General features: G+C 53.3%; 110 protein-coding genes, 2 tRNA genes, 1 pseudogene and 1 riboswitch (2 of these 114 running past the window's edge). Of the genes and pseudogenes, 38 read left to right on the plus strand and 75 right to left on the minus strand.

Going from position 1 to position 115,343, the window contains the following annotated elements:
- The 6 genes from WBJ47_RS10780 to tyrS form a co-directional block, all read right to left on the minus strand.
- A tRNA-Ser gene (locus WBJ47_RS10780) sits at position 1 on the minus strand (it extends 90 nt beyond the left edge of the window).
- Between the two features lie 28 nt (positions 2–29).
- A complete protein-coding gene (locus WBJ47_RS10785) occupies positions 30–647 on the minus strand; it encodes a riboflavin synthase (protein ID WP_422243447.1) in 618 nt (205 codons plus the stop codon).
- Positions 647–1,852, minus strand: a complete 1,206-nt coding sequence (gene ribD, locus WBJ47_RS10790) for a bifunctional diaminohydroxyphosphoribosylaminopyrimidine deaminase/5-amino-6-(5-phosphoribosylamino)uracil reductase RibD (protein WP_422243446.1) — start codon at positions 1,850–1,852, stop codon at positions 647–649. The genes WBJ47_RS10785 and ribD overlap by 1 nt, the downstream gene beginning before the upstream one ends.
- Positions 1,853–1,854: 2 nt before the next feature.
- A complete protein-coding gene (gene nrdR / locus WBJ47_RS10795; RefSeq protein ID WP_422243445.1) occupies positions 1,855–2,325 on the minus strand; it encodes a transcriptional regulator NrdR in 471 nt (156 codons plus the stop codon).
- 51 nt (positions 2,326–2,376) lie between these two features.
- Positions 2,377–3,621: a serine hydroxymethyltransferase gene (glyA, locus tag WBJ47_RS10800; RefSeq protein WP_424585361.1), complete on the minus strand. Its 1,245-nt coding sequence runs from the start codon at positions 3,619–3,621 to the stop codon at positions 2,377–2,379.
- Between the two features lie 91 nt (positions 3,622–3,712).
- Positions 3,713–4,939 carry a tyrosine--tRNA ligase gene (tyrS, locus tag WBJ47_RS10805; RefSeq protein WP_422243444.1) on the minus strand — a complete coding sequence of 409 codons (1,227 nt, stop codon included), beginning with the start codon at positions 4,937–4,939 and terminating at the stop codon, positions 3,713–3,715.
- Positions 4,940–5,158: 219 nt separating this feature from the next.
- Here tyrS and WBJ47_RS10810 point away from each other — a divergent pair, with 219 nt between their 5' ends.
- Positions 5,159–6,610: a peptidoglycan DD-metalloendopeptidase family protein gene (locus tag WBJ47_RS10810; RefSeq protein WP_422243443.1), complete on the plus strand. Its 1,452-nt coding sequence runs from the start codon at positions 5,159–5,161 to the stop codon at positions 6,608–6,610.
- A 14-nt stretch (positions 6,611–6,624) separates the two neighbouring features.
- Positions 6,625–7,758, plus strand: a complete 1,134-nt coding sequence (locus WBJ47_RS10815; protein WP_422243442.1) for an anhydro-N-acetylmuramic acid kinase — start codon at positions 6,625–6,627, stop codon at positions 7,756–7,758.
- A gap of 1 nt (position 7,759) precedes the next feature.
- On the opposite strand, the gene erpA is transcribed toward WBJ47_RS10815, so the two are convergent.
- The 6 genes from erpA to pmbA form a co-directional block, all read right to left on the minus strand.
- Positions 7,760–8,128, minus strand: a complete 369-nt coding sequence (gene erpA / locus WBJ47_RS10820; protein ID WP_290193913.1) for an iron-sulfur cluster insertion protein ErpA — start codon at positions 8,126–8,128, stop codon at positions 7,760–7,762.
- Positions 8,129–8,232: 104 nt separating this feature from the next.
- Positions 8,233–8,982 carry a DUF6776 family protein gene (locus WBJ47_RS10825; RefSeq protein ID WP_422243441.1) on the minus strand — a complete coding sequence of 250 codons (750 nt, stop codon included), beginning with the start codon at positions 8,980–8,982 and terminating at the stop codon, positions 8,233–8,235.
- Between the two features lie 10 nt (positions 8,983–8,992).
- Entirely contained in the window at positions 8,993–10,054 is a 1,062-nt protein-coding gene (gene argC, locus WBJ47_RS10830) for an N-acetyl-gamma-glutamyl-phosphate reductase (protein WP_422243440.1), read from the minus strand.
- A 155-nt stretch (positions 10,055–10,209) separates the two neighbouring features.
- Positions 10,210–10,602, minus strand: a complete 393-nt coding sequence (gene rpsI / locus WBJ47_RS10835; RefSeq protein WP_290193916.1) for a 30S ribosomal protein S9 — start codon at positions 10,600–10,602, stop codon at positions 10,210–10,212.
- Positions 10,603–10,611: 9 nt separating this feature from the next.
- Entirely contained in the window at positions 10,612–11,040 is a 429-nt protein-coding gene (gene rplM, locus WBJ47_RS10840) for a 50S ribosomal protein L13 (protein WP_290238500.1), read from the minus strand.
- A 191-nt stretch (positions 11,041–11,231) separates the two neighbouring features.
- On the minus strand, positions 11,232–12,599 hold the full coding sequence (pmbA, locus tag WBJ47_RS10845; RefSeq protein WP_422243439.1) for a metalloprotease PmbA: 1,368 nt from the start codon (positions 12,597–12,599) through the stop codon (positions 11,232–11,234).
- Positions 12,600–12,634: 35 nt separating this feature from the next.
- On the opposite strand from pmbA, the gene yjgA reads away from it, so the two are divergent.
- From yjgA to gltX, 3 genes are read left to right on the plus strand one after another with little or no spacing between them, the layout of a single operon-like run.
- A complete protein-coding gene (gene yjgA, locus WBJ47_RS10850; RefSeq protein ID WP_422243438.1) occupies positions 12,635–13,195 on the plus strand; it encodes a ribosome biogenesis factor YjgA in 561 nt (186 codons plus the stop codon).
- Positions 13,192–13,866, plus strand: coding sequence for an alpha/beta hydrolase (locus tag WBJ47_RS10855; protein WP_422243437.1), 675 nt, complete (start codon positions 13,192–13,194; stop codon positions 13,864–13,866). Before yjgA ends, WBJ47_RS10855 begins: the two co-directional genes overlap by 4 nt.
- Before the next feature lie 10 nt (positions 13,867–13,876).
- Complete coding sequence (gene gltX, locus WBJ47_RS10860) at positions 13,877–15,280, plus strand: glutamate--tRNA ligase (protein WP_422243436.1); 1,404 nt, start codon at positions 13,877–13,879, stop codon at positions 15,278–15,280.
- A 24-nt stretch (positions 15,281–15,304) separates the two neighbouring features.
- On the opposite strand, the gene WBJ47_RS10865 is transcribed toward gltX, so the two are convergent.
- Complete coding sequence (locus WBJ47_RS10865; protein WP_422243435.1) at positions 15,305–15,808, minus strand: hypothetical protein; 504 nt, start codon at positions 15,806–15,808, stop codon at positions 15,305–15,307.
- A 366-nt stretch (positions 15,809–16,174) separates the two neighbouring features.
- Between WBJ47_RS10865 and WBJ47_RS10870 the strand changes: the two genes are divergently transcribed.
- The 4 genes and pseudogenes from WBJ47_RS10870 to WBJ47_RS10885 all read left to right on the plus strand — a co-directional run bounded on the left by WBJ47_RS10870 (position 16,175) and on the right by WBJ47_RS10885 (position 21,804).
- Positions 16,175–19,093 carry a ribonucleoside-diphosphate reductase subunit alpha gene (locus tag WBJ47_RS10870; RefSeq protein ID WP_422243434.1) on the plus strand — a complete coding sequence of 973 codons (2,919 nt, stop codon included), beginning with the start codon at positions 16,175–16,177 and terminating at the stop codon, positions 19,091–19,093.
- A 21-nt stretch (positions 19,094–19,114) separates the two neighbouring features.
- A complete protein-coding gene (locus tag WBJ47_RS10875) occupies positions 19,115–20,320 on the plus strand; it encodes a ribonucleotide-diphosphate reductase subunit beta (RefSeq protein WP_422243433.1) in 1,206 nt (401 codons plus the stop codon).
- Positions 20,321–20,595: 275 nt separating this feature from the next.
- Positions 20,596–21,089 (plus strand): annotated as a pseudogene (locus WBJ47_RS10880) (histone H1-like DNA-binding protein).
- Between the two features lie 142 nt (positions 21,090–21,231).
- Positions 21,232–21,804: a YggT family protein gene (locus WBJ47_RS10885; protein ID WP_424585362.1), complete on the plus strand. Its 573-nt coding sequence runs from the start codon at positions 21,232–21,234 to the stop codon at positions 21,802–21,804.
- A 12-nt stretch (positions 21,805–21,816) separates the two neighbouring features.
- Here WBJ47_RS10885 and WBJ47_RS10890 read toward each other — a convergent pair whose 3' ends face one another.
- The 8 genes from WBJ47_RS10890 to WBJ47_RS10925 form a co-directional block, all read right to left on the minus strand.
- Positions 21,817–22,320 (minus strand): glycine zipper 2TM domain-containing protein, encoded by a 504-nt coding sequence (locus WBJ47_RS10890; RefSeq protein ID WP_422242678.1) that lies wholly within the window; start codon positions 22,318–22,320, stop codon positions 21,817–21,819.
- A 23-nt stretch (positions 22,321–22,343) separates the two neighbouring features.
- Positions 22,344–23,285, minus strand: coding sequence for a carbohydrate kinase family protein (locus tag WBJ47_RS10895; protein WP_422242677.1), 942 nt, complete (start codon positions 23,283–23,285; stop codon positions 22,344–22,346).
- Between the two features lie 10 nt (positions 23,286–23,295).
- Positions 23,296–24,327, minus strand: a complete 1,032-nt coding sequence (locus tag WBJ47_RS10900; protein ID WP_422242676.1) for a zinc-ribbon and DUF3426 domain-containing protein — start codon at positions 24,325–24,327, stop codon at positions 23,296–23,298.
- Positions 24,328–24,336: 9 nt separating this feature from the next.
- Entirely contained in the window at positions 24,337–25,239 is a 903-nt protein-coding gene (gene prmA, locus WBJ47_RS10905) for a 50S ribosomal protein L11 methyltransferase (protein ID WP_422242675.1), read from the minus strand.
- Between the two features lie 11 nt (positions 25,240–25,250).
- On the minus strand, positions 25,251–26,600 hold the full coding sequence (gene accC, locus WBJ47_RS10910) for an acetyl-CoA carboxylase biotin carboxylase subunit (protein ID WP_422242674.1): 1,350 nt from the start codon (positions 26,598–26,600) through the stop codon (positions 25,251–25,253).
- A gap of 1 nt (position 26,601) precedes the next feature.
- Entirely contained in the window at positions 26,602–27,054 is a 453-nt protein-coding gene (accB, locus tag WBJ47_RS10915) for an acetyl-CoA carboxylase biotin carboxyl carrier protein (protein WP_422242673.1), read from the minus strand.
- A gap of 17 nt (positions 27,055–27,071) precedes the next feature.
- Positions 27,072–27,515 (minus strand): type II 3-dehydroquinate dehydratase, encoded by a 444-nt coding sequence (gene aroQ / locus WBJ47_RS10920; RefSeq protein ID WP_422242672.1) that lies wholly within the window; start codon positions 27,513–27,515, stop codon positions 27,072–27,074.
- Between the two features lie 63 nt (positions 27,516–27,578).
- Complete coding sequence (locus WBJ47_RS10925; protein WP_422242671.1) at positions 27,579–28,157, minus strand: redoxin family protein; 579 nt, start codon at positions 28,155–28,157, stop codon at positions 27,579–27,581.
- Between the two features lie 110 nt (positions 28,158–28,267).
- Between WBJ47_RS10925 and mpl the strand changes: the two genes are divergently transcribed.
- From mpl to WBJ47_RS10955, 6 genes are read left to right on the plus strand one after another with little or no spacing between them, the layout of a single operon-like run.
- Complete coding sequence (mpl, locus tag WBJ47_RS10930; RefSeq protein WP_422242670.1) at positions 28,268–29,638, plus strand: UDP-N-acetylmuramate:L-alanyl-gamma-D-glutamyl-meso-diaminopimelate ligase; 1,371 nt, start codon at positions 28,268–28,270, stop codon at positions 29,636–29,638.
- A gap of 36 nt (positions 29,639–29,674) precedes the next feature.
- Positions 29,675–31,591: a ribonuclease catalytic domain-containing protein gene (locus WBJ47_RS10935; RefSeq protein ID WP_422242669.1), complete on the plus strand. Its 1,917-nt coding sequence runs from the start codon at positions 29,675–29,677 to the stop codon at positions 31,589–31,591.
- Complete coding sequence (locus tag WBJ47_RS10940; protein WP_422242668.1) at positions 31,588–32,490, plus strand: TonB family protein; 903 nt, start codon at positions 31,588–31,590, stop codon at positions 32,488–32,490. The genes WBJ47_RS10935 and WBJ47_RS10940 overlap by 4 nt, the downstream gene beginning before the upstream one ends.
- Positions 32,487–33,380 (plus strand): shikimate dehydrogenase, encoded by an 894-nt coding sequence (aroE, locus tag WBJ47_RS10945; RefSeq protein ID WP_422242667.1) that lies wholly within the window; start codon positions 32,487–32,489, stop codon positions 33,378–33,380. Before WBJ47_RS10940 ends, aroE begins: the two co-directional genes overlap by 4 nt.
- Positions 33,381–33,401: 21 nt before the next feature.
- Positions 33,402–34,580: an LPS export ABC transporter permease LptG gene (gene lptG / locus WBJ47_RS10950; protein WP_422242666.1), complete on the plus strand. Its 1,179-nt coding sequence runs from the start codon at positions 33,402–33,404 to the stop codon at positions 34,578–34,580.
- A 2-nt stretch (positions 34,581–34,582) separates the two neighbouring features.
- The gene (locus WBJ47_RS10955; protein ID WP_422242665.1) at positions 34,583–35,413 is read left to right on the plus strand and encodes a symmetrical bis(5'-nucleosyl)-tetraphosphatase; all 831 of its coding nucleotides are present in this window, start codon (positions 34,583–34,585) and stop codon (positions 35,411–35,413) included.
- Between the two features lie 13 nt (positions 35,414–35,426).
- Here WBJ47_RS10955 and WBJ47_RS10960 read toward each other — a convergent pair whose 3' ends face one another.
- Positions 35,427–36,281, minus strand: coding sequence for an alpha/beta fold hydrolase (locus WBJ47_RS10960; protein ID WP_422242664.1), 855 nt, complete (start codon positions 36,279–36,281; stop codon positions 35,427–35,429).
- A gap of 125 nt (positions 36,282–36,406) precedes the next feature.
- Between WBJ47_RS10960 and WBJ47_RS10965 the strand changes: the two genes are divergently transcribed.
- Positions 36,407–37,441, plus strand: coding sequence for an amidohydrolase family protein (locus WBJ47_RS10965; RefSeq protein ID WP_422242663.1), 1,035 nt, complete (start codon positions 36,407–36,409; stop codon positions 37,439–37,441).
- Between the two features lie 4 nt (positions 37,442–37,445).
- Here the strand turns inward: WBJ47_RS10965 and WBJ47_RS10970 are convergent, their stop codons facing one another.
- Genes WBJ47_RS10970 through WBJ47_RS10995 form a run of 6 tightly spaced genes read right to left on the minus strand, consistent with a single transcriptional unit; the run spans position 37,446 to position 41,504 of the window.
- Complete coding sequence (locus tag WBJ47_RS10970) at positions 37,446–38,192, minus strand: lysophospholipid acyltransferase family protein (RefSeq protein WP_422242662.1); 747 nt, start codon at positions 38,190–38,192, stop codon at positions 37,446–37,448.
- Positions 38,189–39,433 (minus strand): dihydroorotase, encoded by a 1,245-nt coding sequence (locus tag WBJ47_RS10975; RefSeq protein ID WP_422242661.1) that lies wholly within the window; start codon positions 39,431–39,433, stop codon positions 38,189–38,191. Before WBJ47_RS10975 ends, WBJ47_RS10970 begins: the two co-directional genes overlap by 4 nt.
- Positions 39,430–40,317, minus strand: a complete 888-nt coding sequence (gene pyrB, locus WBJ47_RS10980) for an aspartate carbamoyltransferase catalytic subunit (protein ID WP_422242660.1) — start codon at positions 40,315–40,317, stop codon at positions 39,430–39,432. Before pyrB ends, WBJ47_RS10975 begins: the two co-directional genes overlap by 4 nt.
- Before the next feature lie 22 nt (positions 40,318–40,339).
- Positions 40,340–40,732, minus strand: coding sequence for a Holliday junction resolvase RuvX (gene ruvX / locus WBJ47_RS10985; RefSeq protein WP_422242659.1), 393 nt, complete (start codon positions 40,730–40,732; stop codon positions 40,340–40,342).
- Entirely contained in the window at positions 40,725–41,330 is a 606-nt protein-coding gene (locus tag WBJ47_RS10990; protein WP_422242658.1) for a YqgE/AlgH family protein, read from the minus strand. Before WBJ47_RS10990 ends, ruvX begins: the two co-directional genes overlap by 8 nt.
- Before the next feature lie 9 nt (positions 41,331–41,339).
- Complete coding sequence (locus tag WBJ47_RS10995; protein ID WP_028816113.1) at positions 41,340–41,504, minus strand: rubredoxin; 165 nt, start codon at positions 41,502–41,504, stop codon at positions 41,340–41,342.
- Between the two features lie 129 nt (positions 41,505–41,633).
- Here WBJ47_RS10995 and thiD point away from each other — a divergent pair, with 129 nt between their 5' ends.
- The 3 genes from thiD to hemL are packed head-to-tail and all read left to right on the plus strand — an operon-like array spanning position 41,634 to position 44,461.
- Entirely contained in the window at positions 41,634–42,452 is an 819-nt protein-coding gene (gene thiD, locus WBJ47_RS11000; RefSeq protein WP_422242657.1) for a bifunctional hydroxymethylpyrimidine kinase/phosphomethylpyrimidine kinase, read from the plus strand.
- Between the two features lie 15 nt (positions 42,453–42,467).
- Positions 42,468–43,160: a thiamine phosphate synthase gene (thiE, locus tag WBJ47_RS11005; protein WP_422242656.1), complete on the plus strand. Its 693-nt coding sequence runs from the start codon at positions 42,468–42,470 to the stop codon at positions 43,158–43,160.
- 14 nt (positions 43,161–43,174) lie between these two features.
- Positions 43,175–44,461 carry a glutamate-1-semialdehyde 2,1-aminomutase gene (gene hemL, locus WBJ47_RS11010; protein ID WP_422242655.1) on the plus strand — a complete coding sequence of 429 codons (1,287 nt, stop codon included), beginning with the start codon at positions 43,175–43,177 and terminating at the stop codon, positions 44,459–44,461.
- Positions 44,462–44,542: 81 nt separating this feature from the next.
- On the opposite strand, the gene WBJ47_RS11015 is transcribed toward hemL, so the two are convergent.
- The 5 genes from WBJ47_RS11015 to WBJ47_RS11035 are packed head-to-tail and all read right to left on the minus strand — an operon-like array spanning position 44,543 to position 49,070.
- Positions 44,543–45,247, minus strand: coding sequence for an ABC transporter ATP-binding protein (locus tag WBJ47_RS11015; protein WP_422242654.1), 705 nt, complete (start codon positions 45,245–45,247; stop codon positions 44,543–44,545).
- Entirely contained in the window at positions 45,247–46,014 is a 768-nt protein-coding gene (locus WBJ47_RS11020) for an ABC transporter ATP-binding protein (RefSeq protein ID WP_422242653.1), read from the minus strand. The genes WBJ47_RS11015 and WBJ47_RS11020 overlap by 1 nt, the downstream gene beginning before the upstream one ends.
- Complete coding sequence (locus tag WBJ47_RS11025) at positions 46,011–46,955, minus strand: branched-chain amino acid ABC transporter permease (protein ID WP_422242652.1); 945 nt, start codon at positions 46,953–46,955, stop codon at positions 46,011–46,013. The genes WBJ47_RS11020 and WBJ47_RS11025 overlap by 4 nt, the downstream gene beginning before the upstream one ends.
- A complete protein-coding gene (locus WBJ47_RS11030) occupies positions 46,955–47,875 on the minus strand; it encodes a branched-chain amino acid ABC transporter permease (RefSeq protein WP_422242651.1) in 921 nt (306 codons plus the stop codon). Before WBJ47_RS11030 ends, WBJ47_RS11025 begins: the two co-directional genes overlap by 1 nt.
- Positions 47,876–47,903: 28 nt before the next feature.
- Positions 47,904–49,070, minus strand: a complete 1,167-nt coding sequence (locus tag WBJ47_RS11035; protein WP_422242650.1) for an ABC transporter substrate-binding protein — start codon at positions 49,068–49,070, stop codon at positions 47,904–47,906.
- Positions 49,071–49,248: 178 nt separating this feature from the next.
- Here WBJ47_RS11035 and argJ point away from each other — a divergent pair, with 178 nt between their 5' ends.
- From argJ to WBJ47_RS11050, 3 genes are read left to right on the plus strand one after another with little or no spacing between them, the layout of a single operon-like run.
- A complete protein-coding gene (gene argJ / locus WBJ47_RS11040; RefSeq protein WP_422242649.1) occupies positions 49,249–50,475 on the plus strand; it encodes a bifunctional glutamate N-acetyltransferase/amino-acid acetyltransferase ArgJ in 1,227 nt (408 codons plus the stop codon).
- 32 nt (positions 50,476–50,507) lie between these two features.
- The gene (locus WBJ47_RS11045; protein WP_422242680.1) at positions 50,508–51,362 is read left to right on the plus strand and encodes an ATP-binding protein; all 855 of its coding nucleotides are present in this window, start codon (positions 50,508–50,510) and stop codon (positions 51,360–51,362) included.
- The gene (locus tag WBJ47_RS11050) at positions 51,355–52,320 is read left to right on the plus strand and encodes a Nudix family hydrolase (RefSeq protein ID WP_422242648.1); all 966 of its coding nucleotides are present in this window, start codon (positions 51,355–51,357) and stop codon (positions 52,318–52,320) included. The genes WBJ47_RS11045 and WBJ47_RS11050 overlap by 8 nt, the downstream gene beginning before the upstream one ends.
- On the opposite strand, the gene WBJ47_RS11055 is transcribed toward WBJ47_RS11050, so the two are convergent.
- The 7 genes from WBJ47_RS11055 to WBJ47_RS11085 are packed head-to-tail and all read right to left on the minus strand — an operon-like array spanning position 52,273 to position 63,345.
- On the minus strand, positions 52,273–53,772 hold the full coding sequence (locus WBJ47_RS11055; RefSeq protein WP_422242647.1) for an efflux transporter outer membrane subunit: 1,500 nt from the start codon (positions 53,770–53,772) through the stop codon (positions 52,273–52,275). The two genes, WBJ47_RS11050 and WBJ47_RS11055, sit on opposite strands and share 48 nt — an antisense overlap.
- Complete coding sequence (locus WBJ47_RS11060; RefSeq protein ID WP_422242646.1) at positions 53,769–56,849, minus strand: multidrug efflux RND transporter permease subunit; 3,081 nt, start codon at positions 56,847–56,849, stop codon at positions 53,769–53,771. The genes WBJ47_RS11055 and WBJ47_RS11060 overlap by 4 nt, the downstream gene beginning before the upstream one ends.
- Complete coding sequence (locus tag WBJ47_RS11065) at positions 56,846–59,938, minus strand: multidrug efflux RND transporter permease subunit (protein ID WP_422242645.1); 3,093 nt, start codon at positions 59,936–59,938, stop codon at positions 56,846–56,848. The genes WBJ47_RS11060 and WBJ47_RS11065 overlap by 4 nt, the downstream gene beginning before the upstream one ends.
- A gap of 12 nt (positions 59,939–59,950) precedes the next feature.
- Entirely contained in the window at positions 59,951–61,177 is a 1,227-nt protein-coding gene (locus WBJ47_RS11070; protein WP_424585363.1) for an MdtA/MuxA family multidrug efflux RND transporter periplasmic adaptor subunit, read from the minus strand.
- A gap of 17 nt (positions 61,178–61,194) precedes the next feature.
- Positions 61,195–61,947 carry a cell division protein ZapD gene (gene zapD / locus WBJ47_RS11075; protein WP_422243285.1) on the minus strand — a complete coding sequence of 251 codons (753 nt, stop codon included), beginning with the start codon at positions 61,945–61,947 and terminating at the stop codon, positions 61,195–61,197.
- Between the two features lie 59 nt (positions 61,948–62,006).
- Entirely contained in the window at positions 62,007–62,606 is a 600-nt protein-coding gene (gene coaE / locus WBJ47_RS11080) for a dephospho-CoA kinase (RefSeq protein WP_422243286.1), read from the minus strand.
- 10 nt (positions 62,607–62,616) lie between these two features.
- Positions 62,617–63,345: a prepilin peptidase gene (locus WBJ47_RS11085; protein WP_422243287.1), complete on the minus strand. Its 729-nt coding sequence runs from the start codon at positions 63,343–63,345 to the stop codon at positions 62,617–62,619.
- Positions 63,346–63,415: 70 nt separating this feature from the next.
- Here WBJ47_RS11085 and WBJ47_RS11090 point away from each other — a divergent pair, with 70 nt between their 5' ends.
- Entirely contained in the window at positions 63,416–64,156 is a 741-nt protein-coding gene (locus WBJ47_RS11090; RefSeq protein WP_422243288.1) for a hypothetical protein, read from the plus strand.
- A gap of 17 nt (positions 64,157–64,173) precedes the next feature.
- On the opposite strand, the gene WBJ47_RS11095 is transcribed toward WBJ47_RS11090, so the two are convergent.
- The 4 genes from WBJ47_RS11095 to WBJ47_RS11110 form a co-directional block, all read right to left on the minus strand.
- Entirely contained in the window at positions 64,174–64,404 is a 231-nt protein-coding gene (locus tag WBJ47_RS11095) for a response regulator transcription factor (RefSeq protein WP_422243289.1), read from the minus strand.
- A gap of 130 nt (positions 64,405–64,534) precedes the next feature.
- Entirely contained in the window at positions 64,535–65,377 is an 843-nt protein-coding gene (gene panC / locus WBJ47_RS11100; RefSeq protein WP_422243290.1) for a pantoate--beta-alanine ligase, read from the minus strand.
- Between the two features lie 30 nt (positions 65,378–65,407).
- Positions 65,408–66,286 carry a segregation and condensation protein A gene (locus WBJ47_RS11105; RefSeq protein ID WP_422243291.1) on the minus strand — a complete coding sequence of 293 codons (879 nt, stop codon included), beginning with the start codon at positions 66,284–66,286 and terminating at the stop codon, positions 65,408–65,410.
- A 6-nt stretch (positions 66,287–66,292) separates the two neighbouring features.
- Entirely contained in the window at positions 66,293–66,481 is a 189-nt protein-coding gene (locus tag WBJ47_RS11110; protein WP_422243292.1) for a DUF3460 family protein, read from the minus strand.
- A 52-nt stretch (positions 66,482–66,533) separates the two neighbouring features.
- Here WBJ47_RS11110 and WBJ47_RS11115 point away from each other — a divergent pair, with 52 nt between their 5' ends.
- Positions 66,534–67,943, plus strand: coding sequence for a DHA2 family efflux MFS transporter permease subunit (locus WBJ47_RS11115; RefSeq protein WP_422243293.1), 1,410 nt, complete (start codon positions 66,534–66,536; stop codon positions 67,941–67,943).
- A gap of 5 nt (positions 67,944–67,948) precedes the next feature.
- Here the strand turns inward: WBJ47_RS11115 and WBJ47_RS11120 are convergent, their stop codons facing one another.
- The 5 genes from WBJ47_RS11120 to WBJ47_RS11140 are packed head-to-tail and all read right to left on the minus strand — an operon-like array spanning position 67,949 to position 73,110.
- The gene (locus WBJ47_RS11120; RefSeq protein ID WP_422243294.1) at positions 67,949–68,959 is read right to left on the minus strand and encodes a Bug family tripartite tricarboxylate transporter substrate binding protein; all 1,011 of its coding nucleotides are present in this window, start codon (positions 68,957–68,959) and stop codon (positions 67,949–67,951) included.
- Positions 68,960–68,969: 10 nt separating this feature from the next.
- A complete protein-coding gene (locus WBJ47_RS11125) occupies positions 68,970–69,710 on the minus strand; it encodes an amino acid ABC transporter ATP-binding protein (RefSeq protein ID WP_422243295.1) in 741 nt (246 codons plus the stop codon).
- Positions 69,711–69,757: 47 nt separating this feature from the next.
- On the minus strand, positions 69,758–70,855 hold the full coding sequence (locus WBJ47_RS11130) for an amino acid ABC transporter permease (protein WP_422243296.1): 1,098 nt from the start codon (positions 70,853–70,855) through the stop codon (positions 69,758–69,760).
- 1 nt (position 70,856) lies between these two features.
- Positions 70,857–72,047 carry an amino acid ABC transporter permease gene (locus WBJ47_RS11135; RefSeq protein ID WP_422243297.1) on the minus strand — a complete coding sequence of 397 codons (1,191 nt, stop codon included), beginning with the start codon at positions 72,045–72,047 and terminating at the stop codon, positions 70,857–70,859.
- Positions 72,048–72,093: 46 nt separating this feature from the next.
- On the minus strand, positions 72,094–73,110 hold the full coding sequence (locus WBJ47_RS11140; protein ID WP_422243298.1) for an amino acid ABC transporter substrate-binding protein: 1,017 nt from the start codon (positions 73,108–73,110) through the stop codon (positions 72,094–72,096).
- Between the two features lie 198 nt (positions 73,111–73,308).
- Between WBJ47_RS11140 and WBJ47_RS11145 the strand changes: the two genes are divergently transcribed.
- From WBJ47_RS11145 to mutY, 3 genes are read left to right on the plus strand one after another with little or no spacing between them, the layout of a single operon-like run.
- Positions 73,309–74,043 (plus strand): cell division ATP-binding protein FtsE, encoded by a 735-nt coding sequence (locus tag WBJ47_RS11145; protein ID WP_422243299.1) that lies wholly within the window; start codon positions 73,309–73,311, stop codon positions 74,041–74,043.
- Entirely contained in the window at positions 74,043–74,951 is a 909-nt protein-coding gene (locus WBJ47_RS11150; protein WP_422243300.1) for a cell division protein FtsX, read from the plus strand. Before WBJ47_RS11145 ends, WBJ47_RS11150 begins: the two co-directional genes overlap by 1 nt.
- Positions 74,952–74,971: 20 nt before the next feature.
- Complete coding sequence (mutY, locus tag WBJ47_RS11155) at positions 74,972–76,060, plus strand: A/G-specific adenine glycosylase (RefSeq protein WP_422243301.1); 1,089 nt, start codon at positions 74,972–74,974, stop codon at positions 76,058–76,060.
- A 20-nt stretch (positions 76,061–76,080) separates the two neighbouring features.
- Here mutY and rodA read toward each other — a convergent pair whose 3' ends face one another.
- From rodA to WBJ47_RS11180, 5 genes are read right to left on the minus strand one after another with little or no spacing between them, the layout of a single operon-like run.
- A complete protein-coding gene (rodA, locus tag WBJ47_RS11160; RefSeq protein WP_422243302.1) occupies positions 76,081–77,220 on the minus strand; it encodes a rod shape-determining protein RodA in 1,140 nt (379 codons plus the stop codon).
- Positions 77,217–79,085: a penicillin-binding protein 2 gene (mrdA, locus tag WBJ47_RS11165; RefSeq protein WP_422243303.1), complete on the minus strand. Its 1,869-nt coding sequence runs from the start codon at positions 79,083–79,085 to the stop codon at positions 77,217–77,219. The genes rodA and mrdA overlap by 4 nt, the downstream gene beginning before the upstream one ends.
- A gap of 12 nt (positions 79,086–79,097) precedes the next feature.
- Positions 79,098–79,655, minus strand: a complete 558-nt coding sequence (gene mreD / locus WBJ47_RS11170; protein WP_422243304.1) for a rod shape-determining protein MreD — start codon at positions 79,653–79,655, stop codon at positions 79,098–79,100.
- A complete protein-coding gene (gene mreC / locus WBJ47_RS11175) occupies positions 79,633–80,550 on the minus strand; it encodes a rod shape-determining protein MreC (RefSeq protein ID WP_422243305.1) in 918 nt (305 codons plus the stop codon). The genes mreD and mreC overlap by 23 nt, the downstream gene beginning before the upstream one ends.
- Positions 80,551–80,593: 43 nt before the next feature.
- The gene (locus WBJ47_RS11180; protein WP_028816863.1) at positions 80,594–81,637 is read right to left on the minus strand and encodes a rod shape-determining protein; all 1,044 of its coding nucleotides are present in this window, start codon (positions 81,635–81,637) and stop codon (positions 80,594–80,596) included.
- 149 nt (positions 81,638–81,786) lie between these two features.
- On the opposite strand from WBJ47_RS11180, the gene gatC reads away from it, so the two are divergent.
- Genes gatC through gatB form a run of 3 tightly spaced genes read left to right on the plus strand, consistent with a single transcriptional unit; the run spans position 81,787 to position 85,086 of the window.
- Complete coding sequence (gene gatC / locus WBJ47_RS11185) at positions 81,787–82,095, plus strand: Asp-tRNA(Asn)/Glu-tRNA(Gln) amidotransferase subunit GatC (protein ID WP_422243306.1); 309 nt, start codon at positions 81,787–81,789, stop codon at positions 82,093–82,095.
- A 1-nt stretch (position 82,096) separates the two neighbouring features.
- Positions 82,097–83,629 (plus strand): Asp-tRNA(Asn)/Glu-tRNA(Gln) amidotransferase subunit GatA, encoded by a 1,533-nt coding sequence (gatA, locus tag WBJ47_RS11190; protein ID WP_422243307.1) that lies wholly within the window; start codon positions 82,097–82,099, stop codon positions 83,627–83,629.
- Positions 83,629–85,086, plus strand: coding sequence for an Asp-tRNA(Asn)/Glu-tRNA(Gln) amidotransferase subunit GatB (gene gatB, locus WBJ47_RS11195; RefSeq protein ID WP_422243308.1), 1,458 nt, complete (start codon positions 83,629–83,631; stop codon positions 85,084–85,086). Before gatA ends, gatB begins: the two co-directional genes overlap by 1 nt.
- Here gatB and pyrE read toward each other — a convergent pair.
- Positions 85,083–85,754: an orotate phosphoribosyltransferase gene (gene pyrE, locus WBJ47_RS11200; RefSeq protein ID WP_422243309.1), complete on the minus strand. Its 672-nt coding sequence runs from the start codon at positions 85,752–85,754 to the stop codon at positions 85,083–85,085. The genes gatB and pyrE overlap by 4 nt on opposite strands.
- Before the next feature lie 66 nt (positions 85,755–85,820).
- On the opposite strand from pyrE, the gene WBJ47_RS11205 reads away from it, so the two are divergent.
- Positions 85,821–86,621 carry an exodeoxyribonuclease III gene (locus WBJ47_RS11205; RefSeq protein ID WP_422243310.1) on the plus strand — a complete coding sequence of 267 codons (801 nt, stop codon included), beginning with the start codon at positions 85,821–85,823 and terminating at the stop codon, positions 86,619–86,621.
- A gap of 26 nt (positions 86,622–86,647) precedes the next feature.
- Here the strand turns inward: WBJ47_RS11205 and WBJ47_RS11210 are convergent, their stop codons facing one another.
- The 3 genes from WBJ47_RS11210 to metX form a co-directional block, all read right to left on the minus strand.
- Positions 86,648–87,934 (minus strand): muropeptide transporter, encoded by a 1,287-nt coding sequence (locus tag WBJ47_RS11210; RefSeq protein ID WP_422243311.1) that lies wholly within the window; start codon positions 87,932–87,934, stop codon positions 86,648–86,650.
- Between the two features lie 5 nt (positions 87,935–87,939).
- The gene (gene metW, locus WBJ47_RS11215; RefSeq protein WP_422243312.1) at positions 87,940–88,563 is read right to left on the minus strand and encodes a methionine biosynthesis protein MetW; all 624 of its coding nucleotides are present in this window, start codon (positions 88,561–88,563) and stop codon (positions 87,940–87,942) included.
- Positions 88,560–89,801 carry a homoserine O-succinyltransferase MetX gene (gene metX, locus WBJ47_RS11220; RefSeq protein ID WP_422243313.1) on the minus strand — a complete coding sequence of 414 codons (1,242 nt, stop codon included), beginning with the start codon at positions 89,799–89,801 and terminating at the stop codon, positions 88,560–88,562. Before metX ends, metW begins: the two co-directional genes overlap by 4 nt.
- Positions 89,791–89,870: riboswitch (SAM riboswitch) on the minus strand. It overlaps the preceding gene by 11 nt.
- Positions 89,871–90,076: 206 nt before the next feature.
- On the opposite strand from metX, the gene WBJ47_RS11225 reads away from it, so the two are divergent.
- The gene (locus WBJ47_RS11225; RefSeq protein ID WP_422243314.1) at positions 90,077–90,367 is read left to right on the plus strand and encodes a LuxR C-terminal-related transcriptional regulator; all 291 of its coding nucleotides are present in this window, start codon (positions 90,077–90,079) and stop codon (positions 90,365–90,367) included.
- Here WBJ47_RS11225 and WBJ47_RS11230 read toward each other — a convergent pair.
- Positions 90,286–90,795: a hypothetical protein gene (locus WBJ47_RS11230; protein WP_422243315.1), complete on the minus strand. Its 510-nt coding sequence runs from the start codon at positions 90,793–90,795 to the stop codon at positions 90,286–90,288. The genes WBJ47_RS11225 and WBJ47_RS11230 overlap by 82 nt on opposite strands.
- A 141-nt stretch (positions 90,796–90,936) precedes the next feature.
- On the opposite strand from WBJ47_RS11230, the gene gshA reads away from it, so the two are divergent.
- Positions 90,937–92,502, plus strand: coding sequence for a glutamate--cysteine ligase (gene gshA, locus WBJ47_RS11235; RefSeq protein WP_422243316.1), 1,566 nt, complete (start codon positions 90,937–90,939; stop codon positions 92,500–92,502).
- A 56-nt stretch (positions 92,503–92,558) separates the two neighbouring features.
- On the opposite strand, the gene WBJ47_RS11240 is transcribed toward gshA, so the two are convergent.
- Positions 92,559–92,633: transfer RNA gene (locus WBJ47_RS11240), tRNA-Arg, on the minus strand.
- A 142-nt stretch (positions 92,634–92,775) separates the two neighbouring features.
- Between WBJ47_RS11240 and WBJ47_RS11245 the strand changes: the two genes are divergently transcribed.
- Positions 92,776–93,654: a c-type cytochrome gene (locus WBJ47_RS11245; RefSeq protein WP_422243317.1), complete on the plus strand. Its 879-nt coding sequence runs from the start codon at positions 92,776–92,778 to the stop codon at positions 93,652–93,654.
- Positions 93,655–93,711: 57 nt separating this feature from the next.
- Here WBJ47_RS11245 and WBJ47_RS11250 read toward each other — a convergent pair whose 3' ends face one another.
- Complete coding sequence (locus WBJ47_RS11250) at positions 93,712–95,226, minus strand: 3-hydroxyacyl-CoA dehydrogenase (RefSeq protein ID WP_422243318.1); 1,515 nt, start codon at positions 95,224–95,226, stop codon at positions 93,712–93,714.
- Between the two features lie 117 nt (positions 95,227–95,343).
- Between WBJ47_RS11250 and WBJ47_RS11255 the strand changes: the two genes are divergently transcribed.
- Both WBJ47_RS11255 and WBJ47_RS11260 read left to right on the plus strand, forming a co-directional pair.
- Positions 95,344–96,231 carry an NAD(P)H-hydrate dehydratase gene (locus tag WBJ47_RS11255; protein ID WP_424585366.1) on the plus strand — a complete coding sequence of 296 codons (888 nt, stop codon included), beginning with the start codon at positions 95,344–95,346 and terminating at the stop codon, positions 96,229–96,231.
- A 12-nt stretch (positions 96,232–96,243) separates the two neighbouring features.
- Entirely contained in the window at positions 96,244–97,410 is a 1,167-nt protein-coding gene (locus tag WBJ47_RS11260; RefSeq protein ID WP_422243319.1) for a M20 family metallopeptidase, read from the plus strand.
- An 8-nt stretch (positions 97,411–97,418) separates the two neighbouring features.
- On the opposite strand, the gene WBJ47_RS11265 is transcribed toward WBJ47_RS11260, so the two are convergent.
- The 14 genes from WBJ47_RS11265 to WBJ47_RS11330 all read right to left on the minus strand — a co-directional run bounded on the left by WBJ47_RS11265 (position 97,419) and on the right by WBJ47_RS11330 (position 112,524).
- Positions 97,419–99,473: a UvrD-helicase domain-containing protein gene (locus WBJ47_RS11265; protein WP_422243320.1), complete on the minus strand. Its 2,055-nt coding sequence runs from the start codon at positions 99,471–99,473 to the stop codon at positions 97,419–97,421.
- Positions 99,474–99,482: 9 nt separating this feature from the next.
- A complete protein-coding gene (locus tag WBJ47_RS11270; protein WP_422243321.1) occupies positions 99,483–101,576 on the minus strand; it encodes a primosomal protein N' in 2,094 nt (697 codons plus the stop codon).
- A gap of 317 nt (positions 101,577–101,893) precedes the next feature.
- Positions 101,894–102,982 (minus strand): uroporphyrinogen decarboxylase, encoded by a 1,089-nt coding sequence (hemE, locus tag WBJ47_RS11275; RefSeq protein ID WP_422243322.1) that lies wholly within the window; start codon positions 102,980–102,982, stop codon positions 101,894–101,896.
- Positions 102,983–103,081: 99 nt separating this feature from the next.
- Positions 103,082–104,038: a helix-turn-helix domain-containing protein gene (locus WBJ47_RS11280; protein ID WP_422243323.1), complete on the minus strand. Its 957-nt coding sequence runs from the start codon at positions 104,036–104,038 to the stop codon at positions 103,082–103,084.
- A gap of 139 nt (positions 104,039–104,177) precedes the next feature.
- On the minus strand, positions 104,178–104,603 hold the full coding sequence (locus WBJ47_RS11285) for a F0F1 ATP synthase subunit epsilon (protein ID WP_422243324.1): 426 nt from the start codon (positions 104,601–104,603) through the stop codon (positions 104,178–104,180).
- 9 nt (positions 104,604–104,612) lie between these two features.
- A complete protein-coding gene (gene atpD, locus WBJ47_RS11290; RefSeq protein ID WP_422243325.1) occupies positions 104,613–106,013 on the minus strand; it encodes a F0F1 ATP synthase subunit beta in 1,401 nt (466 codons plus the stop codon).
- Between the two features lie 53 nt (positions 106,014–106,066).
- Complete coding sequence (atpG, locus tag WBJ47_RS11295; RefSeq protein ID WP_422243326.1) at positions 106,067–106,975, minus strand: F0F1 ATP synthase subunit gamma; 909 nt, start codon at positions 106,973–106,975, stop codon at positions 106,067–106,069.
- A gap of 94 nt (positions 106,976–107,069) precedes the next feature.
- Positions 107,070–108,611, minus strand: coding sequence for a F0F1 ATP synthase subunit alpha (gene atpA / locus WBJ47_RS11300; RefSeq protein ID WP_422243327.1), 1,542 nt, complete (start codon positions 108,609–108,611; stop codon positions 107,070–107,072).
- A gap of 29 nt (positions 108,612–108,640) precedes the next feature.
- Positions 108,641–109,180 (minus strand): F0F1 ATP synthase subunit delta, encoded by a 540-nt coding sequence (locus tag WBJ47_RS11305; RefSeq protein WP_422243328.1) that lies wholly within the window; start codon positions 109,178–109,180, stop codon positions 108,641–108,643.
- A 14-nt stretch (positions 109,181–109,194) separates the two neighbouring features.
- Positions 109,195–109,665 (minus strand): F0F1 ATP synthase subunit B, encoded by a 471-nt coding sequence (locus WBJ47_RS11310; RefSeq protein WP_422243329.1) that lies wholly within the window; start codon positions 109,663–109,665, stop codon positions 109,195–109,197.
- A 134-nt stretch (positions 109,666–109,799) separates the two neighbouring features.
- Positions 109,800–110,039: a F0F1 ATP synthase subunit C gene (atpE, locus tag WBJ47_RS11315; protein ID WP_028816839.1), complete on the minus strand. Its 240-nt coding sequence runs from the start codon at positions 110,037–110,039 to the stop codon at positions 109,800–109,802.
- 116 nt (positions 110,040–110,155) lie between these two features.
- Positions 110,156–111,037, minus strand: a complete 882-nt coding sequence (gene atpB / locus WBJ47_RS11320) for a F0F1 ATP synthase subunit A (RefSeq protein ID WP_422243330.1) — start codon at positions 111,035–111,037, stop codon at positions 110,156–110,158.
- Positions 111,038–111,063: 26 nt separating this feature from the next.
- The gene (locus WBJ47_RS11325) at positions 111,064–111,591 is read right to left on the minus strand and encodes an ATP synthase subunit I (protein ID WP_422243331.1); all 528 of its coding nucleotides are present in this window, start codon (positions 111,589–111,591) and stop codon (positions 111,064–111,066) included.
- Positions 111,592–111,747: 156 nt separating this feature from the next.
- Positions 111,748–112,524, minus strand: coding sequence for an enoyl-CoA hydratase (locus tag WBJ47_RS11330; RefSeq protein ID WP_422243332.1), 777 nt, complete (start codon positions 112,522–112,524; stop codon positions 111,748–111,750).
- Positions 112,525–112,560: 36 nt separating this feature from the next.
- On the opposite strand from WBJ47_RS11330, the gene WBJ47_RS11335 reads away from it, so the two are divergent.
- On the plus strand, positions 112,561–114,351 hold the full coding sequence (locus WBJ47_RS11335) for a M61 family metallopeptidase (RefSeq protein WP_422243333.1): 1,791 nt from the start codon (positions 112,561–112,563) through the stop codon (positions 114,349–114,351).
- On the plus strand, positions 114,348–115,343 hold the 5' portion of the coding sequence (mnmH, locus tag WBJ47_RS11340) for a tRNA 2-selenouridine(34) synthase MnmH (RefSeq protein ID WP_422243334.1). It continues 105 nt past the right edge of the window; the window shows 996 of its 1,101 coding nt (coding positions 1–996); it begins with the start codon at positions 114,348–114,350; its stop codon lies off the right edge, out of view. The genes WBJ47_RS11335 and mnmH overlap by 4 nt, the downstream gene beginning before the upstream one ends.

The following is a 115,343-nucleotide window of genomic DNA, read 5'->3' on the forward strand; positions in this document are numbered from 1 at the left end:
CGTTTTCACTACAGCCCGCTATTCTAGCATTAACGGGGCAAAGACAGCATCCGCTGAACATAACGGGCAATTGTGTCGACTTCGAGGTTGACCCGTTGACCGACTGTGAGGTGCTGCAAGGTCGTGACAGCAATCGTATGTGGAATCAGATTAATACTGAATTGTGTTCCACCCGCCAAATCCTCGACGCGGTTGACTGTCAAACTGACACCATTGACCGTAATTGATCCCTTATAAGCCAAAAAAGGCGCCAAGGATGCGGGCGCCTGCACAATCAGCTCCCAAGACTCACCAACCGGCTCAAACTTAACCACTTCACCCAAACCGTCCACGTGACCCGAGACAATATGACCGCCGATTTGGTCGCCAACACGTAAGGACTTTTCAAGATTGACCGCACCCTGCGCATCCAATCCCATGGTCAGGCGCAAACTTTCACGCGACACATCCACAGCGAAACCGTCGACATGCTTAGACACCACCGTCATGCAGGCGCCTTGAATCGCGATTGAATCACCTAAACCGACATCACTTAGATCTAAACCACCTGCATGAATAGAAAGATGCACACCCGCATCGGCCTGACCGCCTGCAAGAGGTTCAATTTTTTCAATGCGACCCACGGCCGCGACGATCCCAGTAAACATTAGAGTGCCTGTCCTGTGCTGTATTCAGTCAAATGGATTTTTTGCATCAGCTCGCGCCAGTGCTCTGGCAGTCGCGCGCGCAAACGCACATCCGCACCGAGCTGCTTGAGATCAGTAAATTCAAAACGCTGCACGCCCTCGAGCTTGGTCAGAGTCGGCAATTGGGCCATCCCCATCCCCTCACCCAGCAACATCGGCGCCAGATAAATCAACAATTCATCGACACAATCCGCACTCAAAAGTGCACCATTCAAGCCAGAGCCCGCCTCAATGTGCACCTCGTTCGCATCGTGCTCGCCCAGCCATTTCATCATGGCGCGCATATCCACACGTCGACGCACGCGACCGCTTGCGGGTGCATCGTCTTCGGGCACGTACACCACCTGCACGCCTCGATCCGTCAGGCGCGCAAATTTCTCGGCGTTTTGATCACCGGTAAAAACGATCGCCCCCTCACCCTTCAAAATGGCCGCATCTTCATTGATTTCAAAACCTGGATCAATCACAGCGCGGCGCGGCTGGCGCATCGTCGCCACATGTCGCACGTTCATTTGCGGATCGTCCGCGCGGACAGTACCGATACCGGTCATCACCACACAACTTCGTGCCCGCCAATGATGGCCATCTGCACGCGCCTCAGCACCTGTGATCCATTGCGACACGCCATTGGAGAGTGCGGTACGACCATCCAGCGAAGCCGCCATTTTCATCCAGACGTATGGCACACCACGCGTCATGCGAGAAACAAAGCCTGGATTGATGGCCAGCGCGAGATCCGCACAAATCCCAACATTGACCTCAATCCCTGCACCGCGCAGCAGGTGCATACCGCGACCGGCCACATGCGGATTGGGATCAAAATGCGCAAATACAACACGCTCAGGTTTGGCAGAAATCAGCGCATCCACGCAGGGAGGCGTGCGTCCATGATGACTGCAGGGTTCGAGCGTGATGTACACCGTGGCGCCCTCGGCGGTTAAGCCGCGCGCGCGCATGTCCTGCAAGGCCATCACCTCTGCGTGATGGGAGCCAACAGCCTGCGTCGCACCGCGACCAATCACCTGCGCGTCACGCACAATGACGCAACCTACGCGTGGATTAGGCGATGGTACGTACAGCGCCTCCTCTGCGAGTGCGAGCGCCTGACGCATAAAAAACACATCTTGATCGGGATTGCGCACATCGAGAGAATGGGAAGGTTTCATATTCAAATTTTGCGCTGTGCGGGCGGACCCTGCATCTCGCGTATGGCTTCGACAAACTCACCGATGTCTTCGAAACTTTTGTAAACGGAAGCAAAGCGCACGTAGGCGACCTTGTCGAGCTTTTTCAATTCATTCATCACCAGTTCACCCAAGAACTCGGTCGAGACCTCACGTTGCCCACTGGTCAGCAGGCGCTCTTCGATTCGCGCGACCACGGCATCGACTTCTTCAGTGCTCACAGGACGCTTACGCAAGGCAAGTGACAAGCTCGCACGAAGTTTGCTGGCTTCATATTCGTTACGGCTGCCATTGCGTTTGACGATCGTCGGCATCTCGAGCTCGGCGCGCTCGTAGGTTGTAAAACGACGATCACAAGAAGGACAACGCCTGCGACGACGAATGAAGTCCCCTTCATCCGCGCCACGCGAGTCTACGACTTGTGTATCAGCATGCCCGCAAAAGGGACACTTCATGAGGCCGCCTTGATCAAAACACTCAGGGCAACGCGCTGCGCTGCCCGTTGATTAACGGTAGACCGGAAAAGAAGCAGTCAGTGCATTGACACGCTCGCGCACCGACTTGATATTGGCGGGGTCACGTGGGTTGTCAAACACATCAGCAATCAGATTACCTGTGAGTTGCGCTTCGGTTTCCTTGAAGCCGCGTGTAGTCATCGCAGGTGTACCCAAACGGATACCGCTTGTCACAAATGGCTTTTCAGGATCATTCGGGATCGCATTTTTATTGACCGTGATGTGCGCTTCGCCCAACACAGCTTCGGCTTCTTTGCCAGTAATGCCCTTGGCGCGTAAGTCCACCAGCATGACATGACTTTCTGTGCGACCAGAGACGATACGCAAACCGCGCTTGACCAAGGTCTCGGCTAATACTTGCGCGTTTTTGACCACTTGCGCGGCATAGGCTTTGAACTCGGGCGTTGCGGCTTCGCGGAAGGCCACAGCCTTGGCTGCGATCACGTGCATCAACGGACCACCTTGAATGCCTGGGAAAATCGCGGAGTTGATCGCCTTTTCGTATTCGGCTTTCATCATGATGACGCCGCCACGGGGACCGCGCAAAGACTTGTGCGTGGTGGAAGTGACGAAATCAGCATGAGGGACTGGATTGGGATACGCACCGCCCGCCACCAAACCTGAATAGTGCGCCACGTCTACTAACAACAATGCGCCATTGTCTTTAGCAATGCGTGCCAGACGCTCAAAGTCCATGCGCAACGAGTAAGCCGAGGCACCCGCCACGATCAACTTAGGCTTTTGCGTCTTGGCTAACTCTTCGACCTTGTCGTAGTCCAACACTTCATCAGCGTCCAAACCATACTGGTGGAAGTTGTATAGCTTGCCCGAGGCATTGACCGAAGCACCGTGCGTCAAGTGTCCCCCTTCAGCCAGACTCATGCCCAGCACAGAGTCACCTGGCTTTAACACAGCTAAATAAACAGCTTGGTTAGCCTGCGAGCCAGAGTTAGGCTGCACGTTCGCAGCCTCAGCGCCGAACAAGGACTTGAGGCGATCGATGGCGAGCTGCTCAACAATATCCACATACTCACACCCACCGTAATAGCGCTTACCTGGATAGCCTTCGGCGTACTTATTCGTCATCTGAGTGCCCTGCGCCTGCATCACGGCAGGGCTGGCGTAGTTTTCAGAAGCGATCAGCTCAATGTGCTGTTCTTGCCGTGTGTCTTCTTTCTGAATGGCGGACCAAACTTCAGGGTCAACACGGTCTAGAGTGAGTTTGCGATCAAACATAGGAATCCTGGCGAAATTAAAAGCAAAATTTGAATACTGCTAGTGTACTGCGCCTTGGTTATCTTAAAGACTCAAGGCGCTTAGGGATAGCTTAAGCCACCGTTACCCGGGCAAACTTACGCTTTCCAACCTGAATAACGTAGGTGCCCGCGCTGATCTGCAAGCCTTTGTCCTCGACCCGATCGCCATCCACCCGCACACCACCTTGTTCGACGTTGCGCTGGGCTTCCGCACCTGAGGCCACTAGCCCAGCCTCTCTCAGCAGCTTTAAAATGCCCACAGGCGCACCGGCAACCGTCACCTCAGGCATATTTTCCGGCACTGCACCATCACGGAAGCGTGCCTCAAACGCTGCCAGCGCAGCGTCTGCGGCAGACTGCGAATGAAAACGCGCCACAATTTCCTGGCCAAGCATGACTTTTGCGTCACGGGGGTTACGACCCGCCTCGGTCTCGGCGCGCAGAGCAGCAACCTCTTCGATGCTGCGAAACGACAGCAAATCAAAGTATTTCCACATCATTGTGTCCGAAATCGACATGATTTTGCCAAAAATGGACTCTGGCGCCTCACCAATTCCAATGTAATTGTTCTTGGACTTTGACATCTTTTCGACGCCATCCGTGCCCTCAAGCAAAGGCATCGTCAAAATGCATTGCGGTTCTTGGCCGTATTCTTTTTGTAGCTCTCGACCGACCAACAGATTGAATTTTTGGTCAGTACCGCCCAGTTCAAGGTCTGATTTCAAGGCGACTGAGTCGTAGCCCTGCATAAGTGGGTACAGAAACTCATGCACCGAAATCGGCACCCCTGACTTAAAGCGCTTGGTAAAGTCATCGCGCTCCATCATGCGCGCCACCGTATAACGCGAGGCCAACTGAATCATTCCTCGGGCGCCCAGAGGGTCACACCACTCTGAGTTGTATCGAATCTCGGTTCGGGCAGGATCCAGCACCAGGCTCGCTTGGGCGTAATAAGTCCGGGCGTTTTCCTCAATCTGCTCACGGGTCAACGGAGGACGCGTTGAGTTGCGACCAGACGGGTCGCCAATCATGGAGGTAAAGTCTCCAATCAGAAAAATGACGGTGTGCCCGAGGTTTTGCAACTGGCGCATTTTATTGAGTACGACCGTGTGCCCAAGATGGATATCAGGTGCCGTAGGATCCAAGCCCAGCTTGACTCTCAGAGGAATACCTGTCGCCTGACTGCGGGCCATTTTCTGGGCAAATTCGGTCTTGACCAGCAGCTCATCGCAGCCTCGCTCGACTATGCGTAAGTTAGCTTCAACTTCTGGGGTAATCGCGTATTTAGACGTCAACATAAAAGAAGTAAGCCAATTTGATCGGTGAAAGTGACAAAAAAGCTGTTTGATCGCTCGAAATCGGCTAACATACTTTTTTACAAGACTGACATCATACGCAAACTAATCTTGCTCTGCCACGCAAAATCCGGCATGAGTGTGGTGTTTAAGCATCGTTTTACACGAAAGCTTAATGCGAACTGATGTTGCGACGTACGTTGTACATAGGATTATTCACTAATGCGTTTTAAAAACCACTTAACCACCAAACCCGCCCTCGCCCCCACAGCCTTGCCGCTGTCTGGTCAACAAGAAGGTCGCTCGGGTATGGTGCGTGGTGTGGTGGTGAGTGCCGCATTGTTATTAGCGCTAGGCGCTGTGGCACTGGGCGTGATTCAACCCACGGCGGTTGATGCCGCCGATGGAAAGCCCAAGGCTACAAACGAACCCGCTCCAGAACAAAAATTGGTTCTTGACGTGGTGCCAGTCCCGACGCCAGTCGAGACAGCGCCTGTTGAACAAGCCTCCGAAGAAACACCTTATATTGTTGAGACGCGAATCCGTTCAGGCGATACGCTCGCAACGGTTCTCAAGCGCGTAGACGTCTCGGACTCCGATCTTCTTAACTTTTTGACGCGTGAGCCCAAAGCGCGCTCTGTCTATAAACTGATTGTTGGTCGTTCCGTACAGGCTGCCACAAACGACGATGGCGACTTATTGTGGGTGCGTTATTACCACACCCCCAACTCTGACTCCAACGGCTCGGGGATAGCCAAAACCCTCCAAATCACCGCAACAAAGTCTGGCTTTGTTGCCGAAGAACTCCTCCAGCCTCTCGAGACGCACGTTGAGGTCGCAGTCGGCACCATTCGCTCTTCGCTCTTTGCCGCTACTGACATTGCAGGCGTTCCCGATGGCATCACCTCGCAAATGGCTGAGATCCTGAGCAGCAAAGTCGACTTTTTACGTGGCCTGCGCCCAAATGATCAATTTCGCGTTGTCTATGAGACTCGTACGATCGGCGGTCGTACCGCAGGCAATGGCCGAGTGCTGGCGCTAGAGTTTATCAATGGTGGCAAGACTCACAATGCGGTTTGGTTTAGCCCTGACGGTCAAACGGGCGGCTATTACGACCTTGAAGGCGAAAGCTTGAGAGGCGCATTTTTACGCAGTGCGCTCAAGTTTTCCCGTATCAGCTCAACCTTTGGTATGCGCAAACTGCCTGGCTTGCAAGCGTGGTCTGGTCATCACGCCGGCGTCGACTATGCCGCACCGACCGGTACGCCCATTCACGCCACGGCCGATGGTACGGTCGAGTTTGTGGGCTGGCGCAACGGCTACGGCAACACCGTCATCCTTAAACACCACAGCAGAATCACCACACTCTATGCCCATCAGAGTCGTTTCGCATCGGGCCTGCAGGCTGGCAGCAAGGTTTCGCAAGGTGACCTAATTGGCTATGTAGGCTCTACAGGCTGGTCGACTGGACCGCACCTGCACTACGAGTTCCGCGTAGCCGAAAAGCCGATTGATCCCTTAACTGCGACGGCAAACATGCCAACGTCTCAGCCGCTCGCACCAGAGCATCGTGAAAAATTTGCACAAATTGTGAGCCCCTTTAAGCAACAATTGCAAGTGCTCGCCAAGTTTCAGGAAGCCGTCCCTGAAACAAATAATGTTGCTAGTCGCTAAAAGAATAGGTTCCTTTGGCTGAGCACGCCCTTTATGTAGGACTCATGTCAGGCACTAGCCTGGATGGCATTGATGCGGTTCTGGCGCGCTTTGATCACGCGGGTCACCCCACACTTCTGTCCCGCGCTGCCACACAGTTCCCTCCCTCCCTGCAGGCTGAGCTTCTCGCGCTGAACGAACCCGGTCCTAATGAACTCGAACGTGCTGCGCTCGCAGCAAACGTTCTGGCCACACTCTATGCACAGGTCGTTCAAGAAGCTTTACTCAAGGCGGATGTGACACCCAAGCAAGTCGCAGCCTTGGGTGCGCATGGACAAACCATTCGCCACAGACCTGATCATGGCTTCACGATTCAACTCAACGCTCCCGCACTCTTGGCTGAACTCACCGGTATTAGCGTGATCGCCGATTTCCGTAGCCGGGATGTCGCGGCCGGCGGTCAGGGCGCACCTCTTGTTCCGATCTTTCATGCGGGAATATTTCCCGCCCCCCACACCCGCGTGATTTTGAATCTCGGCGGCATTGCCAACATTACTATCCTGCGCCCCAATCAGCCACCCGTTGGGTTTGATACCGGACCGGCGAATGTGCTGATGGATATGTGGTGCGCACGTCATACAGGACGCGCCTTTGATCAGGATGGAGCTTGGGGAGAAGGCGGACAGGCAGATACAACGCTGCTGACAGCGATGCTTGACTCAGAGCCATGGTTCGCCTTGCCCGCACCAAAATCCACGGGACGGGACTTATTCAACCGGGACTGGCTCGAAACACGACTCAATGCCTATCAAGCAGGCGATCAGCAAAGCACGGCTGTCGACAGCGCTTTGGCCCAGAACATTCAAGCCACACTCAGGCGATTGACCGCAGAAACGGTCACGCGTTCGATACAGACTTACGCTGCCGATGCAAAAGAGGTACTTGTTTGTGGAGGGGGTGCTCGAAACACAGCCCTCATGGCTGACCTACAACGCACTCTGTTCTGCGATGTACGAACAACGGATAGCGAGGGAGTTGGCACTCAGGATGTGGAAGCCTTAGCGTTTGCTTGGCTTGCTTGGGCTCACCAGCAGGGCATACCTGCTGGCAACCCTGCCGTGACGGGCGCCAAGGGGATGCGTATCCTTGGCGCTTGCTGGCCTGCGTAACTTAGACCGAGAACGAAGAACCACAACCGCAAGTCGTGGTCGCATTTGGATTGCGGATCACGAACTGCGAACCTTCGATGTCTTCTTTGTAATCAATTTCAGCGCCAACGAGATATTGAAAACTCATGGGATCAACCAGCAAAGCGACGCCATTTTTTTCTAAAGTAGTGTCATCTTCGTTGACGTCTTCATCAAACGTAAATCCATACTGAAAACCCGAACAGCCTCCACCCTGCACAAATACGCGCAGTTTGAGATTGGCGTTACCTTCCTCGATCAGCAGATCTTTGACCTTGGCTGCTGCAGAGTCAGTAAAAAGAATAGGCGTGGGTGGTGCCTGAAGATCGACGGTTTGGCTCAGTGTGCTCATATTTAGCTCCTGCCCTGCTTAAGGGCGACTATCGCAATCAATCTAAATTACTGTCGGAGATACCCGACTAATTAGCTCAACTATAACGCAAACTGATGGTGGAATTAAAGATCAACCTTGCGCGAAGCAAGGACAATCTCACCTGACAAAATACTCACCACCACCGAGCTTGGCTCAAAATCTTTGGGCAGCGCAAGTACGCCCTGACTGCGCTGAAACTGATCAAAACTCAGCTTTAGGCTATCCTGGTCCTCGGTCGCAGCGCCCAGCGTATTTAAAGGGGACTTTGAGGCCCCGGCACTCACAGCACGCTGGGAAGGTTGCAATACAACTGTGACCTCTTGACCGTCCTTGAGACCCGTCGCCACGAATTGCAGACGTCCATTGAACCGTTCAGCAGGTTTACCGGGCTTACCGCTGCGCATGAGCAGCACCCTGAATGCAAGCGTCCGGTCCTGTCGTTCTAATTCGACAGCTCGCAAGGCAAGGGCACCCTGAGGTCCTGGTGGCAACAATTGTTCGTAAAACGCCAAGTGGTCTCTGTTGCGGCCAAGCTCCTCTTGAAGTGTTGCCAAACTTTTTTCAAGCTCTGCTCTTGCTGCCCGCTCAATCGTAAGCGCTTGTTGCACTTGCTGAGTGCGCGCGTTCGCAGCTGCAATTTGAGACTCAAACTCGGTGAGGACTTGGGCCTGGGCAGCTTGCTGCGTGCGCAGCTGCAACTCAAGCGCATCCGGACCAGAGCGCTGCGTTAAAAACACACCGGCCCCCATGCCTGCCGCAATCAGGGCAAAAGCTCCGAACACCCAAAACACAAGTGTCTTGAGTGGGAACTTGTCACCAGAAAATCCGCTCAAGAGGCACTCCTCAAGGCAAAATCGCAACCTGATTCAAACCAACGTTATCGGGCAAACCAAACATCAAATTCATATTTTGAATCGCTTGTCCTGCAGCACCTTTGACAAGATTATCTTGTACGACAAGAATAATCAGACGGTCACCGTTACCCGGGCGATGCAGCGCGATACGCAACGCGTTAGATGCGCGTACCGAGCGCGTATCTGGCAAGCTGCCAGCCGGCATCACATCAACAAACGCCTCGTCGGCATAACGCTTTTCAAACAACGCCTGAAAATCAGTCTCACGCGCCTCTGGCAAAATTCGCACATAAATCGTACTGAGCATACCGCGAATCATCGGTACGAGATGAGGCACAAACGTCAGTCCGACTGAGGTCCCTGCCATACGATCCAACTGAGCTTTAATTTCGGGGTGGTGACGGTGGCCAGCCACACCATAGGCTTTGAAATTATCACCCGCCTCAGAAAACAACATGCCGACCTCAGCCTTGCGACCTGCACCGCTCACACCAGACTTGGAGTCAGAGATGATGTCAGTGGTATCGATCAACGGCGTACCACCTAGCAACGGAGCAAGCCCAAGCAACACAGTGGTCGGATAACAACCTGGATTGCCAATCACGCGCGCGCGCGAAATTGCCTCGCGATTAAGCTCAACCAAACCATAGACGGCCTCTTCGAGCACCTCAGGGCAGGTATGTGGAATCTTGTACCAGTGCTCAAACGTGGCAATGTCTTTCAGACGAAAATCAGAAGCCAGATCAATGATGCGCACACCTGCGGCAAGCAACTCTTTGGCCTGACTCATTGCTACACCGTGAGGCGTCGCAAAAAACACCACATCACACCCTGTCAGAGGTGCCTTGTCTGGCGAGGAAAACGCTAGATTGACGTGCCCTCGCAGGTTGGGAAACATATCAGAGACTGGCATACCGTCTTCTTTGCGCGACGTAATCGCGTGAAGATCGACCTGTGGGTGCTGAGACAAAATGCGCAAGAGTTCGACACCGGTATAACCCGTGCCGCCCACAATACCGACCTTGATACGCTTTGATGATGTTTGTGTCATGAGAGTGATCCTGAGTAATGCCTACATTATCCCATGCGAATTTACACGAGAGATGTTTAAAAACAAACAGGCCGCTTGCGCGGCCTGTTTGTTTTGAGATCCCGAAAGATCTCGCGCTTGGGTCACAAGCGCTTGAGTCATCAGCGCATGCGTGATTAACGCTTGCTGAACTGTTTCCGACGACGTGCTTTGTGGAAACCGACTTTCTTACGTTCGACTTCGCGTGCATCGCGTGTGACAAAGCCGGCTTTCGACAGCGCGGACTTGAGCGTTGCATCATAGTCAATCAGCGCACGAGTAATACCGTGACGCACCGCACCCGCTTGACCGCTTTCGCCGCCACCGTGCACGTTGATATGAAAGTCAAACGAAGCAGTATGGCCTGTCAGCTCAAGAGGCTGACGCACCACCATGCGACCTGTTTCACGGGCAAAGTACTCGTCAACGGGCTTGCCGTTCACGACGATCTTGCCTGCACCTTTTTTCATGAAGACGCGAGCCACCGAAGTCTTGCGGCGGCCGGTTCCGTAATTCCAATTACCGATCATGGCCTGTCCTTAAAATTCGAGGGGCTGTGGCTGTTGGGCAGAGTGCGGATGCTCGGCACCAGCATAGACCTTCAGCTTTTTGATCATCGCGTAACCCAAAGGACCTTTGGGCAACATGCCCTTGACGGCCTTCTGGACTGCACGACCCGGAAAACGCTCTTGCATTTTTGCAAAGTTCGTTTCGCGAATACCACCTGGGTATGTCGTGTGACGGAAATACTTTTTGTCTTGCGACTTATTACCGGTTACGACGATCTCAGCGGCGTTGATAATGACGATGTAATCGCCAGTGTCAACGTGGGGCGTGAATTCTGGTTTGTGTTTACCGCGCAAACGACGTGCGACTTCGCTGGCCACACGACCGAGGACTTTGCCCTTCGCGTCAATCACGAACCAGTCACGCTTGACTTCATGCGGCTTGGCCACAAATGTCTTCATGATTGGATCCTAATAAATTCTCTCTGGGACCATCCCGGAAAGACTCCCCCTGATTTTTGAAAAAGCATGTTGCCAAAGCGTTGTTACCCGCCCGTGCAAACACTCACAAAAACCAAAGCTTGAACATCAAAAACAATGCCAATACTCGGGGAAAGCCTTTGATTCTACAACAAAATTCGACGATCAGCCAACTAGGTCCCCGCAATCGACATCCGCTCAATGAGGATCGAGCCAGTCGTCTTGCTACCGCGAGTGATGGTGTCGGCTCCCACCGCAACGATTTGGGCAAACATATCTTTCAAATTGCCTGCAATCGTGACTTCTTCGACAGCGTGCTGAATTTGACCATTTTGAACCCAGTAGCCAAACGCACCCCTTGAATAGTCTCCCGTCACGTAGTTCACCCCTTGACCGATCAGCTCGGTCACCAGCAGGCCCGTACCCATTTTGCGCAACATCGCCTCAAAATCGTCTTTTTTACGTGTCTGCGATGAACGCAAGACGAGGTTATGAGAGCCTCCGGCGTTGCCGGTTGTCACCATGCCGAGTTTGCGAGCCGTGTAAGAGGACAAAAAGTAACCTTGCAATACCCCCGCATTGATCACCTCACGCGCCTGAGTTTTGACTCCCTCTTCATCAAAGGGCGAGCTTCCCATAGCACCCTTGATGTGGGGGTCCTCAAGGACGCTAATATGTTTTGGAAACAGTTGGCGACCAAGCGAATCCAACAAAAAGCTCGTCTGGCGATAAAGCGCCCCCCCGCTCGTCGCATGGGTCAACGCGCCCAGCAAGCCCAGCGCGAGCGGTGCCTCGAAAAGCACCGGAAAATGACCGGTCGGGATCCGACGAGCAGAAAGGCGCGCCAGAGCGCGTTCGGCCGCGTAACGGCCTACCGCTGCAGGATCTGCCAAACGGTCGGCGCGGCGATCGCTGGTATACCAATAATCTCGCTGCATCGACTGACCACGTCCGGCAATGGGTGAAACAGACAAACCATGCCTTGAATACGCATAACCATCTAAAAAGCCGCGTGTATTACCGAGGACAAAATGCCCTTCGTGAGTATCGACACCCGCACCTTCTGTATTAGTAATGCGCTTATCAGTGGCCAGCGCGGCGCGCTCGGCCTCGACAGCAAGGCGCGTGGCCTCCTCGACGCTCAGCGCCCAAGGGTGATGCAGTTGTAGCTTGTTTTTGACACCAATGGCCAACTGATCTGCCTCGGGAAGGCCCGCTGCAGGATCTTCCGCCGTATAGCGCGCAATATGCCAAGCCGCCTCGACAGTTTCGCGCAACGCTTTGGTAGAAAAATCAGAGGTCGAGGCCGAGCCGCGGCGCTGTCCAGCAAATACGGTCACATCCAGAGAGCGATCTCGGGTCTGCTCGACCGTCTCGACATGGCCCTTTCGGACCGAAACAGCCAGCCCCTGTCCTTCGGAAACCTCGGCGGCCGCGTCGCTCGCGCCTAAACTTTGGGCGTGTTTAAGCGCCTGAGTCACTAAATCTTCGAAAATCGGTCGATTTTCAGCAACAGGAAGAAAAGAAATTGAGGAAGTCATATTAGTCCGTTAGCGTGAGGCTTTATGATAGCTCTATGACACAAGAATTACCTCAAACACCTGACGGGACCGATGAGTCCCCATATGACGGCCCAAGCAAGTCGCAATTAAAACGCGACATGCACGCTTTGGTCGACCTTGGACGCGAGCTGGTGGACTTGTCCCCGGAGCGTCTTAAACAACTGCCTTTATCAGAACGCCTCTATGATGCGGTCCGCTTAGCGCAGCGCACCACCAGCCGCGAAGGCCTGCGTAGACAGATTCACTATGTCGGCAAGCTCATGCGGGATGCGCCCGCAGAGGAGATCCGCGTCCTTCTGGATACATGGAAAAATGGCTCTCGCGTGCAAACGCAGGCCATGCATCGCCTCGAAGCCTTGCGCGACCGCCTCCTCAAAGAAGATGCCGCACTCACTGTTTTGTTGCAAAAATATCCACATGCGGATATTCAGCACATCCGCACACTCATCCGCGAGGGGCGCAAAGAAGCCACAGCCAACGAGTCGCTACGCCAAGGCCAAGAGCCACAACGCAAACATTACCGCGCACTATTTCAGGCGCTCAAAACTCTTCAAGATCCGGACACTGAAGCATGACCACAGACGCCCTGCTTGACTGTGCTGAACACAACACAGGTTCTCAACCCACGCATAGCGTCATTTGGTTACACGGCCTGGGTGCCGACGGCCATGACTTTGCACCCATCGTACCCGAGCTGCGCTTGCCCGCTTCGCTATCCGTTCGCTTTGTCTTTCCGCACGCCACCATTCAACCCGTCACCATCAACGGTGGCATGGCGATGCGCTCTTGGTATGACATTTTGACGCCCAACCTCGTCAAGCGAGAGGACGAATCAGGTATCCGTTCGTCCGAGCGCTTGATACAAGCGTTGATCGCAAGAGAAAATGCGCGTGGCATTCCGACCGAACGCATCGTGCTAGCCGGCTTTTCGCAAGGCTGCGCCATGACACTGCACACAGGCATACGTTTACCCAGCAAGCTCGCAGGTTTGATGGGCCTGTCAGGTTATTTGCCTCTGATTGATTTATCAGACAATGAGCGTCATTCCGCCAATACCGACACACCAATCTTTTTGGCGCATGGCACGCATGATCCTGTCGTCGTGCTCGAGCGAGCAGAGGCCTCACGCGCCAAACTTGTCGCGCTGGGCTATCCCGTCCAGTGGCACACTTATCCGATGCAGCACTCTGTTTGCGCCGAAGAGATTCACGATATTTCACGTTTTTTACAAAGCGTGCTGATTTAAAAGGTTTTCTATGTCCTCCGCTTCAACACCCGTTCGCACACGCTTTGCGCCCTCTCCCACTGGTTTTCTCCACTTGGGTGGCGCCCGCACAGCTTTGTTTTCCTGGGCTTACGCCAGACATTTTGGTGGCACCTTTATTTTGCGTGTCGAAGACACTGACCTCGAGCGGTCAACGCCTGAAGCGGTGCAAGCGATCTTAGACGGCATGGCTTGGCTGGGGCTCACGCCTGACGAAGGTCCTTTTTATCAAATGCAGCACATGGATCGCTACCGTGCGGTTGTGGCCAAGATGCTCGCAGAAGGCACCGCCTACCACTGCTACAGCTCTCCTGCCGAGGTGGACGAGATGCGCGAACGCGCCCGCGCGCTCGGTCAAAAACCACGGTATGACGGCACTTGGCGTCCCGAACCCGGCAAAACCTTGCCTGCCATCCCAGCAGATCGCAAGCCAGTCGTGCGCTTTAAAAGCCCACAGGATGGCGCGACCGGCTGGGTCGACATGGTCAAAGGTCCCATCACTTTTGACAACAGCGAACTCGATGATCTCGTCATCGCACGGCCTGACGGCACGCCGACCTACAACTTTTGCGTGGTAGTGGATGACTGGGACATGCGTATTACCCACGTGCTGCGTGGTGATGACCATGTCAACAACACACCTCGACAAATCACGATTTTGCGAGCCCTCGGCGCGCCTGTTCCAGAGTACGGACACGTACCAATGATTTTGGGTCCTGACGGCGAAAAGCTTTCCAAGCGCCATGGCGCAGTCAGTGTGATGGAATATGACCGAGACGGATACTTACCCGAGGCCATGATCAATTACTTGGCTCGCTTGGGGTGGAGTCACGGCGATGACGAGCTGTTTTCACGTGAACAACTCGTCGCGTGGTTTGATCCGCAACATTTATCCAAGTCCGCAGCGCAGTGGGATCCCAAAAAACTGAACTGGGTCAATGCGCACTATATTAAGCAGAGCGATGATGCCGTGCTTGCTCAAGCGGTGGCGCCTCGCATCACTGCCCGCGGTGGAGACACGCAAAAAATCGATTTAACTCAAGTGGTTGCTTTGCTCAAAGATCGCGCAGAGACACTCGAGCAACTCGCCGAGAGTGCGATGTTGTTTTGTGGTGCGTTTCAACCAGCTGCGCCAGAGCTCGTGGCACAGCATCTGACTGAAGCAGCGCGTATTGTTTTAAAGGATTTCGCCGCTCAGTCCGTCACCTTGGAGTGGACACGAGCGTCAATCGGTGCTTTAGTGAAATCGACTTTGGCGACACATGGCCTCAAGATGCCTCAGCTTGCCATTCCTTTGCGCGTCGCCGTGGCAGGCACCACGCAAACACCTGCGATTGATGCCGTGCTGGAAATCCTAGGAAAAAGTACCGTTCTCGAAAGACTTGCCTTAGTTTGACGTCGCTCGTCTAGCGCGAGAGACTTACATCAACCTAAAGCTGTCTTGAACACGCTGTCCCGTGATGGGCTTGCTGCCAGGCTTGTCCTCACGAAAGACGACCCGGCGGGCGTCGTTACGCTCTATTAGGTAGGTGAGCGTGTACATCGGGTCGCGGTAGTCCACCATTTCACCGTTGGAACGGCTAATGCGCAACACAAGTTTTCCTTGTGGTGCCTCCCAACAGCCGGTTTCCCGGAGCTCAGAGCGAATATTACGTCCCTGCTTGACACGAATCTGCTGTCGCATTTTTCCATCTGCTGTCAGCGTCAACAGAGTCTGAACTTCACCGGCGACATCCGCTTGTTTACGCACGACGTACCAAACGCCCGTCAGGGACTGCCCTGCCGCCGGCGCTACGCAGACAGGCTCGGGTAAGTTTTCTGGTGCAAGCAATAGCAAAGAATCAGATGGACGCGGAATCCCGCAGCCAGCCAACATTAAACAAACAGCCGCTGCAGACCAGCGCAAGAACCCATGATTGGACATCAACACCTCAAAGCAACATCAGAAACGGAATACGTAAGTGGAATAGTGCTACATATTTAGTAAAAAACAGTAACCTCTTTAGTGATTTAACAAAAATCCTATTTCCCAAAGCGGTGGAATTGGCTTTTACGCCACACTTTTTCAAAACATAGGGTTAACGATAGTAAAAAAATAATAAATTTAAATATTGCCTAGCTTCGTTACAAACACTAGAATTAGTATCCATTAGATAATAAAACACTACATGTAGTGGTCGCTTGCCAAGATGCCAAATAGCTCTTTACGCAGGCCTCCTGATTGACTACGTGATTTGCCATGACCGAATTCGAGTGGGGCGTGTGCCCTACTCACCTTGCAGGAGCCCAAATGCAAACTTCTACCAGCACCGTGTCGCACCGCGAAGCCACACCGCAGTTCTCCCAACCAAACGCGCCGATTACCGAGGCCACTTGGACGCAATATCACATCATTCGCCGCAACGGCGCGGTGGTCAATTTCGAGCCTAGCAAAATTGGCATCGCCATGACAAAGGCTTTCTTAGCCGTCAATGGTGGTCAAGGCGCAGCATCAGCTCGCGTCCGCGAGCTCGTCGATTCACTCACACACCAAGTCGTTCAAGCGCTGGTGCGCAGCCGCCCAAATGGTGGCACGTTCCATATCGAAGACATCCAGGATGCTGTCGAACTTTCCTTGATGCGCTCTGGCGAGCATGACGTCGCAAGATCTTACGTACTGTATCGCGAGCGTCGCGCGCAAGAGCGTGCGAAAGCAAATATCGAGCAAGCTCCTGCACAAGCCACCACACTGCACGTCATGGATGGCGGCGTGCGCAAGCCGCTGGATCTCGCCAAGCTTCAGGCCACGATCGAGTCTGCAGGCTTTGGTTTGGGCGACTTTGTTGACACCGCTGCGATTCAGCGCGAGACACTCAAGAACATTTACGACGGCGTGCCTGTCGACGAAGTCTACAAGTCCGCAATCTTGGCTGCGCGCTCAATGGTCGAAAACGACCCTGCTTATAGCAAAGTGACGGCTCGCCTGTTGCTGCATACGATCCGCAAAGAAGTTTTGTCAGAGGAAGCCTCTCAAGAAGACATGGCCACTCGCTATGCCACATACTTCCCAACCTTTATCAAACGCGGCGTCGAAGCAGGCCTGCTTAACTCCGAACTCTCACGCTATGACCTGCCACGTCTGGCTGCAGCACTTGATGCCAGCCGCGACCTGCAGTTTGATTATTTAGGTCTGCAGACCCTGTATGACCGCTACTTCCTGCACATTCGCGGTCAGCGCATCGAACTCCCACAAGTGTTTTTCATGCGCGTGGCAATGGGCTTGGCGATTGGTGAAGTCGATCGTGAAACGCGCGCGATCGAGTTCTATCAGATTCTGTCGTCCTTCGACTTCATGAGCTCCACCCCAACACTGTTCAATGCGGGTACGCTGCATTCACAGCTGTCATCTTGCTATCTCACCACTGTGTCTGACAACTTGGACGGCATCTACGAAGCCATCAAAGAAAATGCATTGTTGGCTAAATACGCCGGCGGCTTGGGCAATGACTGGACACCTGTGCGCGCCATGCGCAGTCACATCAAAGGCACCAATGGCGAAAGCCAAGGCGTTGTGCCCTTCCTTAAAGTGGTTAACGACACGGCTGTCGCGGTCAACCAAGGCGGCAAACGCAAAGGTGCGGTATGTTGCTACCTCGAGTCCTGGCACTTGGACATCGAAGAATTTCTGGAGTTGCGCAAAAACACAGGCGATGAACGCCGTCGTACACACGACATGAATACTGCCAACTGGATTCCCGACCTGTTCATGAAGCGCGTGATCGAGGGAGGAGACTGGACACTATTCTCACCCTCCGACTGCCCAGACCTGCACGAAAAAGTCGGTGTTGAGTTTGAAAAAGCCTATGTCGGCTACGAAGAAAAAGCTGCGCGCGGCGAATTGACCTTGTTCAAGAAAATGCCTGCGACCAATCTCTGGCGCAAAATGCTGTCAATGCTGTTTGAAACAGGTCATCCATGGATCACTTTCAAAGATCCTTGCAACATCCGCTCGCCACAGCAGCACGTCGGCGTCGTGCACAGCTCAAATCTGTGTACAGAGATCACGCTCAATACCAACGATACAGAAATTGCAGTGTGTAACTTGGGCTCAGTCAATCTGCCTGCTCACTTGAAACAAAACGCTGACGGCACGCTGACACTTGATCATGACAAGCTTCAGCGCACAATCAAGATCGCCATGCGCATGCTCGATAACGTGATCGACATCAACTACTACGCTGTCGCGAAAGCACGTAACTCCAACGTGCGTCACCGTCCTGTGGGCATGGGCATGATGGGCTTTCAAGACTGCTTGCATTTGATGCGCGTGCCTTACGCTTCACAAGATGCAATCGAATTTGCTGATCGCTCAATGGAAGCCGTTTGCTATTACGCCTACAGCGCCTCAAGCGATCTCGCAGCAGAGCGCGGCCGTTACGCAAGCTTCGAAGGTTCGTTGTGGTCACGCGGTATCTTGCCGCATGACTCGATTGCACTGTTGCGTGAACATCGTGGTGGCTATGTTGAAGTCGATGAATCCAGCACGATGGATTGGGATTCGTTGCGTGAACGCATCAAACGACAAGGTATGCGCAATTCAAATTGCGTTGCAATTGCCCCAACAGCAACAATTTCGAATATTATTGGCGTGTCCGCGTGCATCGAGCCAACTTATCAAAACTTGTACGTTAAATCGAACCTCTCCGGCGAGTTCATTGTTGTCAACGAACACCTTGTTCGTGACCTCAAAAAACTTGGCCTCTGGGATGAAGTAATGGTCGCCGATCTTAAATATTTCGACGGCAGCTTATCCCGCATAGATCGCGTCCCGGCCGATTTGCGCACCCTATACGCTACAGCTTTTGAAGTCGAACCTAACTGGATCGTCGAATGTGCTGCACGCCGTCAAAAGTGGATCGATCAAGCGCAGTCGCTCAACATCTATATGGCGGGCGCCTCCGGCAAGAAACTCGATGACACCTACAAGCTTGCATGGTTGCGTGGTCTCAAAACCACTTATTACCTGCGTACGCTTGGCGCAACGAGCGCTGAAAAATCAACTGGGCGCGGTGGCGAGCTCAATGCGGTCAACGTAGCAGGTGCTGGCTCGACCAGCGGCACGTTTGCCTCGACAGCAGCCCCCGCACTACCCGACCCCGAAATTCTCGGAGCGGCCTGCACCATGAGACCTGGCGATCCAGGTTTCGAAGAGTGCGAAGCTTGCCAATAACCGCCACCGGAAAAAAATATCATGCTTAGCTGGAACGACGAACCTACGACCGCAACCACCCCGCCAGTTGGCTTGGGTGGGGCGCTTTCCTCCGTACAACCCGCATCACTCGCTGCCTCCATGTCTGCGCGTGCAGCTACAGGCGTTTTTGGCGATACTGCTTTACCAACGCCCGGCCTGACACAGTCACCTGTTGCAACGGATCCTGCAAGACGCGTCAATGTTGCCGACAAGCGCATCATCAACGGTCAGACCGATGTCAACCAACTCGTGCCCTTCAAATACAAATGGGCTTGGGAAAAATACATCGCGACCTGCGCCAACCACTGGATGCCGCAAGAGATCAATATGTCGCGCGACATCGCGCTTTGGAAAAATCCAACCGGACTGACTGAAGACGAACGCCGTATTATCAAGCGCAACCTCGGTTTCTTTGTGACGGCAGACTCTTTGGCCGCCAACAATATCGTGCTGGGCACCTATCGCCACATCACGGCTCCCGAATGCCGCCAGTTTTTACTGCGCCAAGCATTCGAAGAGGCCATCCATACGCACGCTTACCAATACATCGTTGAAAGTCTGGATCTCGATGAGTCCGAAATTTTCAACGCTTACAACGAAGTTCCTTCGATTCGCGCCAAAGATCAGTTCCTGATCCCTTTTATTGACGCGATCGCAGACCCGAACTTCAAAACCGGCACACTCGAAGCGGATCAGACGCTGTTGAAGTCCCTGATTGTGTTTGCTTGCCTGATGGAAGGCTTGTTCTTTTATGTAGGCTTTACCCAGATTCTTGCGCTGGGTCGTCAAAATAAAATGACCGGCGCCGCCGAGCAATACATGTACATCCTGCGCGATGAGTCCATGCACTGCAATTTCGGTATCGATCTGATCAACACCATCAAGCTCGAAAACCCACAACTCTGGACGCCAGCCTTCCGCGAAGAAATTCGCGCGCTGTTCGCCAAAGCGGTCGATCTTGAATATGCTTACGCCGAAGACACCATGCCACGTGGCGTGTTGGGTCTGAATGCGCCCATGTTTAAGTCGTACCTGCGCTTTATCGCTAATCGTCGTTGCCAGCAGATCGGCATCGAACCTCTGTTCGCCCAAGAAGAAAATCCCTTTCCTTGGATGGCAGAAATGATTGACCTAAAGAAGGAACGCAATTTCTTTGAAACACGTGTGATTGAGTATCAGACCGGAGGCGCCCTCAATTGGGAATAAGCCAATTGGGAATAAGTCTCTAGTCAGAGTTTCAATCTCACTTTGTACTTTCCAGTCGGCGGCTCACCCCGCCAGCTGGTGCCATTTGAATTGGTTCGCGTCCCAACGGGAGGCAGTTCAAATGGCTGTGCCGGATTCATCAGCACAAATCAACATGCTACCGCTGTCTGGTAGTGGCTTGTGACGATGAATAACTCGGGCGAAACATCCTCCCATGGTGGGCGGAGTCGAGCACGGGTTTTAATGTTTGGGACCCTGAACTAAGGAGTATTACCATGGCAACAGCCAAAAAAGCAGCAAAAAAAGCAGTGAAAAAAGCCGCAGCAAAGAAGCCAGTTGCAGCTAAAAAAGTCGTTGCAAAGAAGCCAGCAGCAGTAAAGAAAGTTGCTGCTAAGAAGCCTGCAGCAAAGAAAGTCGTTGCTAAAAAAGCAGTCAAGAAAGTAGCGAAAAAAGCAGCGGCTAAAAAGCCAGCAGCGAAAAAAGTCGCCGCTAAAAAGCCTGCAGCAAAGAAAGTCGTTGCTAAAAAAGCAGTCAAAAAAGTTGCAGCAAAGAAGCCTGCAGTCAAAAAAGTAGCAGCTAAGCCTGCGGCCAAAAAAGCCGTTGCTAAAAAGCCAGCAGCTACAAAAGTTGCTGCAAAAAAAAAATAGTTAAAAAACCCGCTGCTAAAAAGCCGGCAGCCGCTGCCCCCTCGACAGCCGCAGCTCCAGGTGCAAAAACTGCCCTGAATCCTGCTGCGTCTTGGCCTTTTCCTACGGGTGGCCGTCCCTGAGCTTTTAGCTGAGGTAAGTTAGACCTAGCCGCCTGGTTCGCCAGGCGGCTTTTTTGTACACACCACTCTGTTTCCGCTGGTGCGAGCAGAGACTCGCGTGCGACAATGGTGACCTTGTTTCTCCACTCGGGACAGATTCTTTATGATTGGCGAAATACTCCGCTTTGTTCTTGATATTGTTTTTACGCTCATCGGTGCGGTGCTTTTAGCGCGCGCTTGGTTGCATGCGGTCAAACTACACCCCTTCAACCCCATTTCTCAAGCGATTATCCAGGCGACCAACTGGCTCGTCACGCCGCTCCGCCGCGTGGTGCCTACAGGCGGTGGGACAGACTGGGCCAGCCTGCTTGGCGCCCTGATCGTTGCAGTGGTGTATCTCGTTTTATTGTGGCTGGTATCGACCACCAGCATGTTGCCTGTCAAACTCATACCTGGTGTGATTGGCGCAGGCTTCGCAACTGTTGCGCGCTGGGCGCTCAATTTGATTGTTTGGCTGACTTTGATTCAGGCCGTACTGTCATGGGTCAACCCGATGGCAACGATCATGCCCGTGTTGCGCACGATGACAGGTCCGCTGCTCGAACCCATCCGTCGCATCTTGCCAAATCTGGGCGGTTTTGACTTGTCGCCCATCGTACTGTTGATCTTGGCTCAAATCGCCATCATGGTGGTTAACCGCATCACCTACCAACTCTTCCCGCTATTTATTCTCTAGCGTTTAGAGGATTTAGTTCTGTGTGAGCGGCACCACACGTGTGGGCCCTGCTCCACTAATGACCTGGACACGCTGATTCATCATGATCGGCAAGTCAGCCTCCTGAGCAATCACACGCGTCTCGCCATTATCCAAACGCACTGAAATTTCCAGTCCGTCTTTTTTACCCACCTGATCTTCGACAGCATTACCAGCCAGCGCGCCCAAAATCGCGCCACCAATAATCGCTAACGTGCGACCCGTCCCACCTCCAACCGCACTGCCGGCCACACCACCGACAGCACCGCCAGCAATCGCGCCTACCCCAGAAGTCTGGTCACTCTGGATCGTGATCGGTCGAACATTAATCACCGTTCCATTACGCACGATTTGGTCGCGTTGAGTTTGGTTGTAGTTGTAGACATTGGCAGAAGCCGAGGGCTTTGCGCAGCCAGAAACAAGAACCACCGCCGATAGGGCACATGCACTGACAAACAAGCGGGCGCTTAAATTGGTGGAGAGTATTGATTTATTCATCGCAAAATTCCCTTCAAATTCGCTTAAACAGGCAGTTGCAAATTGAACTGACCTTTGAGCATAGCGTTTATTTCGGCTCGGCTCGGTGCATGATTTTGAGGACCACGCGATGCAATCTTGATCGAACCCATCAGATTACCGAGTTTACAGGCATCGATCCACGTCCAACCTTGTGTCAGACCGTATAGCAAGCCCGCGCGATGCGCATCGCCGCAACCAGTCGGGTCGACCAGACCCTGGGGCGCCACGGGATCAATATGATGCTCTTGCCCCTCGGTATAAAGCGTCGCCCCCGCAGAGCCGCGGGTCACGACGACTGCGCGCAAGCCCTGGGCTAATTCAGCAATACTCTTGCCAGTACGTTGCTCAACCACGCTTGCTTCGTAATCATTCACCGTCAGTGCCTGCGCTAGACTAATCATCTGTTTGATGTCTTCACCATCAAACAGAGGCATGGCCTGTCCCAGATCAAAAATAAACGGTGTACCTTGCGCATGCAATCGCTTGGCATGTGCGACCATGCCCGCTTTTGAGTCGGGGGCCACGATCGCCCAAGCAGCCTGATGACCCGTCAAATCGTTTTCAGAGGAGCGATCCATCGCGCCAGGATGAAACGCTGAGATTTGATTGTCATCGAGATCGGTTGTAATGAAACATTGGGCAGTCAACGTGTCTGGCAAGCTACGAATCATATTGACGTCGATTCCCAGCTGCTTAAAGCGCTGCAAATAATCATTCGCGTCATCGCCCACTGTTGCCACAGGAATAGGATGACCACCAAGAAGTTTAAGGTTGTATGCAATATTGCCCGCACACCCACCAAACTCTCGACGCATACGGGGCACTAAAAAAGACACACTTAAGGCATGAATCCGGTCAGGCAAAATATGCTCTTTAAACTGCCCTTCAAAGACTGCGATCGTATCGAAAGCGACTGAACCACAAATCAAAACTGACGCTGTCATGCTAAATGCCTCAAGGAAAAAATGGTTTAAGCGAATAGCCGTTAATCTGTAATCCTGTCACAGTAACGGGCAACATTAGACTGACTTCCTGATTGGCCCCAAAAGGCTTTTCGACCAAAACAACAGGCAGATACTCATTCGGACTCAGACGCTTTCTCAACACCACTGTCCCAGACGCATCGGTCAACTCAAGAGAAAGATAAGGCCAAGGTTGCGGCTGATTAAAGCGATTACGCAATGAGAATTTCAGAGTCATTTCAGCAGACTTAGACTCTTGGTCTACAGCGGACTGACGTTCGAACGCGATGACCGAGACAGAAATTCGCTCAAGATGTCGGCGCAAACTGACTTCGCAACGCAGTTTGACGCAAAGAGACTCTAGTGCAGGACGCCAGGCAGGCACAATACTCGCCAGATCGTTACGATACACATAAGCCAACTGCACCACTAGCAGCGCAAGCGCTAAGACACTCCCCAGGCTCCATAACAACATCTTTAATCTTGGGGTGTCGACCTCATCGACCAAAAACTCTGGCTGGGTTCGACCAACAGAAGGTCCGTCTCCCCGCAAACGTGATTCCCCGACGATCATTGTGTCCAAACGCTCTTGCTCTTGCTCTTGCTCTTGCTCTGCTGACTTAGCAGAAAAAGAAAAGCGTTGAGTGTCTCTCGGTCTCTCGCTGGGCTCAACGCGCTCAGTGTGCGAGGCGGGCTCCGGAAACGACCGTGGCTCAGTGCGTTCAGTGCGGTGACGTAGCACTGTCGGCACAGGCGCAACTGATGGTGCAGGAGTGGAAGCAGAGGTTGAAATAACCGGAGATGCAGGCGCCACTGTCAGCGTGGGTGCGGAAGAGGATGCGCCACCCATCGAGCCAAGCCCTGGACGCTGAGTCAGGGTCGGCAACTGACTTTGTAATGTCGCAAAGCCATCAAAAATATGCGAGCAGGCACCACAGCGTACCAAGCCATCAAGGGCTTGAAGTTGCTCAAGCTTGACGACAAAATCGCTGTGGCACTTTGGACAGCGCGTCACGAGACTCATGCGCTCACCTCAGGGTTTGCGGCCAGCCAGACACACCCAGCCATCGCGAGACTGCCAAACGGTCATTGGCAGCCAAGGCGCGTAGGCCTCTGCAACTTCTAATGCCTGTCGCTCAAGCACGCCTGACAACACTAAACTGCCACCGGAGCGCACGCGCGTCGAGAGCATGGGTGCAAGCACTTTCAGCGGATTAGACAAAATATTGGCAACGACCACATCGAACTGACCATCTATGAGGCCCTCGGGCAATTGCGCATTGACTTCAGTTTGATTGGCGAGCGCATTGGCAGCTGTCGCTTGAACCGCTTGTTCATCAATATCAACGCCCGTTACGCTTGAGGCACCCAACATTTTGGCTGCAATCGCCAAAATGCCAGATCCACAACCATAATCCAGCACTGTTGCGCCAGCGGGTAGCTCATCGGCCAACCACTCCAGGCAAAGATGCGTAGTGGGATGGCTACCTGTACCAAAAGCCAAGCCTGGATCCAATTGAATCGCGATCCGCCCGGCCTCTGGTGTGGCAGGCATCTGATCAGCATGCCAACTCGGCACGATCAGAATATGATTGCCCACCGAGATCGGACCAAATTGTGATTGTGTGAGTCTCACCCAGTCCGCATCAGGCACCTGACGTAAATGCCATGGCAAGTCCGTTTCTGTATCGAGGTCCTCGCGGGCACTCGCCAGCAACTGCTCGGGGTCAGTCCCGTCTGCCAACAGTACCACTAGACGATTACGCGCCCATGCTTGGGTGTTAGGTTCGCTGCCAGGTTCCCCAAACAGCGGTTGCTCTTCGTCGGTATCGAGGTCTGCGTCTTCGACAGACACAGACAAGGCGCCTGACTCAAGTAAGCCGTCAGAGAGTGGCTCTGCGAGAGAGCCTGGGCACAACAGAACCAGTTCACGCATTGTGGTTTCCGTTATTCAGCTCGTGAGGCAAGTTTGTGCTCGAGATAATGAATACTCGTGCCCCCCTCAACAAACTTTGAGTCAGCCATCAGTTCGCGATGCAAAGGAATATTGGTTTTAATGCCTTCGACCACCATTTCTGACAAGGCAATCGACATCCGCGCCACAGCCTGAGCGCGCGTATCACCATACGTGATGACCTTAGCAATCATTGAGTCGTAGTTGGGCGGCACAAAATAACCATTAAATACATGCGAGTCGATTCGTACACCTGGACCACCGGGGGTGTGCCAATTGGTGATGCGACCTGGGCTAGGCATAAAGCTAAAAGGATCTTCTGCGTTGATACGACACTCGACGGCATGTCCGCGGAACGTAATGTCTTTTTGACGCAAGAGAAATTTTTCCCCTGCGGCAACACGAATTTGCTGCTGTACCAAGTCAATCCCTGTGATCAATTCTGTCACAGGATGCTCAACCTGAATTCGGGTGTTCATTTCAATAAAGTAAAACTCACCGTTTTCGTAAAGAAACTCAAAAGTCCCTGCGCCTCGATATTCAATCTTGCGGCAGGCCTCAGCGCAGCGCTCACCGATTTTTTCAATCAGCTTGCGATCAATCCCTGGGGCAGGCGCTTCTTCGATCACTTTTTGGTGACGGCGTTGCATTGAGCAATCGCGCTCTCCCAGCCAGACTGCATTCTTGCCGCCATCCGCCAGCACTTGAATTTCAATATGACGGGGGTTTTCGAGAAACTTTTCGAGATAAACCTCGGGGTTATTAAAGGCAGCGCCCGCCTCTGATTTGGTCATCGTGACGGCGTTGAGCAAGGCAGCTTCCGTGTGGACAACGCGCATACCGCGCCCACCGCCGCCACCTGCAGCCTTGATGATGACTGGGTATCCCACCTCGCGTGCTATACGCAGAATCTCTGCGGGGTCATCGGGTAAGGCACCCGCCGAACCCGGCACCACAGGCACACCCGCCTCAATCATGGCGTGTTTTGCGCTGACCTTGTCGCCCATCAGACGAATCGACTCAGGTCGAGGTCCGATAAAAACAAAACCGCTCTTTTCTACGCGATCTGCAAAATCTGCATTTTCAGACAAGAAGCCGTAACCCGGATGAATCGCTTCGGCATCCGTGACTTCAGCTGCAGCGATGATCGCCGGCATATTGAGATAGCTATCGCGGGACGCGGGTGGGCCAATGCAGACAGACTCGTCAGCCAGACGCACATACTTGGCATCACGATCGGCCTCTGAGTGGACCACAACGGTCTTGATACCCATTTCACGGCAAGCGCGTTGAATCCGCAGTGCAATTTCGCCTCGGTTGGCGATCAGAATCTTTTCAAACATATCAGACGATCACAAAAAGTGGCTGGCCATATTCGACCGGCTCACCGTTTTGAACCAAAATTTCCTTGATGACACCAGACTTATCCGCCTCGATCTCATTGAGCAGCTTCATCGCCTCAATGATGCACAAAGGCTCGCCTTCTTTGACGGTCTGACCCACTTCGACAAACGAAGGTGAGTTTGGATTAGGCGCGCGATAAAAAGTGCCAACCATCGGAGCCTTGACCGTGTGACCCACAACAGCCGCAGGAACAGGTGCTACAGGCGCAGCCGCAGAGGCAACTTCAGCACCAGGCTGAGGCGCATATTGTGGTGTAGGCGCATAGGCCATCGGCTGAATAGCCTGGGAAAACTTGACAATGCGGACCTTGCCCTCACCCTCTGTAATTTCCAGTTCGGCGATGCCAGACTCGGCCACCAAGTCAATCAATGTTTTCAGTTTTCTCAGATCCATAGTATTTCCATAAGGTTCTAGATAAGCTCGTATTGAGCGGCAAAGCGTACTGCAGCCTCATACCCAGAGGGGCCAAGACCTGCCACCACACCAACCGCCAAATCTGACAGGTAAGAATGATGACGAAATTCTTCACGCTTGTAGACGTTAGAAACATGCACCTCTACAAACGCAATACTGACACCCGCCAAGGCATCACGTATTGCAACACTCGTGTGCGTGTAAGCACCCGCGTTCACAATGATGAAATCTGTCCCGTCGGTACGGGCTTGCTGAATACGGTCGACCAACGCACCTTCGTGATTGCTCTGAAAAGTAGAGAGCTTGACACCGAGCGTCTGCGCTAAAGCCACCAAACCGGACTCTAGTTGTGGCAATGTCGTGTGCCCATAGAGATGCGGCTCTCTCAACCCGAGCATATTCAGGTTGGGTCCATTTAGAACAAGAAGGTTTTGTGCCATGCCGTATCGCCAAAAGCAATGATCAGGTGCGCATTTTTACGCCAATTCCCGCCATTTGTCTATCTACGTCTTTGATTTTGCCACTAAGCGAGCAATCCGCTTTTGCAAATCCTCAGGTGAGACCTGACCGAGTATTGTGTCGAAAATGTGCCCTTCTGCATCCAACAGTACGGTAAAAGGGAGTCCTCCTGCTGCATTACCCAACTCTCTCACAAGCGCAATACCTGAATGCCCCGCAACATATAATGGATAGGAAACAGGAATTTTAGAGACAAATTTAGAGATGTTAGCCGCAGTATCGATGCCGATACCAACAAACTGAATATTAGGCAAAGATTTAGAGAGCGCATCAAGATGCGGCATCTCCTCAACACAAGGTGCGCACCAAGTCGCCCAGAAATTCGCCACGAGCGGGCGCCCTTTAAGCTGACTGAGTGCCACGGGATTGCCTGACAAGTCCGGTAACGACGCCGAGAACAAAGCACTTGGATTAGGCGCGACTTTGCTGGTCGCGCTTCCTGGTAGACCGACGGCACGATTCGCAGCTGGAGCGCGCTTCGAGGTGGAGTGCCAGGCAAACCAAGCGGTCGTGGCAATCGCCGCCAAACCCGCTCCGCCAAAGATGATGGTTCTTCTCTTCATGCTTCATATCATAGCGCCCCTCGTGCTCTCAATGTACCAATCGCAATAGGGTTTGGAACGCGCCTGAGCCGAACGACATCTACCTCTACAATGTGGGGAGGAGACTGTTCATGCATCTGCATATTTTGGGAATTTGCGGCACATTTATGGGTGGCTTGGCGCTGATTGCGCGCGCCGCAGGACATCGCGTCACGGGTTGTGATGCCGGTGTCTATCCCCCCATGAGTACGCAGCTTGAAGAGCAAGGCATTGATCTGATTGAGGGGTTTGATCCCGAGCAACTCGCACTCAAGCCGGACCTTTTTGTCATCGGCAATGTGGTCTCGCGCGGCAATCCTCTCATGGAAGCCATTCTTGATGCGGGCTTGCCCTATACCTCTGGGCCTCAGTGGCTTGGAGAGTTTGTCTTGCAAGGCCAGCATGTTTTGGCCGTAGCAGGTACGCACGGCAAAACCACCACGAGCTCCATGCTGGCCTGGATTTTGCAATACGCAGGCAAAAAACCAAACTTCCTAATCGGTGGCGTTGCGCCTGGACTCGAAGTCTCGGCACGATTTGATGCCACACAGCCTCTTTTTGTCATTGAGGCGGACGAATACGATACGGCCTTTTTCGACAAGCGCTCAAAATTTGTCCACTACCGCCCCCGCACGGCCATTCTGAATAACCTCGAATATGACCATGCGGACATCTTTCCTGATCTCGCTGCCATCGAAACACAGTTTCATCACTTATTACGTACTGTGCCGCGTACCGGGCTCGTCATCACGCCCTCACAAGACGACGCACTCGCTCGCGTGATTGCTCGGGGGTGCTGGGCCGAACATACCGCCATCAACACGACAGACGGCTGGCACACACACTCGCGTGACGCGGTGTCATTTGATGTGTTGAACGGGTCACTCACGCTTGGCACCGTTGCATGGACGCATACGGGCGCACACAACCAACATAACGCGCTCGCCGCTATCGTAGCGGCACAACATGTCGGCGTCTCCGCAGCCACTAGCATCGAGGCGCTTTGTGCGTTTAGTGGTGTCAAAAGACGAATGGAGGTTCGCGGCACGGTCCGAAACATCACGGTCTATGATGACTTTGCGCATCACCCAACCGCCATTGCCACCACCTTGGCAGGTTTGCGTGCGCAGATAGGAACACAGCGTATATTGGCTGTGCTCGAGCCGCGCTCGAACACCATGAAACTTGGCACAATGGCTGCACGGCTCCCTGCTGCGCTCGTAGACGCGGATTTAGTGTTTTGCTATGGACAGCGCGAAGGCAAGCAGGCGCTCGGCTGGGATCCGTCCGAAGTACTTGGCTCACTCGGCTCGCGTATGCAGTCGCATCAAGCAATTGAAACACTCGTCCAAGCCATTCAGCGTGCCGCACAACCCGGCGATCACATCGTCGTCATGAGCAATGGCGGCTTCGCTGGCGTGCATGACCGACTCCTTGAGGCGCTTGCCGCATCACCCGCCTAAAGGGCGCTCGACAGATTCACTGGAACACCAATATTCATGTACGTTTTATACGAAGAAGATGGCGCCTTTAAAACAGGTCACATCATGGCTGAAGCCGATGCAACCCTTCAGGTTGAATCCGAATCTGGCAAACGCAGCAAGGTCAAACGCGCCAATTGCATCTTTACGTTTGCCAGCCCAACACCAGATCTGTTGATGCCTCAGGCGGATAGTCTCGCCAATGAAATCGACCTGCCCTTTCTTTGGGAGTGTGCACCCGCCGATGAGTTCGACATCGAGACAATGGGCGCTGAATATTTTGGGCATCCGCCTGACACGTTAGAGAAAACCACATTACTACTCAGGCTGCACAGTGCCCCAATTTACTTCCATCGGCGTGGCCGAGGTCGTTATCGCGCAGCACCTCCCGAGATTTTGAGCGCAGCGCTAGCGGCTCAAGAAAAGAAACAACGGGCGGCGGCCCAAACCGAGGAGTGGGCGCAAGCAATCGCCGCTGGCCAGCTTCCGGATGAGGTCGCGCAGGCCGCCATGACCTTGATTACAAAACCAGACAAAAACTCACAAGCATGGAAGGCTCTCGACGCTGCGTGTACACAACGACAGACATCGCCAGAGCGCCTCTTGCTGGACTCGGGCGCGTGGCCTCATGCACTCGCTCTGCACAAAGGACGCTTTCTGGCGAACCATTTTCCGCGTGGCACTGGTTTTGCGCCGTGCGACGTACCGGACATCGCACGCGAACTCCCTCTCGCAGAGGTAGAGGCTTACTCTGTCGACGACATCAGCACGACAGAGATTGATGACGCGCTTTCTGTGACTCGGCTGCCTGACGGCAATCTGTGCGTGGGCATCCATATTGCCGCCCCTGGACTGGCTGTCACCAAAGACAGTGCGCTCGACAAGCTTGCACGCGCCAGGATGTCCACGGTCTACATGCCTGGTGACAAAATTCCGATGCAGCCCGATGAAGTCATTGCCGCTTTTTCGCTGGACGAAGGCCGACCTGTTCCTGTGTTGTCACTGTACGTCACCGCCAATCCCGAAACGGGAGAAATCATTTCCCACGAAAGTCGTCTCGAACGCTTGGCTGTGCGCGCAAACTTGCGTCACAACGCACTCGATGCCCTCATCACCGAGGAGTCACTTGCAGATCCGAGCATCGAACTTCCCCATAACGACTGGATTCGTCCGCTCTGGCAACTTGCGCTCGCACTATGTAAACAGCGTGAAATCGTACGTGGAAAACCTGAAAACAATAACCGGGTCGAATACAGCTTTTATGTCGATGGCGATCCGGACGATCCGAGCTCGACCGTACGCCTTGTGCCGCGTTTGCGTAACGCACCCTTAGACAGATTGGTCGCCGAGTACATGATTCTGGCGAACAGCACCTGGGGTGGTTTGCTGGCGACCCATGGCCTACCCGGCATTTATCGCTCACAACAAACTGGGCGCGTGCGCATGAGCACGCACGCCCTTCCTCACGAAGCGATCGGCGTTCCGCAATACGCTTGGTGCACCTCACCTTTGCGTCGCTATGTTGACCTCGTCAATCAATGGCAACTGATCGCTGCCATCGAAAATGGTGTATCAGCCCCACTCGTCGCGCCCTTTAAACCGCGTGATGCAGATTTGTTCGCCATTATCGGGGGGTTTGAGTCACAATATGTAGCATGGCATGACTTTCAAAACAGCATGGAGCGGTTCTGGTGCTTGCGTTGGCTTCAACAACAGCAAGTCTCCGAATGCGAAGCGACCGTTCTCAAAGAGGATTTGGTGCGTCTGAGCCATGCGCCGATGGTCGTTCGTTTAACCGGTCTACCAGCGCTCGACAGAGGACAGCGCATCACACTGCAAATTACGGGATTCGATGAGCTTGCTCTTGAAATGGATTGCCGATTTGTAGCGAGCATTGAAAGCGAACAAACCGAGGAAATCAACCCAGCAACGTGAACACGAGTCGTTTCAATCCCCTCCAAGCGCCTACGCCAGCTGGTGCAAGCTGGCTGAACGCGCAGCAGCGTTTTTTACGCTGGGGGCTGTTGTTGTCTATTACCTGTCATCTAGCTTTGCTTGCTTGGCAAAGAGCCGCACCGCCCCCCTTCGAGCCCAAGCCTTCCGAGCTTGAAATCGTCATGGTCAATGCCGCCACCGAAAGCGAGCCGAGCCAAGCCAACCTACTCGCACAAAGCAATGTGGATGGAGGCGGTCAGGCCGAAAAAGGCTATATGTCCACCATCATCCCGCACACCGGTGATGCTGCTGAGCCCATCATGCTGGACGCACTCATTCGTCAGCGGCAACAACTCGAAATACAGCAACAGCAACTTCTGACCCAGCTTCGTTCACGTGAGCAAACATCTCCCGGACAACCCGCACCTTCACCAACCGACGCCAGCGAGAAGGCCGGCGAGGACGAAACGGATCAAGACAGTATTGTTTTAAACGGACAGATTGCAGTGCTGGCGCAGCGCATCGAACGCGACAATGCGCGCCCTCGCAAGCATTTTGATGCAGCATCCGCTCGCAAAACGACTTACGCCCCATATATTGATCAATGGCGTCAGCGTATTGAACAAGTGGGAACCGAACACTACCCAAAAGGTGTGGAGGGAAAATCCTATGGCAGCGTTCAGGCAACCTTAACCATACGCGCAGATGGCTCGATTGCGGATATCACGATCAATCGTCCCTCGAACAGTCCTCTGCTCAATCAAGCGGTCCGACGCATCGCCCAACTATCTGCCCCATTCGCGCCTTTTCCCGCCGACATGGCCCGGCAGATTGATCAACTTGTTCTCACCCGAACCTGGCATTTCGTCAACGGCGCTTTGGAGACCAGACAACCATGACACTCATCGTCAAAACTAGATCATCCACTCCCTCCATACAAGCGGCAGGGCAACGGTTCGCAGTGATTGGTCATCCAGTCAAGCACAGCCGCTCACCATCGATTCATCAACAGTTTGCGGCACAGACACACATCGCACTCACCTATGAACGACTCGAAGCACCCTTGGATGCCTTTAAACACACGGTCAACCAATTTTTCTCAGCAGGCGGTCGCGGCTTAAATGTGACCGTCCCCTTCAAACTCGAGGCGTGGGAGTTGGCGCGTGAGCATCTCAGCACACGGGCACGGCAAGCACAAGCGGTCAATACACTTTGGATGCGTGATGGTGCTTTGCACGGTTGCAACACGGACGGAGTGGGTTTAGTGTCAGATTTAAAGCGTCTGGGTGTTCGATGCGAGGGTGCAAGGATTTTGATGGTTGGCGCGGGCGGGGCAGCGCGCGGAGTGTTGGGACCACTACTTGAAACTGGGTGCAAGCAACTTCACGTCGTCAATCGGACCGTTGCGCGCGCGCAAGCATTGGTGTCAGAGTGGCACGCGTCAGAACCCTCCATGCAAAAAGTCCTCTCCGCAGGCAGCCTCGCGGACACCGCCGTCCCTGAAAGATGGGATATTGTGGTGAATGCGAGTGCAAGCAGCCTGAGCGGTGAAGCACCCGCTTTGCCCGCAGGGCTTTATGCACCGGGCGCGTGGGCCTACGACATGATGTATGCGGCAAAGCCTACCGCGTTTATGCTCCAAGCCAAAGCCGATGGCGCGACTCACCTCAGTGATGGCTTAGGAATGCTGGTGGGACAAGCGGCTGAAAGTTTCTACCTTTGGCATGGCTTGCGTCCAGATGTCACTCCAGTACTAACTTCTTTACGGGCAGAACTCAGTCAACCGTGATTGGGGATTACACTTGAAACTATGAGAACTGCCCGCCGTTACCTTGCCCGAGAAATCTATCGCTCCACCTCTGTGGTGCTGATTGCTTTGCTCGGACTATTTACGTTTTTCACCTTGGTCGATGAGCTCGACACGGTTGGAGACAAGTTCCCGCTTGCTGCATTGTTTTATCTGCAGGTTCTCTCGATTCCGACACGGCTTTACGACCTGCTGCCCATCGGAGTATTGATTGGTGCGATTCTGGCGCTCTCTAGCTTGGCCCAGCGCAACGAACTCGTCATTCTGAGGGTGTCGGGCGTCAGCGGCTTTGGGTTGCTCAGAATGCTGTGGACTGTTTCTATCCCCATCATCCTGGGTGCACTGATCCTTTCCGAATTCCTCACGCCCATGGCGGAGATCAAAAGCAGCGAAACCAACTTGCTCATGCGCGGAAGGGTGGAAGGCGGACGTCTCGCCAGTGGCTACTGGTTCAAAGAACCCACGCCGAACGGCGGCACGCGGATCATCAACGTTGGCAACTTGCTCGCCTCGGGTAATGTGTCTAATTTGCGTGTCTACGAGTTTCCGGATGGTCTGACACTTTCTCTCGTGGCTCAATCCGAAGCCGGCCGTTTCGTTGATGGCAAGCTCGTGATGCAAAAAGTCACAGAAAACCATATTGCGCCATCCATCGAAAAAACCCTTTCTGACGCCAAAGTCTCAACCACGCCTTCTGTAACGGTCACCCAATCTGCCGAGCGCAGCTTTGACACCTCTCTTTCAGCAGAACGCTTGGTCGCCAGAATTCTGACGCCGGAGCGCATGTCACTTCTCGCTCTGCATGACTACATCGACTATCTCAATCGCAATCAACTCCAGGCCGATCGCCAAGTCGTGGCGATCTGGCGCAAACTTGCCTACCCCTTTACGCTGTTGGTCATGCTGACGATTGCAGCCCCGATCAGCTTTATGCAGACGCGGCGTGGCGGCGTCGGCGCCAAGGTTTTTCTGGGCATTTTGCTTGGCACGGGCTTCTTTATGTTGAACCAACTCGCTTTAAATGTGAGTCTGCTTTACAACTGGTCGCCTGTCGTGACAGCATTACTCCCCAATATCGGCGCCATGATGATTGCGCTCTCCGCAGTCTTTACGATGGAAAATCGTAACGCGATTGCCAACCGACGGCGCGGTCGCTCCTTTTGGAAAAAATCACCGATATGAGTATGCATAGCATTTGGATGGTTGGTGATATTCAAGGTTGCTGCGGCTCTCTTGAGACCTTGTTGTCTCAGCCCGACATTCAAGACGATCCCGAGGCGCACTTTTGGTTTGCTGGTGATCTGGTCAACCGAGGACCTCAATCTCTCGCGACGCTTCGTCGCATCATGTCGCTTGGCGAACGTGCCACGGTCGTCTTGGGTAATCACGACCTTCACCTCTTAGCGATGGCGGCCGGTGTTCGAAAGACCGGCAAAAAAGACACGCTTGACGAGGTACTCGCCGCCGATGATGCCCAAGACATCATCGACTGGCTACGTTTTCAACCTTTGGCACATTTCGAGTATGGACATTTACTCGTCCATGCGGGCGTTCTTCCTCAATGGGATGCCGAAGAAACGGTCGAACTCGCAGGTGAAGTCGAGTCCGTCCTGCAAAGCGCGGACTGGAAAAAACACTTGCAGCTGATGTACGGCAACACGCCTGATCAGTGGGATGATCGCCTCAAAGGGCCTGACCGTTTGCGCGTCATCATCAATGCGCTGACCCGTGTGCGTTTTTGTGACAAACAAGGACGCATGCTCCTGAATGTCAAAACGGAACCTGCGCCTGAAGACAAGTCCCTCGTCCCTTGGTTTAACTTGCCCAAGCGTGCCACGCGTGACGTGACGGTGGTTTTTGGACACTGGTCTACGTTAGGGCTTAAGCTCGACAGCGATGTGATTTGTCTGGATAGTGGTTGCCTGTGGGGCGGCCACCTCACCGCCGTGCGCCTGCAAGATCATGCGGTGGTTCAAGTCCCTTGCGCGCAGACACTCGATCCGCACGATGACTAGGCACCCATACTGACTACGCAGTAGTCTTTCCCTCTAGGAACCAGGCCTTCAGCAGCGCATTGACCGGCTCAGCCGCCTCATAATTCACCCAATGTCCGATCTCCGGCAAAATCACACCCTGGCGCCTCGCCTGCCCGTCGATCATATGCGTCATCAAATACTCTGGCGTACACGTGATGTCATGCTCACCCCATATGATGAACGTCTCTCCACTGTAATTATCCAGTGCGGGGCCCAATAAGCCACGACCCGAAATACCCCTGCTACGAAAGCGAGTATTGATGCAAGAGTAAGTGTGAATCCCCATCGCAAAGGGATCGATTTGTTCATCGGCATAAATCATGTGTGCCCACAAATTAAAGCGCATCGCCTCAAGCAGTGCTTCGTCCGTCTCAGCACGCTTCCAATTAATCAGTTTGCCACGCTCACGACGTGGCCCCCCATGACCTCCCGGTCCGAGCAGGGCCAGACGGCGCACGGGAAGCCCTTTGGCCGCCACATTGGCAGACACCAAGCCTCCAAAAGAAAATCCCGCCAGATCAAAGGGCGTGTCTGGCCCGAACAGCTGAGTTAAACACTCTGCTGTGACATCTACCATCGTTGCAAAATCATCAAACCTGGGATCGCTAGAGTCACCGTAGCCTGCCAAATTTGGGATCCACAGTGAGAAGTCCTGAGAGAGCGCCTCAATATTGCGCGCCCAATGCAGCCAGCTTCCATGCCCCCCATGAATCAGAACGAGGGGGGGACCCTCTCCGAACTGTCGCCAGCTAACTTGGTGTTCCCCTACGGTGACAACATGACGTGTGGCACGCGACTCAAACTCGGCGATCCAGTCAAGAGTTTGCTGATTAACGGGGCTGGACATGGCAACTGTTCCTCTGTGGCAAAAAACAAACATTAAGCTCGCAAGATAGTATCCCAATGGACAAGTCCGTCAAACTCAGCAAAATTGTGTAAAGTGCAATTTTTGATTGTTGACTGAGCTCAAACATGATTATCGATTGCCACGGCCACTTCACCACGACCCCACCTCAGGTCGCCAAATTTCGTGCGGACCAAATCGCAGAATTTCAGCGGACCGGTCAGGCACCGACGGCGCCACCACCTGCAGTGTCCGACGAGGAAATCCGTCATGGCATCGATAACAATCAGCTGCGCATCATGAAAGAGCGCGGCATCGACATGACGATTTTCTCGCCTAAAGCAGTGGCGATGGATCACCACATGGGCAACGAAGACACCAATGTGGTCTGGGCGCGCTACAACAATGAGCTGATCAACCGTGTGTGCAAACTCTATCCTGAGCACTTCATCGGAGTGTGCCAGCTGCCACAAGCCGCTGGCGTCGCACCAGGCAAGCGTGTCATCGAGGAACTCGAGCGTTGCGTCAATGAGTTTGGTTTTATCGGTGCCAACATCAATCCCGACCCGACGGGCGGACATTGGAGCGATCCACCACTCTGGGACAAAAAATGGTGGTATCCCTTATATGAAAAAATGGTTGAGCTTGATGTCCCTGCCATGATCCATGTCAGCGGTTCATGCAATCCGCATTTCAACGCGGTGGCCACCCACTACATCAATGGCGATACAACAGCCTTTGTCCAATTCATGACCTCGGATATCTTTAAAGACTTTCCGACACTTAAATTCATCATCCCGCATGGCGGCGGTGCAGCGCCCTACCACTGGGGTCGTTATCGTGGCATGGCCCTGGATATGGGCATCCCTTCACTAGAAGAAAAAGTCCTGAATAACGTGTTTTTTGATACCTGCGTCTATCACCAGCCAGGCATCGACTTGCTGTTGCGCGTGGTGCCCAATAAAAACATCCTGTTTGCGTCAGAAACCGTCGGAGCGGTTCAGGGCATTGATCCATTGACGAACTTTTACTTTGACGACACACGTCGCTATATCGAAGCATCGCCTTCGGCAGATGCCTCGCAGAAAAAGCAAATTTTTGCCAACAATGCCTTGGGCGTCTACTCACGTCTGCGCGCGCATCCACGTTGCCAGAGTTGCTGAAGCGCTAGCGTCTCAGCACGACCTCTCTGAGCACTTGGTGTGCCCGTGCCCCAAGCTCTGCTCGGGCAGGTGCCGGCAATCCGTCCGGCACCCAAATAGGCGCTAAAAATTCCACCTCTATACGAACACCTTTCCCGCCCAGCACTTTCCAAAGATTTTGCATCAGATTTTCATCACCGACAAAGGCAGCGAAATCACTGCGTTTATCATGATGAAAAAATAACAGGGCAACGGGTTGTATTGGCACGTTTGCACGTCGGGCAGGCTCGAACAGGTTGGCATAAAAAGGCAACAAATCGTAACCTTGAGATGTCGTTCCTTCGGGAAATAGTCCGACGACTTGTTCAAGCTTAAAGATATCCTGCATCTCTCGGCCAACTTTTTGCACTGCATGCCTAGAGGCACGTTCGATAAAAATCGAACCTGCACCGCGGGCGAGCAAGCCTAATAATGGCCATCGGCGAATTTCGCTTTTGGCAACAAACACCACTGCGCGCACCGTATTGACCGCAAAAATATCTAACCATGAAACATGATTCACCACCCACAACACGGGCCCACTGAGTAGCGGTTTGCCAACGTGCGACACCCGTACGCCGCATAGGCACAACAAAACCATCGACCAATATTGCTTGGCCCATAACCGTCCAGAATGCCTGAGCAGAGGGAAGGTCAGAACAATCACGAGCAAGCCAAAAACAACCCAAGTCAAGACCAGCAATGCCCTCAAGGAAAAACGCAATATCTTCACGGCATGCGCTCCCATACCACTTGGCCGTGCAACACCGTTGCACACACACGTCCAGGCAACTCTCGACCAAAAAATGGCGTGCACTTACTCACACCAGTCAGATTTTCACGGCTAACCAACCAGTATGCGTCTGGATCGATTATGCACACATCCGCTTGATTGCCTATGCTCAAACAACCAGGCTGAAAGGACCAATTGGCACTCTCTGCCAGCACTCGACCCGGACCACAAGTGACCAGTTTGAAAGCCTCACTCAAAGGCACCCGCGCATCTTGCGACCACTTGAGCACCAGTGAGAGCAACAACTCCAAACCCATCGACCCCGGTACAGCATTGGTAAACGGTTGTTGTTTATCCTCATCCGTCAGAAGGGTGTGATCCGAACATACTGCGTCAATCGTGCCATCCAATAATCCGAGTCGAATCGCATCGCGATCACGCTGACCACGCAAGGGCGGCTCGAGCCGGAAATGGCTGTCATAAAAGCCAATATCGATATCAGTGAGGTGTACATGATTTGCACTCACGTCACAGGTGATCGGACGCCCTTGTTTTTTAGCGGTGCGCACCATGTCAACGGCCTCGGCACTCGACAAGCGACAAAGATGCAGGCGCACACCTGTCGCGCGCTGTAACGAAAGCAACGTTTGACACGCAATCGTCTCAGCTTCTACCGGAATCCCTGCCAAACCTAGACGCGACGCATAGGCACCGCTCGCGGCCACCCCATCGCGCGCGAGCCATGGATCTTGCGGTCGACACCACACGCCGTACTCAAATGTTTTGGCATATTGCATCGCGCGCAACAGGACTGCGGTATCTTGCACAGGCGTATCGCCTTGTGAAAATCCCACACAACCGGCTGCGGTCAGTCTCATCATTTCAGACAAAGCTTGCCCCTGCAAACCCTCCGTCAACGCACCCAAATGATAAACATTGACCCGAGGGCTGAGTGACGGCGCAGAGACAGTCGTCACCACCTCTGGCGGCTGCACCACGCTTGTCACACCGCCGGCCAAAGCCGCATCCAAGGCATCGCCAGACGCACCCACGCGAGCGGACAAATCGACCAAGCCGGGCAATACGATCATGCCAGAGGCATCAAACACTTTATCCGCGACAAACCCCTCTGGAGCCGTCCCCACAGCAACAATCCTACCCTGCGCAATCCAGACATCCGCCAGCGCATCAAGATGATTTGCAGGGTCGATCACACGCCCCTGTTGAATATGCAGTTTCATGCCAACGCACCCGCAACAAGACTCAGCGCCGCCATGCGCACTGCGATACCCGCAACTCGGCTCGCCTTCCTTGAACCCTCAGTTCCAAGCACTAAGCAATCAGGTTTCGCGCATGCAAGCTTTTCTTCTGTGAGTCCATAACATTCAACATATTCGCGCGCCGAAGGTATATAGGTTGCATCTATTCCCGTCCGCTCTTGATCCAGCATGATGACGACGTCAGCGTCTCGCAAGCCGTCGGCCAGATGCGTGTATGCGCGCACACCTAATTGCGCAAGACCCTCAGGCAACAAAGTCAAAGGCGCGACGACACGCACTTCGGCGACACACAGCGTGGTAAGTGCATGAATACAGGAGCGCGCATGGCGCGAGTGCAACACATCGCCCACCAACACGACCGTGAGATTGGAAAAATCATTTTTTGCGCAACGAATGACGTGCATATCCAGCAAGGCAGACGATGGATCTGCATGACAGCCATCCCCCGCATTCACAATATGCGTGTGAGCACCGATCTGCTGTGCGATAAAAAATGGCACACCGCTCGCCTCGGTCCGTAATAAGACGATATCGATATGACGTTCACTGAGCGAAGAGATTGTGGAGAGCTCCAGTTTTTGGATTCCCAACCATTCAGCGGACAAACTCTGAGCCGCGGACTCAAATCCCCCAACATCGGTTGACGCCTTGTCAACAAACAGCTCATCAACAAGGCTCAGTATCTTTTTGTCTTGCAGAAGCGGGGTTTTTTTGAGTGCACCCTCTGTCGACGCAAGAAACAACGCAGTCGTGTCGAGAATGCGCGTCAGAATCGCGCGCGACAGACCTTCGGTCGTGAGCAGATGTGTCAGCTCGCCGCGTTGGTTTAGTTGAGGATTGCGCATGCGTTCATATGCCCGGATTCATTTAAGTCAGCGCATCAAAATAGCGCTGCAAAATGATAGCCGCAGCCACCGCATCATCGGGCTCATTTCCCGTGATTTTTTGGGCTTGGACACTCGACCCCCGCTCATCGACCAACACGACGGGCAAACCAAACCTCCCCTCGAGCTGACGTGCAAAACGTCGGCAGTGTTGGCTCGCGTATTGTTCGCTTCCATCCGTCGCGAGCGCCAATCCGACCACGAGTCTTTCAGGCTGCCACCGCTTGAGCAGCGCCTCGACTCGCGCAAAACGACCGTCGCGAGTAGGCTCCAAAATAATGTCTAGCGGATGCGCCTGTTTGAGCAAGGTATTGCCTAGGGCAACACCGAGCTTTTTAGCACCGTAATCAAATGCCAGAAGCGTTTCTTCAGGCATGACCCGCCACACCGGTCAGCATCACTGGGTCGATTCCCAACAGCTTGAGAGCGGCGGGATAGCGGTCTTGAGGTGGCGTATCAAAAATAATATTTTCTTGCGCTGCGACAGTTAACCAAGCATTTTGCGCGAGCTCATTTTCGAGCTGGCCTGCCCCCCAACCCGCATAACCCAGCGTCACAAACAATTGCTCTGGACCGTTTCCATGGGCTACGGCCTCCAATACGTCTCGAGAGGTGGTCAACGCTAAGCGCCCCAGCTTAATACTTGAGCTGTAATCACCCGCGGGAAAATGCAAGACAAACCCACGATCAGTCTGTACTGGACCGCCAAAAAATACCGCAGGGCTGTGCGCAATTTGTTGCTCCGCACTCTGCCCGGGCGCAATCTCAAGCTTGAGGTCGATTTTTTCAAGCAAACCGGCCACACTGAGGTCAGTCGGCCGGTTAATCACCAAACCTAACGCGCCTTTTGAGTTGTGCTCGCACAAATAAATGACGGTTCCAGCGAGATCCCCAGAAACCATACCCGGCATGGCCATCAGAAACTGATTGGACAGGTCGGTCACGGTCTCAGGTGTGCGTTGGGATTGCTCCATACGAGGACTTTAGATCTCCATCAACTCAAAATCTTCTTTACGTGCGCCGCACTCTGGGCAAACCCAGTTTGGAGGCACATCTTCCCAGCGTGTACCGGCAGGAATCCCTTCTTCGGGCACGCCAGTCTCTTCGTCGTAAATCCAACCACAAATCAAACACATCCAAGTACGCATCATTCTCTCTTTTGGTGGAACCCGTCTGTCCTCAAGGAAAAGGACAAGTAAAACGGGTCATCTCTTACAATGGGGTCAATCTTACCGAAACCAACACATACGTGCCTACACATCGCTTGTCGTTTTGACATGAATCAAACTATTTCAACACCTGTCACTCTCATTTTTGGCCCTTTTGACCCAACAGGATCAGACGGGTTGCCAGCGGACGCGATTACCTGCGCGGCCTTGGGAGGACATGCGATCTCCACTTTGACCGCTGTCACCATCCAGGACAGCGCAAAAAGCGAGTCTGTACTGCCCTGCTCGGCCGAGCAAATTGATGACCAGGCTCGCTGCCTGCTGGAGGATATTCCCGTCCAGGCCATCAAAGTCGGTGCGCTCTCCTCGGTTGCAGCGGTGAGCGCCGTCGCCCAGATCGCGGCGGATTACAGCCAAATCCCGCTTGTTTTACATCTCGGCGCCCAAGAAATCGATACTGAAACGCCAACCGAAGAAGAGGACGAGGTCGACGACTTGATTGGGGCCGTGATCGAACTGCTTGTTCCCCAAGCTCACATTGTGGTGATTGAGGCGCGACGACTCAACCAATGGATCACTGAAGAGGTCATGGAAGCCTCTGGCCATGCAGGCGGCGCTCAAGCTCTGCAAGCGATCGGAGCCCAATGGGTCCTTATCACCGGCGTTAAACAACGTCCGGGACTTCAGACCAATGTGCTAACGGGTCCTGAAAGTGAGACCATCGCTTGGCCGTGCGCCAACGCCCCCGAACGCACAAGAGATTCGGGTGGATTGGTCGCGACTGCTCTGGCTTGCCTGCTGGCCCGCGGACTCAGCGTACCCAAAGCCGCCGAACAAGCCTGCGCTCACGGCAGCCAAGCCCTGCTACAGTCCTTCCAGCCTGGCATGGGAAACCTGATCGCCCGTCGCATTCCAATTGCACCTTAACGACCCAATTTGCTGATGCCCTCAACACTCAAGTTTCCTAAAGGTTTATATGGCGTGACCCCTGACTGGGATGATGCCAAGCGCCTCGAGCAAGCTGTTCGTGACGCGGCCCGTGGCGGCATGAAGGCCTTGCAACTGCGCCACAAAACGGCCACGCCTGAACTGCGTCGCCATTTAGCCCAAACTCTACTACCCGTCTGCCAAGAGCTCGACCTCATTTTTTTAATCAACGATGACTGGCGACTCGCCCTCGAACTAGGTGCACACGGTGTGCACGTTGGTCAGCACGATGAGGATCCGGCGCGAGTCCGCCAAGAAATCGGACCTGACATGCTGCTTGGGGTATCTTGCTATGCCGACCCCCAACGCGCGCAAAGCATGCTCAAACATCAAGTGGCCTATATTGCCTTTGGTGCCATGTACGCATCCTCAACCAAGCCGCTCGCCCCTACTGCGCCGCTTGAAGTGCTTCGCGCAGGGCAGACACTGGCTCAGACGCTTGAAGCACCTCGACCGGCTGTGGTGGCCATCGGCGGCATCGGCATCTCCCAGGCGCCGGTCTTAGCAGCCGCAGGTGCGGATAGCATCGCAGTCGTCGGCAGCCTATTTTTAGCTCAAAATATCGAAGCTGCGGCACGCGCGCTTTCTGCACCTTTTGCCCAAGCGCCGCTCACACCCCCTATTTCCACATCCACTTCTGCCGTCTGAACGGAGTATTTTTTATGTCACGCAACGTAGAACTTTTCGATCGCGCCTGTATTAGCATTCCCGGTGGCGTGAACTCACCCGTTCGGGCCTTTCGCTCCGTGGGTGGCACACCACGCTTCGTCGCACGCGCTCAAGGCCCCTACTTTTGGGACGCCGATGACAAACGCTACATCGACTATATCGGCTCGTGGGGCCCTGCTATTTTGGGTCACGCTCATCCTGAGGTCGTCAAGGCCGTCCAAGACGCTGCAGTCCATGGCTTGTCCTATGGCGCGCCCACAGAGACTGAAATCGTCATCGCAGAAATGCTGATTGAACGCATGCCGTCTATTGAACAGGTCCGCTTGGTCAGCTCAGGCACCGAAGCCACCATGACCGCCATCAGACTAGCTCGCGGTGCAACAGGTCGCAACAAAATCATCAAATTTGAAGGCTGTTATCACGGCCATGCAGACAGCTTGCTAGTCAAAGCGGGCTCAGGACTCTTGACGTTTGGCAACCCAACCTCAGCCGGCGTACCGCCTGAGTTTGTCGCCCACACCATCGTGCTCGACTACAACGATATCGAGGGCGTCAAGGCAGCGTTCGCTCAACACGGCAAAGAAATCGCCTGTGTCATCGTCGAACCCATTGCCGGCAACATGAATATGATTAAGCCGATCGCGGGCTTTCTCGAAGCACTGCGCAGCGAATGTACTGCGCATGGCGCATTGCTGATTTTTGATGAAGTCATGACAGGTTTCCGTGTTGGTCCTCAAGGCGTTCAAGGTCTGACCGGAATCAAACCTGACATCACGACTCTGGCTAAAGTCATCGGCGGTGGGATGCCGATCGGTGCTTTTGGTGGCAGCGCCGAGGTCATGAAAAATATCGCACCCTTAGGTGGCGTTTATCAGGCCGGTACACTGTCAGGCAATCCCGTCGCAGTCGCAGCGGGCATCACCACACTTAAATTATTGTCCAAGCCAGGCTTTTATGAAGCGCTGGACAAGCAGACACGCGCACTCACCAAGGGGTTGACCGAACGCGCGCACGCGCATGGCATTCCTTTTAGCGCAGATAGCGAAGGCGGTATGTTTGGCCTGTACTTCTCCAACGACATCCCCACCTCTCTCGCTGCAGTGTCGGCCAGCAACATTGAGATGTTCAAGGTGTTTTTCCATGCCATGCTGGATGAAGGTGTCTATTTTGCACCCTCAGCCTACGAGGCGGGCTTTGTCTCCGCCACGCATGATGACAGCGTGATTGCCGCAACGGTCGCCGCAGCAGACAAGGTGTTTGCCAAGCTCGCCAAGGGCTAAGCCCTCTGACGTATCTTCGTTCAGGTGTTTAGGTGCGCACAGTGCCTGAACACCTGAATGAAGACCTCACTGAACACCACACTAAACGCCCAAATAGCGCGTCCAGAGACTGCGATCCGCATCCAGTTCAGCAGAACTACCCTGCCACACGACAGCGCCACGCTCCAAAATCACATGCCGGTCAGCAAGTTTTAGTAGCCGCTCGACGTATTTATCGATCACGAGAATGGTCTGCCCGCTCTCACGCAAACGTGCGATGCACTGCCAGATTTCTTCACGCACCAGAGGGGCAAGCCCCTCAGTGGCCTCGTCCAACACGAGCAGCTTGGGATTGGTCACGAGCGCTCGCCCGATGGCCAGCATTTGCTGCTCACCGCCGGACAATTGATTACCCATATTGCGTGCTCGTTCACGCAAACGCGGAAACATTTCAAACACTTTCTCAACGTCCCAGGGCTCGCGAATCTCGGGATTCCGGTGCGCGACAAAAGCCGTCAGGTGCTCCTTCACAGTCAGATTAGGAAAGCACTGGCGGCCTTCGGGCACAATGGCCAAACCCAGCCGCGCGATACGATCAGAGGGCCAGCCCGCAATATTTTGCCCCTCAAAAGTCAGAGTGCCTGCAGACAAGGGGAGTTGGCCAAACAGCGTCTTGATGAGCGTACTTTTGCCCATTCCATTACGGCCCAATAAAGCCACGACTTCGCCACGCTGAATATCGAGGGAGACCTCAAACAGCACCTGACTCAGTCCATAACCACTCTGTAACTGATGGGCATGCAACATCAAGCGTGCTCCTCACCCAAATAAGCTTCTCGCACACCAGCATGATTGCGGATTTCTTCGGGCGTACCGGTTGCGATGATACGACCGTACACTAAAACGGAGAGTCGATCCGCGAGACGAAAGACTGCCTGCATGTCGTGCTCGACCAACAACATCGTCGTGCGTCCACGCATCGAGGCGATCAGCTCCGTCAGCTTGAGCGTTTCATCTGGCCCCATCCCTGCCATGGGTTCGTCAAGCAGCAACACGGACGGTTTGGATGCCAAAGCCAATGCAAATTCAAGCTTACGCTGCTCACCGTGGGGCAAAGTCCCTGCCGCCGCGCGCCAACTTTCTGGGCTGATGGCACAGTCCTGCGCCAATCGCTCCGCAGCCTCGGTCAAGGCTTTGTCCTGTGCACGCGGGCGCCAAAAACTAAAGCTACTGCCAGCGCTGGCTTGCACCGCTAACAGTAAGTTTTCAAAGACAGTCAGTTGCTTGAAAATATTGGTGATTTGATAGGATCGTGACAAGCCCGCCGCCACCCGCTGATGCAAACCCGAGCGGGTGACATCATGCCCCTTGAGAGTCAGTCGCCCACTATCTGCGGCAACAGAACCAGACAGCAAATGAATCAGTGTCGATTTACCCGCACCATTAGGGCCAATGAGCGCGTGAATCTCGCCTGACCGAAGCGAGAGCGATACCTGATCGCATGCGACCAACGCGCCATAGCGCTTGGTGAGCTGCTGTGCCTCTAACACTATGTCAGGGACGGTCGCATTCATCGCGCACCGCCCGGTTTAAACATCCCTGCGAGGCCACGAGGCGCAAACAACACAATCGCAAGCAACAGCACGCCCAGAGGCAAGTGCCAATAGTCCGTATACAAGCGCAGGACTTCTTCCAGCCACAACATCACCGCAGCCCCCACGAGTCCACCATAGCGCAAGCCAATGCCTCCAACAATCACCATAATGATCAGGTTGGCCGACGCCGTCCAGTGCATCAGGCTCGGCGAGACGAATTGGTTGTGGCTCGCCAACAGCGCGCCCGCAAGTCCCGCCATCACGCCTGCAATGACAAATGCGAGCAACTTAATGCGGAAAACCGGATATCCCAACGCCTCCATGCGTGACTCGTTTTCGCGGATCCCTTGCAAGGCTTGGCCAAAGCGAGCCTGAATGAGACGATTGAGCCACCACAAGCAAACCAGCACCACGCACAACACCACGTAATAAAACGTTCGGTCATCCGCAAGATTGAGCCCGGGTAGCAAGGAGGGACCTGCCAGATTGATGCCATCCTCTCCCCCATACTGTCGCAAAGAGATAAACAGATAAAACACCATCTGGGCAAAGGCCAGCGTAATCATGATGAAGTAGACCCCGCGCGTGCGCAAGGAAATCAATCCAATCACAAAGGCGAGCATACCCGCCGCGAACATGGCCGCAGGCCAGGCAATCAACGCCTGCGAAACCCCTTGGACGGAGAGAATTGCCACGACATAAGCACCTGCTCCAAAAAATGCAGCATGTCCCAACGCGACCATGCCACCATAGCCCAAAATAAAATTCAGACTGGTCGCCGCTAAGGCAAAAATCAAGACACGCCGAACAAATGAAACATAAAAATCAAGATTGAGTGCAGGTGCTACCAATGGAAATACCAACAGCAGCACAAGACCCAGCACAGACAAACTCTTCGCAGTCAATAATGTGCGCATCATCAACCACGCGCCGGAAAAAGACCCGAGGGTCTAAACACCAACACCACTGCCATCAAAATATAAATAGACAGCGCAGCCAAAGTCGGCCCCACACTGGAAGCCACAGCTGGAGAGAAAAATATTTTGAGTAAAGACGGTAAAAATGCTCGACCCGCAGTATCCACAAAGCCGACTAACAGGGCACCCACAAACGCGCCGCGCATCGAGCCAATTCCGCCGATCACGATGCATACCAGCACCAAAATCAATATCTGCTCACCCATACCCGTCTGAATCGCCGTCACCGGACCCAGTAAAGCGCCAGCAAGCGCCGCCAACATTGCTCCGAGCACGAACACTCCGAGAAACAGCAGCGGCACACGCACGCCCATCAGTGTGGCCATCTGCCGGTTTGATGCGCCCGCGCGCACCAAGACACCCGCTCTCGTGCGCGTGACAAACAAATAAAGACCTAAAGCAGCCGCCAAACCCACCGCGATGATCAACAGGCGATAGGCCGGGTACAAGAGATCAGGCAAGAGCTGCACCGGCCCCGACAATGCAGGCGGCATACTCATCATCATTGGTGCGGGTCCCCAGATCATCTTGACCACATCGTTGGCGATCAAAATCACTGCAAAGGTCCCCAGCACTTGCGCCAAATGATCTCGGATCACCAACCTTCTGATCAGAACGAGCTCAAGCACCAGTCCCACCAGCCCCGTCACGACAGCCGCCACCACCACAGCAGCAACAAAGGACTGAGTCACTTGCATGGTTTGAGCGGCAACGTAGGCACCAGCCATATACAGCGAGCCGTGCGCCACGTTCAGGATATCGAGAATCCCGAACACGAGCGTGAGGCCCGCTGCAATTAAAAACAACATCAGGCCAAACTGCAGTCCATTGAGCAACTGCTCGGCGATCAGCGTCGAACTCATAAGTTCAGAACAGGCTCTTTAGTCGGTGTTATTTTTTGCATTGACCCACATACACGTCCTGATAGGAATCAAACACCTTGCCCACCAGCTTGTTTGTAATCTGGCCCGCTGCGTTCTTTTCAATCACGCGCACGTAGTAGGGCTGAATAGGAAAGTTGTTGATGCCATAGGTAAAGGGTCCACGCACAGAAGCAAAGTCCGCTTTTTTAAGCGCAGCCAAAACAGCTGCACGATCCGCCACCTTTCCGTTGGTGGCTTTGACCGCCGCATCAATCGCCATGATCACGTCATATGCTTGGGCAGCATAGACTGAAGGCATACGGTCCTTGTATTCCTTGCGGAAGGCCTCAACAAACTTTTTGTTGGCTGCATTATCCAGATCATGGGCCCACTGCGCTGTATTAAACATACCGAGCATGGGCTCACCCACCGCACGAATCACGTCTTCATCCGCTGAAAACCCCGGGCCGACCAACTTGATGCTTTTGTTCAAGCCTGCGGAAACGAACTGCTTAATAAAGTTAATCCCCATGCCGCCTGGCAGAAAGATGTAGACCGCTTCAGGCTTGGCATCGCGAAGCTGTGCTAACTCAGCGGCATAGTCGATCTGTCCCAGCTTGGTGTAAACCTCTTGGCCCACCGCTGCTTTGTAACCACGTTTAAAACCATTGAGAGCGTCTTTGCCGGCCGGATAATCGGGGGCCATGATCACCATGTTTTTAAAGCCACGATCAGCGGCAACCTTGCCTGCTGCCTCGTGGAAGGCATCGTTCTGATAAGACACGCCAAACCAATAGTCATTACACTGGGCGCCTGCAAATTGGCTGGGGCCGGGATTATTGGAGAGATAGGGAATCTTGGCAGCGAACAGCGCAGGACCGACCGCTAAAGCCACGTTCGAACCAATCGGACCTGTAAAAAAATCGATTTTGTCGCGCTGGATGTAACGATTGACGAGTTGACGTGCCTGATCAGGATTGCCACCCATATCGGTTTGCAAAAATTCGGCGGGTTTGCCGCCTAGTTTTCCACCTAGCTGTTTGATCGCCAGATTGAAACCATCACGCGCCTCTGCGCCTAGCGCAGCAAAAGGACCGGACAAATCATTCGCAATGCCGACTTTGATCGGTGCCTGCGCGAACGCCAAACCAGGCACAAGAGCGGCCATGGCGAGAAGTTGCTTAAATAAACGCATAAAAAGTCTCCTGAGCGATCAGTCGCCCAAAACGGGGCAAAAGGGGTGCTGCTGCAGCGCAAATAGTAGCAGGTGAGCCACGCTCTGCCGCCATTCAGACCTCATTCAGACCTCCTCAAGCAGACACAAAACAGGTGATAATGTTGAATTGCTCAACTCTTTTCTTAGCAGACCGAACATGGCCGTTAATTTGCACATTCCCTCCGACGATGCAGTCTTCCCCGTTGCCGGCGTAGAAATCGGCGTGACCGAAGCGGGTATCCGCAAGGCAAACCGTCGCGACTTGACAGTCTTTCGACTGAGCCCGGGCTCAACGGTTGCCGGTGTATTTACCCGCAACCGCTTTTGCGCAGCCCCCGTTTTGGTCTGTCAGGAGCATTTGGCCAGCGCAAGTCCAATCCGCGCCCTCGTCATCAACACAGGAAATGCCAATGCAGGCACCGGCGAGCCCGGCATGCAAGCTGCCAACGAAACCTGTCAGGCACTTGCTGCACTCATGCAGCTCGACAGCAAGCAAATATTGCCGTTTTCCACGGGGGTCATTCTTGAGCCACTGCCAGTGGACCGAATCAAGGCAGGTCTGCCCGGCGCACTGAAGAATCTGAGTGAGAACAACTGGGTGTCAGCCGCGCACGGCATCATGACAACCGACACCCAACCCAAAATTCACTCACAACGTGTCAGTTTGGGTGGACACCCCATCACGATTACCGGCATTAGCAAAGGCGCCGGCATGATCCGCCCCAACATGGCGACTATGCTGAGCTACCTGGCGACCGATGCGGGCATTGCCCAACCTCTGCTCAATCAGCTCGCCAAAGAGCTCGCCGACGTGTCGTTTAACCGCATCACAATTGACGGAGACACTTCGACCAACGATTCCTTTATCGTGATTGCCACAGGCAAGAGTGGCCTGACCATCGATAGCGCCTCACACCCTCAGTACGCCGCACTCAAAGCCGTACTAGCTGCAGCCGCAACCGATCTGGCACAAAAGATTGTGCGTGATGGCGAAGGCGCGACTAAGTTCATGACTATTCAGGTCCAAGAAGCAAAAACTACCGAAGAGGCATTACAAGTCGCCTATGCGGTCGCGCACTCACCTCTTGTCAAAACCGCTTTTTTTGCCAGCGATCCGAACCTCGGCCGTATTTTGGCTGCGATCGGCTACGCCGGCATCACCGATCTTGATGTGAGCGGCGTCAAGCTCTGGCTGGGTGATGTGCTGGTTGCCACCAAAGGCGGACGTAACCCCGACTACCAAGAGGCAGACGGCCAGCGCATCATGAAAGAACCCGAAATCCTCGTACGTATCGCACTGGGCCGCGGCCAAGTGTCCGACACCGTTTACACCTGTGACTTTTCGCACGAATACGTCAGCATCAACGCAGATTACAGATCCTAATGACAACCTCTACACCTATCAGTGGCCAAGAAATGGTCGAACTCTTGGCGCGTGCCACACGCGTTCTCGCTCAACTCGAAGCCTGGCTTCCGCCGGCCCCACCTGCCACCAACTGGGACGCCCATGCTTTTCGCTGGCGTAAGCGTGGTACCTCGCATGGCTGGCTTGATGCGATTGCGAACGTTTCGCTGATCCATACCGAAGACCTTCAGCATATCGAGCGTCAAAAAGACATCATTGATCGCAATACACACCACTTTATTCAAGGCAAACCCGCGAATAACGTGCTGATGACCGGCGCACGGGGTACCGGCAAGAGTTCGCTCGTCAAAGCAATGCTGGCCGCCTACGGTGATCGTGGATTACGACTCATCGAAGTCGACAAGTCCGACCTGGGTGACCTCGCGGATATCGTCGATATGGTCGCCAAGCGTCCAGAAAAATTTATCGTTTTTTGTGACGACCTTTCTTTTGAAGAAGGCGAATCGGGCTACAAAGCACTCAAGTCTGTCTTGGACGGTTCAGCTGCTTCAACGGGTAATAACGTGCTGATTTACGCGACCTCCAACCGTCGTCACCTGATGCCCGAATACATGAGCGAAAACCTTCAGGCCAAACACGGCTCAGATGGTGAGGTACACCCCGGCGAAACCGTTGAGGAGAAAATCTCTCTGTCGGAGCGTTTTGGCTTGTGGCTGTCCTTTTACCCCTTCCGCCAAGATGATTACCTGGACATCGTCTATCACTGGCTGCGCACGCTTGGTTGCTCCGAAACGAACATCATGGAGTCCCGCACAGAAGCCTTGCAGTGGGCGCTCGAACGCGGTTCGCGCTCAGGTCGTGTTGCCTGGCACTTTGCGCGCGACTGGGCCGCCCGCAATGCCTGACAAAATCATTGACGTCGCAGTGGGCGTGCTACTGCGACCCGATGGCACAGTGTTATTAGGCAATCGGCCTGCAGACAAACCTTGGCCAGGCTGGTGGGAGCTACCCGGTGGCAAGCTTGAGCCAGGCGAGTCCGTTCTGCAGGCACTCACGCGCGAACTACAAGAAGAAATCGGCATTACGGTCACACAGGCTACGCCCTGGGTGACCTACGTACACAAGTATCCCACCACCACTGTTCGCCTCGCCTTTTGCCGCGTGACGGGCTGGGACGGAGAGCCGCAAGGCCTCGAGGGACAGTTGCTACGCTGGGTTCCCATCGACGCAGCTCAAGATGTCCCGCAGCTTCTTCCGGCAACCTATCCTCCTCTTCGCTGGTTACAGTTACCGACAGTCTATGCACTCTCCTCTGCCGGCACACCTGAGCAACTCCCCCTGTTTTTAAACAAGCTCGACGAAGGCCTGAAGGCAGGCATCAAATTATTTCAGTGGCGTGAGCCCGGCTGGCCGGGTGGTCCTCATCAGCCAAATCTGCATCAAGCTCTCAAGACCGTGCTCACACGCTGCCATGCGTTTGGTGCCAAAGTCTTGGTCAACAGCATTCACCCCGAGGCTTGGTGGCACGAAGCCGACGGCGTCCATCTGCGTTCGCATGACGCAGCAGGCCTCACCAGCCGGCCAACGTTGGCCAGCGACAAACGGGTAGGCGTCTCTACGCACAATCTCGCCGAACTCGAGCATGCACGTGCCCTAGAAGCGGATTTTGCCGTGCTCGGACCTGTCCTGCCCACCGCCTCACACCCAGGACACCCAGGCATCGGCTGGGAAATGTTCGCACAACTCAATGCACAAGCGGGCTTGCCAGTTTTTGCGCTAGGCGGTCAGTCCGCCGCCACGCTTGCGCACGCACAATCAGTTGGTGGGCACGGTTTTGCTGGGATTCGCGGTTGGATTACCTGAGTCATCTAGACTCTTAAGATCCTCCGCCGACCAACCGCCCCCCAAAGCCGCTACGAGCCGCACACTGGCCGCAAAACGATTGCCGACCAGCGTGATATAGGTACGCTCATTATTGAGCGCAGTCGTTTCAAGCACCGCAACACTCAGATAATCAATCAAACCCTGATCGTACTGATTGCGCGCAAACCGCAAGGACTGTTGTGCAGACAACACTGCCTGTTTTTGCACGACCTCTTCTTGTTCGAAGACGCGCATCTGAACCATCGCGTTTTCTACCTCTTGTAAAGCCGTCAAGACAGTCTGGCGATACGCGGCCGCTTGCACATCGAACTGGGCACGCGCCTGATTGATCTGAGCCTGCCGCGCGCCACCATCAAAAATCACTGCGGCTAATTGCGGGCCTAGGGCCCAGATTTGTCCGGGCGCACTAAACCACTGGGTAAAGTCGTTGCTGCGATAGCCGGCACTTGCGTTGAGGGTTAAATTTGGAAACCAGGCCGCTGTCGCCACACCAATCAACGCATTCGCCGAAGCGGTACGTCGTTCTGCCGCAGCAATGTCTGGTCGACGCTCCAAGAGCTCAGAGGGCAGACCAACAGGTACGGCAGGAGGCACCAGCGGCACTTGTGCAGGTGCAATCGCAAACGTCGAAGGAGGCCGTCCGATCAAGACTGCGGCAGCATTTTCAAACACCGCACGCTGTTGTTCCAGATCAATCAGTTGCGCGCGAGTACTCGCAAGCTGTGTACTCGCTACCGCCACATCACCCTGACCAGAAATGCCTGCGTTGTAACGATTTTGCGTGAGTTTGAGCGCGCGCTCATAGGCGCTGACTGTTGCCGTCAACAACCGCCTCTGTTCATCCAGCACACGCACCTGCAAGTACGCCAACGTCAATGCGGTCTGAGCGGTCAGTCTGGCACCTGAGACATCCGCCGCCAAGGCCAGCTCGGTCGCATCGGTTGACTCAATATTGCGACGAATGCTTCCCCAAATATCCAGCTGCCAGCTCGCCTGAGCATTCAGTCCATATCCCGTCACAGCACCACTGCTTGAGGCGGACACTCCACCGCCACTGCGTGTGGTGTTGGCCGTCGCAGAAACCGTAGGCAATAGAGGAGCACGAGCACCTTGGGTGACAGCAACCGCTTGTCTGAATCGAGCCTCCGCTTGGGCCACGTTTTGGTTTGACACATTGAGCTCTGTGATCAGCGCACTCAGCACAGGATCAGCGTACATCGTCCACCAGGGGCCGCGGGGATCATTGGCGGCAGGGCGCGCCACTTTCCAGCCTGGTGTTTCTTTAAATTGCGTCCCAACATCAATGACTGGGCGCACATAATCAGGACCGACCATACAGCCGACCAGCATGAAGCAACAAACAAGCGCACCGGAGAGAGGACGTAGCCGCCTCTCTGTACCACTCATTTTTTTTAACTGATCAAGCATCATCGCTTTGCACACCACAAACGGAAACGATCCAGATATAAATACACCACAGGCGTAGTGTAGAGCGTCAAGAGCTGACTGACTAACAATCCACCAAGAATCGTAATGCCCAGCGGTTGACGCAGCTCAACGCCCGCCCCCGTCGCAAACACAAGAGGCATCGCGCCAAAGATGGCGGCGCAAGTCGTCATCAAAATAGGTCTGAATCGCGTCAAACACGCCTGATGGATGGCATCTCGCGGTGACATTCCTAGTCGGCGTTGTGCATCCAGCGCAAAATCCACCATCATGATGGCATTTTTCTTGACGATACCAATCAGCAAAAACACACCAATCAACGCGATCAAACTGAACTCAGTCTTGAGCAATAGTAAGGCCAGCAAGGCGCCCACACCAGCCGAAGGCAGGGTCGACAAAATAGTCAGGGGATGAATCGTACTTTCGTACAACATCCCCAACACAAGATACATCGTAATCAATGCGGCCAAAATTAACCAAGGCTGATTGGACAACGCACTTTGCAGTGCTGCAGCTGTTCCTTGAAAACCTGCTTGAATCCGGTCGCTAGGCAAATTGATTGATGCCACCGCCTGATCAATCGCGGCATTCGCTTGCCCCAGGGACACTCCCGCTGCCAAGTCAAAGGAAATCGTATCGGCCGCGAGTAAGCCCTGATGGCGCACACTCAGTGGCGCATTCGTGGTTTCAAATTTCGCAAATGCAGAAAGCGGAACACGCTGACCCGCCTTACTTAGCACATAGACATCGCTCAAAGACTCCATTCCTTGAGCATGACGAGGTGCGACTCCCATCACGACACGATACTGGTTTCTAGCCCCGTACATCACAGAGATTTGTCGCTGGCTAAAGGAATTATTCAACACAGCAGAAATACTTTCCATTGACACGCCAAGCCGTTGCGCGGCATCGCGATCAATCGCAATCGATACCTGCCTGCCGCGATCCTCCACATCCGTATCTACGTCCACCAACTCGGGGAGCGCGGCGATTGCTTGCTGAACTTTTGGCAACCATTCTTTTAAATCCGCCAATTCATTCGCCATCAAGGTGTATTGATACTGAGAACTTGATTGTCTCCCCCCCACCCTGATGTCCTGCTGCGGAATCAAAAACAACCTTGCGCCGGGAATGCTGGCCAGCTGCGGACGTAAACGCGCGATGACTTGTCGGACCGGCACCTTACGCTCGCTCACTGGTTTGAGCTGCACCGCCAGAAAACTTGAGTTACTTCCCCCACGCCCACTCGCATAGGCGGTGACTGTATTAATCGCAGGATCCTTCATCAGTACTTGTCGAAACTGATCGAGTTTAGGCTTCATCGACTCAAACGAGGTACCGTCATCCGTCGAAAAAAATCCGATCATCATCCCCGTATCTTGTTGTGGAAAAAAACCTTTTGGCACCACACCATAGAGATAAAAATTGAACCCTACTGTCGCCACTAACAGCAACATCATGAAGCGACTGTGCGCAAGTGCCCAATTGAGTGAGCGAGAATATGCATTGACCGTCGCATCCATGCTTCGCACGATGATGCGCTCAAACAAGCCCGGACGGACTTTTTCTTCTGAGGCAGGCGGATGTCGTTTGAGCAAACGCGCCGCCATCATGGGGGTCAATGTGAGCGACACAAACATTGAAATCAGAATCGCCGCAGACAAGGTGACGGCAAACTCACGAAACAGCCGCCCTGGCAAACCACCCATCAATAAAATCGGGATAAACACAGCGATGAGGGAAATGCTCATAGACAGCACGGTAAAGCCGACCTCGCGGGTGCCTCGCAAGGTCGCGCGCTTAACCGATTCACCCCGCTCAAGATGACGCATGATGTTTTCCATCACCACGATCGCATCGTCCACCACAAAACCCGTCGCAACAATCAATGCCATAAGCGACATCGTATTGAGCGAATAGCCGAGCAAGTGCATCACACCAAAGGTCCCGATCAAGGAAACGGGAACGGCAACCGTTGGAATCAGTGCAGCGCGCCAATTGCGCAAAAATAGCAACACCACCAGCATCACTAAACCAATCGCAATGATCAGGGTGTGCTCCGCCTCTTTCACAGAGGCACGAATACTGGGCGTGCGATCCTGCGCCACGCTTAAGTTAACGTCAGCAGGCAGCATCGCCCTCAACGTGGGCAAATCTGCGCGTATTTCATCGACTGTTCGAATAATATTGGCTTTAGCTTCACTTCGGACCAATACCAAAATTGCTTGTTCGTTATTAAAGTAACCAATATTGTTGGTGTCTTCGACAGAGTCTTCGACTTTTGCCACATCCGACAAACGAACAGGTGCATCGTTACGCCACGCCACAATCAAAGGTCGATATTCCTCGGCTTTCCAGAGCTGGTCATTCGCAGTAATCAGCCAACGATTGGCATCATTTTCCAGCAAACCTTTCGGTTTAGTGGAATTGGCGGTCGCAATCGCAGCACGCACCGCATCGAGTGAAACACCGTATTGCGTCAAGGCATCTGGATTGAGCTCAATTCGCACCGCAGGCAACGAGCTGCCTCCAATCTGAACCTCGCCCACACCCTGCACTTGAGAAAGCTTTTGCTGAACTGTCGTAGAAGCGATGTCATAGAGCTGGCCCTGTGACAATGTCGCCGAAGTGAGCGCGAGCGTCATGATCGGCGCTGCTGAGGGGTTCGCCTTGCGATAGGAAGGATTGCCTTGCAGACCGCTGGGCATCATTGCCCGCGCAGCATTGATCGCGCCCTGCACATCCGTCGCGGCACTGTCAATATCACGACTCAAATCAAACTGCAAAGTAATGCGTGTCTGACCAGTTGTGCTGCGCGAGGTCATCTCCGTCACACCGGCAATCGTCCCCAGCGAACGTTCAAGAGGCGTCGCCACTGTTGCCGCCATCACTTCCGGACTCGCGCCCGGCATACTGGCGCGCACCGAAATAACCGGCAATTCAATTTGCGGAAGAGGCGCGATGGGCAACAAGCCATGCGCCAGCCAGCCAGCCAACACCACACCCAGCCAGATCAGCGTCGTCGCGACTGGACGGACGATGAAAGGGCCGGAAATATTCATGGCGTCACACTGTCGATCGCTGTGCGCTTAGGGTGTGCACGCAAACGATCAAAAAACAAATAAATGACCGGGGTCGTGAACAAGGTCAGCACTTGACTGACCAACAATCCGCCCACCATGACCAGACCGAGCGGCTGACGTAACTCGGCACCTGTACCCGTCGACAGCATCAATGGAATTGCACCAAACAAGGCGGCCAAGGTCGTCATCAAAATCGGTCTGAAGCGCAACAGAGCCGCCTGCTCGATGGCCTCACGCGCAGACAAACCAAGCTTGCGCTCCGCGTCCAGCGCAAAGTCGATCATCATGATCGCGTTTTTCTTGACAATCCCGATGAGCAAGATGATCCCGATCACACCGATCATGTCTAAATCCCGCCCTGTCAGTAACAATGCGAGCAAGGCGCCAATCGCAGCCGACGGCAAGGTCGACAGAATGGTCACCGGGTGGATAAAACTCTCATACAACACGCCCAGCACGATATACATCGTAATAATGGCGGCCAAAATCAATAGCAAGGTACTCGAAAGAGAAGCTTCAAAGGCGCGAGCTGCCCCCTGAAAGCGCGTCTGGATCGCCGCTGGTAACGTAATCTCACGCGTCGCGCGTGTCACTGCTTCCACGGCACTCGACAAAGAGGTTCGAGGCGTTAAGTTAAAAGAGATCGTGACAGAAGGGAACTGGTCGAGACGATTAATCACTAGAGGCGTTCTTCCCTCGGTGACCTTGACAACCGCGCTCAAAGGAATGGGCTTGCCCGTATTGCTCTTGACATAGACCGAGTTCAAGGCAGAAGGATCTTGACGAAACTGCGGAGGCACTTCTATCACCACACGATATTGATTAGATTGCGTAAAAATGGTTGAGATCTGCCTTTGACCAAAAGCGTCATACAACGCGTCATCGATCGAGGCGGCAGACACACCAAGGCGTGCCGCCGCATCACGGTCGATATCAATAAACGTGTTCAGGCCATCTTCTTGCAAATCATCCACGACCCCAGAAAGCTCAGGCTGTAAGCGTAACTGCTCCACCAGCTTGGGCACCCACTCCGCCAGCAAGCTCGCATCCGCGCTCTCAAGCGTCAGCTGATACTGCGTCCGACTCACACGATCTTCGACAGTGAGATCCTGAACGGGTTGAAAGTAAAACTGCAAACCCGCCACATCATTCAAGTCAGTTTGTAAGCGCTGGATCACTTGTGTCACACCATCGCGACGCTGATGATGGGCATGCAACGCAATCTGGATACGGCCCGTATTCACCGTTTCATTCACGCCATCAATACCGATAAAAGACGCCACACTTGCGACACTCTGATCTTTCAAGATGAGCGCCACCGCATCCTGTTGACGCGCAGACATGGCATTGAAGGATAAATTTTGCGGAGCCTGCGTCACCACCTGAATCAGCCCTGTATCCTGAGCTGGAAAAAATCCTTTCGGAATGGCAAGATACAGTAATGCGGTCAAAACAAAAGTCCCTACAGCGACCAATAAGGTGATGGTCTGGTGACGCAACACGAACTTCAATCCTCTCGCATACTGACCAATCAAAGATTCAATCCATTGGTGCGTTTTACGCGCCACCCACCCGTACTTTTGCTCGTCACCCGCGCGTAATAGTCGCGCGCACATCATGGGGGTCAAGGTCAGTGAAATGATGAGCGATAGAAAAATCGCAACCGCTAACGTGACCGCAAACTCTCTAAACAAACGCCCAACCACCTCAGTCATGAACAGCAGGGGAATCAGCACTGCGATCAGCGATAGCGTGAGTGAGACAAGCGTAAAACCAATTTGCGAAGCACCTTTTAGTGCCGCCTGCAAGGGCTTTTCACCACGTTCGAGATAGCGTGCGATATTTTCAATCATCACAATCGCATCATCCACAACAAAACCCGTAGCAATGGTGAGCGCCATGAGTGTGAGGTTGTTGATACTGAACCCCACCAGATACATGATGCCAAACGTGCCAATCAGAGAGAGTGGGACCACAACACTTGGGATCAAGGTCGCCGTCAAGGTGCGCAAAAAAACAAAGGTCACTAGCACAACCAAGCCAATCGCAATCAGCATTTCAATCTGTACATCCTTGACGGAGGCTCGAATCGTTTGCGTACGGTCTGACATCACGGTCACGTCAAGATTGCCTGGTAATGCTGCCCGCAACTGAGGCAAAATCTTTTGTATGCGGTCGACCACCTCGATCACATTAGCACCAGGCTGTCGCTGTACGTTCAGCAAGATCGCAGGCTGTTGATTCGCCCAGGCAGCCAAACGAGAGTCCTCCGCATCCATCACCACGCTGGCGATGTCAGCCAGTCGCAAAGGCGCCTCATTGCGATAGGCCACAATCAGACCCCGATAGTCCGATGGATTTCTGAGCTGATCATTTGCATCAATCGTCGTCGAGCGCACAGGACCATCGAGTGTGCCCTTGGGTTGGTTGACGTTGGCCGATACGACGGCTGTTCGCAAGTCCGCGAGCGTCAAGCCATACGCTGCAAGCGCTTGCGGATTAGCCTGAATACGCATTGCAGGTCGCTGCCCCCCAGCAATCGTGACCAAACCAACCCCAGTGACTTGTGATATTTTTTGTGCCATTCGGGTATCGACTAAATCACGCACCTGGGGCAACGGCACAGTCGGCGAAGTAATGGCAAGCGTCATGACCGCAGCGTCGGCGGGATTGACCTTGTTGTATATCGGTGGCGCAGGTAAATCTCTGGGCAATAAATTAGAGGCGGCATTAATGGCTGCCTGCACTTGCTGTTCGGCAACATCGAGAGGCAAAGTCAAAGCGAACTGTAAAGTAATCGATGAGGCACCCGAGGTGCTACTCGATGTCATCTGCCGCAGGCCCGGCATTTGACCAAATTGACGCTCTAGCGGCGACGTCACCAATGCCGCCATGACTTCAGGGCTCGCCCCCGGATAAAACGTCGTGGTCTGAATCGTTGGGTAATCTACCTCTGGCAACGACGAAACAGGTAGCCACCGATAAGCGATCAAGCCGCAAAGCAGCATGGCGATCATCGCGAGGGTTGTCGCAACAGGTCGCAGAATAAAGGGGCGTGAGATGTTCATTGACGCGATGACCTAAGGCCTTGCTGCGCCCGGTGCGCCGGGGGGACGTGCGCCATTGCGTGGGGCACTGCCTGCAGCGGGCACCCCAGGCTCGATGACACGTACCTTAGCGCCTTCGCGCAAACGATCTGTGCCTTCCAATACCACGCGCTCTCCTGCTTGGATGCCTTCGAGAATCACCAATGACTCCGCCGTACGATCGCCCACTTTTACGACGCGAACCGTGGCGGTACCTTCTGGCGATACAACGTACACAAACGCTCCGCGGTTTCCTTGCTGAATGGCGCCTGCTGGAATCGTCAAAGCGTCCTTCAGCGTTCGGACTTTCATCCGGACGTTCACAAATTGGTTGGGAAACAAAGCATCGTCTTCATTTTTAAACTCAGCCTTTAACTTCACCGTACCCGTAGTGATGTCAATTTGATTATCAATTGAGATCAGCATTCCGCGTGCGAGCCGTTTGATATCCGCCCGATCATACGCATCCACTTCGAGCTTTTCTCCAGCCAGCATGGGCTGACGCACCGTAGGCAAATCGTTTTCCGGTAGGGTAAAGATCACAGATATCGGCTGAGTCTCTGTGATGACCACGAGGCCAAGTGGATCATTTGCGTTAATCAGGTTGCCCGCATCCACACGCCTCAGACCCAGCTTTCCAGAAATGGGCGCAGTAATCCTCGTGTAGCTCAGCTGCAAGCGTGCATTGTCGACCGTCGCCTGATCGCTTTTGATTTGTCCTTCAAACTTTCTGACCAACGCCGCTTGTGTATCGAGCAACTGAGGGGCGATGGAATCCTGTTTCCGAAGTGTTTGATAGCGCTGCAAGTCACGCTTTGCATTTTCATACTGTGCTTCATTTTGCTGTTGCGTCCCGATCGCCTGATTGAGGGCAACCTCATAGGGGCGAGGATCAATCAGCGCCAGCAGACTACCCTCTTTAACCTGTTCGCCCTCTTTAAATTTAACCTCTAGCAACTCACCCTGCACGCGACTCCGGACCGTCACGGTATTCAGCGCTGTGACGGTACCCAGTCCACGCAAATAAATATCCAGATCTTGCTTGCGAGCAGCTTCGACTTTAACTGGGGTACCTGGTGTCATGCCTGCAGGAGGCCCCTTCGGCGCGGCCTTTTGGGTTCCACCAAACAACCACCAGCCGAGACCAGCCAATGCCAAGACAATAACAAACCACATCAAGGGCGAGCGGAACGCCGACCTTGCCAACTTGCTCTCAGACATATGTGTTCCAGCTGGCCCTACAGGGCACAAAGGGTCATTTTGAAGGCTACGTCGTGATTGACTGCCTGTGGTCGTTGCTCGCCATCCTGTGAAGAATAGCGAATCCAGACCATATATTTGTTGGCGCTGATTTCAGGAAATACGTCCGCAGACTCATCTACCCACACGCGCAAAAGCTGATAGGTTTTACCTGCCAGCATTTGTTGATACGCGCCCTGCGGAGCCACTGCATCCGTGGCTTGTCCGGTCTCGCGCAAAAGGCGCATCACCATGCTGATACCTGCCTGTAAGGGCATGAGCGATGACATCCATTTTTGTAAGTCTGCGCAGCGCTGTGCTTCAGTGCGATATTGCCAAGCGTGAAAAGACGGCATATCAACCTGGGTACCACCTCCGGGTACAGCCAAGCGCCCTCTGAGGCTACTCAGCCATTCATTTGCGCGAAGTTCCTGGCCGGTTTTACCTGCGGCGTTTAAATTGACGATCACACGTTCAATTTCAACGAGCATCGAAGCCAAGGTCTTGGGATCCACGCCAGGATGCTCGCGTAAAGACTGAAGGACGCCGCGCTGGCGCTCCAAATCTTGTAGCACGCTGCCCTTCATGTCCGTACGCTCAGTTGCGTCCAACAGATCAAACAATGCAGCAAGGGCGACCTGATGATGTCTCGCATCACCGGGTTTGGCAAAGAACATCATTCGATCGAGCAAAGACTCCAGGCGCATCAGCGCACGGACTCGCTCATTAAATGGGTATTCAAAAAGAATCACTGGTTCTCATCATCCAAGCCGACTTGGTGTTTGCACTGCATTCAGCGCTTTTCACCACACTACGCTAGGTTACACCACGCTTTATGCAAGACCAATACTTGTTTTTCAAGATCAGCCAACGACGTACTTTCCATATTGGAAACTATATCGTCTGCAGCCGCTAATCTCTCATTCCGTGTTGCCTGAGCCGCCATAATTCGCCTGATCGTTTCGACTGGGATCCCGCTCCGTGCCTGGACGCGTGCGATCTGCGTTTCAGGCTCGCAATCCACCACGCACAAACGATCAATCCGGTCACGCCAGCGTCCAGACTCCACTAACAATGGCACCACAAATACCGCATAAATCCCTGTTGCGCCCTGAGCCTGACGGACAACCTCCTCTCCAATAAGAGGATGCAAAATCCCCTCTAGCTCGGCACGCCTCTGCGGGTTCGCAAATACCAACTCTCGCATCTGACCCCGATCCAGGGCGCCATGCGCATCAATCAAGCCTTGGCCAAAACAGTCGCGAATAGCCTGAATCGCAGCGCCTCCGGGAGCCGTGAGTTGATGGGCGATTAGATCCGTATCAACGACGGTCGCCCCCCAGCTAGCCAACAGGTTGGCGACATGCGTTTTTCCCGAGCCAATCCCGCCAGTCAGACCGAGCTTGAACATCCCTTTTCCCCTAAATATTCGACCAAAGCCAGCCAAAAAACAGCATCAGAATACCTCCAAGCGCCAAACCGGGCCCAAAAGGCATGGGATCGCGCAGGCGGCGACCACCCAAACGATGAGCGATCAAGGCGATCAATACGCTTGAGCCAGAGGCGATTAACCACACAAAGGGTAAGGCTAGGCAACCCAGCCAGGCACCTATTGCTGCCGAGAGTTTAAAGTCCCCATGCCCCATCACTTCTTTGCCCCACACCCCCCTTAACACTACATATGGGCCCCATAAAATAATATAGCCCGCTGCTGCCCCCCACACTGACTGGACAAGGGACAGACCTCCCCGGTCAGCAGCATGCCAAAGCAACCCCGCCCAAAGCAATGAAAGTGTCAATATATCGGGCAGTAAGTATGTGCGCGCATCAATTCTGGCAAGCAACAACAAGACCGCGCAATAGTAAAAAGTCACTAAACCCTCCAAATCGACGCCTTTGGTTGCTGCCACTCCAACAGCACTGGCACATAAAAGCACCACAAACAAAGCATCTTGCCAAGAGAATGCACGAATCGCAGGGTCAGACCTTGCCAGGCAAACCGTCACACACTCTTGAGCAAAGATTTGCTGAGGAATCTTCCAGGACAACCAAATGAGCGGCACAGCTGAGGTCAACCCCACCGCGATCCCAACCAACATTGCCATTCCAAGATCGCTCACGTTAATATTTCCTTGATAAGTAACAAGCATGACCGATGCCAAGTGCGTAAAATGCGATCATTCATTTTCCGCTCCATTCGTTTTTAATTGGGATGCAACCATGTCAGGACAAATCGCAGGGCAATCTTCACTTCGCGCCACTATCTGTCGCGCTCTCGCCATTGGCCTGCCAGTATTGCTGGTAGGTTGCGCCCAAATGCAACAGCAAATGCAGCAGCCTGGCTACTACAACCCGGCCCCAGCAAGCTCCACGACTGACGCGATTGAAAACGCAGAAGGTCCTTACGGCACACAAACCATGCGTGCGCCTAGCCAGATTCAGATCGGTCTCAACAACAGAGGCGCTGACGCAGCACCCACACCCGGAACCGCCAAGCCTGCGACTCAGACTGCAGCTGGTTCCGCGCAAAATACTGCAGCGGCGGCGGCCGCAGCAGCCGACTCACTTCAGGCTTCGTTATTTCCAGAACCCTTGACCTTTGCCGGCACGCTGCCATGCTTTCATCCTGAAATGAAATGTTCAGCTCAGCGCATCACTATCACTCTTGCGCCAAATGGACGCTGGCGCGCACGCGCCTCATATTTAGAGCAGGCCGCCACAAGTGGTAAACCGCTGGCAGACCAAGGTTGCTGGCGTGTCATCCCTCAAGCTGTTCCGCGTATTATTTTGTTGAATCCGTCGGGTAACGTGCGCGCGGAATTAGCGCTGAGTTCAACCAATGTGCTGCGTCTGGTTTCGATCAACGGTGACTCTGTCAACCTCACATATACCTTGACCCGTCAGCCAGATCTAGATCCCATTAACGAGCTCGACAAGACCACTGCGCCTACTTGTCCGTAAGCATTTGCACCTCTCCGCTAAGTCTCAGGATTGGTGCAAACCTCACGCGCCAGTTGCACAGCATTTCGGACACCCATTTTGTAAAAAATGCGTGCACGGTGTGCTTCAACTGTGCGCATAGAAATGCCCAGCTCGATTGCGATATATTTGTTTGATTTGCCTTCAGCGACTGGGTGAATCACATCGCGTTCACGGGCAGTCAATGCACGCCAGCCAGCGCCGCGTGCTTCGTCAAAGTCTTTCATCATGCCTCCGTATCATCACGGAGAGAAGTCTGGCAGACCGAGAACGCATAGGAAAGCTGTCAAATCTGACAGGCGGATTAACCCTAGGTACGTATTGACAGTGCAGTAGATACCAACACCGAGGTATCCAAGATCAAAGTTCTAGGTTGTCAATCAGTCGAGTAGCACCTAGCTTGGCGGCGGCAAGCGCGACGAGCGGCTCACCCGCAGCAACTTGTTCGGGAGTCGGCTGATGAAGATCCTTGCGACGTCTGATGGCAACATAATCTACCTCCCAACCTCGCCCGTTCAACAGCGCAGTCATCTCGCTCGCAAGTTGCGCCACATCGTGTTGGCCGGATTGCAACTTGCTCTGCATCGACTGTAATAACGCATATAACTGCGGTGCTTCTTTGCGTTCTGCTGGCTGCAGGTAAGCATTACGTGACGACAAGGCCAAGCCGTCGTCTGCACGAACAGTTTCGTGCGCCAGAATCTCAACAGGCAACTGAAACTGTCGGCACATATTGCGAATCACCATCAACTGTTGGTAATCTTTTTTTCCGAATACGGCCACGCGCGGCTGTACACAAGAAAAAAGCTTGAGCACCACCGTACTCACTCCACCAAAAAATCCCGGGCGACACTCTCCTTCGAGGATGTCACCGAGCTCTTGAGGTGGCTGCACACGGTAACTCTGAGGTTCTGGATACAACTCTCGCTCGTCAGGAGCAAATAAAACATAGACGTTACGATCACGCTCGAGCTTGGCGATGTCATCCTGTAACGTTCGGGGATAACGTTCGAAATCCTCGCTGGGTCCAAACTGGAGCCTATTGACAAAGATACTGGCCACAACCGGATCTCCGTGCTGTCTCGCCAGCTTCATGAGCGCGAGATGGCCTTCGTGCAGATTACCCATCGTCGGTACAAAAGAGACGCGTAGCTGACCACGCAACTGATCGCGCAACTCTTCAATGGTGTGTACAACCTTCAATACATTCTCCGCATTCGGTGGGTCGAATAATCAGACCGCAGCGCTGGTATAAGCCAGCCGCACATAAATCGGGGCATAGGGCTCAGCCTGTGTGATTTCAAGCAGGGACTCTTTTGAAAGCTCAAGCAAGGCCAGGAAATGCACCACCACTACCGCAACTGCTGCACCCTCAGCGATACGTTCCATGAATAGCTCACCGAACTCGATAAAACGCACATCAGACAAACGACGCAAAATGTGTGTCATGTGATCGCGTACTGAAAGCTGCTCGCGTGTGATGTGGTGATGCGCGTTAAGCTTGGCACGTTTAAGGATATCAATCCAAGCCTGTCGCAAATCCTCTACGTTGACTTCGGGCAATGCGCGCTCAACACGTAGATCGGCAAAAGCTTGCGCACGCTGAAAATCACGTCCCAGCTGAGGCAACGCATCTAAACGCTGAGCAGCAAGCTTCATCTGCTCGTATTCGAGCAATCGCCTAACCAGTTCAGCGCGTGGATCCTCTGGCTCTTCGCCAGAATCTGATTTCTTAACCGGCAACAACATGCGTGCCTTGATCTCTATCAGCATCGCAGCCATCAAAAGATACTCAGCGGCAAGCTCAAGGTTGTGCATCCGAATCTGGTCAACATATGACAAGTATTGCCGGGTGACCTCGGCCATCGGAATATCCAGAACATTGAAGTTCTGCTTGCGAATTAAGTACAACAATAAGTCGAGTGGTCCCTGGAAGGTTTCCAGAAACACCTCAAGCGCATCAGGAGGAATGTACAAATCATTGGGCAGGGCGAACAAAGGCTCGCCATACAGCCGAGCGAGGGCCACCGCATCGATGACATCTGGTGTCGTATCAATCGAGGGCTCTACCAACGCACTCAGACTATCGCCCGATACTTGCTTCGCAACCATTGGGCTTTAGTTGTTTTGGTAAACGTAAGGAGTTTGACGTACGCGCGCCTGTTTAAACCCCTCGACTTGCTCCTGATCCTGAGGGCGATCCCAGAGACGTGCACGGCCATCACGCTGGCGTTGCTCAACGTCAGGATGCTCCGACTTAAATTTCTGGAGGAATTGTGTGATTTCGGAGGTGTATTGGTCTGCCATAACTCGTCAACAAAAAGGTTAGACTGCTCGCTAGTGTACTGTAGAGCTGCCCATGACTAGCCCACTTCTCGAACCACCCACACCGGCCCAGCGCATTCTGCCCTTTATTGTCGGCTGTGCACTGCTGATGCAAATGCTGGACTCGACGGTTGTCACCACCGCACTTCCCGCGATGGCGCGCGATTTGGGCTCAGATCCAATCAGCATGAACATCACCATCACATCCTACTTGATCGCCGTGGCCATGTTTGTTCCCGTCAGCGGATGGGCGGCAGACCGCTACGGAGCCCGAAAAGTATTTATTGCAGCAATTGTGCTGTTTACGCTCAGCTCTCTGACCTGCGCCCTTTCAAACTCACTGACACAATTAGTGATTTCACGCGTGGTGCAAGGATTGGGTGGCGCCATGATGGTTCCGGTGGGACGCATTATTTTGCTGCGCACCATACCTAAGCATAACTTATTAAAAGCAATGGCTTTTTTATCGATGCCTGCGCTGATTGGACCTATGGCTGGCCCGCCGCTCGGTGGACTACTGGTGACTTATGCTTCATGGCACTGGATTTTTCTAATCAACATTCCCATCGGTATGCTTGGCGTTTGGTTGATCTTGCGCTATGTGAAAGAGCTACCAACTGAGGCTCAAATACCCCGCTTAGATATTGTTGGATTTTTACTCAGTGCGGTATGCATGGCAGCACTCGTCAGCGGTTTTGAGTCGCTCGGCCACGGCGGTCCAGCGGCTTGGATCTCAATCGCGATCATTGGAACAGGTCTCCTCACGGGCTACCTGTATGTTCTGCATGCACGCCGGCATCCCAACCCAATTATCGACTTGACGCTGTTACGCATCCCAACATTCCGCGCCGCCGTTCTTGCTGGAAACTTGTGTCGTTTCGCTGTAGGCGCGACCCCCTATTTACTCGCGCTCCTTCTGCAAATCGGTTTTGGGATGAGCGCGCTCTCTGCTGGCTTGATTACCTTTGTCGGCGCAATCGGCTCTCTACTCATGAAAATGGCCGCCCCACGCATCCTCAACCGTTGGGGATACCGCAACGTGTTGACGTTCAACGCGCTCTTGACTGGCGCGAGCCTAGCCGCTTGTGCCGGCTTTACACCAGAGATGCCAGCGGTGCTGATGCTCGGGATTTTGTTGATAGGTGGATTTTTCCGTTCACTGCAATTTACAGCGGTCAATACGCTTGCCTATGCGGATATCGCCCATGCAGGCATGAGTCGCGCCAGCAGTTTTGCCGCGATGGCACAGCAACTTGGTATCAGCTTAGGCGTCGGAGTTGCCGCTGAGGCGCTTAACTTAAGCATGGCCTGGCGAAACAGCGATACCCTCATCGCAGCGGATGTGATGGTCGGTTTTATTGTGATCGGAGTGTTGTGTGCACTCGCCAGTCTGGCGTTTTGGAGACTGTCACCCAATGCGGGCGAAACGCTGCGTCAGCGTTAAGCCCTTTAATCGACCTTTGCACCCGAGAGCTTGACCAGTTCTTGGTATTTTTGACGCTCTTGCACCACCATCTCGGCAAACTGAGCCGGCGTCAACGCTGGAGCATTTGATCCCATCTGTTTGAGACGTGTCTGAACAGCTGGATCAGCCAATGCAGCGCTGTAGGCTTGGTGCAGCTTGGCGATCACTGCAGGTGGCGTACCGGCAGTCGTAAACACACCAAACCAAGTGCCCAGATCAAACGGCTTGACTCCAGCCTCTTGAACAGTCGGCACCTCAGGCAAAATATCTGAGCGCTTGTCGGTGGTGACTGCCAAGGCCACAACCTTGCCTTCTTTAATCAAACTCGCTGCAGAAGCAAGATTGTCAAACATAAAATCAGACTGACCCGATAACAAAGCCAGCTTTGCAGGCGCCGCGCCTTGATAAGGAATGTGAACAGTTTTGATCTGCGTGCGTGCAGACAACAGCTCGCCCGCAAGGTGTCCTGCGCTGCCCGAACCACCCGAGCCGACATTCAACTTGCCGGGATGTGCAAGGGCATACTTCACCAAATCTTGCACTGTGCGAATATTATTTTTATCCGCAAATTCTTTATTGACGATCAACACATTGGGCACAGAAGCGACCAGAGCAACCGGTGCAAAATCCCGCACGGCATCATAAGGAATCTTGGAATAAAGCGCGGGATTGATCGCATGTGTTGCCACCGCCCCCATCACCAACGAGTAACCATCAGGCTGAGCCTTCGCGATGAGGTCTGCACCAATATTGCCACCTGCCCCAGGACGATTTTCCACAACAACGGGCTGACCGAGAGTGGTTTTCACCTGCTCAGCGAGCACGCGAGCCATCGTATCGAGCGGGCCCCCTGGTGGGTAAGGCACCACGAAACGAATGGGCTTGGTCGGCCAATCCGTTGATGACTGCGCCTGTGCAGTCATCCCAAATGAAACACTGCCCAGACCCAGCGCTAACAATAGGATTCTACGAAGTCTGCGGTGGGTCGTGTTCATGATGGTTCGCTTAATGGAGAATTTGACTGAGAAAGAGCTTGGTACGTTCGTTCTGAGGGTGATCAAAGAATGCATCGGGCGTATTTTGCTCAATGATCTCACCCTGGTCCATAAAAATCACACGATCTGCAACTTTACGTGCAAAACCCATCTCATGCGTCACACACAACATAGTCATACCCGACTCTTCGGCCAGTCCAACCATGACATCCAAGACCTCTTTGACCATCTCGGGATCCAAAGCTGAAGTTGGTTCATCAAACAACATGATTTTGGGATCCATGCAAAGCGAGCGAGCGATGGCGACACGTTGCTGCTGTCCACCTGACAATTGGCCAGGGAACTTCAGCGCTTGTTCACTGATCCGCACGCGCTCCAGATATTTCATGGCACGGGCTTCGGCTTCCGCCTTGGGGGTTTTCAACACCCAAATTGGACCAATCGTCAGATTTTCCAGCACAGTCAAGTGTGGAAACAGGTTGAAGTGCTGAAACACCATACCCACTTCACGCCGAATGGCTTCGACATCTCGCAAATCATTGGTGATTTCGGTACCGTCAACGATGATCTGACCTTTCTGATGCTCCTCGAGCCGATTGATACAGCGAATCAGCGTTGATTTTCCAGAGCCAGAGGGTCCGCAGACAACGATGCGCTCACCTTGAGCGACATCCAGATTGATATTGCGCAACACGTGGAACTTACCGTACCACTTGTTGACGTCTTTCATGCGAATGATGGCGTCAGCCATACATATTCTCCAGAGATCGGGCGCACCCAGAGATTGGCGCGCAGCCCCTAACGCTCATGACCAGTTGCGAGTCGCTTTTCAAGCGACTGGCTGTACTTGGACATTGAGTAGCAAAATACGAAATAAATCGCGGAAATAAAAATGTAGACCTCGACACTAAAGCCGCGCCAAGCTTGATCGGTCAAGGCGACCTTGGCAGCTTGGGTCAAGTCAAAAATACCAATGATGACCACCAGCGAGGTGTCTTTGAATAATGCGATAAACAATCCCACCAATGGCGGAATCACAATCTTGAGCGCTTGGGGCAAAACGATCAGGCGCATTTGCTGCCAATAGCTGAGACCTAACGAGTCCGCTCCCTCAAACTGTCCCTTAGGAATTGCCTGAAGTCCACCGCGAATCGTCTCGGCCATATAGGCCGCCGCAAACAAAATAATAGCAATCTGTGCGCGCAACAGCTTGTCGATGTTCATGCCCTCAGGCAAGAACAATGGCAGCATGACCGCTGACATGAACAACAAACTGATCAGTGGCACCCCACGGATAAGCTCGATATACACCACACAAATAGACTTGATAGCTGGCATATTGGAGCGACGTCCCAAGGCCAACACAATGCCCAATGGAAACGCGAGCGCAATACCAAAGGTCGACAGAATCAAGGTCAAAGGCAGGCCGCCCCACTGGCTATTCTCTACGTAGGTTAGACCAAACACCCCACCCCACATCAAAATGGCCACCGCCACGAGTGCAAGCGTCCACATCACTAGCAAAGAGAGATTCCACAGCTTTCTCCAACCGCTCAGGATGATGGCACTGACCAAAATACCTGTTGCAATCAGCGGTCGCCATTGTTCATCATAAGGATATAAACCAAAGAGAATGATGCGGTGCTTTTCAACGATCATGGCCCAACACGCACCTGTTGACTCACGGCACTGATCGGCCGTTGTAGCACTGACGTTCGCATTGATGACAAACCAGTCCACCATTGCCGGAACGGTCGCCAGCAGTAGCCAGACTGACAAAATGGTCAGCAGACTATTGATGGGCGAGGAGAACAGCTGCGCGCGCATCCAGGCCAGCACACCAATGCCGGACGCTGGAGCCTGCTCTGTAGAAACCTTCGTTGTTGGTGTGCTCATGTTAACGCTCCACCAACGCAATGCGTTTGTTATACCAATTCATAAAGACAGAAATCGACAAACTCACTGTCAAGTAAGCTGCCATGATCATCATAATGCCCTCAATCGCCTGTCCGGTTTGATTCAAGGTCGTGTTAATCACCGACACAATGTCCGGATAGCCGATGGCCACTGCAAGCGAGCTGTTTTTTGTGATGTTGAGATACTGACTGGTCATAGGCGGAATGATGACGCGCAACGCCTGAGGCAATACGATCAAACGCAGCACCTGCCCGCGTTTAAGCCCAAGGGCTTCAGCGGCTTCCCACTGACCACGGTTGACAGCCTGAATACCTGAGCGCACCACCTCTGCGATGAAGGCCGCCGTGTAGATCACTAGACCAATCAATAGCGCGGCGAACTCTGGAGACAGAGTCATCCCGCCAGCAAAGTTAAAGCCCTTGAGTTCAGGCACATCGAGTGACATCGAAGTACCGCTAAAAAACCATAGCACCGCCGGGACAACAATCAACAGCACTAAGGACCAACGGACTAAAGGAAAGATCTGACCTGTTTTTTCCTGATTCTTACGCGCCCATTTGGCCATCACAATCATCAGCAACACAGAAACCAGCACACCGATGACGAGCCAGAGCAATCCATCACCGTGGACGGTGGGCATTTGGACGCCACGGTTCGATACAAATATTCCTGGCAAGGGATGTAAGGCCTGACGCGGCCCGGGCAGCGTTTCCGAAATAATGGCGTACCAGAAAAAAAGCTGTAGAAGCAGTGGGACATTACGCATGACTTCAACGTAAATACTTGAAATCTTGCGGATCAACCAGTTGCTAGAGAGCCTTGCGATACCGATCAACGTACCCAGAATCGTGGCCAGCACAATTCCAATCAGGGCAACACGCAGTGTATTGAGCAAACCCACCGTGATCGCTCGACCATAGGTGCTCGCAGGACTGTATGCAATGGGGGTCTCGCCAATAGCAAAACCTGCTTCTCTGTCGAGAAAAGCAAAACCAGTGGAGATATTTCGCGCTGACAGATTACTCAGCGTGTTATGGATCAAAAACCATGCCGCGCCGCCAACAGCAAGCAAGGCAAGGATTTGGTAAATAATCGAGCGCGTGCCTGGATCATTCCAAGACAAACGTCTTCGAGCGGGAGGTACAACAAGAGAATCTTTAGGCTTCGTCATAACGTAGGGCGACCGCAGAGCGGTCGCCCCTATGTATCAATTAAATTTAGCGGATTGGCCAAGCGTACATCAAGCCGCCATTGGTCCACTGTGCATTCAGACCACGCTCAAGCTTGAGAGGGGTCTTGGGTCCAATGTTGCGCTCAAAGCTCTCGCCGTAGTTACCCACCTGTTTGATGAGGTCGTAGGCCCACTTTTCTGACACGCCCAGGTTTTTACCCATTCCTGGTGTCACGCCCAAAATACGCTGAATGTTAGGATTGGTGCTCTTAAGCATTTCATCGACATTCTTTTGGGTGATGCCATACTCTTCAGCTTCAAGCATGGCGTAGAGCGTCCAACGGACAACGTTCAACCACTGCTCGTCACCTTGACGAACCTGTGGGCCCAAAGGCTCTTTTGAAAGGTTCTCAGGCAAGATAATGTTGTTTTCTGGATTCTTGAGTGTCGTACGTGACGAGGCAAGTCCTGACTTATCTGTCGTGTAAGCGTCGCAACGACCTGAGTCATAAGCACGAACGACTTCGTCAACCTTCTCGATCACCACTGGCTTGAAAGTCAGCTTATTGGCGCGGAACCAGTCAGCCAAGTTCAGCTCTGTCGTGGTGCCAGGCTGGACGCAAATGGTTGCGCCGTTGAGCTCTTTGGCACTCTTGATGTTCAAGTCTTTACGAACCATCAAACCCTGGCTGTCATAAAAGTTGACGCCAGCACCGAGCAAGCCGAGTGAAGTGTCGCGTGTCATGGTCTGGGTGGTGTTACGTGTCAACACGTCGATTTCGCCAGACTGCAATGCTGTAAAGCGTTGCTGAGCGGTCAAGGGTGTGAACTTAACCTTGGAAGCATCACCAAACATGACGGCAGCTACACCACGGCAAAGGTCGATATCCAGACCAGACCAGACGCCCTTGCTGTCAGGGGCTGAAAAACCTGCCAAACCTGTGTTTGTTCCACACTGGACAAAGCCCTTCTTTTTGACGTTATCAAACGTGGGGCCCGCCTGCGCGACTGTGTTGGCCGCAAGCATTGCTGCGCCGACGACTGCTAGTTTCAAGAATTTCATTAAACGATCTCCGAAATACTAAAGGGTACGGCAGCCAAAGGGCCAACCGCAGGTCTGATTGTGCAAGGCACCAATGGTAGCCTTACATACAGACGGACTGTATGGGGGAAATCCCTCGCAGTCAATAATTCCTCTGTCATAAGCTCATATATTTACGTGCAGGCAAGGTTATCATTAGGGAAAAACCTAAGTGATGCCATGATCGAATTCCAGCATGTATTCAAATCCTATGGCCAAGGACGTAACATCTTGGCAGATATTTCTTTTCGCGTCGCCGCCGGAGAGTTTGTTTACGTGGCGGGGCCATCCGGCGCTGGCAAATCCACGCTGTTAAAGCTGATCGCAGGCCTAGAATCGTCTAGTCGCGGCTCTATCCAAGTCAATGGCCATAAGCTCGAGCAGCTTTCCGCACGCGCCAGGCCTTATCTGAGGCGCTCTGTGGGTGTCATTTTGCAAGACACCCACCTTCTTTATGATCGAAGTGCCATTGAAAACGTTTTATTACCTCTGACCGTAACGGGGCTAGCCTCTGAAGTGGCCCGTGCCCGCGCCCGTGCTGCGCTTGAAAAAGTAGGCCTCATTGCCAAGGAAAACGTTCCACCCATCGAGCTTTCTGGCGGAGAGCAACAACGACTGGCGATTGCGCGTGCGATTGTGAACCGACCCGCTATTTTGATTGCTGATGAACCCACCGCCAGTCTCGACAAAGACACCGCCCGTCGCATCATGTCTGTTTTCAAAGACTTCAACCGCGTAGGCGTGACAACCGTGATTGCATCTCATGACGATGAGTTGATGGCCGAATACGCCACCCGTGCCTTCAAAGTTGAGCCCGGCAAGTTTGCCGACTCCGCGGCCAGACGCTCTAGCTCCGCACCTGTTCACACATCAGGGTCTGGACATATCGAACCCAGCATCGGTGGAGCCATTTGATGAAAAGCTTGTTCAGACAACACCACTACGCAATCACCGTGACCCTGAGACGATTGCTGGCTCAGCCGATCTCCTCTTTAACGAATTTATTAGTGATCGCCCTCGCGTTGGCACTTCCATTGCTGGGAGCCTCTTTTCTGATCTCGATTGAACCGGTCGCCAAACAAGTTTCCGTGACACCTGAGCTCACAGTTTTTCTAAAAACTGATGCAGCCTCCACTGTCGCCGAACAGCTGGCGCGCAGGATTCGCGATGAGCATGCCGAGCAAATCGTCAAAGTACGCGTCATTTCTAAACAACGCGCACTAGAGGATCTACGCGCGAATCCAGCCTGGGAGCAAGCTTTAAAAGTACTGCCTGTCAATCCACTCCCCGATGCCATCGTTGTGGAGCTCGCGCCAGTCGATGACCTCGCCAAGCGCGCCGATCAATTGGCAAACGTTTTACGTAAATGGCAGGGTGTCGATATCGTTCAGCTTGACAGCGCCTGGGTGCAACGTCTTGAGGCACTGTTACGCTTTGGGCGAATCGGCCTCTTGCTCCTCGCACTGAGTGTCATGCTGGTGGTGCTCGCCACAGTATTCAATACAGTCCGTATGCAAGCGCTTTCGCAACGAGAGGAAATTGGCGTGGCACGCTTAGTTGGAGCAACGGAATCTTTTGTCCGGCGGCCTTTTTTATACTTAGGTGCGTTGACCTGTAGCTTAGCGGCACTCATCAGCCTGGGTATTGCTCGCCTAACGCTCGCCCCACTCAATGATGCGCTTGCTTCGCTTGCGCGCACCTATGATGCAGAATTTGCGCTCACACTCCCCGCACCGCTCGTCCTGACTGCCTGCGTTCTGATTGTGGCCGCACTTGGCGCGCTTTCGGCCAGATGGTCCGTGCAACGCAACACTCGCTTCTAATCACCTTAACGCGTCCCAATATGAGACTCGCCAACCGAGTAATTGCATGGCAACGCACCCATGGTCGCCATGACTTACCGTGGCAAAACACGCGTGATCCATACCGCGTGTGGCTCTCCGAAATCATGTTGCAGCAAACGCAAGTCAGTGCGGTGATCGAATACTACCAACGCTTTTTAAAGCACTTTCCAGACGTTGAAAAACTCGCCCTTGCAACATCCGAAGCCGTGATGGCGCAATGGGCGGGCCTAGGTTATTACGCACGCGCGCGCAATCTTCATGCCTGCGCAAAGCGCGTAATGACAGAATGGAATGGATCTTTTCCTGGTGACGCAGCCGGGCTCGCCACGCTACCTGGCATTGGGCCCTCCACTGCAGCCGCCATTGCTTCTTTTTGTTTTGGAGAGCGCACAGCGATTCTGGATGGCAACGTCAAGCGCGTCTTTGCAAGATACTTTGCGGTCGAGGGCGATCCGACACAGCGCGCCACAGAAATAAAACTATGGCAGCTCGCCCGGGAGCAGCTTCCCTCCGTCAAAACATGTACGACCGATCCAGAGGCAATGTCGCGTTACACGCAAGGCCAGATGGATCTGGGTGCAACGCTTTGCACGCGCAGTCGTCCGCGATGTACTGAATGTCCGATTGAGAAAGGCTGCCTCGCCCGCAGCACAGGCCGAACTGAGGAACTACCTTGGCCGCGCCAACGCAAGGTGTTGCCCGAACGCACAACGGGGATGATGGTGGCCTATCGCGACAACCACGTGCTACTCGAGCAACGACCCGACACCGGAATTTGGGGTGGGTTATGGAGTCTGCCTGAGTTCAAAACGTCTGACTCGTCCGAGCAAGCCTGCAATACACTCGGCCTCCAATTTCAAACATTACAAACATTGACGCCTTTTCTGCATGTCTTTACACACTATCGACTGACGATTACGCCCTTGCTCGCGCAGGTATCCTCTAATAGTGATCCATTGAGCACCACCTCCAATCAGCGTCGATGGGTACATGTCGAACAACTCGATACACTTGGCCTGCCCGCCCCCGTTCGCAAACTACTGGAGGGGCTTCGGGCAGATCAACTGCTGCAATCACCGAGAGAGTGAGGTGAGCGGGGGTTGTCCGATCAAGGCTCACTATTAGGAAGGTAATGGCTAATGCTCATGAGCATGCCGCACGCAATACCAATCGTCACTAACGCCGTGCCACCATAACTGAGCAACGGCAAAGGCACGCCGACAACAGGCAACAAGCCCGTGACCATTCCGATGTTGACGAACACATAGACAAACAAAACCATCGTGAGTGCGCCTGCTAACAAGCGACTGCCATGGGTCGGCGCGCGAATGGCGATTGCGAGCCCTCGAAAGACAAGTAACAAATACAAGATTAATAACGTTACGCCACCATACAAGCCAAACTCTTCTGCAAACACCGCAAAAATAAAGTCTGTTGTACGCTCAGGAATAAAGTCCAGATGAGTCTGGGTGCCACTCATATAACCCTTGCCATACACGCCACCTGAACCCACAGCAATCGTAGACTGAATCGTGTGAAATCCTTTACCCAAAGGGTCGTTGTTTGGGTCAAGCAACGTGCATACGCGATGCTTTTGGTAGTCATGCAACACCACCCAGTCTGTACCTTCTTGGCACAGATCCTTTTGATACACGATGATGCCCCCAATGCCCACCACGGCGGCAATCGTGATGGGTACGAGCAACTTAAAGGACAGGCCCGCAAAATAAATGACGCAAAATCCTGCGCCAAAGACCAGCAATGCGGTCCCGAGATCTGGTTGTTTCACAATCAATAAAAACGGGACGAGCAATAATGCGCCGGCCGCAAAAAAATCATAAAACCGCAAAGAGCTTTCCCGCTTGTGAAAATACCAAGCCAGCATTAAAGGCACTGCGATTTTGAGCATTTCAGAGGGCTGAATCCGAATGAAACCTAGATTGAGCCAACGCGTGGCGCCTTTGCTCGTGTGGCCAAAAAACTCAACACCTAAAAGTAGCACCACACCCACAACATAAAACGGCACAGCAAATTTCAAGATGCATTGGAAAGGCACCATCGCCACAATCCACATGACCCCCAGCCCAATCAGCAAGTTACGCAAATGATCGGCATAACGCCAGTCGGTACCGCCCACAGCAGAATGCATCACCAGCAACCCAGTTGCCCCCAAGAGCAGCAGCACAATCATGAGCGGCCAATCGAAGGCTGTGATGCCGCGCAGGAGAAATTTAAAAATCAATTTCATCTTGGCGCCACGCCTCCCTTGGGATTGCGCAACAACCATTGATCAAAGACTTTGCGCGCAATAGGTGCGGCCACACTCCCCCCCCAACCTGCATTTTCAACCAATACAGCGATGGCAATTTTGGGATCTTTGACTGGAGCAAAAGCCATGAACAAAGCGTGATCACGCAGACGCTCATCAATAGCACTACTTTGATACTTACCCCCGCGCAAACTGTACACCTGTGCAGTTCCTGTTTTACCGGCAGTTTGATAAGGCGCTCCCACAAAGGCTTGGCGAGCGGTGCCAATCACCGTAACATCCGCAAGCGCACGCTTCACAGCCTGGACGTTTTCGGGCTTTAAGGGAATGCGGTGTGAGGCTTCGGCCACAGTCAGCCGCTCTTCACCAGACGTTGGGTTTTTAATTGCGCGCACCAAATGCGGTTGCATATACGTCCCGTCATTTGCCAATACTGCGGTTGCCTGCGCGAGTTGCATCAAAGTGAAAGAGTTGTAACCTTGCCCCACAGCAACAGAAATAGTTTCCCCTGCAAACCAGCGTTGCTGTTCACGCTTTTTATAGGCATTCCGTTTCCATTCTGTAGAGGGCAGCACGCCCTTGCGCTCACCTTCGATATCAATGCCGGTGATCTGACCAAATCCAAAAGGCTTCATAAAATCATGTAATGCATTTACCCCAATCTCAGGCGCCAGTGAGTAAAAATAAGTATCAGATGAAACCACCAAGGCTTGATGCATATCAATTGAGCCAAAATACGCTGAGCCCGCATTGCGGAATCGCTGACCACCAAACTCAAAATACCCTGGATCATTAATCCTGTCTGAAGCCCGCCTTTTATTGAGCTCCAAAGCTGCGAGGGCCACAAAAGGCTTATAGGTAGAACCAATAGGATAAGTCCCGTACACAGGACGATTAATCAGGGGGTGATCCGGCGATTCGTTGAGGCGGCGCCAGCTTTCCACGTCAATGCCGTCGATAAATAAGTTGGGATCATAGGAAGGCTGCGACACAAAGGCCAGGACGTCCCCTGTGGCCGGTTCAATCGCAACCAATGCCCCGCGCTGATCTTTGAAGGCCTCTTCTGCGATTCGCTGAAGTTCCATATCAAGCGACAACACAAGATTTGAGCCAGGTGTAGGATCCACCTTGCGCAGACGACGCACGGGCTTTCCACGCGCGGTGACCTCCACTTCCTCAAAACCAGTTTTGCCATGCAAAACCGACTCGTAGGTTTTTTCAATCCCTTTTTTTCCGATGATATCGGTACCGCGGTAATTACCAAGCTCGCCTTTGTCTTCGAGCATCGTCACATCGGATTCAGATATTCGGCCGACGTAGCCCACCACGTGTCCAGCAGCCTTGCCTTGAGGGTACTCACGCACCCAGCGGGCTCGCAACTCCACACCTGGAAAACGCAAAGAGTGTGCAGAAAACCAGGCAGCTTCCGTTTCATTCAGATTGTTTCGCAGCACAATGTTGGCATACCGCCCTGACTCGCTGACTCGGCGCTTAAAACGTCGCTGATCCGCACTGCTGACATAAACCACAGGCGTCAAACGCCCCAGCATTTCGTCAAGATTACCTGCGCGACCGGGAACCACCTCGAGAGTAAAACTCAAATAATTGCGTGCCAACACTTCGCCGTTGCGATCAACAATATCGCCTCTTCGCGGTGGAATGGGCAGAACGGCGATACGGTTGTTTTCAGCGCGTGCTGCAAGGCTTTCGTGTCGCTCAACCTGAAGCACCCAAAACCGCCAGCCCAGCAAGCCAAAGCAAGCAATCGCCAGAATACCTGCAACAACGGCTCTCAACAAAAAACGCCGCTTTTGTTGTTGGTCTGTTTGCTTGAAATCAAACATAGTCTGTCAAGCTCAAGCAGAGCCGCCTTCAGCATCATCTAGACGATGCTGAGGCAGTAAAAGCAACCAACTCACAAGCGGCCAACAGGCCGCGGTCAACAGCGCACTCAACAACCAAGACCAACCTGGCCAAGCACTCACCAAAAAAGCGCCGATCAATACTGCGACTAACTTTGTTCCTATAAAAACCGGCAACAAATGAATGGCCTGCTGGAATAAATCAAAACGCAACACTCGGCGTTGCATCGCCTGTGCACCATAAACAGTCAGCGTAAACATGAGCGCCTGCAAGCCAAGCGGCCCAACATCGTGCACATCGAGCGTCAGTCCAAACAAAAAGGCCACCACCAACCCCACGCGCCTAGAGTCGCGAAGAGACCAAAAGGTAATCACCACCAGGAGCAATTCTGGAGCCGCATGCCAGACTCTCCATGGCAGCAAGGACACAATCCAGACCAACAGCATGGTGGTCCAGACATAGCCCGCCCCCATCGTTGCCTCGAGAGACTCGGGGCCCACAGCATGGGCCATTGGCATAGGAGGTCGTTTACTTGGTCTTGTCTGTCGCACCTGCAAGCTCCGTCGATGATGTGGCGGCCGCAGAAGGCAATGACGTGAGGCCATCACCAACTGGAACTTGTAAGACCAAGAAATGTCGATAACGTTCCGGATGTGATGCAGGTTGTGCTTCGGCTCGCGCAAAACCAGAAGCAGGATTGCGCTCAACGTGATCAATGCGGCCAACAGCAAGCCCTGCGGGAAACACGCCACCCACCCCGCTTGTTACAAGCTGATCACCTTCACGAATATCTGCATCTGAGGAAAAATAGCGGACCTCAACCTTTCCGGGGGAGCTTGAGCCAAAGGCAATCAATCTCAAGCCATTGCGCAGCACCTGCACGGGAATAGACACAATCTCATCCGTCAGCATGGCTGCCTCAGAGGTCATGGGTGTGACGCGCGTAATTTGCCCCACGACACCACTCTCATCAATCACTGGCATGCCTTGCGCAATGCCCGCACGACTACCTTTATTGAACACAATACGCCGGGTAAAGGCGTTGACCGGCTCGTATAAAACCTCAACCACAACCGTTGGCCGGTCTACTGCTGTTTCAAGCACACCTAACAGGCGTCTGAGTTGAGTATTTTCAGCAGAAAGTAAGGCTGCATTGGCTGAAACTTGCGCCAAGGCAATCCGTTGACGCTGCAGTGCTTCATTTTCCGACTTGATGAGTGCTGCCGCATTGACCCATTCATTGAACATCGTGAGCATGTCACGAGGAAACAAGACCGCTCGCTGAAAAGGGTAGAGCGAGGTTGCAATCACCTGTCGAACAGGATTGGTCTTATTCCATGTCGCGTCTGTAAACAACAGGACAATAGAGATGAGAACCAAAAAGGTTAAGGTGACTTCGGCGGCAGGGCCGCGCCGAAAAAGCCGAAGGGTGACGTGTCGTTGCATCAGAGCTCAGTACAAAGCCACCCGAACCAAACAGCCAGGTTGACTAGTCGTTAATGAAGATTGCGCCTAACTTTTCCAAGTGCTCGAGTGCGTCACCGCAACCGCGCACCACGCAGGTCAAAGGATCCTCTGCAACGATCACAGGCAAGCCCGTTTCCTCTTGGAGCAGACGATCTAGGTCGCGCAGCAATGCGCCACCACCGGTCAAGGCAATACCCTTGTCCGTAATGTCAGCGCCCAGCTCAGGCGGAGTGTTTTCGAGAGCGATCTTGACGGCCGAAACGATTTGATTAAGCGGATCGGTCAGTGACTCCAAAATCTCGTTGGAGGAAACTGTAAAGCTGCGGGGAACGCCTTCGGCCAAATTTCGGCCCTTGACTTCGATTTCGCGCACTTCTGAACCGGGGAAGGCAGAACCGATCTCTTTTTTAATGAGTTCGGCTGTTGGCTCACCGATCAACATACCGTAGTTGCGGCGGATATAGTTGACGATTGCTTCGTCAAACTTATCTCCACCCACGCGGACAGAGCCTTTGTAGACCATGCCACCCAAGGAAATCACCGCAACCTCAGTCGTGCCGCCACCAATATCAACCACCATGGAGCCGCTCGCGTCCGAAACGTTCAGGCCAGCCCCAATCGCCGCAGCCATTGGCTCTTCGATCAGATACACGCGACTGGCGCCCGCACCAAGGGCAGACTCACGGATCGCGCGACGTTCAACCTGGGTCGAACCGCAGGGAACGCACACGATAATCCGGGGGCTCGGAGCCAACATATTGCGCGGATGCACCATACGGATGAATTGCTTGAGCATCTGCTCAGTCACCGTAAAGTCAGCGATCACGCCGTCTTTCATCGGGCGAATCGCCTCGATGTTGCCTGGGACACGCCCAAGCATTTGCTTGGCTTCGCGACCAACGGCTTGAATGATTTTTTTACCTCCGGGACCGCCATCGTGGCGAATCGCGACGACAGAGGGCTCGTCAAGGACGATGCCCTTGCCGCGGACATAAATAAGAGTGTTGGCGGTACCGAGGTCGATCGCCATGTCACTGGAAAAATAACTACGCAGGAATCCAAACATGAGAGCCCAGCCAGAGGGAAAATTGATGCACGCAGGTCGCGGCGATTAGCCCTCCATCATAACTTATAATTCTCCAACAACGGCAAGATTTGCTCTCGTCAAGCCCGGAAAGTCACGGGCCGACTCCCTGAATGGATTAAACCTGTCTTATGGCCCTCACCGACCAAGAAGTCGCCCGTATCGCCCGCCTGGCAAGGCTTCATTTGACCCCGGATCAACAGGCGCAGGCTCAGACCGACCTGAACAAAATCCTCGTCATCATCGAAGCACTCCAGTCTGTCGACACCGAGGGCGTAGAGCCTTTGGCGCACCCTCTCGCATCAGTCTCAGACGTTCACCTGCGTTTGCGTGAGGACGTCGTCACAGAAGAGTCCTCCATAGAGCGACGAGCCGCCCTCATGGCAAATGCAACAGGCGCTTCCGAAGGTCTGTTCTTGGTTCCAAAGGTAATTGAATAAGATGTCCAACGCCCTCCAGCGCTACCCCAGCATTTCAGCCTTGAGCCAGGCACTGGCCAAGCACCAGCTCAGTGCAACCGAGCTCGCTCAAGATTGCCTCAATCACATTGCGGAGCAATCTGCGCTAAACGCCTTTGTTCACGTCGATGCAGCGCTCACACTTGCCCAGGCGCGCCAAGCCGACGCAATACTCGCCGCCGGTAATGGCAACATCCTGACCGGGTTACCTATCGCCCACAAAGACGTCTTTGTGACCCAAGGTTGGCGCAGTACTGCGGGCAGCAACATGCTAAAGCGTTACACCAGCCCATTCGATGCCACAGTGGTTCATCAGCTGCGCGCAGCTGGCTGCGTCACGCTTGGAAAACTTAATTGCGACGAATTCGCCATGGGCTCAGGCAATAAGCATTCAGCCTTTGGCCCCACTCACAACCCTTGGGACACCTCTGCTGTCCCAGGTGGCTCCTCCGGCGCCTCAGCGGCAGCGGTAGCAGCCAAACTCGTCATTGCCGCCACGGGCACAGATACAGGCGGCTCTGTTCGCCAGCCTGCGGCCCTCTGCGGAGTCAGCGGGATCAAACCAACCTATGGTGCGGTCTCTCGCTATGGCATGATCGCCTACGGCTCAAGCTTGGATCAAGCCGGCCCATTGGCCAGCAGTGCCCTTGACCTCGTTGATCTGCTTGATGTCATGAGTGGCTTTGACAGCAAAGACTCCACTAGCGCAGAACATTGCAAAGGCGTTCCCAACGCACCCGGTCGTATCCGGGCTGAGTTCAACCGCGCCGATGCCGACTTTAGCAGCAGCGCCTCTCAGCCTCTCAAAGGCTTACGGATTGGCGTACCAAAGGAATTCTTTGGGGAAGGGCTCTCGAACGATGTCGCCCAAGCCATCGAAGCCGCGTTGCAGCAATTTGAAAAACTGGGCGCTCAGCGTGTCGATATTTCCTTGCCACGCACAGAGCTTTCCATTCCCGCCTATTACGTCATCGCGCCTGCAGAAGCATCCAGCAACCTCTCCCGCTATGATGGTGTGCGCTACGGACATCGCAGCGAGTCCTACTCGGATCTCGCTGACATGACTGCTCGCTCCCGCGCCGAAGGTTTTGGCTCAGAAGTCAAGCGACGCATTCTGATTGGGACGTACGTCCTGTCACATGGTTACTATGATGCCTACTACCTTCAGGCGCAACGTTTGCGCCGCATGATTGTGGATGATTTTCAAGCTGCACTGACACAACAGTGTGATGTGATCATGGGTCCTGTCACACCCACGGTCGCTCCACCCATCGAGCAAAATCAAAATGATCCGACTGCCGACTGGCTAGCCGATATCTACACTTTGGGCCTCAATCTCGCAGGCTTGCCAGGCATGTCGATTCCCTGCGGTTTTGGTCCGGGTGCCTCCGGCAAACCCTTGCCAATCGGTTTGCAAATTATTGGTAACTATTTCGACGAAGGACGACTGTTGGCTGTCGCCCATCAGTTTCAGCAAGTCACGGACTGGCATCAACGCGTTGCGGGGCAAGCATAATGGCATGGGAAATCGTGATCGGACTGGAAACACATACCCAGCTTTCGACTCAAACCAAAATTTTTTCAGGTAGCTCAACGCGTTACGGTGCTTTGCCCAATACACAGGCCAACGAAGTCGACTTAGCGTTACCTGGCTCGCTGCCCGTCATGAACCGCGCTGCCGTCGATCGAGCGATTCGTCTGGGTTTGGCTGTGGGTGCGACCATTGCACCACGTTCCATTTTTGCGCGCAAAAACTACTTTTACCCCGACTCTCCAAAAAACTACCAAATTAGCCAATTTGAGATCCCCGTTGTTCAAGGCGGCTCCATTAGTTTTTTTGTAGGTGATCAGGAAAAAACGGTCAATCTGACCCGCGCCCACCTCGAAGAGGATGCCGGCAAATCCATGCATGATGACTTTGTGGGTCCGCATGGTGAATCCTCCTCGGGCATTGACCTCAACCGCGCGGGCACGCCTCTGCTTGAGATCGTATCTGAGCCGGAAATGCGCTCTGCTGCCGAAGCCGTTGCCTACGCCAAAGCTCTGCATAGCCTGGTGATGTGGCTAGGGATTTGTGATGGCAACATGCAAGAGGGCTCATTCCGCATTGATGCAAACGTCTCTGTTCGCCCTGTTGGCCAACAAGAATTCGGCACACGCTGCGAGATCAAAAACGTCAACTCCTTCAAGTTTCTCGAACGCGCCATTCAATATGAAGTCCGACGCCAAATCGAGTTGATTGAAGATGGGGGTCGTGTGGTTCAAGAAACACGCCTATATGACTCTGAGCGTGACGAAACACGCAGCATGCGCAGCAAAGAAGACGCACATGACTATCGCTATTTCCCAGATCCTGACCTCCCACCACTCGTGATTGCCCAGGACTGGATCGAGTCCGTGCGTCAAACGATGCCGGAACTACCGGCAGCCTTGCGTGCTCGATTTATCTCAGAGTTTGGTTTGGCACCCGTCGATGCCGCCCAGTTATCCATCAGCCGAGCTCTCGCCGCCTACTTTGAAAGCGTCAATGCGGCCCTGCCCGCGGGTCAAGCCAAGCTCGCCGCCAACTGGATCATGGGTGAGGTCTCCGCGACGCTTAACCGAGAAGAAAAAGACATCAGTGAATCACCGGTTTCGGCAACGGCCCTCGCAGCGCTATTGGTTCGCATCATTGACGGCACAATCTCTAACAAAATTGCCCGAGACGTTTTTGCTGCCATGTGGACAGGCGAACATGACGGCAATCCCGATGCCATCATTCAAGCCAAAGGTCTGACGCAAATCAGTGATTCGGGCGCCATTGCTGCCATGGTGGATGCTGTACTCAATGAAAACCCTGCAATTGTGGCGGAATACCGCGCTGGCAAACAAAAGGCCTTTAACTCGCTTGTTGGTCAGATTATGAAAGCGGCCAAAGGCAAAGCCAACCCTCAGCAAGTCAACGACATCCTGAAGGCTAAGCTAGACAATTAAATACCGTAACGCGCGCGATACGCCAACACCGCCTCGCGGAGTTCGGCGAACTCGGCGTTTTTGTCAAGCAGCGCCAAGATATCCGTGAGAGAAGCAATGCTGACCACTGGCAAGCCATAGCGCTGCTGCACCTCCTGGACGGCCGAATGGGGCGAAAGGGCGCCGTCTGGCCCCGCGCGCTCCATGCGATCCATCGCGATCAGCACTGCACAAGGCTCTGCACCAGCCGCACGAATGATATCAACAGACTCACGCACCGACGTGCCCGCTGTAATCACATCATCAATGATCACGACTTTTCCCTTGAGTGGAGCACCCACCAGCACACCGCCCTCACCGTGATCTTTGGCTTCTTTGCGGTTGTAGGCGAAGGGCACATCCCGCCCCTGAAGTCCTGCGTGCGATGCAAGGGCGACTGAAGTGGCCGTTGCCAAGGGAATGCCCTTGTAGGCGGGGCCAAACAGCATATCAAAAGGCAACTTGGAGTCAATCAGTGCCTGAGCATAAAATTGCGCAAGCTTGCCAACAGAGGCTCCAGTATTGAAAAGCCCAGCATTAAAAAAGTAGGGGCTTGTGCGGCCAGACTTAGTCACAAAACTACCAAAGCGCAGCACGCCCTCTTTTAAGGCAAACTGGACAAACTCTCGACGATCAGCACCTAGCGACATAGCATTCCTTTCTGTTTCGACTCGACTTTAAACCCGTACATTATCTCACCGACTAGGAGTTCTGCCTTGCTGCGCATCACCTCACTGAACCTCAATGGCATTCGCTCCGCCTACAACAAAGGCCTGCTTGAATGGCTGAAATCACATCAGGCGGATATTCTTTGTCTTCAGGAACTCAAAGCGCATCTGGCGGACATTCAGCAGGACTACCAACATCCTCTGGACTATACCGGTCATTTTTGCGCGGCTGAAAAAAAAGGCTACAGCGGGGTCGGCATCTATTTGAGACAACAACCCGAGCGTGTGCTCACTGGAATCGACTGCCCAGAGTTTGATCAAGAAGGTCGCGTCATTCGTGCAGATTGGTCTAACTTAACTGTTGTCAGCGCCTACCTTCCCTCGGGCTCAAGCGGGCCAGAAAGGCAGGAGGCCAAGTTTCGCTTCCTCGCTAAATTTGGTCCTTGGCTACAAGCCATGATGGACGATCATAAAAAGACTAAGCGTGAGTACGTGATCTGCGCTGATTGGAATATCGCACACAAAGAAATTGACCTCAAAAACTGGAAATCAAATCAGAAAAACTCTGGCTTCACCCCTGAAGAGCGTGCCTGGGTCACGCATACCCTAGAGGAAATCGGCTTTGTCGATGTCTTTAGAACCCTCGACCCAAGCCCCGAGCAATATACGTGGTGGAGCAACCGTGGACAGGCCTGGGCCAAGAACGTGGGCTGGCGTCTGGACTATCAACTCGCCACGCCGGGGATTGCTTCACTGGCGCGCTCAACCAGCATTTACAAAGACGAACGTTTTTCTGATCATGCCCCGTTCACCATCGATTACGACTTTACGCTCGGGGCGAAAGATTAAAGCCGTTCGCACTTGAACGCAGCGCGTCATACTCCCGCGGCATCGATCCGCTCAATGTCGCGGCGACGCCACCACAATAGCAACAAACCTGGCAGGGCAATCACTACGGTCATCAAGAAAAAAGTCGGCCATCCTGCGAACAGCACCAAGGGCGGAGTCAGCGGTCCTGCCAAGTAAGTACGACCCACCGCAGACAGTGCCGACAACAAGGCAAACTGCGTGGCAGAAAACTCTCGGTTACACAAACCCATCAACAAGGCGACAAACGCAGCTGTACCCATGCCTCCGCACAAGTTCTCAAGTCCCACACCTGCAGCCATCAAGAAGACGCTATGCGGCCCCACGGAAATGACCCAGAAGCCAAGATTGGAAAGTGCCTGCAGCAAACCAAACAGCATTAAGGATCGGTACAGTCCTAATTTCGCCATCAGCGCACCTCCCGTCAGTGCGCCCACGATCGTCGCTGTCAAGCCCAACAGCTTATTCACTGTTCCGACCTCGGTCGCCGTATAACCCGCGGCACGCAACAGAAACGTCGTAGAGAGCGCCCCCGCGAATGCATCACCGAGCTTGTAGAGGACAATTAACAGCAAGACTGTGAGCGCTTCGGGACGACCAAAAAACTCCTTGAAGGGCTCAAATACTGCCCTCGAAAGGGAGCGTGGCGTCTGCGCGGGGACCTCGGGCTCTGGAGCCCAGAGCGTGGCGAGTGCAACCACCAACATCAACGCCCCCATCAGCATATAGGTATAGCCCCAGCCCAGCCACTGATCCGCCAAAATCAATGCCAGCCCACCGGAGGTCAACATTGCAAGCCGATAACCGAGCACAGACAAGGCCGCACCTGCTCCTCTTTCTTCTTTGCGCAGCACATCGCTGCGGTAAGCATCAAAAGCAATATCCTGAGTTGCGGAACAAAAAGCTACGGCAACCGCAAGTAAGGCAAGCGGCAAAAGACTCTGACCTGGAGACATCAAACCCATTGCCATGATGCCGAGCGCGAGTAACACCTGCATCACTAACATCCACCCTCGCCTACGTCCCAAGAATGGGGGCGCATAACGATCAATCAGCGGAGCCCAAAGGAACTTGAGTGTGTACGCCGTTCCCACCAAGGTCAAAAATCCAATTTCTTGAAGGGAGACTTGCTCAAGGGTTGCCCATGCTTGCAACGTTCCACCCGTTAAAGCCAGAGGCAAGCCACTCGCAAAGCCGAGCGCCAGCAAAGGTGCAACGCGTTTACTAGTGTAAAGTTTTGAAGCAGGAATTGTCTGAGTTTCAGCCTCTGCTTGCGGCGTGCGCTGAGCGGTCATGCGGCTCACCTCGCTGTAAATCGATACGCTGCAAGCGTGCTGCGCCAGCCCGCGAACATCTTCACCTCGTGCTGATCATTAAAGGTGGCACGTTCAAGGATGGTGAACTGAAGGGTATTGGCCAAGCGCTCAAAATCCTTGAGCGTGCAAAGGTGGATATTTGGGGTGTTGTACCAGTCATAAGGCATTTGCCCCGTGACAGGCATGCGACCACGCAAAATCGACCAACCGTGAGGCCAATAACCGAAGTTAGGGAAAGAAACGATCCCCTCACGCGCCACGCGCCCCATTTCGCGCAAAATGTGCTCGGTATGATGCATAGACTGCAGCGTCTGGGACAGCACGACCGTATCGAACTGCTGATCGTCAAACATCGCCAAACCGTCTTCGAGGTTTTGCTGAATCACATGCACACCGCGCTGTACGCAGCTCAAGACACGGTCATCGCTGATTTCAACGCCCACACCCTGCACGTTTTTAGACTGCTGCAAATGTGCAAGCAGTACACCATCACCGCAACCCAAATCCAACACTCGGCTATTGGGCCGCACCCATTGCGCGATCCGCGCCAAGTCCCCGCGCAGATCACCTTCCATCGTTTGACCACTCAGCATTTGTTGCTCATTCATGCGCGGACCCCACTTTCCTTTAGCACCGGAGCAGTCGCCTTGACTACAGTCCCGGCAATCCTGAGAAAATAAGCACGCATCAGGTTGTGATAGCGCGAGTCATCCAGCAAAAACGCATCATGCCCGTGTGGCGCATCAATCTCCGCATACGTGGCAGGTTGACCGTTTTTCAGCAAAGCCTGCACAATCTCTCGGGAGCGCTCAGGCGGAAACCGCCAGTCCGTCGTAAAAGACACCAACAGGAAGTCAGCGAGAGCTGGTGCAATCGCACGTGCGAAATCGCCCCCGGTTTGCTTGGCCGGATCAAAATAGTCCAAGGCACGCGTGATCAGCAAATAGGTATTGGCATCAAAATATTTAGAGAACTTTTCGCCCTGATAGCGCAGATAAGACTCAACCTCGAACTCCACCCCATAGCCATAATGGTAAGCACCATCAGCTGCAGGTTCGCGTTGGGTCCTGCCAAACTTTTCCGCCATATCGTCGTCAGACAGATAGGTAATATGACCTATCATTCTTGCTACGGATAAGCCATGACGCGGCACGGTATTGTGCGCATAGTAATCACCCCCATGGAACTCGGGGTCTGTGATGATGGCACGCCGAGCCACTTCGTTAAAACCAATATTTTGCGCGGACAATCGTGGCGTACTCGCCACCACCACGCAGTGTGCCACACGCTCAGGCAAAGTGATCGCCCAACTGAGCGCCTGCATCCCCCCGAGCGATCCACCCATCACAGCAGCGAACCTTTGGATGCCAAGGCGATCCGCCACGCGCGCCTGCGCCGACACCCAGTCCTCGACGGTCAACACAGGGAAAGCCGCCCCCCATGGCTTGCCCGTTTCAGGGCGAATACTGGCAGGACCTGTAGAGCCAAAGCAAGAACCCAAGTTATTAATACCAATGACAAAAAATACATTGGTATCGACCGGCTTACCTGGGCCGACCATGTTGTCCCACCAACCAATATCCTCAGGGTTTTCTGCCGCAACACCTGCCACATGATGTGAAGCATTCAACGCGTGACAGATCAGCACAGCATTGCTGGCATCCGCATTTAAGGTCCCGTAAGTCTCAATCGCCAAATCATAGGAAGACAAGGTGTGGCCGCTGACTAAAGACAGTGGCGCATCAAAGTGCAAGAACTGTGTGTGGACGACACCAACTGAGCCCATTGGCGTGACAAAGGGGTTTTGTGCGGGGGACTCGCCCTTAATGCTGGACGGAATTGTCATACAGACCTTCTTTAGCGGGATTTATGAGGCGCCCGCAAGCGGATCGAGCAAATCGGCGCCAACTATCTGAAAGTTTAACATCGACACGGTAACAAAACAGCGGAGTGAATCGCGCGCGCGCAGCGCTCTTACACACCCTGTTACAACTTTTCCAGCGCCACAAACACTTTCTTACAAATGAACCTCACACCACAGGGGTTCTGCGCATTCTAATGAGAGAAATAAACACTCACACTATCAAATTCTCATTTGCGTCCATTAGGGACTTTTTTCTCATGATAAATCCACGTCTTTCCGGACGCGAGTTGCAATGCCTGGAGTGGGTATTTGCTGGCAAAACCAGCTGGGAAATCGGCTTGATCATTGGGCTCTCCGAACGGACAGTCAACTTTCACTTATTCAATGCCTGCCGCAAGCTCAAGGTTTACGGCCGACAAGCAGGGGTTGCTCAGGCATTGCGACTCGGCCTCTTAACGGGCAATCCTCACTTTAACCGTAGCGAACGAACAAACTCCAGCGCATTCTCATTTGAAAGAGATTGTTTCGGCCCAGAGACCACGACTTGAATCAACATGCCACGATGCACAACCACTCGAGCCATCATCAGAGAGGGCTTGTTTGCCACAACAGTTTCCAAGGTAAAAACCTCTCCTTTCAGTGCACTTTCTGGTGCTTGCTTTCCGGCACGCACCGCGAGTGCTGAGACCACCGTCTTGACCAAGGCCTGGCTTTTCTCTTGGCCGAGGGTCTCCGGCAGCGGGATAAAGCCTACCGAGAACACGGACGGCCCGACAGCCGACGAGGTCAGGGAAAACGTCGTGGGAATCCCCTCAACGTCGATTTGTCGCTGTTCGGTCTGAATACGCGAAGGAAACATCATGACGCCACGATCCTCGGCCACTGTGAATTCCCGCCAATTGTATTCAGGCGTACACCCTTCTAAGGTTGCGACCGAAAACCACAACAACAACAATAGGGAAATAAATTTGCGCACAAATCGCCTCAAAAAGCTGACTTAGGGGTGAAAATGAATGACCAACAAAACCTAGGTAAATTGTCCTCTATTTTTGTCATACGCGGGTACAGTCACGCATCCCTTAAAATGAATTGATTCGCTTCAGCAATAGGTTTACCAGTGTCCATATTGACTCAACGTCTTGCCACCCTCCAATTACACCCAGAAGTTCTGGGGAAGTCGCTGCGCGGCATTGAAAAAGAGGGCCTGCGCGTCGACGCAATAGGCACGTTATCCAAACGCCCCCACCCCTCCGCGCTAGGCTCAGCCCTGACGCATCCTCGCATTACGACAGACTACTCTGAAGCATTGCTAGAGTTGATAACCGGCACCCACTCAAACGTTGACAGCCTGATGGCTGAGCTCAACGAGGTGCACCGCGTCGTGGCCTCCACCTTGAGCGATGAGCTCATGTGGAACCACTCAATGCCGGCGCATCTCCCCGCAGACAATGAAATTCCGATCGGCTGGTATGGCACATCCAATACTGGAATGATCAAGCACGTCTACCGCAGAGGCTTGGCAGAGCGCTACGGTCGCACCATGCAATGCATTGCCGGCCTGCATTACAACTTTTCCTTTGATGAGTCTCTTTGGGAGTTGCTTGATCTCCCTCAACCTACTGCTCAGGAACGCCGATCTGCTGGTTATATTGCGCTGATCCGTAACTTCACACGCTACAGCTGGCTGCTGATGTACTTATTTGGGGCCTCCCCCGCAGTCTCAAAAGACTTTTTACGCGGAAAGACTGGTGAGTTACACGAGTTAGATGCGCAAACCATGTATCTGCCTTATGCCACGAGTCTGCGCATGAGTGACCTAGGCTATCAAAACAAGGCGCAATCCGGCCTCAAGCTTTGCTACAACGACCTCAGTACGTTCCTCGAGCGCCTCTATGACGCGGTCACAACCCCTTGGCCGGACTATCAAGCCATTGGGACCCATCGTCATGGCGAGTGGATACAGCTCAACACAAATGTTTTGCAAATTGAAAATGAGTTTTACTCAAGCATCCGTCCCAAGCGCACGACAGGCCCTTGCGAACGCCCGATTACAGCCTTAGCAGAGCGCGGCATTCAGTACATTGAAGTGCGCTGCCTCGATATCGATCCGACACAACCCACCGGGATTTCAGCGGAAACTGCCCGTTTTGTAGACGCGTTTGTTCTTTTTTGTGCTCTACAGGAAAGCCCCCCCTTTAGCGACAGTGGCTGGTGCCCCGAAAGCGCAGCCAACTTTGCACGTGTCGTCAAACAAGGCCGTGAGCCCGGCTTGATGCTCTCAAAACTCGGAAAACCAACGCCACTCAAGCAATGGGCGGACGAACTACTGGACGAAATTGCTCAGTGCGCCGAAACGCTTGATGGCACTTTAAAAGAAAAAGACTACAAAACCGCCGTGTTGTCCCAGCGGGCAAAAGTCGCTGACCCGACAAAAACACCCTCTGCCCAGTTTTTAGAGCAACTCATCGCACGCAAGCTCTCTTTTCACGACTTTACGCTGGAACAAAGCGCCGCACATGCGCAAAGCCTCAAGAAAACAGGCTTAAGCCCGGCAGAGCTGGCCTCCACACAGGCGCAAGCCACACAGTCACTCATGGAGCAACAGGAGCTTGAGGCAAATGATCAAGAGAGTTTTGACGCTTATGTTGCCCGCTTTCATCAAGCATTAAAAAAGCCAACCTGATCGGGTTGGCGGCAGCGGGGGCTTGAGGGGGTAGATTCAGACATTTTAAGGCTGGCTGGTGCGCCCGACAGGAATCGAACCTGTATCGAGAGCTTCGGAAACTCTTATTCTATCCATTGAACTACGGGCGCCAGCGACAGAATTATAGCGGCAGAAGCGACCCGCCCTTTTGAGCAAAGGGAATTGACGACGCTCTTTTTCACCTAGCCCGTCCGATGCCGCTATAATCCTTGGGTTGTAAGAAAACCGCCGAACAACTTGCAGGATTTGGTCATGAGCAATACGCAGCCACACGAAGAACATCAATCACCTATCAAGACACCCAAGCAACTGATCGTCACGATCGTGTTGTCTTTTGTCTTGCCCATTATCGTCATCATCTTGCTGGTCAAGCTTGTTACTGCAGGCGACCAAGTGGGCGCGGGCTCCGACATTCTTGGTCCCGAAGCGACACAAAAGCGTATTGCTCCAGTCGCCAAGCTGGATCTCGTTGATGCAAGTGGTCCTAAAGTTTTTAAAACGGGTGAACAAGTCTACACCGCCGTCTGTGCAGGCTGTCACGTTGCTGGAGCCGCTGGCGCCCCGAAATTTGGAGATACTGCGGCTTGGTCAGCGCCAATCGCCACGGGTCTTCAGTCCATGATTGCAAGTGTCGTCAAAGGTAAAGGCGCAATGCCCGCCAAAGGCGGCAACCCAGCGCTGGACGACTTTGAAATTGCTCGCGCAGTGGTTTACATGACAAATGCTGCAGGCGGCAAGTTCGCTGAACCTGCCGAACCCAAGCCTGCTGAAGCTGCTGCAGCGCCAGCGGCAGCACCAGTCATGGCCCCTGCTGCTGCCACACCAAAAGCTCCTGCAACCGTTGCCGCAGCAGCACCTGCCGCAGCACCTACAGCCGCACCAGCCACCAATGACGTCGGTGAGAAGCTCTACAAACAAGCCTGTGCAGCCTGCCACGTCGCAGGTGTCGCTGGCGCGCCAAAGTTTGCTGACAAAGCAGCCTGGGCGCCACGTATCGCAACCGGTATGGATGCGCTAGTCGCCTCTGTCGTAGCCGGCAAGGGCATCATGCCTGCTAAGGGCGGTGCTGCTGGAGCCAGTGATGCTGACCTGCGCGCAGCCACGCAATACATGGTGGATGCAGCGAAGTGATTCTCGGTTAAGTCTGGGAGCCCTGCCATTGGCAGCGGCGCCCAGACTACCAATCCTCTAGGCACTCAACAAAGACATCCCTAGCTGCACGCGACGCTGCAGCCACAAGCTTGGACGATAGCGCGGGTCACCCGTCACGCTCTGCATATTGCGCAGGATATCCAAAATATTTTCTGCCCCTAGCGCATCGCCCAATCCCAAAGGACCTTTGGGGTACCCTAAACCAAGATTGACCGCGCGATCAATGTCCTCGGGGGTCGCGATATTTTGCTGAGCAATGTCACACGCAACGTTCACGATCATTGCGACGATTCGTTGTGCAACAAAACCCGCCGAGTCTCGAACAATACTGACACGCACACTATCACCACCAAAAATCGCATGGGCTTTGTGTTGATACTCCGGATGTGTGGCAGGCGATACCATGAGCGTGCGCCTGCGCGAGTGCTCAAAATCATGCAGCGTATCAAGACCCACAGTACGAGCAGGGTCAAGCTTTTGCTTTGATACCGCTGTCGAGACATCCTCGCCGAATGGTGTCACAACAATGAGGCTATCTACGTCGGGCGCATGTCCGCCCTGCACTTGAGCGCCAAGCCGTTTGAGGAGCTCTACCGCTCTGGCGTGGCCCAGATGATGTGCAGGACTGACCCACACTTTGGCCGGACCATTTAAAGCAGGCGCCGGTGCCTCAATTACAGGCTGCTTTTGACCCTCCACATAGGCATAAAAGCCTCCCTGACTCTTGCGACCGTACAAACCACCCGCTACGCGTACGGTTCCGATTGGCGAGGGTTTAAAGCGGGGCTCTTCATAAAACTGATGATAAATGGACTCCATCACGGCATGCGACACATCGAGTCCAGTCAAGTCCATCAGCTCAAAAGGCCCCATTTTGAAACCGGCCTGTTCGCGCATGATCCCATCGACTGTTGAAAAATCAGTCACATTTTCCTGCACCACACGCAAACCCTCGGTATTCATCCCGCGGCCAGCATGATTGACAATAAAACCAGGCATATCTTTGGCACGCACTGGCGTGTGCCCCATCCGCACTGTGAGTGCCATGAGCGCATCACCCACCGCAGGGTCCGTGCGTAAACCATCGATCACCTCAACCACTTTCATGAGGGGAACGGGATTAAAAAAGTGAAAGCCGGCCACGCGTTCTGGATGTGCGCAAACCGCTGCAATTGAGGTAATCGACAGTGAGGAAGTATTCGAAACGAGAATGCATTCGGCTGAAACCACCGACTCAAGCTCTTTAAAAAAAGGCTGTTTGATTTCGAGCCGCTCAATAATGGCCTCGATGATGAGATCACAATCGGACAAATCCTTGATTTCATCAATCAGATACAGCCTGCCCAAGGCCTCGTGGGCCTGCTCAGCCGTCATTTTTCCTTTGGTGGCGAGCATCGTCCAAGTATTGGTCAGCGTGTCGCGCGCGGAGTTCAGCGCAGCTGGATTGGTATCGAACAGTTTGACTCGTAAACCCGCTTGGGCGGCGATTTGCGCGATGCCTCGCCCCATTGCGCCGGCACCGGCCACACCTACTGTCTGAATCGCTTTCATATGTTTTCCTGAAATCTAATTAGATCAAACTATAGCTGTTGCATAATAGTCATATTCAAGGCTCTCGTCATGATCGCCACCGATCTGACCACACCACTTCAACAACTCACTTTCTTTATGACATCAATCCTCCCGAGTGGCAGTCCCATTACGGAACTACAGTTCCCATTGGTGTTTGCCGCGCGTGACCCTGAGGGTCACAAAGGGACTTTTGGGTCTGTTGGCATACTAGGTGGCTCAAGCGGCATGACCGGCGCGGTGATTTTGGCAGGACGAGCGGCGCTTAAAAGTGGTGCGGGCAAAGTCTATCTCGCACTGACCCAAACACCCAAACCTGTTGCCTACGACAGCCTCAACCCAGAAATGATGCTGCATGATGCACATGCGTTGCTTGAAAAACCAGCAACCATGGATGCCTGGGTCGCAGGTTGCGGGCTCGGTCTTGCACCTGCTGCACTGAACTTACTGCGCCTGTTACTGAGCGCTCGAGCTGAACGCCCGCTCGTCCTAGATGCCGATGCGCTCAATGCGCTCGCTCAAGGCGACATTTCAAATACCTGGGGCCGAGGACTCGTCGTGCTGACGCCTCACCCTGCGGAGGCAGCCAGGCTGCTGCAAACAGATACCCAAACGATTCAAGCAGACCGACCAGGTGCCGCACAAAAGCTTGCCCACGCTTACCACGCTTGGATCGTACTCAAAGGCGCCCGAACAATCGTTTGCTCACCAAGTGGGGTCTGGCAAATCAACACCAGCGGCAATGTCGGTCTCGCCACAGGCGGAACGGGAGATGTCTTAAGCGGTTTGCTTGGCAGCCTGTTGGCACAAGGCATTCCAGCTGAACAAGCCATTCCGGGTGCCGTTTGGCTTCACGGTGCGGCCGCCGATGCGCTCGTGGAGCAAGGTCGAGGACCGATTGGTTTAACTGCAGGCGAACTGCCACAGGCCATTCGCGACCTCAGAAATCGAGTATCTTTTAAAAAAGACACCACCAAGCCACTTTAGACAAGGATCCTTATGAATACCGCCACTGCGCCAGGACTTGACCGCCCCGCCACTACGCCTGAGGCGCAAGCCCTTGCCGAAGGAATCCGCACTTGGATCGAGTGCGAATCACCGTCCAATGACCCTGCAGCAGTCCATCGCATGGCGCAAATTGTGGTCACCAAAGCAAAGTCTGCCGGCTTGAAAGTTGAACTGAGCGAAATCGGTCCCACCCAACTCCCCTTGATTCATGCGACCAACCGTGCTGACGGTGACACGCGCCCCGGCCTGCTATTGCTTGCCCACATCGACACTGTCCATCCACACGGCACGCTTCAAACCAACCCTTGCCGGATCGAGGACGACAAACTATACGGACCAGGATGTTTTGACATGAAGGGAGGGACTTTTTTAGCCCTGACCGCTTTAGGTGAATTTTCTAAACCAGGCTCTACCCCCATGCCCGTTGACTTTCTACTTGTCCCCGACGAAGAAGTTGGCAGCCATGCCTCGCGTGAACACATCGAAGCGTTTGCCAAGCGTGCGGTCTATACCCTCGTCCCAGAACCTGCCCGCCCAAATGGTGGACGCTGCGTCACGGGACGCAAAGGCACAGGCATGCTTAAACTCGTCGTGACAGGAAAACCCTCGCATGCTGGCATGGCGCACGAAAAAGGCCGTAGTGCCATTCGAGAAATGGCCCATCAAATCCTAGCTCTGGAGGCCATGACCGACTACAGCCGCGGCATCACCGTGAGCGTAGGCACAATCAGCGGCGGCACGGTCACCAATACCGTCCCATCGCATTGCGAAGTGATGGTGGACTTCCGTATTCCTGACGAAGCGACGGGACAAGAGGTGTTGGCGCGCATGCAAGCGCTCAAGCCCGTTGGCCCTGATGTCACGCTAAACATTGAGGTCGAACTCAATCGTCCGGCAATGGTCAAATCTCCCGCCGCAGACAAATTGCTAGAAACACTCAAGCCCTTTGCAAGCGACGCAGGGTTTGTGCTCGAAGAAGCACCCGTTTCAGGTGGCGGCAGTGATGCAAACTTTACCGCCGCAATTGGTTGTCCGTCTATTGACGGGCTCGGTGCCGAAGGCGATGGCGCACACACATTGCGTGAGCACATTTTTGTCTCAACGCTGCCACGAAGATTGCAATTCTGGCGTAACACGCTCGCCAATCTCACAGCATAGATTGTGTCTTAACTTTTTTTATTCAACATCGCCTTGAGCATATCAAGGCGGTTTTTTGGACTCATCGTATCGGGTTGCAATTGAAGTGATGCCGCTGATAAGCCCATTTCTTCGATAAAACGCGAAGGCTCTCTCACGAGGTCTTCGCGCGCGCGACGACGCTTTTGACACCAACTCAAATGCAAGCTGCGCTGAGCGCGGGTGATCCCCACGTACATCAGTCGTCGTTCTTCCTGAATCCTTGATACCAACGCGTCGGCTGCCTTGGCGGGATCGACATCTTCATCATCACGCCCCATATGTGGCAACAACCCCTCCTCGACGCCGAGCAAATAAACATGCGGGTACTCCAAACCTTTTGACGCATGAAGCGTTGAAAGCTTGACCGCATCCGGCTCATCCTCTTCGCTACGCTCAAGCATCGTCACGAGGGCAACATGCTGCACAAGATCAATCAAGCCCATGCTGTCCGCTTCTGCTTTACGCTTGAGCCAGCCTGTGAGCTCAAGCACATTTTGCCAGCGTGACTGCGCAGGCTTTTCATCCAAAATATCGTACAGATACCGTTCATACTGAATCGCGCTCAACAAATCATCCAGAATGACGCCTGCGGGTTCCGCGGCATGAACGGGTTGACCTGGCTCTACACGGCCCGCACGATACTGAATTCGCCCAATGAACTCTCCAAATGTGCGCAAAGGTTCAAGCTGTCTCGCATTGAGTCGGGGCTCTATCCCTTGTTCAAACAAAGCCTCAAACAACGAGATTTGCCTTTCACCCGCATACTGCCCAAGTGTCTGGAGTGTGGCCTGCCCAATCCCTCGCTTAGGCGTAGTAGCCGCACGAATAAAAGCTGGATCATCATCTTCGTTGGCAATCAGTCGCAAATACGCGAGCACATCTCTGACTTCTGCCTTATCAAAAAAACTCTGTCCACCAGAAATCGTATAGGGAATGTGCAGATTGCGCATCGCTTGCTCGACTATCCTAGACTGATGATTTCCGCGATACAAAATTGCAAAATCTTTCCAAGCACCTTGTTTTTCAAAGCGTGCAGCGGAGATTTTCATAGCGACGTTTTCAGCCTCAACTTCGTCGCTTGTCATCGCGGTCACGCTAATCGCATCCCCCATGCCATGCTCTGACCATAATTTCTTTTCAAAGAGTTTGGGGTTCTTGGCAATGACATGATTGGCCGCGGCAAGAATGCTTTGGCTTGAGCGATAGTTTTGCTCAAGCTTGACGAGTTTGATCTGCGGATAGTCAGTGGTGAGCTTGGCGAGATTTTCAATGGTCGCGCCACGCCAAGCATAAATGGCCTGATCATCGTCACCCACAGCTGTAAACATAGCGCGTGCGCCCGTCAGCCACTGGACCAAACGGTACTGACACACGTTGGTGTCCTGATACTCGTCAACCAAAAGATAGCGCACCTTTTTTTGCCACTTCTCTCGCGCCTCAACACTGCGCTCAAAGATCTGTGCAGGAATCGCAATCAGATCATCAAAATCGACAGCCTGATACGCTGCCAATGTCGCGTTATAGCTTCTGTAAACGCGTGCGGCCTCAATCTCGCTCGGTGTCGCAGCAATATTGGCTGCGGCATCTGGATCCAGCATCGCATTTTTCCACAGGGAAATCGTCTGCTGCACAGAACGCAGGCGCCCTCGATCAGTGGTCGCCAGTAAGTCTTGAATAATGGCAAGCGCATCATCCGAATCGAAAATGGAAAACCGAGGCTTTAATCCTGCATGGTGCGCCTCTTCGCGCAAAATTTTTACGCCAAGCGAGTGAAATGTACTGATCGTGAGGCCTTTTGCGATCGAAGGATCGACGAGCCGTTTGACACGATCCTCCATTTCGCGCGCCGCCTTGTTTGTAAAGGTCAGCGCGAGTACGTTACGCGCTGGATACCCACAGTCGCACAATAAATAGGCAATTTTTTGAGTGATCACACGGGTCTTGCCCGAGCCGGCTCCCGCAAGAACGAGGCATGGCCCATCAAGATAGAGCACAGCTTCACGCTGGGCAGTGTTCAGACCATTAGTAAAAGACGTCGACATGGAAACCAATCAAATTTCGAGCGGATCAACTTCAAGCTGCCATCGTACTCGACGCAGATCGGGGTGGTCTTGTAATGCCGCAAGCCAGCTTCTCAAGAGCGACTGCAATGCAGGACGATGTGTGGCCTCTATGAGTAACTGCGCGCGGCACATATTATCGACACGCACAATTCTCAAGGGGACGGGGTCGTACAAGGTAATCACCGCATCAATTTGTTGTGCTTCCAATACGGCTTGTGCTTCGTCACGCGCTGCCTGTAAAAAACCAAGGGCAACATTGAGCTCACGCGCCTCGGCACTCAGCAAGGCCTGATGCGAGAACGGGGGCAACATGGCTGCCTCTCGCTCTCCCATCGTATGACGCGCAAAGCCTGAGTAATCATGCTTGAGTAACGCCTGATAGACAGCTTGCTCTGGATAGCCTGTCTGCACGATCACCTCACCATGCCCGGTATGACGCCCTGCACGACCGGCCACCTGCATCAGTTGTGCGAAAAGTCGTTCTGGGGCCCGAAAATCTTGAGAGAAAAGCATCGCATCTGCGTTTAATACCCCCACCAAACCTAGATTGGCAAAGTCATGGCCCTTGGCCACCATTTGTGTACCCACCAAAATATCCACCTCGCCTGCGTGCACGCTGGCAAACAAAGCTTGCGCACTGCCCTTTTTGCGCGTGCTATCCGCATCAATACGGGCGACACGTGCGTCGGGAAACAACAAGGCGAGTTGCTCTTCGATCCTCTGCGTCCCTCGACCAATGGGTTGCATATCCTGATCACCACAATCAGGACAAGCCTGAGGGACACGCTGCTGATATCCACAATGATGACAATGCAGCTGATGACGACCAGGCGTCATGCGATGCAAGACGGTAAACGTTGTACAGCGCGGACACTGACTTACCCAGCCACACGAGGTGCAATGCAACGCAGGGGCATAACCTCGGCGATTCAAAAAAATCAAGACCTGTTCATGATTCGCGAGACGTGCCCGCATCGCATCCAGTAGTTGCACAGACATGCCGTGCTCCATCTTGAGACGACGCGTGTCCACCAACCGGATGGATGGCAAGGTCACATCCCGTGCACGCGCGGGTAAATCCAGTCTTTTATAGTTCCCTTTTTCGGCATGTACCCAGCTCTCAAGCGATGGCGTTGCGGAGCCCAGCACAATAGGAATGCCGAGATCGTGTCCACGCCAGACTGCCAAATCGCGTGCCGAATAACGCAAACCATCTTGCTGCTTGTAGGAAGGATCATGCTCCTCGTCCACGACAATCAATCCAACATCGTCCAGAGGTGCAAAAATTGAGAGCCGCGTCCCCAGCACGACCTTCGCCTCACCACGCTGCACCCGCAACCAAGCTCTCAGGCGCTCACCATCAGAAAGGGCACTGTGCAGGACTGCGACACCCCCTACGCCCGCAACAGGCTCAAGACGTGCACGCAGGGACTGTTCAAATTGCGGCGTCAGGTTGATTTCCGGCACCAACATCAGTACACGCTTGCCACGCGCTAAAGCTTGCGCTGCAGCATGAAGATACACCTCTGTTTTTCCGCTTCCTGTCACACCGTACAACAGAAACGGCTGAAAGCTCTGTGCGGCGGTAATGGTCTCTACCGCGTGTTGCTGCGCACTATTTAAAGGTGGAGCCTCTGTACTGACCGTTGGTGTCAGTTTTGGTGCGCGCCGCTGATCCAAGCGCTCTACAGGTCCTCCGGCGGAGCGTTTGCCTTGATAGGCACTCAAACTTCGCAACGCAACAGGCAAGGCAGGCATGACGACTTCGCCCCATGGGCGCTGATAGTAGTCCGCAGCAAACTTAGTGAATTTTAGCCAGCTCGCCGACATCGGGGCGATATCTTTCAAGACGGCCTCAACCGACTTGATCAAGCTTGGGTCACAACCAGGCTCTAAGGGAAGTTCCACCACCAGCCCGATCATTTTGCGTCGTCCAAACGAAACGATGACTCGGTCGCCTACCGCCACCTCTTTGGTGCATCGATAATCAAAAGGTCCGTCCAGAGGAACATCTAACGCCACACGGATCCAGACCTCAAAAGAGGCCCTATCGTCCAACTGTAAATGACGCGAATCTGACATGTACTTAATGTTGTTTCTTGGATTTGCGGCTAAAAGACTGACACATCATGGCTTCAACAAAATGATGTCTCGACTTGTGGATAACTTTGGGGAAAACAATTGACCGACACGTCACCGCATGGGTACTTTGTACTAAAGAATATAGCAATTTAACAATTATTAATACATATTAGTCATTAAAATCAATTAGTTACGAAACTATCGTAGAAATGACTTTCTAAAATTAGGGCTTTCCCGAGGACATTTACTGCTGTGCACAACTGCGTCAGACTGGTGCAGGATTACGGCGATTATCCTTTTAAAAGCCGCATGGATACTCACTTTTCCGCGGTCGATCCGTGGAGCTTAGGGCTGTACGCTCGAACCTCGTCCACCAAGACCCCTACGGCCTCAGGTGGGGTGTACTGAGAAATGCCATGCCCCAAATTAAAGACATGTCCGCCAGTGCCGACAGGACCAAAATTATCCAACACGCGTCGCACTTCTTGGCGAATCGCTGGCTCACCACCAAACAATGCAATCGGATCCAAATTCCCCTGCAAAGCAACAGAGTCAGAGACGCGACGACGCGCGGCATCAAGATTGACAGTCCAGTCCAAGCCTACGGCATCCGCACCACAAGCTGCGATGGACTCAAGCCACTGACCGCCACCCTTGGTAAAAACAATCACAGGGACTTTGCGTCCCTCATTTTCACGCTTAAGCGCACTCACGACAAGCTTGGTGTAATGCAAAGAAAACTGTTGAAACAGTCCATCAGCCAACACTCCGCCCCAGCTATCAAAAATCATGACAGCTTGAGCGCCCGCATCGATTTGGGCGTTGAGATATTGGGCCGTTGTCTCTGCATTGATTGTGAGAATGCGATGCAACAAATCTGGTCGCGCGTACAACATGCTTTTGATCAAGCGATAGTCATCGCTTCCCTTGCCCTCAACCATGTAACACGCAACGGTGAAGGGGCTGCCAGCAAAGCCGATTAGCGGCACGCGCCCATCTAGCTCACGTCGTATGACACGCACAGCGTCAAAAACGTATTGGAGTTTGGACATATCCGGGACGGCGAGTTTTGCCACATCTTTTTCATCACGAATCGGATGGGCAAATCTTGGTCCCTCGCCTTGTGCAAAGGAAAGCCCTAAACCCATTGCATCCGGGACGGTCAAAATATCGGAAAACAGAATCGCGGCATCAAGCGCAAAGCGTTCGAGTGGCTGAAGGGTGACTTCAGCCGCATAGTCTGGATTCTGGGCGAGCCCCATGAACGAACCTGCCCGTGCACGTGTTGCGTTGTATTCAGGCAAATAGCGACCAGCTTGTCGCATCAACCAAGTCGGCGTGTATGGCACAGGTTGGCGCATCAGCGCACGTAACAACAAGTCGTTCTTTAAGGGAGTGACAGACACAGCATTCCTTTGTTCGGACAGTGCACAACTAAAGACTGGTGCACAAAAGATCCCATCATTTTACCCTTCCCGCAAAGCGGAGCGGCAATCGTTCATTTTCTAGCGCTTAAAGTCATCTGCATCGATTTCATACTTGTGCATAAGGGCCCAAAATGCTCTGCGATGTTTCCCAGAATGTCGTGCAGCCATCGCAATATTGCCTTTATTTTTTTCCAGCGCCTCAATAATATAACTACACTCAAACTCCTCTATTAGTTTTGCCTTCACGAGCTTAAGAGGGCCTTGTGTATAGGTCTTACCTAACTCATCCAGTGACGACATAGGGAGAGATTGGCAACCTGTGTCCACAAAGCCTTCTTCATGCTCCAGCCCTATGGTTTCTGATTTTTCTTGACCAACTTGTTCAGTATCAGGGCCTTTAGGTAATAGTCCCGCCAAGACATTGCTGACGTGATCATCTGGAAGTATTGTTTTAGCAGGAGGTTTACTTTTAGTCAGTTCTAGCCAATCCCGTAAACCTTCATCACTCAATAAGGGCAGCACACCTCTCGCGATCGCAATTGTTTGCCCATAATTGAGTGATGGCTCTCTCAAACTTCCTGGCCTGGGTACTGCCGTCACTGTATGCAGCAATCTCGCCCTAAACTCATTAGGACATATTGGTATACGTACAAAATCGGACATCCCCATTTCAAGAAAATCTTGTATGGCAGCTGAACGAATATCTTTAAGAATACCCAATAAAGGTACAAAAGGACCTCGAGGGATTGCTGCAAGCGCTTGTCGCGTCCACGCAAGGGTATCCATAGACACGGGTAACAACACAACGTCGTATCGCCTAAGCCCAATACTCGCCTGTGCCAGTGTCTCAACTGGAAGGCTGACAGGAGAATTGGCTTCCAAACTTTGCTTGAGATCTAAATCATGCCCAGCCTCCCACTCAAGCGGATGTAAGCGAACTCGATTAAGACCTGGCTCAAGCATATTGAGCACTTTGGGCATCCATGCCTGGTGGGCCTCGAGGACTAAAACAGCGCAATCTATTTGTTGACGCATAAAATCTCTCTCCAGAAAAACTCTGAGAGTAGAGATTCGGAGTCAACCAAGATATTCGGAATTCACGCAGTCGTAGAAGTCCGGGCTCAAAAAAAAACACGCTCAAGAGCGTGTTTTTCTAATCCGCATACAAGGCGAATTATGACTTGTTGGTGAGCTCACGAATCCTGCGTGCAGCATTTGCCTGCGCAGCCAACATATCGAGTTCAGCCTGCATGACGTCCATGCTTGCCTTATCTTTTGCGTTGGCAAGAGCTTCTTGAGCAGCCAAACGAGCAGCCTCAGCCTTCTCAGCATCCAGATCCCCGCCACGAATAGCAGTATCTGAAAGAACTGTGACATGGCCAGGTTGAATTTCGAGCAATCCACCTGCCACAAAGATGGTCTCTTCCGAGTCATCTTCGAGAACAATACGCACCAGTCCAGGACGAATGCGTGAAATCAGAGGCGTGTGACCGGGCAAAATACCCAACTCACCCGACTCACCAGGCAGAACTACAAACTTTGCGACACCAGAATACAGAGACTTTTCTGCACTGACGACGTCAACTTTGACGGTAGCCATGACGGATCCTTATTGGAGTTTCTTGGCTTTTTCGAAGGCTTCGTCGATTCCGCCAACCATGTAGAACGCTTGCTCAGGCAATGCATCACACTCGCCTTCAACAATCATCTTAAAGCCACGGAGAGTTTCCGACAAAGGAACGTACTTACCGGGCGAACCAGTAAACACTTCAGCAACGTGGAATGGCTGGGACAAGAAACGCTGGATTTTACGAGCGCGAGCAACGGCCTGCTTGTCCTCTGGGGACAATTCATCCATACCCAAAATCGCAATAATGTCGCGCAACTCTTTATAACGCTGAAGAGTCTGCTGAACGCCACGAGCAACGTTGTAATGCTCTTCACCCACAACGTTAGGGTCGAGCTGACGGCTAGTGGAATCAAGAGGATCCACCGCTGGATAAATACCGAGCGAAGCGATGTCACGCGACAACACAACTGTGGAATCCAAGTGCTGGAACGTTGTTGCAGGCGATGGATCAGTCAAGTCATCGGCAGGCACGTAAACAGCTTGAATCGAAGTGATCGAACCAGTCTTTGTCGAAGTAATACGCTCTTGGAGAACGCCCATTTCTTCGGCCAATGTAGGCTGATAACCCACAGCTGAAGGCATACGACCCAGCAGAGCTGACACTTCCGTTCCAGCCAGGGTGTAACGGTAAATGTTATCCACGAAGAACAAAATGTCACGGCCCTCGTCACGGAATTTCTCAGCCATAGTGAGACCGGTCAGCGCAACGCGCAGACGGTTGCCTGGAGGCTCGTTCATCTGACCGAACACCATCGCGACCTTGTCCAACACATTGGACTCTTCCATTTCGTGGTAGAAGTCGTTACCTTCGCGTGTACGCTCGCCCACACCAGCAAACACGGACAAACCGCTGTGTTGTTTAGCGATGTTGTTAATGAGTTCCATCATGTTCACGGTCTTGCCCACACCGGCACCACCGAACAGACCGACCTTACCGCCCTTGGCGAAAGGACACACCAAGTCAATCACCTTAATGCCTGTTTCAAGCAACTCAACCGAAGGCGAGAGCTCGTCAAACTTAGGGGCTGGCTGGTGAATCGCACGCAATTCTGTACTGTCGATTGGACCTGCATCATCAATCGGGCGGCCCAACACGTCCATAATTCGGCCGAGAGTACCTGTACCAACTGGCACCGAGATCGGCGCGCCGGTCTTGGAGACAGCCATACCACGACGCAAGCCGTCGCTTGAACCCAGAGCAATGGTACGGACAACGCCGTCACCAAGCTGCTGCTGCACTTCAAAGGTCAAGCCTTTTTCAGCGAATTTTGAAGTGTCATCCGCTAAGCGGAGCGCCTCATAAATATGAGGCATATTATCGCGGGGAAACTGAATATCCACCACTGCGCCGATGCACTGAACGATGGTTCCGTTGCTCATGTCTGTTCCTTGCTTGATAAAGTCTGATGGGATACCGGTAGGCAATCTAAAAATTAGACGGCCGCGGCGCCCCCCACGATTTCCGAAATTTCTTTAGTAATAGCAGCTTGTCGCGTCTTGTTATAGACGAGTTGCAAGTCACCAATCACCTTCTTAGCATTGTCCGAAGCTGCCTTCATGGCAACCATACGGGCAGACTGCTCTGATGCCATACTTTCTGCTACGCACTGATACACAAGACCTTCGACATAACGCTGCAACAACTCGTCAATCACGGTCTGTGCATCTGGCTCATACAGGTAATCCCAACCATGTTCGGCCGTAACGGCTTCGCCGTCTTGACCTGTTGTTGAAGAAGCATGGTAAGGATCAACCAATTTGCCAGGCAAAGGCAAGAGACGCGTAAACGTAGGCTCTTGCTTCATTGTGTTGACGAATCGGTTTGTCGCGATATAAATCGCATCGATACGGCCTGCTAGAAAATCATCTAGCTGAACCTTAATCGCACCAATCAAGCGATCAAGCTCAGGCTGATCGCCCAAACCGATTTCTTGAGAAACAACATCGGCACCAATTCGTGTCAACACGCCCAAGCCTTTGTTACCAAAAGCTGTAAATTGCGTGCGCACGTTCTTGCCATTGAATTCACGCATACGGCCCAACACCAAGCGCATGATGTTGGTATTTAAACCACCACACAATCCCTTGTCTGTTGAAACCACCACAATGCCAACTGCCTTCAAGTCGCTGCGTTCAACTAAGTACGGATGAGTGTACTCAGGATTCGCTTCCATCAAGTGGCTAGCAATGTCATAGACTTTAGTGGCATATGGACGACCAGCACGCATCCTTTCCTGCGCTTTGCGCATTTTGGAGGCGGCGACCATTTCCATTGCCTTGGTGATCTTGCGCGTGTTTTGCACGCTCTTGATCTTTGTTCGAATTTCCTTGATTCCTGCCATTTCGCTTCCTGTGTCAGACCTGTGCTCAGGTTTCAGACCATCTGCTTTGCGCACATCCCAACATAAATGTTGGGGTGGCGCTATAGCGGGTTACTTAGTAGGTACCGTTCTTTTTGAAGTCAACTACCGCTGCAACCAACTCAGCCTCGTCATCTTTCGACAATTCTTTCGTGCTTTCGATTCGCTCAATCATCGCAGCGTTTTTCGCTTTGAGGTAGTCTTTGAGACCTTTCTCGAAAGGCAAGACGCTAGAGACTTCGACATCATCCAGATAGCCATTGTTCACAGCAAAGAGGATCACACCGAGTTCCCAGACTTGCAGCGGCTGATACTGAGGCTGCTTGAGCAACTCAACCACTCGCTTACCGCGCTCGAGCTGACGGCGTGTTGCGTCATCGAGGTCAGAGGCGAACTGTGCGAACGCTGCGAGTTCACGATACTGTGCCAAGTCGGTACGAATACCACCGGACAGCTTCTTGATGATCTTTGTCTGCGCGGCACCACCGACTCGCGACACCGAAATACCGGCGTTAATCGCGGGACGAACACCAGCGTTGAACAAGTCTGTCTCAAGGAAGATCTGACCGTCAGTAATCGAAATCACGTTGGTTGGAACGAAGGCTGAAACGTCACCAGCCTGAGTTTCAATAATTGGCAACGCTGTCAGCGAACCAGTCTTGCCTTTGACAGCACCGTTTGTGAATTTCTCAACGTAGGCTTCGTTCACGCGTGCAGCACGCTCGAGCAAACGTGAGTGGAGATAAAACACGTCACCTGGATACGCTTCGCGACCTGGTGGACGACGCAACAGCAATGACACTTGACGGTAGGCAATCGCTTGCTTAGTCAAATCATCATACACAATCAGAGCGTCTTCGCCGCGGTCGCGGAAGTATTCGCCCATCGTGCAACCTGCGTACGCTGACAGATACTGCATCGCAGCGGAGTCAGAAGCAGCAGCAGCCACAATGATTGTGTAGTCAAGCGCACCAAACTCTTCGAGTTTGCGCAAAACGTTGTTGATTGTTGAAGCTTTTTGACCAATCGCGACGTAAACGCACTTTACGCCCTTGCCTTTTTGGTTGATGATCGCGTCAACAGCGACAGCAGTTTTACCTGTCTGACGGTCACCAATGATCAATTCACGCTGACCGCGACCGATCGGCACCATCGAGTCGATGGACTTCAGACCGGTTTGCATAGGCTGTGACACGGACTGACGTGCAATCACGCCAGGCGCAACTTTTTCGATAATGTCTGTTTCTTTGGCGTTGATTGGGCCTTTGCCGTCGATCGGCACACCCAAAGCATTCACAACGCGACCCAGCAACTCGGGGCCAACCGGCACTTCGAGAATGCGGCCAGTCGCCTTGACTGCGTCACCTTCGGAGACGCCTGTGTAGTCGCCCAAAATAACGGCGCCCACAGAATCACGCTCTAAGTTCAGCGCAAGACCAAAAACATTGTTGGGAAACTCAAGCATTTCACCCTGCATGACGTCTGAAAGACCATGGATGCGGGTGATGCCGTCGGTCACGGAAACGACCGTGCCTTGTGTACGAATATCGGACGATGTGCCCAGACCTTCGATACGGCTCTTAAGTAGTTCGCTAATCTCTGACGGATTGAGTTGCATGTTCAGACTCCTGGAATCTTTGGGGCGGATTAAACCGCCATCGTGTCGCGCATGCGGACTAACTGCGCTTGCACGGATGTATCGAGTACGTGGTCACCCACCTGAACACGCACACCACCAATCAGGGAGGCGTCTACGTTCACGTGGGGCTTGAGCTTGAGACCAAACTTTGGCTCAAGCAGCTTAATAAGATCTGAAACCTGCTGTTCGGTCATTGGAAAGGCGCTGGTGATGTCAGCTTGCGCAACACCCTCCGCCTCATCTCGCAGAGCATGAAACTGCTCGGCGATCTGACCTAACAACGACAATCGGTCGTTTGCTACCAACAACGTTACAAAGTTTTGTAATGTTGCTGAAGGAGCTGGCTTGACCAAGCTCAAAAATACACTCGAGCGCTGCGCGTCTTCAAGACGCGGATCGGCCATTGCGACACGCACGTCTTCGACCGCTGAGATATCAGCTAGCTGCTGGACCTGCTCGGCCCAAGCGGCCAAACCAGCAGCGTCTTGACGCGCCACGGCAAAGATTGCCTCAGCGTAAGGACGTGCAACGGTTGAAAGTTCTGCCATGTCGACCCCGGGTATTAAAGCTGAGACTTAAGTTGCGTGAGCAACTCGGCATGGGCACGCGCATCCACTTCACGCTTCAAAATCTGCTCGGCGCCTTTGACTGCGAGATTCGCAACGTCATCACGCAAAGCGTCGCGAGCACGCTGTACTTCTTGAGCAGCATCTTGCTTGGCCTGCGCAAGAATTCGTGCGCGTTCGCTTTCAGCTTCGGCACGGGCCTGCTCAATAATTTGAGCGCCCTGCTTTTCAGCATCAATCATTCGGGTGTGCAGTTCAGCTTTCGCAGATGCCTCGATCGAACCAATACGCGCCTGAGCCTGGGCGAGGTCTGTCTTGCCTTTTTCGGCAGCAGCCAAGCCTTCAGCGATTTTTTGGCGTCGCTCGTCGATAGCCTTTGTCAGAGGTGGCCACACGAATTTCATCGTGACCCAACCCAAGACAAAGAACACGATCATCTGGAAAAAGATCGTCGCGTTCAGATTCACGGTCGTTTCCCTATTACATCTTGTGCCCCCCAGGCGAAATTGCCTGAACGGGCTGAATCAATAAGCCAAAGGTAGAAACCACCCTTGGCACGTTCACCCACAACCCCCTAAAGGGCTGCGAGTATCCAGTCGATTTAGACGAATGGATTTGCGAAAGCGAACAACATGGCGATACCCACACCGATCAGGAACGCGGCGTCAATCAGACCGGCCAGCAAAAACATCTTTGTTTGCAGGGCGTTCATCAGCTCAGGCTGACGAGCTGAAGCTTCGAGGTACTTGCCACCCATCATGCCGATACCGATGCAGGCACCGAAAGCACCCAAACCGATAATGAAAGCGCAAGCGAGAGCTACGAAAGCGACGTTAGTCATGAAAACTCCTTGATTAGTATCTAAGTATCAAAAATTAAAATATCGAAAATTCAAACTACAAAACTTCAAAGTAAAACCGATGGTGATCCGCACTAGTCGGAACACCCACTACTCTTTTAGTGGCCTTCGTGCGCCTGTCCGATGTAAACCAAAGTCAACATCATAAAGATGAACGCCTGCAACAGAACAATCAGAATATGGAAGATCGCCCAGATTGAACCCGCCAAAATGTGGCCAATACCCAGGCCGACACTCATCGCATTAAAACCAGTCCATGCGCCACCCAACAAGGCGATCAGCATAAATACAAGCTCACCTGCGAACATGTTGCCGAACAATCGCATTCCTAAGGAAACAGATTTCGCTGCGTATTCAACCAGGTTGAGCAGGAAATTGGCTGGTGCCAAGAGCACTGCAGCAAAGCCGTGACCATGGAAAGGCGCTGTAAACAATTCTTTGACGAAGCCACCAGGCGTCTTAATTTTCAGGCCGTAATAAAGCATCAACAGCAACACACCCATGGACATACCCATTGGCACGTTAAGGTCAGCTGTTGGCAAAATGCGGTGGTAATGCAGGGGATCGGTGACTTCGATACCAATACCCATCATATGGAATACGTAGTGTGCGAGATCAACTGGAATCAAGTCCAGGGCATTCATTAGAACGATCCAGATGAACACTGTCATCGCCAATGGAGCGACGAACTTGCGTGTCTCTTCGCTAGGAACAATGCTGCGCGCTTGCTGATCAACCATATCCACCAGCATTTCAACGAAACCCTGAAAGCGACCAGGAACGCCGGATGTCACCTTTCTGGCGGCAAGCCACATGAATCCAACAGCAACCAAACCCATCAAAAACGCCCAAAACATCGAGTCGAAATTGACAACGTTGAAGTCAGCGATAGCAGTTTGCTTTTCGCCTAGGTTATTGAAGTGCACCAAGTGGTGCTGAATATATGCGGCTTGGGGCGATACGTCAGCTGCAGCAGCCATGAGAGATCTCTAAAAAATTCGTCAACCTAACTGTTCTTTGGATGCGAAGTTACTCGCCTTCCAAACATCAGCACCAACATGTAGCCTTTGAGCGCTGCGATCAAACCGGCAATCACTGCCAGCCACACCACGCGCTCGCCACCTACATGAGCCAATAACCACAACAATCCGACTGCAGCACCGACCTTGAGGAACTCACCCACTAAAAACACAAGGGCGCTCGATCCACCAGGCTTAAACGTTGCCAAAAACAGCCGCAATGCAAACAAAACGTTTGGAACAAAGTACGCAGCAGACCCAGCTAAAGCTGACCATCCCGCATCAAAGCCACCAAGCAGCCATGACAACAGGGCCACCACAATCGCTGACAGCGCCTGTGCAAAAACGACTTGCATCAGTTCAATACGGGCTCGGGTGTTTATCTGGGCCAAATCCGCCTCAGTCAAAACCACCGGAACATCCACTATTTGCTGCTCTTGCAATGGCACTTGCGTTTGCTCTAGCGTTTGCTTTTGCATTTGCTTTCGTACTTGTTCCGCCGATGGGTCTGTCATCAAGATTTTCCCTTTTCCGGCAAACCCGACGAGTATAACTGTTTTTTAGACCCTGATGCAAACCCTAAGTGGGCTTGCATCTAAGCGCCACTAAGAAAGTTTTGATGCTTAAACTTATTCAAACCATTGTGGATTTAGCACCCAAAAAGATAAGAACTACTTGTTTTTAAAGACAGGTTTTCGTTTTTCAACAAAAGCCGCCATCCCTTCCTTTTGATCTTCTGTCGCAAAACACGCATGAAAAACTCTTCGTTCGAACAAAATTCCCTCATGCAAGGAGGACTCATACGCACGGTTGACTGACTCTTTGGCCATGATGGCAACAGGGATTGACATGCCTGCGATCACGGTTGCTGTTTCAATTGCGTCCTCTAAAAGCCGCTCGGCGGGAATAACGCGAGACACAAGGCCGGCACGCTCTGCTTCTGCAGCGTCCATCATCCGCCCAGTCAAGACCATCTCCATTGCTTTTGCCTTTCCGACAGCTCTCGGCAATCGCTGTGTTCCGCCCGCTCCGGGAATCACGCCTAATTTAATTTCTGGCTGTCCAAATTTTGCAGAATCGGCCGCCAAAATGAAGTCGCACATCATCGCAAGCTCACAGCCGCCTCCTAGGGCATAGCCCGCTACCGCCGCAATCACAGGCTTGCGGATAGAACGCAATGTTTCCCAGTTGCGGGTAATGTATTCGGTACGATAAACGTCCATGTAGGACCAATCTTTCATCGCGCCAATATCTGCACCTGCGGCAAACGCTTTTTCGCTTCCGGTGATGACAATGCAGCCGATCTCATCATTTGCATCAAACGCTAGCAAGCCAGCGCCAAGCTGATCCATGAGCTGGTCATTCAGCGCATTCAAGGCTTTGGGGCGATTTAAGGTCAAAAGTCCTACTCGGCCCCGCGTTTCAACCAACACAAAACTTTCGCTCATGATGTCTTCCTGAAAATGTGAAATAAGATAGAGGCTATGAACCGTAAACTTAAAAGCAAACCTCTACTTTACAGCCTAGAACCCTTTGATTTGTCCGGACATCGCCTGCGCGCGACTCTGCGCATCACAGAGCCGGATCCCAAAGGGCAAATCATCTCTATGCCTGCCTGGATACCCGGCAGCTACCTGATCCGCGACTTTTCCCGTCACGTTGAGCATATTTCAGCCAAGTCAGGTACTCAAGCGATTGCGATCACCAAGTTAGACAACCATCGTTGGCGTGTTGCGCCCTGCCAAGCTGCCCTCACCATCACTGCGGTGATCTACGCTTGGGATTTATCCGTACGCGGCGCCCATATCGACGAAACACATTGTTTTTTCAATGGCACGAGCGTCTTTTTTCAGGTACATGGCCAAGAAGATCATCCCTGCCGTCTTTCGCTATTACCGCCACCAAACCCTGCTCGCTGGAATGTGTTTACGAGCCTGCCTCAAGACACGCGCGCCAATGCAAAAATGTCGCGCAATGGTTTCGGTACATATGTTGCTGAAAACTATGACGCACTGATCGACCATCCTGTCGAAATGGGCACTCCGGAAGTCATCAAATTTGATGCCTGCGGTGCCAAACACGAAATGGTGTTTACTGGGCTGGTGCCAAACATTGATCTCAAGCGCATCGCGCAAGACGTCAAAAAAATCTGCGAAGCGCAAATCCGTTTCTTTGAGCCTGAAACAACGCGAGTGCCGTTTCTTGATAGCGCAAAGAAGTACGTGTTTATGACCATGGTGACAGGCGATGCCTATGGTGGCTTGGAGCACCGTGCATCCACCGCCTTGATGGCCTCGCGAAAAGACTTGCCCACCATCGGACATGACAACGCACCCGAGGGTTATCAAACCTTTTTGGGTTTAGTGAGCCACGAGTACTTCCACACATGGAACGTCAAGCGCATCAAACCTGCCGCCTTTGCCCCTTACAAGCTTGCGGCAGAAAGCCACACGCGATTGCTTTGGATTTTTGAAGGATTCACGTCTTATTACGATGATTTGTTTTTGCTAAGAAGTGGCGTGATTGATCGTCCTACTTACCTCAAAACACTTGGCAAACAAATCGCCTCTGTCATGAACATGCCCGGACGTCACAAACAGTCCGTCGCAGAAAGTTCTTTTGATGCGTGGACGCGTTATTACAAGCAAGATGAAAATGCAGCCAATGCCATCATTAGCTACTACACCAAAGGCTCACTGGTCGCACTTGCACTCGATCTCACGATTCGGCTCCAAACGGAGCAACAGCATAGCCTGGACGATGTGATGCGCATACTCTGGGAGCGTTTTGGTCGCGACTTTTATCAAGGCAATCCTATTGGGCTGTCAGAGAAAGGCTTTCCTCAGCTCGTGCGCGAAGCGACGGGTGTCGACGTTTCAGATGAGATTCATCGCTGGGCCTACGGACGTGAAGATCTCCCGCTGAAACAACTGTTGGCGACGCAAGGGATCAACATGACATGGCAGTCCGGCAACACGCGGCCTTCCCTAGATATCCGCACGCGCAAACAAGGTGAGCACTTAGTAATTGCCTCAGCGCTTGAAGGCGGTGCAGCACATTTAGCAGGCCTGTCAGCGCATGATCTCCTCGTTGCAATTGATGGCGTACGTGTGGACGCTGGGACCAATACCCTGGAGTCAATCTTGACAAGTTATCAGCCTGGTCAAAAAGTGAACGTCCATGTCTTTAGACGTGACGAGTTGCGCTGTTTTGAGCTCACTCTTGCTTCACCACCAAAAGCGGACTGCCTCCTGCAGGAAACAAGCAAACCATGAGTACACGACCAGATACCGAAGACTTTGCCTCGGTCCTCATGAGCGGTGTGCCCTTGCTCGATGTGCGCGCACCTGTCGAATTTACACAGGGCGCCTTTCCTGCTTCGGTTAATTTGCCTTTGATGAATGATGAAGAACGTCATCTTGTCGGGTTGAAATACAAAAATGCAGGTCAAGACAAAGCCATCATTCTGGGCCACGAACTCGTCTCTGGCGACATCAAAGCGCAGCGCGTAGATCAGTGGGTCAAATTTGCGCAAGAGCACCCTGAAGGCTATCTCTATTGCTTTAGAGGAGGCTTGCGCTCCCGCATTTCTCAACAATGGCTCGCTGAAGCCGGTCTGCCCTACCCACGCATCATTGGTGGCTACAAGGCCATGCGAAGTTTTTTAATTGAAAAACTTTCTGCGTCCATTGCTTCATCAAAATTTGTCCTGATCGCAGGGTTTACTGGCTGCGGAAAAACTCAAGTCATCCAGCAACTAGATGCCACAATTGATTTAGAAAAACTTGCACATCATCGAGGCTCAAGCTTTGGAAAGCATGCGACCGACCAGCCCGTGCAAATTGATTTTGACAATAGTCTCGCGATCGCTTTTATGCGTTTACATGCTGCAGGCAAACGCAATATCGCACTGGAAGACGAGTCGCGGTTGATCGGGAAATGCGCACTTCCCATTCCACTGCGTGACATCATGCAAGTGAGCCCAGTGATTTGGGTCGAAGAACCGACTGAGTCTCGCGTCGAGCGTATCTTGCATGACTATGTCGAAGATCTCGGCGGACAGTTTGTGCGCAAACTTGGCGCAGAGGCGGGTTTTGAAGCCTTTTCAGCAAGACTCCTGGAGAGTCTGCAAAATCTCTACAAACGCTTAGGGGGTGAACGTCACTCACGCCTAAACCTACTCATGCTCGAGGCACTTGCTTCACAAAAAGCGACGGGCGCCTTAGAGGCGCATCGCGGCTGGATTCGCCCCTTACTCACCGAATAC

This window comes from Zwartia sp. (assembly GCF_049655405.1).
GTDB lineage: Bacteria > Pseudomonadota > Gammaproteobacteria > Burkholderiales > Burkholderiaceae_B > Zwartia.

Bases quoted from the DNA above. Each gene is read 5' to 3' on its own strand.
- WBJ47_RS10785 (WP_422243447.1), bottom strand. From the start codon at position 647: ATGTTTACTGGGATCGTCGCGGCCGTGGGTCGCATTGAAAAAATTGAA.
- ribD (WP_422243446.1), bottom strand. From the start codon at position 1,852: ATGAAACCTTCCCATTCTCTCGATGTGCGCAATCCCGATCAAGATGTG.
- nrdR (WP_422243445.1), bottom strand. From the start codon at position 2,325: ATGAAGTGTCCCTTTTGCGGGCATGCTGATACACAAGTCGTAGACTCG.
- glyA (WP_424585361.1), bottom strand. From the start codon at position 3,621: ATGTTTGATCGCAAACTCACTCTAGACCGTGTTGACCCTGAAGTTTGG.
- tyrS (WP_422243444.1), bottom strand. From the start codon at position 4,939: ATGTTGACGTCTAAATACGCGATTACCCCAGAAGTTGAAGCTAACTTA.
- WBJ47_RS10810 (WP_422243443.1), top strand. From the start codon at position 5,159: ATGCGTTTTAAAAACCACTTAACCACCAAACCCGCCCTCGCCCCCACA.
- erpA (WP_290193913.1), bottom strand. From the start codon at position 8,128: ATGAGCACACTGAGCCAAACCGTCGATCTTCAGGCACCACCCACGCCT.
- argC (WP_422243440.1), bottom strand. From the start codon at position 10,054: ATGACACAAACATCATCAAAGCGTATCAAGGTCGGTATTGTGGGCGGC.
- rpsI (WP_290193916.1), bottom strand. From the start codon at position 10,602: ATGATCGGTAATTGGAATTACGGAACCGGCCGCCGCAAGACTTCGGTG.
- rplM (WP_290238500.1), bottom strand. From the start codon at position 11,040: ATGAAGACATTTGTGGCCAAGCCGCATGAAGTCAAGCGTGACTGGTTC.
- pmbA (WP_422243439.1), bottom strand. From the start codon at position 12,599: ATGACTTCCTCAATTTCTTTTCTTCCTGTTGCTGAAAATCGACCGATT.
- yjgA (WP_422243438.1), top strand. From the start codon at position 12,635: ATGACACAAGAATTACCTCAAACACCTGACGGGACCGATGAGTCCCCA.
- WBJ47_RS10855 (WP_422243437.1), top strand. From the start codon at position 13,192: ATGACCACAGACGCCCTGCTTGACTGTGCTGAACACAACACAGGTTCT.
- gltX (WP_422243436.1), top strand. From the start codon at position 13,877: ATGTCCTCCGCTTCAACACCCGTTCGCACACGCTTTGCGCCCTCTCCC.
- WBJ47_RS10865 (WP_422243435.1), bottom strand. From the start codon at position 15,808: ATGTCCAATCATGGGTTCTTGCGCTGGTCTGCAGCGGCTGTTTGTTTA.
- WBJ47_RS10870 (WP_422243434.1), top strand. From the start codon at position 16,175: ATGCAAACTTCTACCAGCACCGTGTCGCACCGCGAAGCCACACCGCAG.
- WBJ47_RS10875 (WP_422243433.1), top strand. From the start codon at position 19,115: ATGCTTAGCTGGAACGACGAACCTACGACCGCAACCACCCCGCCAGTT.
- WBJ47_RS10885 (WP_424585362.1), top strand. From the start codon at position 21,232: ATGATTGGCGAAATACTCCGCTTTGTTCTTGATATTGTTTTTACGCTC.
- WBJ47_RS10890 (WP_422242678.1), bottom strand. From the start codon at position 22,320: ATGAATAAATCAATACTCTCCACCAATTTAAGCGCCCGCTTGTTTGTC.
- WBJ47_RS10895 (WP_422242677.1), bottom strand. From the start codon at position 23,285: ATGACAGCGTCAGTTTTGATTTGTGGTTCAGTCGCTTTCGATACGATC.
- WBJ47_RS10900 (WP_422242676.1), bottom strand. From the start codon at position 24,327: ATGAGTCTCGTGACGCGCTGTCCAAAGTGCCACAGCGATTTTGTCGTC.
- prmA (WP_422242675.1), bottom strand. From the start codon at position 25,239: ATGCGTGAACTGGTTCTGTTGTGCCCAGGCTCTCTCGCAGAGCCACTC.
- accC (WP_422242674.1), bottom strand. From the start codon at position 26,600: ATGTTTGAAAAGATTCTGATCGCCAACCGAGGCGAAATTGCACTGCGG.
- accB (WP_422242673.1), bottom strand. From the start codon at position 27,054: ATGGATCTGAGAAAACTGAAAACATTGATTGACTTGGTGGCCGAGTCT.
- aroQ (WP_422242672.1), bottom strand. From the start codon at position 27,515: ATGGCACAAAACCTTCTTGTTCTAAATGGACCCAACCTGAATATGCTC.
- WBJ47_RS10925 (WP_422242671.1), bottom strand. From the start codon at position 28,157: ATGAAGAGAAGAACCATCATCTTTGGCGGAGCGGGTTTGGCGGCGATT.
- mpl (WP_422242670.1), top strand. From the start codon at position 28,268: ATGCATCTGCATATTTTGGGAATTTGCGGCACATTTATGGGTGGCTTG.
- WBJ47_RS10935 (WP_422242669.1), top strand. From the start codon at position 29,675: ATGTACGTTTTATACGAAGAAGATGGCGCCTTTAAAACAGGTCACATC.
- aroE (WP_422242667.1), top strand. From the start codon at position 32,487: ATGACACTCATCGTCAAAACTAGATCATCCACTCCCTCCATACAAGCG.
- lptG (WP_422242666.1), top strand. From the start codon at position 33,402: ATGAGAACTGCCCGCCGTTACCTTGCCCGAGAAATCTATCGCTCCACC.
- WBJ47_RS10955 (WP_422242665.1), top strand. From the start codon at position 34,583: ATGCATAGCATTTGGATGGTTGGTGATATTCAAGGTTGCTGCGGCTCT.
- WBJ47_RS10960 (WP_422242664.1), bottom strand. From the start codon at position 36,281: ATGTCCAGCCCCGTTAATCAGCAAACTCTTGACTGGATCGCCGAGTTT.
- WBJ47_RS10965 (WP_422242663.1), top strand. From the start codon at position 36,407: ATGATTATCGATTGCCACGGCCACTTCACCACGACCCCACCTCAGGTC.
- WBJ47_RS10975 (WP_422242661.1), bottom strand. From the start codon at position 39,433: ATGAAACTGCATATTCAACAGGGGCGTGTGATCGACCCTGCAAATCAT.
- pyrB (WP_422242660.1), bottom strand. From the start codon at position 40,317: ATGCGCAATCCTCAACTAAACCAACGCGGCGAGCTGACACATCTGCTC.
- ruvX (WP_422242659.1), bottom strand. From the start codon at position 40,732: ATGCCTGAAGAAACGCTTCTGGCATTTGATTACGGTGCTAAAAAGCTC.
- WBJ47_RS10990 (WP_422242658.1), bottom strand. From the start codon at position 41,330: ATGGAGCAATCCCAACGCACACCTGAGACCGTGACCGACCTGTCCAAT.
- WBJ47_RS10995 (WP_028816113.1), bottom strand. From the start codon at position 41,504: ATGCGTACTTGGATGTGTTTGATTTGTGGTTGGATTTACGACGAAGAG.
- thiD (WP_422242657.1), top strand. From the start codon at position 41,634: ATGAATCAAACTATTTCAACACCTGTCACTCTCATTTTTGGCCCTTTT.
- thiE (WP_422242656.1), top strand. From the start codon at position 42,468: ATGCCCTCAACACTCAAGTTTCCTAAAGGTTTATATGGCGTGACCCCT.
- hemL (WP_422242655.1), top strand. From the start codon at position 43,175: ATGTCACGCAACGTAGAACTTTTCGATCGCGCCTGTATTAGCATTCCC.
- WBJ47_RS11015 (WP_422242654.1), bottom strand. From the start codon at position 45,247: ATGTTGCATGCCCATCAGTTACAGAGTGGTTATGGACTGAGTCAGGTG.
- WBJ47_RS11020 (WP_422242653.1), bottom strand. From the start codon at position 46,014: ATGAATGCGACCGTCCCTGACATAGTGTTAGAGGCACAGCAGCTCACC.
- WBJ47_RS11025 (WP_422242652.1), bottom strand. From the start codon at position 46,955: ATGATGCGCACATTATTGACTGCGAAGAGTTTGTCTGTGCTGGGTCTT.
- WBJ47_RS11030 (WP_422242651.1), bottom strand. From the start codon at position 47,875: ATGAGTTCGACGCTGATCGCCGAGCAGTTGCTCAATGGACTGCAGTTT.
- WBJ47_RS11035 (WP_422242650.1), bottom strand. From the start codon at position 49,070: ATGCGTTTATTTAAGCAACTTCTCGCCATGGCCGCTCTTGTGCCTGGT.
- argJ (WP_422242649.1), top strand. From the start codon at position 49,249: ATGGCCGTTAATTTGCACATTCCCTCCGACGATGCAGTCTTCCCCGTT.
- WBJ47_RS11045 (WP_422242680.1), top strand. From the start codon at position 50,508: ATGGTCGAACTCTTGGCGCGTGCCACACGCGTTCTCGCTCAACTCGAA.
- WBJ47_RS11050 (WP_422242648.1), top strand. From the start codon at position 51,355: ATGCCTGACAAAATCATTGACGTCGCAGTGGGCGTGCTACTGCGACCC.
- WBJ47_RS11055 (WP_422242647.1), bottom strand. From the start codon at position 53,772: ATGATGCTTGATCAGTTAAAAAAAATGAGTGGTACAGAGAGGCGGCTA.
- WBJ47_RS11060 (WP_422242646.1), bottom strand. From the start codon at position 56,849: ATGAATATTTCCGGCCCTTTCATCGTCCGTCCAGTCGCGACGACGCTG.
- WBJ47_RS11065 (WP_422242645.1), bottom strand. From the start codon at position 59,938: ATGAACATCTCACGCCCCTTTATTCTGCGACCTGTTGCGACAACCCTC.
- WBJ47_RS11070 (WP_424585363.1), bottom strand. From the start codon at position 61,177: ATGTCTGAGAGCAAGTTGGCAAGGTCGGCGTTCCGCTCGCCCTTGATG.
- coaE (WP_422243286.1), bottom strand. From the start codon at position 62,606: ATGTTCAAGCTCGGTCTGACTGGCGGGATTGGCTCGGGAAAAACGCAT.
- WBJ47_RS11085 (WP_422243287.1), bottom strand. From the start codon at position 63,345: ATGCTTGTTACTTATCAAGGAAATATTAACGTGAGCGATCTTGGAATG.
- WBJ47_RS11090 (WP_422243288.1), top strand. From the start codon at position 63,416: ATGTCAGGACAAATCGCAGGGCAATCTTCACTTCGCGCCACTATCTGT.
- WBJ47_RS11095 (WP_422243289.1), bottom strand. From the start codon at position 64,404: ATGATGAAAGACTTTGACGAAGCACGCGGCGCTGGCTGGCGTGCATTG.
- WBJ47_RS11105 (WP_422243291.1), bottom strand. From the start codon at position 66,286: ATGGTTGCGAAGCAAGTATCGGGCGATAGTCTGAGTGCGTTGGTAGAG.
- WBJ47_RS11110 (WP_422243292.1), bottom strand. From the start codon at position 66,481: ATGGCAGACCAATACACCTCCGAAATCACACAATTCCTCCAGAAATTT.
- WBJ47_RS11115 (WP_422243293.1), top strand. From the start codon at position 66,534: ATGACTAGCCCACTTCTCGAACCACCCACACCGGCCCAGCGCATTCTG.
- WBJ47_RS11120 (WP_422243294.1), bottom strand. From the start codon at position 68,959: ATGAACACGACCCACCGCAGACTTCGTAGAATCCTATTGTTAGCGCTG.
- WBJ47_RS11125 (WP_422243295.1), bottom strand. From the start codon at position 69,710: ATGGCTGACGCCATCATTCGCATGAAAGACGTCAACAAGTGGTACGGT.
- WBJ47_RS11130 (WP_422243296.1), bottom strand. From the start codon at position 70,855: ATGAGCACACCAACAACGAAGGTTTCTACAGAGCAGGCTCCAGCGTCC.
- WBJ47_RS11135 (WP_422243297.1), bottom strand. From the start codon at position 72,047: ATGACGAAGCCTAAAGATTCTCTTGTTGTACCTCCCGCTCGAAGACGT.
- WBJ47_RS11140 (WP_422243298.1), bottom strand. From the start codon at position 73,110: ATGAAATTCTTGAAACTAGCAGTCGTCGGCGCAGCAATGCTTGCGGCC.
- WBJ47_RS11145 (WP_422243299.1), top strand. From the start codon at position 73,309: ATGATCGAATTCCAGCATGTATTCAAATCCTATGGCCAAGGACGTAAC.
- WBJ47_RS11150 (WP_422243300.1), top strand. From the start codon at position 74,043: ATGAAAAGCTTGTTCAGACAACACCACTACGCAATCACCGTGACCCTG.
- mutY (WP_422243301.1), top strand. From the start codon at position 74,972: ATGAGACTCGCCAACCGAGTAATTGCATGGCAACGCACCCATGGTCGC.
- rodA (WP_422243302.1), bottom strand. From the start codon at position 77,220: ATGAAATTGATTTTTAAATTTCTCCTGCGCGGCATCACAGCCTTCGAT.
- mrdA (WP_422243303.1), bottom strand. From the start codon at position 79,085: ATGTTTGATTTCAAGCAAACAGACCAACAACAAAAGCGGCGTTTTTTG.
- mreC (WP_422243305.1), bottom strand. From the start codon at position 80,550: ATGCAACGACACGTCACCCTTCGGCTTTTTCGGCGCGGCCCTGCCGCC.
- WBJ47_RS11180 (WP_028816863.1), bottom strand. From the start codon at position 81,637: ATGTTTGGATTCCTGCGTAGTTATTTTTCCAGTGACATGGCGATCGAC.
- gatC (WP_422243306.1), top strand. From the start codon at position 81,787: ATGGCCCTCACCGACCAAGAAGTCGCCCGTATCGCCCGCCTGGCAAGG.
- gatA (WP_422243307.1), top strand. From the start codon at position 82,097: ATGTCCAACGCCCTCCAGCGCTACCCCAGCATTTCAGCCTTGAGCCAG.
- gatB (WP_422243308.1), top strand. From the start codon at position 83,629: ATGGCATGGGAAATCGTGATCGGACTGGAAACACATACCCAGCTTTCG.
- pyrE (WP_422243309.1), bottom strand. From the start codon at position 85,754: ATGTCGCTAGGTGCTGATCGTCGAGAGTTTGTCCAGTTTGCCTTAAAA.
- WBJ47_RS11210 (WP_422243311.1), bottom strand. From the start codon at position 87,934: ATGACCGCTCAGCGCACGCCGCAAGCAGAGGCTGAAACTCAGACAATT.
- metW (WP_422243312.1), bottom strand. From the start codon at position 88,563: ATGAATGAGCAACAAATGCTGAGTGGTCAAACGATGGAAGGTGATCTG.
- metX (WP_422243313.1), bottom strand. From the start codon at position 89,801: ATGACAATTCCGTCCAGCATTAAGGGCGAGTCCCCCGCACAAAACCCC.
- WBJ47_RS11225 (WP_422243314.1), top strand. From the start codon at position 90,077: ATGATAAATCCACGTCTTTCCGGACGCGAGTTGCAATGCCTGGAGTGG.
- WBJ47_RS11245 (WP_422243317.1), top strand. From the start codon at position 92,776: ATGAGCAATACGCAGCCACACGAAGAACATCAATCACCTATCAAGACA.
- WBJ47_RS11250 (WP_422243318.1), bottom strand. From the start codon at position 95,226: ATGAAAGCGATTCAGACAGTAGGTGTGGCCGGTGCCGGCGCAATGGGG.
- WBJ47_RS11255 (WP_424585366.1), top strand. From the start codon at position 95,344: ATGACATCAATCCTCCCGAGTGGCAGTCCCATTACGGAACTACAGTTC.
- WBJ47_RS11260 (WP_422243319.1), top strand. From the start codon at position 96,244: ATGAATACCGCCACTGCGCCAGGACTTGACCGCCCCGCCACTACGCCT.
- WBJ47_RS11265 (WP_422243320.1), bottom strand. From the start codon at position 99,473: ATGTCGACGTCTTTTACTAATGGTCTGAACACTGCCCAGCGTGAAGCT.
- WBJ47_RS11270 (WP_422243321.1), bottom strand. From the start codon at position 101,576: ATGTCAGATTCGCGTCATTTACAGTTGGACGATAGGGCCTCTTTTGAG.
- WBJ47_RS11280 (WP_422243323.1), bottom strand. From the start codon at position 104,038: ATGCGTCAACAAATAGATTGCGCTGTTTTAGTCCTCGAGGCCCACCAG.
- WBJ47_RS11285 (WP_422243324.1), bottom strand. From the start codon at position 104,603: ATGGCTACCGTCAAAGTTGACGTCGTCAGTGCAGAAAAGTCTCTGTAT.
- atpD (WP_422243325.1), bottom strand. From the start codon at position 106,013: ATGAGCAACGGAACCATCGTTCAGTGCATCGGCGCAGTGGTGGATATT.
- atpG (WP_422243326.1), bottom strand. From the start codon at position 106,975: ATGGCAGGAATCAAGGAAATTCGAACAAAGATCAAGAGCGTGCAAAAC.
- atpA (WP_422243327.1), bottom strand. From the start codon at position 108,611: ATGCAACTCAATCCGTCAGAGATTAGCGAACTACTTAAGAGCCGTATC.
- WBJ47_RS11305 (WP_422243328.1), bottom strand. From the start codon at position 109,180: ATGGCAGAACTTTCAACCGTTGCACGTCCTTACGCTGAGGCAATCTTT.
- atpE (WP_028816839.1), bottom strand. From the start codon at position 110,039: ATGACTAACGTCGCTTTCGTAGCTCTCGCTTGCGCTTTCATTATCGGT.
- atpB (WP_422243330.1), bottom strand. From the start codon at position 111,037: ATGGCTGCTGCAGCTGACGTATCGCCCCAAGCCGCATATATTCAGCAC.
- WBJ47_RS11325 (WP_422243331.1), bottom strand. From the start codon at position 111,591: ATGACAGACCCATCGGCGGAACAAGTACGAAAGCAAATGCAAAAGCAA.
- WBJ47_RS11330 (WP_422243332.1), bottom strand. From the start codon at position 112,524: ATGAGCGAAAGTTTTGTGTTGGTTGAAACGCGGGGCCGAGTAGGACTT.
- WBJ47_RS11335 (WP_422243333.1), top strand. From the start codon at position 112,561: ATGAACCGTAAACTTAAAAGCAAACCTCTACTTTACAGCCTAGAACCC.